The sequence below is a fragment of the Aquamicrobium lusatiense genome, assembly GCF_014201615.1.
Taxonomy (GTDB): domain Bacteria; phylum Pseudomonadota; class Alphaproteobacteria; order Rhizobiales; family Rhizobiaceae; genus Mesorhizobium; species Mesorhizobium lusatiense.
In genome coordinates this window covers 1-109,437 of record NZ_JACHEU010000001.1, presented here as the reverse complement: position 1 = coordinate 109,437, position 109,437 = coordinate 1, and the positions used below count along the sequence as shown (strand labels likewise).

The 109,437-nt window shown below is 62.6% G+C and carries 119 protein-coding genes, 3 tRNA genes and 2 pseudogenes (1 of these 124 only partly in view); 89 read left to right on the top strand and 35 right to left on the bottom strand.

The genetic code is table 11. From position 1 onward, the window contains the following. The 8 genes in view from trbE to HNR59_RS00600 are tightly spaced (at most 13 nt apart) and all read left to right on the top strand, a layout consistent with a single transcriptional unit that may run on beyond the window. Positions 1–1,729, top strand: partial view of a conjugal transfer protein TrbE gene (gene trbE, locus HNR59_RS00635; protein ID WP_183824485.1) — the 3' portion only. Its footprint begins 764 nt before the window's first position; 1,729 of the gene's 2,493 nt are visible here — the last part of the coding sequence; its start codon lies off the left edge, out of view; its stop codon occupies positions 1,727–1,729. Beyond that, positions 1,726–2,499 (top strand): P-type conjugative transfer protein TrbJ, encoded by a 774-nt coding sequence (gene trbJ, locus HNR59_RS00630; protein ID WP_183824482.1) that lies wholly within the window; start codon positions 1,726–1,728, stop codon positions 2,497–2,499. The genes trbE and trbJ overlap by 4 nt, the downstream gene beginning before the upstream one ends. Positions 2,500–2,512: 13 nt before the next feature. Further along, positions 2,513–2,779 (top strand): putative entry exclusion protein TrbK-alt, encoded by a 267-nt coding sequence (gene trbK-alt / locus HNR59_RS00625; protein ID WP_183824479.1) that lies wholly within the window; start codon positions 2,513–2,515, stop codon positions 2,777–2,779. Between the two features lie 2 nt (positions 2,780–2,781). Beyond that, a complete protein-coding gene (gene trbL, locus HNR59_RS00620; RefSeq protein WP_183824476.1) occupies positions 2,782–4,122 on the top strand; it encodes a P-type conjugative transfer protein TrbL in 1,341 nt (446 codons plus the stop codon). Then, on the top strand, positions 4,119–4,808 hold the full coding sequence (trbF, locus tag HNR59_RS00615) for a conjugal transfer protein TrbF (protein ID WP_183824473.1): 690 nt from the start codon (positions 4,119–4,121) through the stop codon (positions 4,806–4,808). Before trbL ends, trbF begins: the two co-directional genes overlap by 4 nt. After that, positions 4,805–5,800 (top strand): P-type conjugative transfer protein TrbG, encoded by a 996-nt coding sequence (gene trbG / locus HNR59_RS00610; protein ID WP_183824470.1) that lies wholly within the window; start codon positions 4,805–4,807, stop codon positions 5,798–5,800. The genes trbF and trbG overlap by 4 nt, the downstream gene beginning before the upstream one ends. Further along, on the top strand, positions 5,797–6,924 hold the full coding sequence (locus HNR59_RS00605; protein WP_183824467.1) for a TraB/TrbI/VirB10 family type IV secretion system protein: 1,128 nt from the start codon (positions 5,797–5,799) through the stop codon (positions 6,922–6,924). Before trbG ends, HNR59_RS00605 begins: the two co-directional genes overlap by 4 nt. A 2-nt stretch (positions 6,925–6,926) precedes the next feature. Beyond that, the gene (locus HNR59_RS00600; protein ID WP_183824464.1) at positions 6,927–7,157 is read left to right on the top strand and encodes a DUF2274 domain-containing protein; all 231 of its coding nucleotides are present in this window, start codon (positions 6,927–6,929) and stop codon (positions 7,155–7,157) included. A 238-nt stretch (positions 7,158–7,395) separates the two neighbouring features. On the opposite strand, the gene ftsH is transcribed toward HNR59_RS00600, so the two are convergent. From ftsH to HNR59_RS00570, 5 genes are all read right to left on the bottom strand, one after another. After that, complete coding sequence (gene ftsH / locus HNR59_RS00595; RefSeq protein WP_035029023.1) at positions 7,396–9,225, bottom strand: ATP-dependent zinc metalloprotease FtsH; 1,830 nt, start codon at positions 9,223–9,225, stop codon at positions 7,396–7,398. A gap of 121 nt (positions 9,226–9,346) precedes the next feature. Continuing rightward, on the bottom strand, positions 9,347–9,706 hold the full coding sequence (locus HNR59_RS00590; protein WP_183824461.1) for an SPW repeat protein: 360 nt from the start codon (positions 9,704–9,706) through the stop codon (positions 9,347–9,349). 354 nt (positions 9,707–10,060) lie between these two features. Continuing rightward, positions 10,061–10,765, bottom strand: coding sequence for an NADH dehydrogenase ubiquinone Fe-S protein 4 (locus HNR59_RS00580; RefSeq protein WP_051520657.1), 705 nt, complete (start codon positions 10,763–10,765; stop codon positions 10,061–10,063). A gap of 98 nt (positions 10,766–10,863) precedes the next feature. Next, a complete protein-coding gene (locus HNR59_RS00575; protein WP_035029032.1) occupies positions 10,864–11,376 on the bottom strand; it encodes an Hsp20/alpha crystallin family protein in 513 nt (170 codons plus the stop codon). A 96-nt stretch (positions 11,377–11,472) separates the two neighbouring features. Continuing rightward, positions 11,473–11,949 carry an Hsp20 family protein gene (locus tag HNR59_RS00570; RefSeq protein WP_035029034.1) on the bottom strand — a complete coding sequence of 159 codons (477 nt, stop codon included), beginning with the start codon at positions 11,947–11,949 and terminating at the stop codon, positions 11,473–11,475. Between the two features lie 219 nt (positions 11,950–12,168). On the opposite strand from HNR59_RS00570, the gene HNR59_RS00565 reads away from it, so the two are divergent. Both HNR59_RS00565 and HNR59_RS00560 read left to right on the top strand, forming a co-directional pair. Beyond that, on the top strand, positions 12,169–12,384 hold the full coding sequence (locus HNR59_RS00565; protein WP_035029037.1) for a hypothetical protein: 216 nt from the start codon (positions 12,169–12,171) through the stop codon (positions 12,382–12,384). Positions 12,385–12,417: 33 nt separating this feature from the next. Next, on the top strand, positions 12,418–12,804 hold the full coding sequence (locus HNR59_RS00560) for a DUF982 domain-containing protein (protein WP_338149057.1): 387 nt from the start codon (positions 12,418–12,420) through the stop codon (positions 12,802–12,804). On the opposite strand, the gene HNR59_RS00555 is transcribed toward HNR59_RS00560, so the two are convergent. After that, positions 12,798–13,076, bottom strand: coding sequence for an usg protein (locus HNR59_RS00555; RefSeq protein ID WP_109708007.1), 279 nt, complete (start codon positions 13,074–13,076; stop codon positions 12,798–12,800). The genes HNR59_RS00560 and HNR59_RS00555 overlap by 7 nt on opposite strands. Before the next feature lie 19 nt (positions 13,077–13,095). Further along, on the bottom strand, positions 13,096–13,440 hold the full coding sequence (locus HNR59_RS00550) for a hypothetical protein (protein ID WP_183824455.1): 345 nt from the start codon (positions 13,438–13,440) through the stop codon (positions 13,096–13,098). A 340-nt stretch (positions 13,441–13,780) separates the two neighbouring features. Here HNR59_RS00550 and HNR59_RS00545 point away from each other — a divergent pair, with 340 nt between their 5' ends. The 9 genes and pseudogenes from HNR59_RS00545 to HNR59_RS21015 all read left to right on the top strand — a co-directional run. After that, on the top strand, positions 13,781–14,095 hold the full coding sequence (locus HNR59_RS00545; protein ID WP_035029042.1) for a co-chaperone GroES: 315 nt from the start codon (positions 13,781–13,783) through the stop codon (positions 14,093–14,095). A gap of 69 nt (positions 14,096–14,164) precedes the next feature. Further along, complete coding sequence (groL, locus tag HNR59_RS00540) at positions 14,165–15,790, top strand: chaperonin GroEL (RefSeq protein WP_183824452.1); 1,626 nt, start codon at positions 14,165–14,167, stop codon at positions 15,788–15,790. A 71-nt stretch (positions 15,791–15,861) separates the two neighbouring features. Then, a complete protein-coding gene (locus HNR59_RS00535) occupies positions 15,862–16,086 on the top strand; it encodes a hypothetical protein (RefSeq protein WP_035029048.1) in 225 nt (74 codons plus the stop codon). A gap of 133 nt (positions 16,087–16,219) precedes the next feature. Next, entirely contained in the window at positions 16,220–17,590 is a 1,371-nt protein-coding gene (locus HNR59_RS00530; RefSeq protein WP_035029051.1) for a DegQ family serine endoprotease, read from the top strand. Between the two features lie 50 nt (positions 17,591–17,640). Further along, the gene (locus HNR59_RS00525) at positions 17,641–18,840 is read left to right on the top strand and encodes a COG1470 family protein (RefSeq protein WP_035029054.1); all 1,200 of its coding nucleotides are present in this window, start codon (positions 17,641–17,643) and stop codon (positions 18,838–18,840) included. Next, positions 18,837–19,775, top strand: coding sequence for an ABC transporter ATP-binding protein (locus HNR59_RS00520; protein ID WP_183824449.1), 939 nt, complete (start codon positions 18,837–18,839; stop codon positions 19,773–19,775). The genes HNR59_RS00525 and HNR59_RS00520 overlap by 4 nt, the downstream gene beginning before the upstream one ends. Continuing rightward, positions 19,765–20,718 (top strand): ABC transporter permease, encoded by a 954-nt coding sequence (locus tag HNR59_RS00515; RefSeq protein WP_009452092.1) that lies wholly within the window; start codon positions 19,765–19,767, stop codon positions 20,716–20,718. Before HNR59_RS00520 ends, HNR59_RS00515 begins: the two co-directional genes overlap by 11 nt. Positions 20,719–20,978: 260 nt before the next feature. Further along, positions 20,979–21,716 carry a GGDEF domain-containing protein gene (locus HNR59_RS00510; RefSeq protein ID WP_338149058.1) on the top strand — a complete coding sequence of 246 codons (738 nt, stop codon included), beginning with the start codon at positions 20,979–20,981 and terminating at the stop codon, positions 21,714–21,716. Between the two features lie 1,099 nt (positions 21,717–22,815). Further along, positions 22,816–24,465 (top strand): annotated as a pseudogene (locus HNR59_RS21015) (recombinase family protein); the annotation flags it as partial. Here the strand turns inward: HNR59_RS21015 and HNR59_RS00490 are convergent. Further along, positions 24,436–24,525 (bottom strand) — tRNA-Ser (locus HNR59_RS00490). The pseudogene HNR59_RS21015 and the gene HNR59_RS00490 sit on opposite strands and share 30 nt — an antisense overlap. 422 nt (positions 24,526–24,947) lie before the next feature. On the opposite strand from HNR59_RS00490, the pseudogene rplU reads away from it, so the two are divergent. From rplU to HNR59_RS00475, 3 genes and pseudogenes are all read left to right on the top strand, one after another. Beyond that, positions 24,948–25,367, top strand: a pseudogene (gene rplU, locus HNR59_RS00485) (50S ribosomal protein L21); the annotation flags it as partial. Between the two features lie 108 nt (positions 25,368–25,475). Next, positions 25,476–25,745, top strand: a complete 270-nt coding sequence (gene rpmA, locus HNR59_RS00480) for a 50S ribosomal protein L27 (protein ID WP_035027213.1) — start codon at positions 25,476–25,478, stop codon at positions 25,743–25,745. Between the two features lie 121 nt (positions 25,746–25,866). Further along, positions 25,867–26,460: a GNAT family N-acetyltransferase gene (locus tag HNR59_RS00475; protein WP_183824442.1), complete on the top strand. Its 594-nt coding sequence runs from the start codon at positions 25,867–25,869 to the stop codon at positions 26,458–26,460. Positions 26,461–26,492: 32 nt separating this feature from the next. Here HNR59_RS00475 and HNR59_RS00470 read toward each other — a convergent pair whose 3' ends face one another. Continuing rightward, a complete protein-coding gene (locus tag HNR59_RS00470; RefSeq protein WP_183824439.1) occupies positions 26,493–27,353 on the bottom strand; it encodes an endonuclease/exonuclease/phosphatase family protein in 861 nt (286 codons plus the stop codon). Positions 27,354–27,496: 143 nt separating this feature from the next. On the opposite strand from HNR59_RS00470, the gene obgE reads away from it, so the two are divergent. The 7 genes from obgE to HNR59_RS00435 all read left to right on the top strand — a co-directional run bounded on the left by obgE (position 27,497) and on the right by HNR59_RS00435 (position 32,988). Further along, on the top strand, positions 27,497–28,537 hold the full coding sequence (gene obgE / locus HNR59_RS00465; protein WP_183824436.1) for a GTPase ObgE: 1,041 nt from the start codon (positions 27,497–27,499) through the stop codon (positions 28,535–28,537). Positions 28,538–28,541: 4 nt separating this feature from the next. After that, the gene (proB, locus tag HNR59_RS00460) at positions 28,542–29,675 is read left to right on the top strand and encodes a glutamate 5-kinase (RefSeq protein ID WP_183824434.1); all 1,134 of its coding nucleotides are present in this window, start codon (positions 28,542–28,544) and stop codon (positions 29,673–29,675) included. Between the two features lie 122 nt (positions 29,676–29,797). Then, positions 29,798–31,084 (top strand): glutamate-5-semialdehyde dehydrogenase, encoded by a 1,287-nt coding sequence (locus HNR59_RS00455; RefSeq protein WP_183824431.1) that lies wholly within the window; start codon positions 29,798–29,800, stop codon positions 31,082–31,084. An 80-nt stretch (positions 31,085–31,164) separates the two neighbouring features. Further along, a complete protein-coding gene (locus tag HNR59_RS00450) occupies positions 31,165–31,749 on the top strand; it encodes a nicotinate-nucleotide adenylyltransferase (RefSeq protein ID WP_183831203.1) in 585 nt (194 codons plus the stop codon). A gap of 94 nt (positions 31,750–31,843) precedes the next feature. Continuing rightward, positions 31,844–31,918, top strand: a tRNA-Glu gene (locus HNR59_RS00445). Positions 31,919–32,031: 113 nt separating this feature from the next. After that, the gene (locus HNR59_RS00440; protein ID WP_183824428.1) at positions 32,032–32,520 is read left to right on the top strand and encodes a hypothetical protein; all 489 of its coding nucleotides are present in this window, start codon (positions 32,032–32,034) and stop codon (positions 32,518–32,520) included. A 66-nt stretch (positions 32,521–32,586) separates the two neighbouring features. Continuing rightward, positions 32,587–32,988, top strand: coding sequence for a DoxX family protein (locus tag HNR59_RS00435; RefSeq protein ID WP_183824425.1), 402 nt, complete (start codon positions 32,587–32,589; stop codon positions 32,986–32,988). A gap of 53 nt (positions 32,989–33,041) precedes the next feature. Here HNR59_RS00435 and HNR59_RS00430 read toward each other — a convergent pair whose 3' ends face one another. Next, positions 33,042–33,398: a hypothetical protein gene (locus HNR59_RS00430; protein WP_183824422.1), complete on the bottom strand. Its 357-nt coding sequence runs from the start codon at positions 33,396–33,398 to the stop codon at positions 33,042–33,044. 333 nt (positions 33,399–33,731) lie between these two features. Between HNR59_RS00430 and HNR59_RS00425 the strand changes: the two genes are divergently transcribed. The 7 genes from HNR59_RS00425 to phoB all read left to right on the top strand — a co-directional run bounded on the left by HNR59_RS00425 (position 33,732) and on the right by phoB (position 43,467). Further along, positions 33,732–36,935 carry a response regulator gene (locus tag HNR59_RS00425; RefSeq protein ID WP_183824418.1) on the top strand — a complete coding sequence of 1,068 codons (3,204 nt, stop codon included), beginning with the start codon at positions 33,732–33,734 and terminating at the stop codon, positions 36,933–36,935. Positions 36,936–37,242: 307 nt separating this feature from the next. Continuing rightward, positions 37,243–38,280 (top strand): PstS family phosphate ABC transporter substrate-binding protein, encoded by a 1,038-nt coding sequence (locus tag HNR59_RS00420; protein ID WP_183824415.1) that lies wholly within the window; start codon positions 37,243–37,245, stop codon positions 38,278–38,280. 99 nt (positions 38,281–38,379) lie between these two features. Then, the gene (gene pstC / locus HNR59_RS00415; protein ID WP_183824411.1) at positions 38,380–39,849 is read left to right on the top strand and encodes a phosphate ABC transporter permease subunit PstC; all 1,470 of its coding nucleotides are present in this window, start codon (positions 38,380–38,382) and stop codon (positions 39,847–39,849) included. Continuing rightward, entirely contained in the window at positions 39,846–41,171 is a 1,326-nt protein-coding gene (gene pstA / locus HNR59_RS00410; protein ID WP_183824408.1) for a phosphate ABC transporter permease PstA, read from the top strand. The genes pstC and pstA overlap by 4 nt, the downstream gene beginning before the upstream one ends. A 16-nt stretch (positions 41,172–41,187) precedes the next feature. Beyond that, on the top strand, positions 41,188–42,009 hold the full coding sequence (pstB, locus tag HNR59_RS00405; RefSeq protein WP_183824405.1) for a phosphate ABC transporter ATP-binding protein PstB: 822 nt from the start codon (positions 41,188–41,190) through the stop codon (positions 42,007–42,009). A 38-nt stretch (positions 42,010–42,047) separates the two neighbouring features. Then, the gene (gene phoU / locus HNR59_RS00400) at positions 42,048–42,755 is read left to right on the top strand and encodes a phosphate signaling complex protein PhoU (RefSeq protein WP_183824404.1); all 708 of its coding nucleotides are present in this window, start codon (positions 42,048–42,050) and stop codon (positions 42,753–42,755) included. A 22-nt stretch (positions 42,756–42,777) separates the two neighbouring features. Then, the gene (gene phoB / locus HNR59_RS00395) at positions 42,778–43,467 is read left to right on the top strand and encodes a phosphate regulon transcriptional regulator PhoB (RefSeq protein ID WP_183824403.1); all 690 of its coding nucleotides are present in this window, start codon (positions 42,778–42,780) and stop codon (positions 43,465–43,467) included. Here the strand turns inward: phoB and HNR59_RS00390 are convergent. Then, positions 43,454–44,719, bottom strand: a complete 1,266-nt coding sequence (locus HNR59_RS00390) for an ROK family protein (protein WP_183824400.1) — start codon at positions 44,717–44,719, stop codon at positions 43,454–43,456. The two genes, phoB and HNR59_RS00390, sit on opposite strands and share 14 nt — an antisense overlap. A 251-nt stretch (positions 44,720–44,970) precedes the next feature. On the opposite strand from HNR59_RS00390, the gene xylF reads away from it, so the two are divergent. The 4 genes from xylF (at position 44,971) to HNR59_RS00370 (ending at position 50,057) form a co-directional block, all read left to right on the top strand. Beyond that, positions 44,971–46,011, top strand: coding sequence for a D-xylose ABC transporter substrate-binding protein (gene xylF / locus HNR59_RS00385; RefSeq protein ID WP_183824398.1), 1,041 nt, complete (start codon positions 44,971–44,973; stop codon positions 46,009–46,011). 223 nt (positions 46,012–46,234) lie between these two features. Further along, positions 46,235–47,551, top strand: a complete 1,317-nt coding sequence (locus HNR59_RS00380) for a sugar ABC transporter permease (RefSeq protein WP_183824391.1) — start codon at positions 46,235–46,237, stop codon at positions 47,549–47,551. 11 nt (positions 47,552–47,562) lie between these two features. Further along, on the top strand, positions 47,563–48,363 hold the full coding sequence (locus HNR59_RS00375; protein ID WP_183824389.1) for an ATP-binding cassette domain-containing protein: 801 nt from the start codon (positions 47,563–47,565) through the stop codon (positions 48,361–48,363). A gap of 95 nt (positions 48,364–48,458) precedes the next feature. Then, positions 48,459–50,057, top strand: coding sequence for a CHASE domain-containing protein (locus HNR59_RS00370; protein WP_183824385.1), 1,599 nt, complete (start codon positions 48,459–48,461; stop codon positions 50,055–50,057). 131 nt (positions 50,058–50,188) lie between these two features. Here the strand turns inward: HNR59_RS00370 and HNR59_RS00365 are convergent, their stop codons facing one another. From HNR59_RS00365 to HNR59_RS00345, 5 genes are all read right to left on the bottom strand, one after another. Next, positions 50,189–50,437: a lipoprotein gene (locus HNR59_RS00365; RefSeq protein ID WP_183824382.1), complete on the bottom strand. Its 249-nt coding sequence runs from the start codon at positions 50,435–50,437 to the stop codon at positions 50,189–50,191. A 111-nt stretch (positions 50,438–50,548) separates the two neighbouring features. Beyond that, positions 50,549–50,851: a hypothetical protein gene (locus HNR59_RS00360; RefSeq protein WP_183824379.1), complete on the bottom strand. Its 303-nt coding sequence runs from the start codon at positions 50,849–50,851 to the stop codon at positions 50,549–50,551. A 46-nt stretch (positions 50,852–50,897) separates the two neighbouring features. Continuing rightward, the gene (locus HNR59_RS00355) at positions 50,898–51,956 is read right to left on the bottom strand and encodes a sensor histidine kinase (protein WP_183824375.1); all 1,059 of its coding nucleotides are present in this window, start codon (positions 51,954–51,956) and stop codon (positions 50,898–50,900) included. Between the two features lie 157 nt (positions 51,957–52,113). Further along, on the bottom strand, positions 52,114–52,278 hold the full coding sequence (locus HNR59_RS00350; protein ID WP_183824370.1) for a DUF1328 domain-containing protein: 165 nt from the start codon (positions 52,276–52,278) through the stop codon (positions 52,114–52,116). Between the two features lie 85 nt (positions 52,279–52,363). Next, positions 52,364–53,161, bottom strand: a complete 798-nt coding sequence (locus HNR59_RS00345; RefSeq protein ID WP_183824367.1) for a response regulator — start codon at positions 53,159–53,161, stop codon at positions 52,364–52,366. Positions 53,162–53,388: 227 nt separating this feature from the next. On the opposite strand from HNR59_RS00345, the gene HNR59_RS00340 reads away from it, so the two are divergent. Together HNR59_RS00340 and HNR59_RS00335 are read left to right on the top strand one after the other, a co-directional pair. After that, positions 53,389–53,589 (top strand): NepR family anti-sigma factor, encoded by a 201-nt coding sequence (locus tag HNR59_RS00340; protein WP_183824364.1) that lies wholly within the window; start codon positions 53,389–53,391, stop codon positions 53,587–53,589. A 3-nt stretch (positions 53,590–53,592) separates the two neighbouring features. Next, positions 53,593–54,141: a sigma-70 family RNA polymerase sigma factor gene (locus HNR59_RS00335; protein WP_183824361.1), complete on the top strand. Its 549-nt coding sequence runs from the start codon at positions 53,593–53,595 to the stop codon at positions 54,139–54,141. On the opposite strand, the gene HNR59_RS00330 is transcribed toward HNR59_RS00335, so the two are convergent. Next, a complete protein-coding gene (locus HNR59_RS00330) occupies positions 54,114–54,638 on the bottom strand; it encodes a response regulator (protein ID WP_246374433.1) in 525 nt (174 codons plus the stop codon). The genes HNR59_RS00335 and HNR59_RS00330 overlap by 28 nt on opposite strands. 2 nt (positions 54,639–54,640) lie before the next feature. Between HNR59_RS00330 and HNR59_RS00325 the strand changes: the two genes are divergently transcribed. The 4 genes from HNR59_RS00325 (at position 54,641) to HNR59_RS00310 (ending at position 56,630) form a co-directional block, all read left to right on the top strand. Beyond that, positions 54,641–55,426: a Crp/Fnr family transcriptional regulator gene (locus tag HNR59_RS00325; RefSeq protein ID WP_183824358.1), complete on the top strand. Its 786-nt coding sequence runs from the start codon at positions 54,641–54,643 to the stop codon at positions 55,424–55,426. Between the two features lie 122 nt (positions 55,427–55,548). Beyond that, the gene (locus HNR59_RS00320; protein WP_183824355.1) at positions 55,549–55,875 is read left to right on the top strand and encodes an ElaB/YgaM/YqjD family protein; all 327 of its coding nucleotides are present in this window, start codon (positions 55,549–55,551) and stop codon (positions 55,873–55,875) included. A 70-nt stretch (positions 55,876–55,945) separates the two neighbouring features. Next, positions 55,946–56,356 carry a hypothetical protein gene (locus tag HNR59_RS00315; protein WP_343060557.1) on the top strand — a complete coding sequence of 137 codons (411 nt, stop codon included), beginning with the start codon at positions 55,946–55,948 and terminating at the stop codon, positions 56,354–56,356. Positions 56,357–56,444: 88 nt separating this feature from the next. After that, positions 56,445–56,630 carry a hypothetical protein gene (locus tag HNR59_RS00310; RefSeq protein ID WP_183824348.1) on the top strand — a complete coding sequence of 62 codons (186 nt, stop codon included), beginning with the start codon at positions 56,445–56,447 and terminating at the stop codon, positions 56,628–56,630. Positions 56,631–56,635: 5 nt separating this feature from the next. Here the strand turns inward: HNR59_RS00310 and HNR59_RS00305 are convergent, their stop codons facing one another. Continuing rightward, positions 56,636–57,538 carry a diacylglycerol/lipid kinase family protein gene (locus HNR59_RS00305; RefSeq protein WP_183824345.1) on the bottom strand — a complete coding sequence of 301 codons (903 nt, stop codon included), beginning with the start codon at positions 57,536–57,538 and terminating at the stop codon, positions 56,636–56,638. Between the two features lie 243 nt (positions 57,539–57,781). On the opposite strand from HNR59_RS00305, the gene HNR59_RS00300 reads away from it, so the two are divergent. The 7 genes from HNR59_RS00300 (at position 57,782) to HNR59_RS00270 (ending at position 64,238) form a co-directional block, all read left to right on the top strand. Next, the gene (locus tag HNR59_RS00300) at positions 57,782–59,044 is read left to right on the top strand and encodes a PRC-barrel domain-containing protein (protein WP_183824342.1); all 1,263 of its coding nucleotides are present in this window, start codon (positions 57,782–57,784) and stop codon (positions 59,042–59,044) included. 205 nt (positions 59,045–59,249) lie between these two features. After that, positions 59,250–60,182 (top strand): VOC family protein, encoded by a 933-nt coding sequence (locus HNR59_RS00295; RefSeq protein WP_183824339.1) that lies wholly within the window; start codon positions 59,250–59,252, stop codon positions 60,180–60,182. Between the two features lie 10 nt (positions 60,183–60,192). Next, the gene (locus HNR59_RS00290; protein WP_183824334.1) at positions 60,193–60,840 is read left to right on the top strand and encodes an alpha/beta hydrolase; all 648 of its coding nucleotides are present in this window, start codon (positions 60,193–60,195) and stop codon (positions 60,838–60,840) included. Continuing rightward, positions 60,837–61,142, top strand: a complete 306-nt coding sequence (locus HNR59_RS00285) for a GNAT family N-acetyltransferase (RefSeq protein WP_183824331.1) — start codon at positions 60,837–60,839, stop codon at positions 61,140–61,142. The genes HNR59_RS00290 and HNR59_RS00285 overlap by 4 nt, the downstream gene beginning before the upstream one ends. Before the next feature lie 8 nt (positions 61,143–61,150). Beyond that, complete coding sequence (locus HNR59_RS00280; RefSeq protein ID WP_183824328.1) at positions 61,151–61,441, top strand: GNAT family N-acetyltransferase; 291 nt, start codon at positions 61,151–61,153, stop codon at positions 61,439–61,441. Between the two features lie 107 nt (positions 61,442–61,548). Continuing rightward, positions 61,549–62,949: an oligosaccharide flippase family protein gene (locus HNR59_RS00275; RefSeq protein WP_183824325.1), complete on the top strand. Its 1,401-nt coding sequence runs from the start codon at positions 61,549–61,551 to the stop codon at positions 62,947–62,949. Continuing rightward, entirely contained in the window at positions 62,949–64,238 is a 1,290-nt protein-coding gene (locus HNR59_RS00270; RefSeq protein WP_183824322.1) for a GNAT family N-acetyltransferase, read from the top strand. The genes HNR59_RS00275 and HNR59_RS00270 overlap by 1 nt, the downstream gene beginning before the upstream one ends. 83 nt (positions 64,239–64,321) lie before the next feature. Here the strand turns inward: HNR59_RS00270 and HNR59_RS00265 are convergent, their stop codons facing one another. Both HNR59_RS00265 and HNR59_RS00260 read right to left on the bottom strand, forming a co-directional pair. After that, entirely contained in the window at positions 64,322–65,833 is a 1,512-nt protein-coding gene (locus HNR59_RS00265; RefSeq protein WP_183824319.1) for a malonate--CoA ligase, read from the bottom strand. Beyond that, entirely contained in the window at positions 65,826–67,196 is a 1,371-nt protein-coding gene (locus HNR59_RS00260) for a malonyl-CoA decarboxylase (RefSeq protein ID WP_183824315.1), read from the bottom strand. Before HNR59_RS00260 ends, HNR59_RS00265 begins: the two co-directional genes overlap by 8 nt. Before the next feature lie 168 nt (positions 67,197–67,364). Here HNR59_RS00260 and HNR59_RS00255 point away from each other — a divergent pair, with 168 nt between their 5' ends. The 10 genes from HNR59_RS00255 (at position 67,365) to HNR59_RS00210 (ending at position 78,728) form a co-directional block, all read left to right on the top strand. Next, positions 67,365–68,027: a GntR family transcriptional regulator gene (locus HNR59_RS00255; RefSeq protein ID WP_183824312.1), complete on the top strand. Its 663-nt coding sequence runs from the start codon at positions 67,365–67,367 to the stop codon at positions 68,025–68,027. 202 nt (positions 68,028–68,229) lie between these two features. Further along, positions 68,230–69,555, top strand: coding sequence for an ArgE/DapE family deacylase (locus tag HNR59_RS00250; RefSeq protein ID WP_183824309.1), 1,326 nt, complete (start codon positions 68,230–68,232; stop codon positions 69,553–69,555). A 70-nt stretch (positions 69,556–69,625) separates the two neighbouring features. Then, positions 69,626–71,248 carry an ABC transporter substrate-binding protein gene (locus HNR59_RS00245; protein ID WP_183824306.1) on the top strand — a complete coding sequence of 541 codons (1,623 nt, stop codon included), beginning with the start codon at positions 69,626–69,628 and terminating at the stop codon, positions 71,246–71,248. Next, positions 71,245–72,222, top strand: a complete 978-nt coding sequence (locus tag HNR59_RS00240; RefSeq protein WP_183824303.1) for an ABC transporter permease — start codon at positions 71,245–71,247, stop codon at positions 72,220–72,222. The genes HNR59_RS00245 and HNR59_RS00240 overlap by 4 nt, the downstream gene beginning before the upstream one ends. Further along, positions 72,219–73,145: an ABC transporter permease gene (locus tag HNR59_RS00235; protein WP_183824300.1), complete on the top strand. Its 927-nt coding sequence runs from the start codon at positions 72,219–72,221 to the stop codon at positions 73,143–73,145. The genes HNR59_RS00240 and HNR59_RS00235 overlap by 4 nt, the downstream gene beginning before the upstream one ends. 2 nt (positions 73,146–73,147) lie before the next feature. Then, positions 73,148–74,866: a dipeptide ABC transporter ATP-binding protein gene (locus HNR59_RS00230; RefSeq protein ID WP_183824297.1), complete on the top strand. Its 1,719-nt coding sequence runs from the start codon at positions 73,148–73,150 to the stop codon at positions 74,864–74,866. A gap of 111 nt (positions 74,867–74,977) precedes the next feature. Continuing rightward, positions 74,978–75,847 (top strand): MurR/RpiR family transcriptional regulator, encoded by an 870-nt coding sequence (locus HNR59_RS00225; RefSeq protein WP_183824294.1) that lies wholly within the window; start codon positions 74,978–74,980, stop codon positions 75,845–75,847. Between the two features lie 36 nt (positions 75,848–75,883). After that, positions 75,884–76,543, top strand: a complete 660-nt coding sequence (locus tag HNR59_RS00220; RefSeq protein WP_183824291.1) for a cysteine hydrolase family protein — start codon at positions 75,884–75,886, stop codon at positions 76,541–76,543. A gap of 24 nt (positions 76,544–76,567) precedes the next feature. After that, positions 76,568–77,905: a glutamine synthetase family protein gene (locus tag HNR59_RS00215; RefSeq protein WP_183824288.1), complete on the top strand. Its 1,338-nt coding sequence runs from the start codon at positions 76,568–76,570 to the stop codon at positions 77,903–77,905. A gap of 13 nt (positions 77,906–77,918) precedes the next feature. Continuing rightward, positions 77,919–78,728, top strand: a complete 810-nt coding sequence (locus HNR59_RS00210) for an N-formylglutamate amidohydrolase (RefSeq protein ID WP_246374430.1) — start codon at positions 77,919–77,921, stop codon at positions 78,726–78,728. Positions 78,729–78,784: 56 nt separating this feature from the next. On the opposite strand, the gene HNR59_RS00205 is transcribed toward HNR59_RS00210, so the two are convergent. Together HNR59_RS00205 and HNR59_RS00200 are read right to left on the bottom strand one after the other, a co-directional pair. Continuing rightward, positions 78,785–79,390: a type VI secretion system-associated protein TagO gene (locus tag HNR59_RS00205; RefSeq protein WP_183824282.1), complete on the bottom strand. Its 606-nt coding sequence runs from the start codon at positions 79,388–79,390 to the stop codon at positions 78,785–78,787. 109 nt (positions 79,391–79,499) lie between these two features. Further along, a tRNA-Leu gene (locus HNR59_RS00200) sits at positions 79,500–79,584 on the bottom strand. A gap of 188 nt (positions 79,585–79,772) precedes the next feature. On the opposite strand from HNR59_RS00200, the gene HNR59_RS00195 reads away from it, so the two are divergent. The 7 genes from HNR59_RS00195 (at position 79,773) to HNR59_RS00165 (ending at position 84,899) form a co-directional block, all read left to right on the top strand. Next, entirely contained in the window at positions 79,773–80,360 is a 588-nt protein-coding gene (locus tag HNR59_RS00195; RefSeq protein WP_183824280.1) for a YqaA family protein, read from the top strand. 18 nt (positions 80,361–80,378) lie between these two features. Next, positions 80,379–80,900: a disulfide bond formation protein B gene (locus tag HNR59_RS00190; RefSeq protein ID WP_183824276.1), complete on the top strand. Its 522-nt coding sequence runs from the start codon at positions 80,379–80,381 to the stop codon at positions 80,898–80,900. A 62-nt stretch (positions 80,901–80,962) separates the two neighbouring features. After that, a complete protein-coding gene (locus HNR59_RS00185) occupies positions 80,963–81,556 on the top strand; it encodes an NADPH-dependent FMN reductase (protein WP_183824273.1) in 594 nt (197 codons plus the stop codon). Then, positions 81,553–82,254, top strand: coding sequence for an orotidine-5'-phosphate decarboxylase (pyrF, locus tag HNR59_RS00180; protein ID WP_183824270.1), 702 nt, complete (start codon positions 81,553–81,555; stop codon positions 82,252–82,254). Before HNR59_RS00185 ends, pyrF begins: the two co-directional genes overlap by 4 nt. A 35-nt stretch (positions 82,255–82,289) precedes the next feature. Next, complete coding sequence (locus tag HNR59_RS00175) at positions 82,290–82,577, top strand: DUF1330 domain-containing protein (protein ID WP_183824267.1); 288 nt, start codon at positions 82,290–82,292, stop codon at positions 82,575–82,577. A 52-nt stretch (positions 82,578–82,629) separates the two neighbouring features. Further along, entirely contained in the window at positions 82,630–83,856 is a 1,227-nt protein-coding gene (locus tag HNR59_RS00170; RefSeq protein ID WP_183824263.1) for a carboxylate--amine ligase, read from the top strand. Continuing rightward, positions 83,853–84,899: a polysaccharide deacetylase family protein gene (locus tag HNR59_RS00165; protein WP_183824260.1), complete on the top strand. Its 1,047-nt coding sequence runs from the start codon at positions 83,853–83,855 to the stop codon at positions 84,897–84,899. The genes HNR59_RS00170 and HNR59_RS00165 overlap by 4 nt, the downstream gene beginning before the upstream one ends. A gap of 18 nt (positions 84,900–84,917) precedes the next feature. On the opposite strand, the gene hslU is transcribed toward HNR59_RS00165, so the two are convergent. From hslU to hslV, 6 genes are all read right to left on the bottom strand, one after another. Then, positions 84,918–86,228, bottom strand: a complete 1,311-nt coding sequence (gene hslU / locus HNR59_RS00160; protein WP_183824257.1) for an ATP-dependent protease ATPase subunit HslU — start codon at positions 86,226–86,228, stop codon at positions 84,918–84,920. 31 nt (positions 86,229–86,259) lie between these two features. Next, entirely contained in the window at positions 86,260–87,324 is a 1,065-nt protein-coding gene (locus HNR59_RS00155; protein WP_183824254.1) for a hypothetical protein, read from the bottom strand. After that, positions 87,324–87,923 carry a DUF2585 domain-containing protein gene (locus HNR59_RS00150; RefSeq protein WP_183824251.1) on the bottom strand — a complete coding sequence of 200 codons (600 nt, stop codon included), beginning with the start codon at positions 87,921–87,923 and terminating at the stop codon, positions 87,324–87,326. The genes HNR59_RS00155 and HNR59_RS00150 overlap by 1 nt, the downstream gene beginning before the upstream one ends. A 141-nt stretch (positions 87,924–88,064) precedes the next feature. Further along, the gene (locus HNR59_RS00145) at positions 88,065–88,577 is read right to left on the bottom strand and encodes a GNAT family N-acetyltransferase (protein WP_183824248.1); all 513 of its coding nucleotides are present in this window, start codon (positions 88,575–88,577) and stop codon (positions 88,065–88,067) included. A gap of 9 nt (positions 88,578–88,586) precedes the next feature. Further along, positions 88,587–89,102, bottom strand: a complete 516-nt coding sequence (locus HNR59_RS00140; protein ID WP_183824245.1) for a GNAT family N-acetyltransferase — start codon at positions 89,100–89,102, stop codon at positions 88,587–88,589. Further along, positions 89,092–89,643 (bottom strand): ATP-dependent protease subunit HslV, encoded by a 552-nt coding sequence (gene hslV, locus HNR59_RS00135; protein WP_183824242.1) that lies wholly within the window; start codon positions 89,641–89,643, stop codon positions 89,092–89,094. The genes HNR59_RS00140 and hslV overlap by 11 nt, the downstream gene beginning before the upstream one ends. Positions 89,644–89,823: 180 nt before the next feature. Here hslV and hisB point away from each other — a divergent pair, with 180 nt between their 5' ends. The 7 genes from hisB to coaA are packed head-to-tail and all read left to right on the top strand — an operon-like array spanning position 89,824 to position 94,442. Then, the gene (gene hisB / locus HNR59_RS00130) at positions 89,824–90,423 is read left to right on the top strand and encodes an imidazoleglycerol-phosphate dehydratase HisB (RefSeq protein ID WP_183824239.1); all 600 of its coding nucleotides are present in this window, start codon (positions 89,824–89,826) and stop codon (positions 90,421–90,423) included. A 2-nt stretch (positions 90,424–90,425) separates the two neighbouring features. Continuing rightward, the gene (locus HNR59_RS00125; protein WP_183824235.1) at positions 90,426–90,917 is read left to right on the top strand and encodes a DUF2628 domain-containing protein; all 492 of its coding nucleotides are present in this window, start codon (positions 90,426–90,428) and stop codon (positions 90,915–90,917) included. Position 90,918: 1 nt separating this feature from the next. Next, the gene (gene hisH, locus HNR59_RS00120) at positions 90,919–91,569 is read left to right on the top strand and encodes an imidazole glycerol phosphate synthase subunit HisH (RefSeq protein WP_183824232.1); all 651 of its coding nucleotides are present in this window, start codon (positions 90,919–90,921) and stop codon (positions 91,567–91,569) included. Then, positions 91,566–92,330: a 1-(5-phosphoribosyl)-5-[(5-phosphoribosylamino)methylideneamino]imidazole-4-carboxamide isomerase gene (hisA, locus tag HNR59_RS00115; RefSeq protein ID WP_183824229.1), complete on the top strand. Its 765-nt coding sequence runs from the start codon at positions 91,566–91,568 to the stop codon at positions 92,328–92,330. The genes hisH and hisA overlap by 4 nt, the downstream gene beginning before the upstream one ends. Beyond that, positions 92,327–93,121 carry an imidazole glycerol phosphate synthase subunit HisF gene (hisF, locus tag HNR59_RS00110; protein WP_183824226.1) on the top strand — a complete coding sequence of 265 codons (795 nt, stop codon included), beginning with the start codon at positions 92,327–92,329 and terminating at the stop codon, positions 93,119–93,121. The genes hisA and hisF overlap by 4 nt, the downstream gene beginning before the upstream one ends. Positions 93,122–93,129: 8 nt before the next feature. Next, the gene (locus tag HNR59_RS00105) at positions 93,130–93,456 is read left to right on the top strand and encodes a phosphoribosyl-ATP diphosphatase (protein ID WP_183824223.1); all 327 of its coding nucleotides are present in this window, start codon (positions 93,130–93,132) and stop codon (positions 93,454–93,456) included. A gap of 26 nt (positions 93,457–93,482) precedes the next feature. After that, complete coding sequence (coaA, locus tag HNR59_RS00100) at positions 93,483–94,442, top strand: type I pantothenate kinase (RefSeq protein WP_183824220.1); 960 nt, start codon at positions 93,483–93,485, stop codon at positions 94,440–94,442. 112 nt (positions 94,443–94,554) lie between these two features. Here coaA and HNR59_RS00095 read toward each other — a convergent pair whose 3' ends face one another. The 4 genes from HNR59_RS00095 to HNR59_RS00080 all read right to left on the bottom strand — a co-directional run bounded on the left by HNR59_RS00095 (position 94,555) and on the right by HNR59_RS00080 (position 97,927). Next, positions 94,555–95,166, bottom strand: a complete 612-nt coding sequence (locus tag HNR59_RS00095) for an alpha-ketoglutarate-dependent dioxygenase AlkB family protein (RefSeq protein ID WP_183824217.1) — start codon at positions 95,164–95,166, stop codon at positions 94,555–94,557. Positions 95,167–95,268: 102 nt separating this feature from the next. Beyond that, positions 95,269–95,727, bottom strand: a complete 459-nt coding sequence (gene lysM / locus HNR59_RS00090; RefSeq protein ID WP_183824214.1) for a peptidoglycan-binding protein LysM — start codon at positions 95,725–95,727, stop codon at positions 95,269–95,271. A gap of 71 nt (positions 95,728–95,798) precedes the next feature. Then, complete coding sequence (gene arfB / locus HNR59_RS00085) at positions 95,799–96,236, bottom strand: alternative ribosome rescue aminoacyl-tRNA hydrolase ArfB (RefSeq protein WP_183824211.1); 438 nt, start codon at positions 96,234–96,236, stop codon at positions 95,799–95,801. Between the two features lie 80 nt (positions 96,237–96,316). Further along, positions 96,317–97,927, bottom strand: coding sequence for a phosphoenolpyruvate carboxykinase (locus HNR59_RS00080; RefSeq protein ID WP_183824208.1), 1,611 nt, complete (start codon positions 97,925–97,927; stop codon positions 96,317–96,319). Between the two features lie 323 nt (positions 97,928–98,250). Between HNR59_RS00080 and HNR59_RS00075 the strand changes: the two genes are divergently transcribed. The 5 genes from HNR59_RS00075 (at position 98,251) to HNR59_RS00055 (ending at position 102,186) form a co-directional block, all read left to right on the top strand. Then, positions 98,251–98,952 (top strand): response regulator transcription factor, encoded by a 702-nt coding sequence (locus HNR59_RS00075; RefSeq protein WP_183831199.1) that lies wholly within the window; start codon positions 98,251–98,253, stop codon positions 98,950–98,952. Positions 98,953–99,082: 130 nt separating this feature from the next. After that, positions 99,083–100,861, top strand: coding sequence for a sensor histidine kinase (locus HNR59_RS00070; protein WP_183824205.1), 1,779 nt, complete (start codon positions 99,083–99,085; stop codon positions 100,859–100,861). Next, positions 100,858–101,334: an HPr kinase/phosphorylase gene (locus HNR59_RS00065; RefSeq protein WP_343060551.1), complete on the top strand. Its 477-nt coding sequence runs from the start codon at positions 100,858–100,860 to the stop codon at positions 101,332–101,334. Before HNR59_RS00070 ends, HNR59_RS00065 begins: the two co-directional genes overlap by 4 nt. Before the next feature lie 145 nt (positions 101,335–101,479). Then, on the top strand, positions 101,480–101,881 hold the full coding sequence (locus HNR59_RS00060; RefSeq protein WP_183824202.1) for a PTS sugar transporter subunit IIA: 402 nt from the start codon (positions 101,480–101,482) through the stop codon (positions 101,879–101,881). Positions 101,882–101,889: 8 nt separating this feature from the next. Then, entirely contained in the window at positions 101,890–102,186 is a 297-nt protein-coding gene (locus HNR59_RS00055; RefSeq protein WP_183824199.1) for an HPr family phosphocarrier protein, read from the top strand. A 22-nt stretch (positions 102,187–102,208) separates the two neighbouring features. Here HNR59_RS00055 and HNR59_RS00050 read toward each other — a convergent pair whose 3' ends face one another. Both HNR59_RS00050 and HNR59_RS00045 read right to left on the bottom strand, forming a co-directional pair. Beyond that, entirely contained in the window at positions 102,209–102,766 is a 558-nt protein-coding gene (locus HNR59_RS00050) for an HNH endonuclease (protein WP_183824196.1), read from the bottom strand. A gap of 137 nt (positions 102,767–102,903) precedes the next feature. Continuing rightward, a complete protein-coding gene (locus HNR59_RS00045) occupies positions 102,904–103,545 on the bottom strand; it encodes a DNA-3-methyladenine glycosylase family protein (protein ID WP_183824193.1) in 642 nt (213 codons plus the stop codon). A gap of 93 nt (positions 103,546–103,638) precedes the next feature. Here HNR59_RS00045 and gluQRS point away from each other — a divergent pair, with 93 nt between their 5' ends. Both gluQRS and HNR59_RS00035 read left to right on the top strand, forming a co-directional pair. Continuing rightward, entirely contained in the window at positions 103,639–104,514 is an 876-nt protein-coding gene (gene gluQRS, locus HNR59_RS00040; protein ID WP_183824190.1) for a tRNA glutamyl-Q(34) synthetase GluQRS, read from the top strand. Positions 104,515–104,607: 93 nt separating this feature from the next. Then, a complete protein-coding gene (locus tag HNR59_RS00035; protein ID WP_183824188.1) occupies positions 104,608–105,492 on the top strand; it encodes a DMT family transporter in 885 nt (294 codons plus the stop codon). Here the strand turns inward: HNR59_RS00035 and HNR59_RS00030 are convergent. Next, the gene (locus HNR59_RS00030) at positions 105,462–106,316 is read right to left on the bottom strand and encodes a YihY/virulence factor BrkB family protein (protein WP_183824186.1); all 855 of its coding nucleotides are present in this window, start codon (positions 106,314–106,316) and stop codon (positions 105,462–105,464) included. The genes HNR59_RS00035 and HNR59_RS00030 overlap by 31 nt on opposite strands. A 74-nt stretch (positions 106,317–106,390) precedes the next feature. Here HNR59_RS00030 and HNR59_RS00025 point away from each other — a divergent pair, with 74 nt between their 5' ends. The 5 genes from HNR59_RS00025 to HNR59_RS00005 all read left to right on the top strand — a co-directional run. Further along, positions 106,391–107,230: an SDR family oxidoreductase gene (locus tag HNR59_RS00025; protein WP_183824184.1), complete on the top strand. Its 840-nt coding sequence runs from the start codon at positions 106,391–106,393 to the stop codon at positions 107,228–107,230. Positions 107,231–107,265: 35 nt separating this feature from the next. Continuing rightward, complete coding sequence (locus HNR59_RS00020) at positions 107,266–107,457, top strand: twin transmembrane helix small protein (protein ID WP_183824182.1); 192 nt, start codon at positions 107,266–107,268, stop codon at positions 107,455–107,457. A gap of 40 nt (positions 107,458–107,497) precedes the next feature. After that, on the top strand, positions 107,498–108,079 hold the full coding sequence (locus HNR59_RS00015; RefSeq protein WP_183824180.1) for a cob(I)yrinic acid a,c-diamide adenosyltransferase: 582 nt from the start codon (positions 107,498–107,500) through the stop codon (positions 108,077–108,079). Between the two features lie 21 nt (positions 108,080–108,100). Further along, positions 108,101–108,874, top strand: coding sequence for a rhomboid family intramembrane serine protease (locus HNR59_RS00010; RefSeq protein ID WP_183824177.1), 774 nt, complete (start codon positions 108,101–108,103; stop codon positions 108,872–108,874). Positions 108,875–109,099: 225 nt separating this feature from the next. Further along, positions 109,100–109,437: electron transfer flavoprotein subunit beta/FixA family protein (locus HNR59_RS00005; RefSeq protein WP_425488606.1), on the top strand; the 338-nt coding region annotated here is incomplete at its 3' end.

Genomic DNA, 109,437 nt, shown 5'->3' with positions numbered 1-109,437 from the left:
CTACAGGTGGAGCACGCGCGCGATCCTGCTCGACAAGACCGATGCGACGCGGCTGCTGACCCGCATCCGCCGGCAATGGTTTGCGAAGCGCAAGAGCATCGCCGCGATTCTGAAAGAGGTGATGACGAACGAGGCGTCCGCGCTTGTGGACACCGACGCGGCGAACAAGGCGCTCGACGCCGATATGGCCTTGCAGGAGCTTGGGGCGGACGTGGCGGGCATGGCCTACGTCACAGCCACCGTCACCGTTTGGGATGCCGACCCGCGCCTTGCCGACGAGAAGCTGCGTCTCGCCGAAAAGATCGTTCAGGGCCGCGACTTCACCGTGATGCCCGAGACCGTCAACGCGGTTGACGCATGGCTCGGCAGCCTGCCCGGACACGCTTACGCCAATGTCCGCCAGCCGCCTATCAACACTTTGAATCTCGCCCACATGATTCCGCTTTCGGCGGTGTGGGCGGGGCCGGAACGGGACGAGCATTTCGGTGCACCCCCTTTGCTCTTTGGAAAGACCGAAGGCTCAACCCCGTTCCGGTTGTCTTTGCATGTCGGCGACGTAGGACACACCCTTGTCGTCGGCCCCACGGGAGCGGGCAAATCCGTGCTACTCGCGCTCATGGCCCTCCAGTTCCGCCGCTACGCAGGATCGCAGGTCTTCGCCTTCGACTTCGGTGGTTCGATCCGCGCCGCGTCGCTCGCCATGGGCGGCGACTGGCACGACCTTGGCGGCGGATTGACCGATGGGGCCGAGGCGTCCGTCTCGCTCCAGCCGCTCGCCCGCATCCACGACACCTATGAACGGGCATGGGCGGCGGACTGGATCGCCGCCATCCTCATGCGGGAAGGCATCGCCATCACGCCCGAGGTCAAAGAGTATCTTTGGACGGCGCTGACTTCGCTCGCCTCCGCCCCGGTCGAGGAACGCACCATCACCGGCCTTGCGGTGCTGCTGCAATCCAACGATCTGAAACAGGCGCTCCGGCCGTTCTGCGTCGGCGGTGCCTATGGCCGGCTGCTCGACGCCGAAGCCGAACACCTCGGCTCGGCCGATGTGCAGGCGTTCGAGATCGAGGGGCTTGTTGGGACCGGCGCGGCCCCGGCCGTGCTGTCCTACCTGTTCCATCGCATTGGCGACCGGCTCGACGGTCGCCCCACGCTGCTCATCATAGATGAAGGCTGGCTTGCGCTCGACGATGAAGGTTTCGCCGGCCAGCTCCGCGAATGGCTCAAGACGTTGAGAAAGAAGAACGCCTCGGTCGTCTTCGCCACGCAGTCGCTATCCGACATCGACGGCAGCAACATCGCACCCGCCATCATCGAGAGCTGCCCGACGCGGCTTTTGCTGCCGAACGAGCGCGCCATCGAGCCGCAGATCACGGCCATCTATCGCCGCTTCGGCCTCAACGATCGCCAGATTGAAATCCTCGCACGGGCCATGCCCAAGCGCGACTATTACTGCCAAAGCCGCAGGGGCAACCGCCTGTTCGAGCTGGGCCTGTCCGAAGTTGGCCTCGCGCTCTGCGCCGCATCCGCCAAATCCGACCAGACGCTCATTGCGCAGATCGTCACTGAGGCCGGCCGCGATGGCTTCCTCGCCGCATGGCTGCGGACGCGCGGCGTCGATTGGGCGGCCGACCTGATCCCCAACCTCACCAATCTCGCCGACCGACCGGAATCCGCCGTGCCGGCCCGGCTCGATAACCACCCCACACAGGAGATTCTTCCATGACCTATTCCAAGATCGTCGGGGCCTCGGCCCTTACGCTGGCGCTCGCCGTGCCCGTCGCGCTTTCGCCCATGCTGGCAAGCCCAGCCCATGCGCAATTCGGCTTCGGCCGCATCGTTTATGACCCGAGCAACTATGCGCAGAACGTGCTCACGGCAGCGCGCACGCTGGAGCAGATCAACAACCAGATCACCAGCCTCCAGAACGAGGCGCAAATGCTCATCAATCAGGCCCGCAATCTGGCGAGCCTGCCGTATTCCTCGCTCCAGCAGCTCCAGCAGAACGTCCAGCGCACGCAGCAGCTTTTGGGGCAGGCGCAGAATATCGCGTTCGAGGTCGGGCAGATCGACCAAGCGTTTCAGCAGCAATACGGCAATGTCTCGCTTTCGACGACCGACGCACAGCTTGTCGCCGATGCGCGCAGCCGGTGGGAGAACACGGTCGGCGGCTTGCAGGACGCGATGCGGGTTCAGGCGGGTGCGGTCGGCAACATCGACAGCAACCGCGCCGAGATGGCCGCGCTTGTCGGCCAGAGCCAAGGCGCGACCGGCGCGCTGCAAGCCACGCAGGTCGGCAACCAACTTCTCGCGCTCCAGTCGCAGCAACTTTCCGACCTGATCGCCGTCATCTCGGCGAACGGCCGGGCCGACGCGCTGACCGAAGCGGAACGCACCGCCGCCGCCGAACAGGGCCGCGAGCAGCGCCGCCGCTTCCTCACGCCGGGTTCGGGCTACCAGCCCGGCAACGCGCAGATGTTCAACGGCAACAACTGACGGGAGGCTCGCCATGGACGGCAAGATGCTGGCCCGGCTCGTGGCCGTGGTGTTCATCGCCATCGCCGTCACGGCGACCGCAATCGACATGGCGCGGAAGGACGAGCCTTCCGCGCTGCCCCCGGCGTCGGCCTTCCAGCCCCCGGCCGATCCCCTGCGCGAAACCCTGCGCCGTTGCCAGCAGCTCAGCGAGGCGGCGGCGAGTGACGCCGGCTGCCTCGCCGCATGGGCTGAATCCCGCGACCGCTTCCTCGGCCGTGACCCCAGCGAAGCGCGCTGACCATGGGAAACACGGGCGTCATCGACAATTTCCTCGGCGTATTCACGCGCTACATCGACAGCGGGTTCGGGCTGTTGTCTGGCGAAGTCGCCTTCATCGCTACCACCCTGATCGTGATCGACGTGACGCTCGCCGCGCTGTTTTGGGCATGGGGCGCAGATGACGACATCATCGCGCGGCTGGTGAAGAAGACCCTGTTCGTGGGCGTCTTCGCCTACATCATCGGCAATTGGAACAACCTCGCCCGGATCGTCTTCGAGAGCTTCGCCGGCCTTGGCCTCATGGCGTCGGGCACCGGCTTTTCTGTCACCGATCTGATGCGGCCGGGCCGCGTAGCGCAGACCGGCCTCGACGCCGGCCGTCCGCTGCTCGATTCCATTTCCGACCTGATGGGCTGGATCGCCTTCTTCGAAAATTTCATCCAGATCGCGTGCCTGCTGTTCGCATGGGCGTTGGTTGTGTTGGCCTTCTTCATCCTCGCCATCCAGCTTTTCGTTACCCTGATCGAGTTCAAACTGACGACGCTCGCCGGCTTCGTGCTGATCCCGTTCGGCCTGTTCGGCAAGACCGCGTTCATGGCCGAGAAGGTCTTGGGCAACGTGGTGTCGTCCGGCATCAAGGTTCTGGTGCTGGCCGTCATCATTGGCATTGGCTCGACGCTGTTCTCGCAATTCACCGCAGGCTTCGGAGGCGCGACGCCGACTATCGACGACGCTATGGCGATTGTGCTGGCAGCCCTGTCGCTGCTCGGCCTCGGCATCTTCGGTCCCGGTATCGCGAACGGCATCGTAAGCGGTGGGCCGCAACTCGGCGCAGGCGCGGCCGTGGGAACCGGCCTTGCAGTCGGCGGCGCGGCTATCGCTGCCGGTGGCGCGACCATGCTCGCCGCCAAGGGCGGTGCCGCCGCTCTGTCCGGTGGGGCCGCGGCCGTTCGCGGCGGTGCGGCCACCGCGGGCGCGGCGACCTCCGCCTATAGCGTCGGCTCGCTCGGCCAGTCCGGCGCGGCCGGTGTCGCCTCCGGCCTCGGCGGCGTCGCGCGTGCCGCAGGATCGGCAGCCATCTCGCCCCTGAAACGCGCCGCCGCGAAAGCAACCGAGAGTGTCAAATCCAGCTTCTCCGCTGGCGCAAAGGCCGGGTTTGGCGTGACGGGCGGCAGCTCCACCATGGGCACGGTCGGCGGCTCAAGCGCCGCCCCGGCCGGCAGCCCTCCCGCTTGGGCGCAGCAGATGCGGCGCTCGCAGGCCATGAACCACGGCACCACCATGGCCGCCCATGCGGTGGGCTCCGGCGACAGCCACGGCTCCGGTTCCTCCGTCAACCTTTCCGAAAGTGACCGCTCATGAGCATCTTCAAACGACCAGCAACCCATTACGGCAAGACGCCGGAACCCGAGACGCCCTATCAGCGCGCCGCGCAAGTCTGGGACGAGCGCATCGGCTCGGCCCGCGTGCAGGCGCGGAACTGGCGGCTCATGGCCTTCGGTTCCCTGATCCTTTCGGCGGGCTTCGCCTCGGCGCTGGTCTGGCAGTCCGCACGGGGGACCGTGGTGCCTTGGGTGGTGCAGGTCGATAATCTCGGACAGGCGCAAACCGTCGCGCCCGCCAACGCCGACTATCGCCCGACCGACCCGCAGATCGCTTTCCATCTCGGCCGTTTCATCGAGCAGGTGCGTGCGATCCCGGCCGATGCGATCATTGTCCGCCAGAACTGGCTTCGCGCCTATGAGTGGACCACGGATCGCGGCGCGGCGGCGCTCAACGATTACGCCCGCGCCAATGATCCTTTCGCCAAGGTCGGCCGCCAGCAGGTCGCCGTCGAGGTGTCGAGCGTCATCCGGGCATCTCCCAACAGCTTCCGCGTGGCGTGGACGGAAAGGCACTTCGAGAACGGCCAGCTTTCCACCACGGAACGATGGACGGCCATCCTCACCATCGTCATCCAGCCGCCGCGCGACGCCGAGCGCCTGCGCGCCAACCCGTTGGGAATCTACGTCAATGCAATTTCGTGGTCGCGGGAGATGAGCCAATGAGGACGATCACCCGCACCCCGGCAATCGGGGCCGTGCTGCTTTCGGCCACCATGCTCGCGGGCTGCGCGACCAACCGGACGCCGCAATTTAGCTACGACGCCAGCGTGCCGCCGCTGCCGACCGTGCAGGCGGCGGCAACCGACAACACGCCCCGGCCGCTGCATGTGCCCCCGGCATGGACCGTCGCACGCGGCGGCACGGCTTCCGGCACACCGACCGGCCGCGTCGAGAACGCAAACGCAGCCGCCCGCGTCGAGCCGCGCCGCGAAGGCTACTACAACGCCATCCAGATTTATCCGTGGTCGGAAGGCGCGCTCTATCAGGTCTATGCCGCAGTCGGACAGATCACGACCATTGCGCTGGAGCCGGGCGAGAGTCTGACAGGCGCGGGGCCGATCGCGGCCGGGGACACCGCCCGCTGGATCATTGGCGACACCGAGAGCGGCAGCGGTGCGAACCGCCGTGTCCATATCCTCGTGAAGCCGACACGGCCGGACATTTCCACCAACCTTGTCGTCACCACCGACCGACGCACCTACATGATCGAACTGCGCGCGCGGGAATCGCTCTACATGCCGGCCGTGGCATGGGCCTATCCCGCACCGCCTGCCGGCCAGCGCCAGACCGTTCCGGCCGCGCCGGTCATCCCGGCCGAGGCAGCGCGGAACTATCGCTACGGTTTGACCGGCGACAGCCCGCCATGGCGGCCGGTTTCCGTCTTCGACGATGGCCGGCGCGTCTATGTCGTTTTCCCGCGCGGCATCGTGCAGGGCGAAATGCCGCCGATCTTCGTGCTCGGCTCCGATGGCGAGCCGCAGATCGTCAACAACCGGGTCCACCAGAACGTCCTGATCGTTGACCGGCTGTTCGGCGCAGCCGAGTTGCGCCTTGGCAGCGGTAACCGCCAGCAGGTCGTCAGGATCGTCCGCATCAACCCTACGCAGGCCGCAGCGGAGCCGGCCAGCGCGACCACGGGAGGATCGTCCTCATGAGCGATACCGATACCGCAGCGCCCATGCGCTTGCGCGCCGAAACGCCCAGCGTCACCCGCCTGTCCCGCAAGATGCTGGCAGGCGTCGGAGCCGTCGCACTTCTCGGCATCGGCGGCGCGCTGATCTATGCGCTCCAGACCCGCGATGCAGGACCGGGAGGTGACGAACTCTATTCGACCGAGAACCGCCCCACAGCGGACGGCCTGTCCGGTCTGCCACGCGACTATACCGGCCCTGTCCTGGGGCCGGCGCTGCCCGGCGACCTCGGCCGTCCGATCCTCGACGCGCAGAACCGGGGACAGCCCGTCGCGCCGCCTACGATGACGACACCCGCCGTCGATCCCGACGAACAGCGCCGTCTCGCCGAGGAAGAAGCCGCGCGCTTGAGCAACGTCTTTTTCCAGTCCAGCCCGCGCACGGGAGCGCCGGCAGGGACGGCCATGCCCAGCCCTTCCGGGCTTGGCCTTGGTGGACAGCCCGCGACACAGGACCGACACGCGGCGTTTCTCAACGGCCCGGTGGACCGGCAGACCGTCGCCCCGGATCGTGTCACGCCCCCGGCATCGCCCTTCATCCTACAAGCCGGGGCCGTGATCCCGGCCGCGCTCATCACCGGCATCCGTTCCGACCTTCCGGGCCAGATCACCGCACAGGTGACGGAAAACGTCTATGACAGCCCGACCGGCTCGCTGCTCCTGATCCCGCAGGGCACCCGCATTATCGGCCAATACGATGATGGCGTGACCTTCGGCCAGCGCCGCGTGTTGCTGGTGTGGAACCGCCTGATCCTGCCGGGCGGCCGTTCCATCGTCCTTGAGCGCCTGCCGGGCGCGGATGCCAGCGGTTACGCCGGCCTTGAGGATGGCGTCGATTATCACTGGTGGGATCTGATGAAGGCCGCAGGGCTGTCCACGCTGCTCGCGGTCGGCACGGAGCTGGCGACGAGCGACGAGGACCGGCTGATCCGCGCCATCCGCGATGGTGCGCAGGATACCGTCAATCAGGCCGGCCAGCAGATCGTCCAGCGCCAGTTGCAGGTTGCCCCCACGCTGACCATCCGGCCCGGCTTCCCGGTCAGGATCATCGTCACCCGCGACCTTGTGTTCGAGCCGGCAGGAGGCTGACCATGACCAGGCTGAAACTCGGCCCGCTGCCCGACGACAAGCCCGTGAAGGTCATGCTGGAGCTGCCCGCAACCCTCAACCGCGATCTGATCGCCTATGCCGAGGTGCTGGCGCGCGAGACGGGCCAGCCCGTCGCCGATCCCGTCAGGCTCATCGTGCCCATGCTGGAGCGGTTCATCGCCACGGATCGCGGGTTCGCCAAGGCACGGCGAGCCGTCGCCCGACGGCGTTAGGATCGTGGCGAGCGAATCAACATCACAGAATTGGCAATCGAACGAAACAACACGAGGGTTAAAGATTATTCGGTTGCAGCTCCGGCGACGAGAGCTCACCTGCCGATTAAAACTAGACATTTCGAAGCTTCTGTGTAGCGTATTTTTAACCAGATTCTCCCCAATTTACAGACGCCCAAAAAGAAATGATATCTTCGTCGAAAAGACAGTCGCAATAGATAATCAAACTTTCCTCAGATCAATTACCGCTCCTACTCTTAACATATTTTCTCAGAATTTCCCGCAACTCTTCCTCGCCTAAAGTCTCGCGCTCCAACAGCAGTCTCGACGATTTCTCAAGGATTTCGCGGCGTTCCTGAAGCAGCGCTACGGTACGCCCAAACGTTTCCTCGACGATACGTTTGACCTCTTCGTCTACGGCCGCCGCGGTCTCGTCGGAATAGTCGCGCTCCTGCGGCCCGTAATAGGGCTGGTCCGTGATCAGGAACGAGCGGCGGTCCTTCTCCAGCGCCACATGGCCCAGCCGTTCGGTCATGCCGTAGCGCGTGACCATGGCGCGGGCAATGTCGGTGACCTTGACGAGGTCGTCGGCCGCGCCGGTGGAAAGATGCTCGAAGACGATCCACTCGGCGGCGCGGCCGCCGAGCAGCACCGCCATCTTGTTCGCAAGCTCCTGGCGCGTCATCAGGAAGCGGTCCTCGGTCGGACGCTGGATGGTGTAGCCGAGCGCGCCGATGCCGCGCGGGATGATCGACACCTTGTGCACGGGATCGACGCCCGGCAGCGCCATGGCGACGAGCGCATGGCCCATCTCGTGATAGGCGACGATCTCGCGCTCCCTGGGGTTGAGCAGGCGGTTGCGCTTCTCCAGCCCGGCGATGATGCGCTCGATGGCGTTGTTGAAATCCTCCATCGTCACCGCGTCGGCCTTGCGGCGGGTGGCGAGCAGAGTCGCCTCGTTGACGAGGTTGGCGAGGTCCGCGCCGGTGAAGCCGGGCGTCAGCGCCGCGATCTGCTCCGGCGACACGTCCGGCGCGAGCTTTGCCTTCTTCATGTGGACATGCAGGATGGCGATGCGGCCCTGCTTGTCCGGCCGGTCGACCAGGACCTGCCGGTCGAAGCGCCCGGCGCGCAGCAGCGCCGGGTCGAGGATCTCCGGCCGGTTGGTGGCGGCGAGCAGCACCAGCCCGCTCGACGGGTCGAAGCCGTCGAGCTCGACCAGAAGCTGGTTGAGCGTCTGCTCCTTCTCGTCGTGGCCGCCGGCCATCGGACCGATGCCGCGGGCGCGGCCGAGCGCGTCGAGCTCGTCGATGAAGATGATGGCCGGCGCCTTGGCGCGCGCCTGCTCGAACAGGTCGCGAACGCGCGCGGCGCCGACGCCGACGAACATCTCGACGAATTCGGAGCCGGAGATGGAGAAGAAGGGCACGCCCGCCTCGCCGGCCACCGCTCTCGCGAGCAGCGTCTTGCCGGTGCCGGGCGGGCCGACTAGAAGCACGCCCTTGGGCATTCGCCCGCCGAGCCGGCCGTACTCCTCCGGGTCCTTCAGGAAATCGACGATCTCCTGCAACTCGGCCTTGGCCTCGTCGACGCCGGCGACGTCGGCGAAGGTCACGCCGGTGTCCGTCTGCACATAGACCTTGGCCTTGGACTTGCCGATCTGCATCAGGCCGCCGCCCATGCCGCCGCCCATTCGCCTCAAGATGAACATCCACAACCCGACGAACAGCGCGACGGGAACGACCCACGACAGGAGGTCGCGCAGGAAGGTGCTCTCGACCTGGCCGGTGACGACGACGTCGTGCTGCTGGAGATCGCGCGCCAGATCGGGCTCGACGCGGGTGGTGATGAACATCGGCCGGCCGTCCACCGGTTCGGTGAAGCGACCCTGGATGAAGCGGTCGGAGACGGCGACCTCGGCGATGCGCCCCTGCGTAAGATAGGTCTGGAACTCGCTGTAGGGAATTTGCGCGACTTGCGTCGCCGCCGCGAAGAGGTACTGGAAGACCATCAGGCCGAGAAAGGCCGCGATCCAGTACCAGATATTGAACTGCGTCTTCTTGTCCATTCTCTATCGCCATGCATCTGCGTGGGGCACGCCGCCCCTACCGACATCACTTTAGCCAGACCACCCTGTCCTCGTTTGAGGCAGATCAACGTGAAAGGGCCCGGCAGAGCGGGCCCCTCGGTCAGGCCGTTGAGAACGGTTTGTCGGAGCCTTTCCAAAGGCTGTAGCCCGCAGCAGCAGCCACGATCAGGCCGACGACGACATGGGAGATCGTCGCGCTGCTGTTGGTCGAGAATGGCAACACCCATGGCGCCGCGACCGACCAGACGCCTAATGCCGTGTTAACCCACTGTTGCCATTCGCTGAACGCGAACAGCGCAATGCATGCAACAACGGCGATCGCCGCTCCTACAAGCCATGCGTTCCAGGCCGCAGTCGTTAGAGCCGCATAACCCAGAATCCATGGCGTTATGGCCAGTCCGAGGCCGGCGGCAATATTCACAACATCAAAGGCAGAGCGGTTTTCGAATGTCTTCAGCATCGTTTTCCTCCTTTCCGGTTTGATGCGTCGTCAATGAGCGGTCCGCCTGTCGGGCGGAACGCAGGTGCCGGTGTCACGAGATGGGAAGCCGGCACCCAACTGCTGATGTGGGGCGCGCAGACGCCCCACAGGCTGCTGTCCGATACGGAACGGAGCAAGCTCCGCATCGGTGAAAGCACCCGCAGCAATCTCATGCAGCGCAAGATCCTGCGTTGTCATTCCTTCCAGCGCCAGTCGAGGCTCATCGCCCCGCCTCAGCGCTCTACAACGCATGGCCCCTGCGAGAGCCAGCCCGAACCTGTTAGGCAGAACCTTTTGTGCATCGATCGTGACAAATGGATCCATGGAATCACCTCATGCTGCTTCGAGATGCCCCGGACCATCCGTCTGGGCATCCACGCCTCTTTCGAGAGCGAGCAGCGCCTGCTCAACCTCATCAAGGCGCGAGGGGCGGCCGTTCTCAGGCATGCCCTCGTTGGTGGCCTGATCGATCAGGAATTCGGTCCAGGCCCAGTTCATCAGGATCGACCGCCTCGCATCAAGGGGGAGCCGGTTGTCAGTCACGACATCCATCGGCGAAGCCCAGCCGCCATCCCCATCATTGCGATTGGCGTCATTCGACATGGCCCGACGGTACTTGTCCGAAAGCCCGGCGAGGCCAAGCTTGCCGAGCGTCGCATCGGAGAATGTGTTTCGCTTTTCTCCAGACTTATCCATGGTAATCCTAGCCTTATCCTTTGGTACGTCCACGACATAGCAAAGACCCTGCCGCTGCGCGTAACGGATCGCAGACGCCAGCGTCGGGAACTTAAGCTCGACCTGCTTCAGTGTGTCCCGGCTGCCGGTGTAGCCCATGAGCGGTTCGATAAAAGACGGGCTGCGCGCCTCGAACACGAGCTTCCATTGATCGCGCGACGGAGCACTGGTAGTCGCCGAGCGAGATGGGCGGTAGATCCTGGCCACGGCATCGCTGGGGAATAAGGAGCGTCCTATTGACAGCATCGTGCGACGATTGTCGTTGGCTCCCGGCACGGCCCGGTCGACAGGACCATCTGCCATTGATGTCCTTCTTGCAGCAATGTTCATGGTTCTTCCTCCGTGATCGGTGAAGGTCGGCGCCGACGGGCGCAACGAACCCGCCGGCGTAGAAACCGTCGTCAGCTCTTGATCGCTATGCGTTTTACCTGCGACTGTGCCTTTTCGGTCTTGGGAAGGATGAGGTTGAGCACGCCATTCTTGAACCTGGCGTCGATCTTGTCCTCGACGATTTCCCTTCCAACCGGGATACGGCGCTCGAAACGGCCGTAGAAGCGTTCCGAGAACTGCTTGTCCTTGTCCTCGGTCTCAGATCGCTTTTCGCCTCTTAGCGTCAGCACACCGTCATCCAGAACCAGTTCGATGTCCTTTTCCTCCAGACCTGGCACTTCTGCGGTTATGCGGATCTCCTTTTCAGTCTCGGAGATTTCGACGCTTGGCCACCCCCGTCCGAAGGAAGCCAGAGAGTCAAAAGCTGGCAGGTTTCGATCAAACGAGCGAAAGACATCATCGAACAGGCGATTGACTTCCCGGTGCAGCGACAGGAACGGATTGCGGTCCTCTTCACGATAGACAGCGGGAGCCTGATTGCTGCTCGTGTCACGGCCCCAGGGGATCAGGTCACGTACGTTCATGGTTACTCTCCTTCTGTTCTGAACAATTGGACACAGCTTCGCTGATGGCGCCGGACGCGTGGCCCGGCGCTGGCGATACGTAAACTGACAAAAGCGTCAGGCTGCGATCTGCTCGTTGGTCTGCGAAGGGGCTTCAATCTGCATCGTCTTCTCCTGCGACGAGATCGCAATCCGACGAGGCTTCATCTCCTCCGGGATCTCACGCCGAAGATCGATTGTCAGGAGGCCGTTGACGAGAGTCGCGCCTTCAACTCGCACGTGGTCGGCGAGCTGGAAGCGACGCTGGAACGAGCGTCCGGCAATGCCGCGATGCAGATACTGCGCATTCTCGTCGGTGGCTTTGCTACCCGCCACGAGAAGCATGTTCTGCTCCTGCGTGATGGAAAGCTCGTCTTCGCTGAAGCCGGCCACCGCCATGGTGATGCGGTAGTCGTCTTCGTCAGTCTTTGCGATGTCATAGGGAGGCCAATTGTCGATGCTCTCGACGCGGCTGGCTGCCTCCAGCGCATTGACCAGACGGTCGAAGCCGATGCTCGACCGGAACAGGGGAGAAAAATCGAAAGTGGTTCTCATAGCCACATCCTCCTTGAAGCAACATGGGTACAAGATTGTCCGGCTTTTTTAACCGGCGCCGCCCCGTAGTGGCAGCGGCGCACAATCGATCTGGTTTCGTCATCTCTGAGTTTCAAGAGGGTGACGGCAGAAAATTTCTACAGCTATTTCAGGCTGTTGGAATTTGAGAACAACTACACCATGTGATGAGTTGGTTGGTAATATGAATGGAGGCCTGCCATGACCTATGACGACATCGTTTCAGTGCTCGGCTCCATAGACGACGATCTGGCGGCGGGGCTTATCGCAACCGGGGCGAGTGTTGATGAACTGCGAGAAGCGTGGAACTGGCTTAACAATGACGAGGCGCTGATGGGCGAAGGGCGACCGCTCCCGGACACACGCGTCAGCCAACTCATCGATCTGCTTGAACCTGATGATGACGGCGTTGACTGAGATACGGATGGAGGGTTGAAGAGGCCCGTCGGTATGCCCAGATCACAAGAGATCGTACAGAACGATCAGTTACTTGCTCTTAAAAGACGATCAGAAAACAAGGAGGAAGTGATGTCTGATGTCGTGTTCCAAGAACCCGTAATTCTGCGCATGCCAAAAACTGGCCTCCGAAAGGTGGCGACAGGTTTTGAAGCACTGGAATGCCTTGAGCGCGAATGGCCGGACTGGGCACGTGGACGTCGTTGGCGGAATGCCATTGCTGCCTGTCGGGACGCACTCGATGGATGGCGCTCTGCGAAGGAGGCGCGCCGGAGCTTCATGAAGGCTGCAATGCGAGCGGGCCTCGTTCAGGGAGCACGACGCACGCGAGTTCGGGGTACTCTCGGTAGCTATCAGGGAATTCCCGCCGGGCTTCAGTGAACGGATATGATCCCGTCGACGGCTTTCCATTCTGATGGCTGGATCAGACGGTGGTGGGCGACGCGCACGGAGTGCAGCGCGCCCTCCAGCGTCTCGGTCCAGTAGTCCAGAAAGCCGCGCAGTTCGGGAAATTTCGGGGCGAGGTCGTAATCCTGCCAGACATAGACCTGCAACAGGCTCGGGTGATCCGGCAGGTGATAGTGGATTTCGGCTGTGGTCAGGCCGTAGCCTTCCATCTGCATCCGGAATTCACGACTGACGATCGCTGGCATATGTCTCTCCTTTGTCGTTTCATGCGTGAAGACGATGGTGATGGTCTGCGGATCCGCATACGGCATCGTCCGCCCCGATGTCGTCGCGATCAAGTCGCCGCAGCGCATCCATGATGACATCGAATGGGATGGGGCTTTCTGCGCCCGGCGGCTGGCGCAGTGCGGGCATCGATTCGACCGCGCATGCGTCGGATGCCCATGACGAGAGAATGGCGCGCTTTTCGCTGCGTTCGAGCGTGTCGTCGCGCAGCACATCCTCGGGATGCCTGTAGTGGCGCGCCGGCGACAGGAGCCGGTCGAGCGCAATGTCTTCGGCTCGTGGCGCGAGAGAGGGAATGATCGTCGAAAAATCGGCTCGGCGCATCGCTGTCCTCCTTCCGTTTTCAGCCGTTCCAAAAACTCCGTTTCGATCAGGACTCCGGACCGCACCTCCCGGCACGGCACAGAAGGAAGTTCGGCCAATCGAGCGAATTTTTCAAGTGCCCGGATGCTCGATGGTGTCAATTTCGGCTGCGATTACATCGCACTAGCAGTGAATGGCTGCGAGTGCCAAAAATTTTGCATTCCCCTCTTGAAATCGAAAATCGCCAAAACCAGATCGATACGCGCGTGACGCCGACAAGGGTTGCGCGGCCCCGCTCCGGTTCTCACCGGGCCGGAGCGGAGGGACCTCTCAAAATCTGTTTGTCCTTGAGGAGAACGATATGACGTTCCGTCCATTGCATGACCGTATCCTGGTTCGCCGCATCGAAGCCGACGAGAAAACCGCAGGCGGCATCATCATTCCCGATACCGCCAGGGAAAAGCCGAGCGAAGGCGAAGTGATCGCGGTCGGCCCCGGTGCCCGCGACGAAAGCGGCAAGCTGGTCGAGCTCGACGTGAAGGTCGGCGACCGCATTCTGTTCGGCAAGTGGTCCGGCACCGAGATCAGGCTCGACGGCGAAGACCTGCTCATCATGAAGGAAAGCGACGTGATGGGCGTGATCGAGCAGCCCACCACGCTGAAGAAGGCCGCCTGACGGATTCTTCGACCATCAACCAGTCCCAGCAACCAGTCAACGAAAGCTGCCTATTGAAGGAGTGATCCAATGGCTGCCAAGGAAGTCAAGTTCAACACCGAAGCACGCGAGAAGATGCTGCGCGGCGTCGATATTCTCGCCAATGCGGTGAAGGTGACGCTCGGGCCGAAGGGCCGCAACGTCGTCATCGACAAGTCGTTCGGCGCCCCGCGCATCACCAAGGATGGCGTCTCGGTCGCGAAGGAGATCGAGCTTGAGGACAAGTTCGAGAACATGGGCGCCCAGATGGTGCGCGAGGTGGCGAGTAAGACCAACGACCTCGCCGGCGACGGCACAACCACCGCGACCGTTCTGGCGCAGGCGATCGTCAAGGAAGGCGCGAAGGCCGTCGCCTCCGGCATGAACCCGATGGATTTGAAGCGCGGCATCGACAAGGCGGTGGATGCGGTTGTCGCCGAACTCAAGGCCAATGCGCGCAAGATCTCCAGGAACGACGAGATCGCACAGGTCGGCACGATCTCGGCCAATGGCGATTCTGAGATCGGCCGCTTCCTCGCCGAAGCCATGCAGAAGGTCGGCAATGAGGGCGTGATCACTGTCGAGGAGGCCAAGACGGCCGAGACCGAACTCGAAGTGGTCGAGGGCATGCAGTTCGACCGTGGCTACCTCTCCCCCTACTTCATCACCAACCAGGACAAGATGCGGGTCGAGTTCGAGGATCCCTATGTCCTGATTCACGAGAAGAAGCTGTCCAACCTTCAGGCGATGCTTCCCGTGCTTGAAGCGGTCGTCCAGTCCGGCAAGCCGCTGGTCATCATCGCCGAGGATGTCGAGGGCGAGGCGCTGGCCACGCTCGTCGTCAACCGTCTGCGCGGTGGCTTGAAGGTCGCCGCCGTCAAGGCGCCGGGCTTCGGCGATCGCCGCAAGGCCATGCTGGAGGACATCGCCATCCTCACCGGCGGCACCGCCATCAGCGAGGATCTCGGCATCAAGCTGGAGAATGTCACGCTGGAGATGCTCGGCCGCGCCAAGAAGGTCGTCATCGAAAAGGAGAACACCACCATCGTCGATGGCGCTGGTTCAAAAGCCGAGATCGAAGGCCGCGTGAAGCAGATCAAGGCGCAGATCGAGGAGACGACCTCCGATTACGACCGCGAGAAGCTTCAGGAGCGCCTTGCTAAGCTCGCCGGCGGCGTCGCGGTGATCCGCGTCGGCGGTGCGACCGAGGTCGAGGTCAAGGAGAAGAAGGACCGCGTCGACGACGCTCTGCACGCGACCCGCGCGGCGGTCGAGGAAGGCATTCTGCCCGGTGGCGGCGTGGCGCTGCTGCGTGTGCAGAAGGCGCTGGACAACGTTCAGGTGGACAACACCGACCAGAAGCACGGAGTCGAGATCGTGCGCCGCGCCATCGAGGCGCCGGTTCGCCAGATCGCCGAGAATGCCGGCGCGGAAGGTTCGATCATCGTCGGCAAGCTGCGGGAGAAGCCCGATTTTGCTTACGGGTGGAACGCCCAGACCGACGAGTATGGCGATCTCTTCGCACAGGGGGTCATAGACCCGGCCAAGGTGGTGCGTACTGCCTTGCAGGACGCGGCGTCCGTCGCCGGCCTGCTGGTCACCACCGAGGCGATGATCGCAGAGAAGCCGAAGAAGGAAGCAGCCCCGGCGATGCCCGCCGGCGGCATGGACTTCTGACCATCTCGCGCTGAAAGTGACCGCTCCCGTATCGGGAGCGGTCAGGAGCAAAGCATAGATCGGAGACTGACATGAGGCTCATGCCAGACTTTGACCATGTACCTGTACCGCATCATCCGCCGTCCGAGTTCCTGTCGCACGATGCGGAGGCGCGGACGGCATTGGCCCCGCTGATCGAAACCCTGCTCGACAGGCTCGTGATGGCTGGATGGGATCGGCGCACGGCGGCCTCCGCGCTGATGTTCCATGCGGCGGGGCAGGTGTCGGCCCTCTCGCGAGTCGGCCGGCCGCAATGATCCAGGAACCTCGCCTCCGGGCGGGGTTCATTTCCACTCGAACCAGATGCGCGAAGGACGGCGCCGGAAGATCTCTTCCGGCGCGACGGCATCGCCGCATCCAACACGAAGGAACCATATCGGGAGATCGACAATGTTCATCGGCCTGCCTCGCGCCCCGCAGATTGCCGCCATCCTTGTCACGTGCCTTACATTGTCATTTTCCGGTGGCGCCGTGCAGCCCGCTGCCGCACAGGATGTGGCATCCGGCGGGCATGTCGAGCGTTCGTTGCCTGACGTGCTGGAGGAGATCACGCCGGCGGTCGTCAACATCGCCGTCACATCGCGCGCGCCTGCCGAAACCAACCCGCTCTTCAACGACCCCTATTTCCGGCGCTTCTTCGACCTGCCGCAGATGCCGCAGCAAAGGCCCCGCATGAGCGCCGGATCCGGCGTCATCGTCGACGCGGACAAGGGTTACATTCTCACCAACCACCATGTCGTCGACGGCGCGAGCGAGATCGCGGTGACGCTGAAGGATCGCCGCCGCTTCACTGCCGAACTGGTCGGCAGCGACAAGGCGACCGACATCGCTTTGCTCAGGGTCGATGCGTCAAACCTGACCGCCCTGCGGCTGGGCGATCCGTCGCGTCTGCGCGTCGGCGACAGCGTGGTCGCCATCGGCAATCCGTTCGGGCTCGGCCAGACCGTTACCTCCGGCATCGTCAGCGCGCTGAGCCGTAGTGGGCTGAACGTCGAAGGCTATGAAGACTTCATCCAGACCGACGCCTCGATCAATCCCGGCAATTCGGGCGGCGCGCTGGTGACGGCGGATGGCCAGCTTGTCGGCATCAACACCGCGATCATCGCACCGGCCGGCGGCAATGTCGGCATCGGCTTTGCCGTCCCCATCGACATGGCGTCGGCGGTGATGACGCAGCTAATCGAGCATGGCGAGGTCCGGCGCGGACGCATCGGCGTCTCGATCCAGGACCTCACGCCCGACCTTGCCGAGGCTCTTGGCATCGATGCCAGCTTTGGCGCGGTCGTCGCCAGCGTCGAGGACGGCTCGCCCGCCGAGCAGGCAGGCATTCAGGCGGGCGACATCATCGTCGCCGTCGACGGACGCGAAATCTCTGGTTCGGCCGATCTGCGCAACCGCATCGGCCTGTCGCCCGCGGGCTCGCGGGTGGAGATCGTCTATCTGCGTGATGGCGTCCGGCAGACCGTCGCCATGACGGTGAATGGAGAATCGGGTCCCTCTCGCGCCTCCACGAGCGCCATACCCGACCGTCTGGCCGGCGCTGAATTCCAGGATGCATCCGGCAACGTGCTGGTCGCCAACGTGGCTCCGGGCAGTCCCGCCGCACAGGCCGGTCTGCGCACCGGCGACGTCATCGTCGCCGTCAACCGCCGACCGGTCGGGACCGTGGCCGAACTGACGCGGCTGCTCGGCGAAACACGCGGCACCATCGCGCTCGATCTCTTCCGCGGAGGGGCGCGGCTCCTGCTCGTCGTTCGTTAGGGCGTGCCTTCCGCTTTGCTGACTGTTCGTTGTGAATACGGGAGAACATGATGAGGACATTCACCACAACATTGATGGCAGCCGCGCTCGGCGCAACGTTGATGGCGCCGCTGCCGCTTGGCGCACAGGAAACCCCTGACGCGCAGCAATCCGCCGAACTCAGCGGCTTCTGGCTGACGACGTCCTGGCCAGAGATGACCATCAAGCCGGGCGAAACGCAGTCGGTTTCGCTGTCGCTGCGCAATGAAAAGCTGCCGCCCCAGCGTGCCACGATTGAAGTGTCCGGCGTGCCCGAGGGCTGGGAGTGGTCGCTGAAGGGCGGCGGCCGCGAGGTGACGGCAGCGATCGTCTCGCCGGATTCGACCGAGCGGCTGACGCTCGAACTCACCCCTCCGGAAGACGCTTTCACCGACGGCGAACACGCCATCGAGGTCCGCGCCCGCACCGCAGCAGAGACGGTGACCCTGCCGCTTGTGGTGCGCCTGTCGGAAACCGAGGAGGCCGCCTCCGGCCTTTCGCTTGAGCCGGAATTGCCTGCGTTACGCGGCACCGCGCGCTCGACCTTCTCCTTCAAGATCAAGGTGAAGAACGAAGGCGCGGAAGACGGGCTGTTCAATCTGACAGCCAGCGTGCCGGCCGGCTTCCAGACACGCTTCAAGAAGGGTTATGGCTCGGAAGAGATCACCGGCCTGCCCATCGCCGCCGGCGCGATCGAGACGGTCACGATGGAGGTGATCCCATCGCGTGGGGTCGCAGCCGGGCGCTATGAAGCCGGGTTCGAGGTTTCCGGCGAAGGGCTTTCCGGAACCACGCAGCTCAGCCTCGACGTAACGGGCGAACCGCAAGTCGCCATCGTCGGCCCGCAGGAGCGCCTGTCTGGCGAGGCGGTGGCCGGCAGAGAGTCGAGCTTCACCTTCACCCTCGTCAACACCGGAACTGCTCCCGCGACCGATCTGGAGCTTTCCGCCACGCCGCCCTCCGGCTGGACGGTCGCGTTCGAGCCGCGGGACGTTGCCCAGATCGCGCCGAACTCCACCGGCGAGGTCAATGTAAAAATCACCCCATCCGAACAGGCGATCGCCGGCGATTACATGGTGTCGGTGCGGGCCTCCAACGACACCGTCTCCGAAAGCGTGCAGTTCCGCGTCACGGTCAGGACCTCGACGATGTGGGGCGCTGCAGGGCTTGGCGTGATCGCCGTCGCCGCGCTGGTGCTGGGCGGCGCAGTAATGAGGTACGGGCGGCGATGAGCACGGTCGTTCTCGAAGCGAAGGGCCTCGCCAAGCGCTATGGCGACGCGGTGGCCGTGGCCGGCGTCGACCTCTCCGTCAACCAGGGTGAGGTGATCGGCCTGCTCGGTCCCAACGGCGCGGGCAAGACCACGACGATCCTGATGCTGCTCGGCCTCACGGAAGCGAGCGAGGGAAGCGTCAGTATCCTGGGCAAGGACCCGCTGCGCCGGCCGCTGGAGGTCAAGCGCGAGGTCGGCTACCTGCCGGACTCGGTCGGCTTCTACGACACGATGACCGGCAGGGAGAACCTCGCCTATACGGCGAAGCTCGCTGGCATGTCGCGCGAACTGGCGAAGGAGCGCATCGCGGCAGCACTCGAGAAGGTGCGGCTCAGCGCCCCCGCCGACCGTCCGGTCGCCACCTATTCGCGGGGCATGCGCCAACGCCTCGGCATTGCCGAACTGCTGATGCGCGACTGCAGGATAGCGATCCTCGACGAGCCGACCTCGGGCCTCGATCCGCAATCGACGCAGGAGCTGCTCGACCTCATTCTCGATCTGTCGCGCGGCGGCATGACTATTCTGCTGTCCTCGCACATGCTCGACGTGGTGCAGTCGATCTGCAGCCGCGTGGCGCTGTTCAATAAGGGCCGCATCGGCTTCTTCGGCACGATCGAGGAACTGGCCGCGAGGATCGGGCGCGGTTCCTTCGTCATCGATGTTGAGGCGGATGGGATCGACCTCGGCCAACTCGCGAGCAAGACCGACGGCGTGACATCGGTTGCATCCGCCTCCCACGGCCTCTGGCAGGTCGAGGCGACGCGCGATGTGCGGTCCGATCTCGCAAAACTCGTGGTCGAGGCCGGCGGCAGGCTGAAGAACCTCGACCTGCGCCGCGCCCGCCTCGACGAAGCCTACAACCGTTACTTCAGGGAGGTTGCCAATGCAGCGTGAAGGATCTCCGTTCAGGGGTGTGGGCACGGTGGCGCTCAAGGAAGCGGCCGACCACATGACGAGCGCCCGAATGCATCTCATCATGCTGCTGGTTCTGCTCACGGCCATCGGAGCGGTCTACGGCGCCATCGACCGCATCCGCGACACGACGGCGCAAGACGCCTATCTGTTCCTCAAGCTGTTCACGGTGGCGCGCGAGCCGTTGCCGTCTTTCGCTGCATTTCTCGGCTTCCTGCTGCCGCTGGTGGCTATCGCGCTCGGATTTGATGCCATCAACGGCGAGTTCAACCGGCGCACCATGAGCCGGCTGCTTGCCCAGCCGATCTATCGCGACGCCGTGCTGTTCGGAAAATTCCTCGGCGGCCTGCTGGTCATCGCCATCGCCCTCCTGACACTGTGGCTGATGATGGTCGGGCTTGGCATGCTCTTCCTCGGCCTGCCGCCTTCCGGCGCGGATATCGTGCGCGGCGTGTTCTGGCTTGCCGCGACGCTCGCCTATGCCGGCGTCTGGCTCGCGCTCGCAATCGCATTCTCGACCGTAATCCGCTCGCCCGCCACCTCGGCATTGGCCGCGCTCTCCGTCTGGCTGGTGCTCACCGTGTTCTGGGGCATGATCGCGCCGCTGGTCGCGGGGATCGTCGCGCCGATCGACCCGTTCGATCCGATGAGCGTGCTCAACCGCTTCGAGTGGCAGCAGGCGATCGCCCGCATCTCGCCGCAGACGCTCTATGGCGAGGTCACGGGGCTGTTACTGGACCCTGCCGCGCGCTCCGTCGGGCCGCTGTTCATGCACCAGATGCAGGGCGCGGTGATCGGCGCACCGCTGCCGACCATGCAGAGCTTGCTGATCGTCTGGCCGCAGATCTCCGGCCTGATCGCCGCGATGCTGGTCCTGTTCACGCTCGCCTATGTCGTGTTCCAGCGGCAGGAGGTGCGGGCATGATGGCCGCGGGCCTGAGCCATTGAACGCCATCCTCCGCTGGACGCAAGCTGATCTGGCGGAGGAGTTCTGCATTTTCCGTCGGGCAGGCAAGCGACTGGCTGGAGGCGCGAACCCATGTGGCTGTCGCTATCGCCAGATTGCGGGATACTCCCGCCCGTCGTTGCCCAGCCTTTCGCTCAAGTTGTAGATATACGATTAGCTGCCCCGACACCAAAATATTGTAACAAGCGGCAGGTTCTAACTCATTTAGGAGAATGATGGTGGCTTTCCCATCGAGAGGTGTTCTGAAGAAGTCCGCCATCGTGACCATCATATGTGCCGCGATTTCGATATCCGTCTCTACGGGGATCCGTTTCTACCTGGGTGTCCAGTCGGACACGATCACGATCATGGTACGGCTCATCTTGCCGTTCATCATCGCGTTTCCGATTGCTATCATGCTCTTTGCCAAAATCGAGAAACTTGAGAAAGCCTACCGCAACCTGCTGAAAGAAGCGAGAGAACTTGCAAAATGCGCCAGCACCGACCCGTTGACGGGCCTTCTCAACAGACGCAGTTTCGAGAGACAATTCAATCTTGCAATGGCCCATCGCGCGGGCGGCAAGTTCATCATTGCCGACATGGACTACCTGAAAGCGATAAACGACGAACATGGGCATCTTGTAGGAGATGACGCTATCATCTCGTTCGCGCAGGCATTGGAACTGGTGCTAGGTGATGAGTGCCTCATCGCGCGGATCGGTGGTGACGAGTTTTGCGCCTATCTGCCAAAGGCTGACGCAAACACTGTCAATCAACTGGTGACACAGGTCGGATCCGCCGCCCGAAACGAATTCCTCCGTAAAACAGGGCTGGACTATCCGCTTTCATTCTCCGTTGGGATGCAGAAATGCCATCCGAAGCTTACGTTCCGGGAAATGATCTCCCGCGCCGACAGCGAGCTTTACGCTAAAAAGCGTAGCCGTCCTGCTCCCACGGCTATCGATAAGGCGGCTTGAGTCGACCAAAGATAAAGTCAGCGGCGGGTGCGCGCTTGGCCACGAGCTGATCCTGCTAAAACCATCCTGCCCATGATAGAATGTCCTGCCGCTACGGCTTGTAGGCTTCGTCAAGCCAAGGCATCCAATCGACTGCTCCGTCAGAATCGTGCCGAACGGATCGCCCGTTAAAGAACCGAAGCCGCGCTGCCGCTAGAATACCGCTTCCCCTTGTTCGCGAACGTTGATGAACGCCATTTTTTCTAACGCATAGCGTAACAGAGGGGTGCCGTTCGCGCATCCTTCTACATGCGGCACGCTACAGGCCGCCGTCTCCCCTCCATGGTTCGCCTGGTTCCGAGACTTGAGCTCTTCGGAAGCATCCAGAATCAGGAGGATACCATGTGCGCAGAGCACCGCCGCGTCCAAAGAGGCAGCCTAAGACAGCCAGCCCATGGAACTCTCCCCGACGATCTCTACGACTATGAAGACGATCCCACGCCGCGCATCAGCCCGCCTCGCGGCAGTCCGTCCCATGTTTTCGCTGTCGAAAGGCTCCCCGTCATCGACGACTGGCCGGAGGACGTGCCGATCACCGAGGCCGAGATTAAGGTCTTCGAGCGTTGGTTCGGCGATGTGTTCGACGAGATGTTCGGCCCGATCGATCTGCCCGATGACTTAAGAAGGTTATCGTATTATGATAACGAAAAGCCTTAACCGGATCATCGGGCGATGCCATGTCAACATTGAAGGTCGGTATTGCCGACCCAGAGGAAATGAGAGCGAGAACCATGCGGATCGCCAAGGGCGAGGAAAGGCCCACGCCCGGCGAGCCAACAGTGTGGTTTGCTTCGACCATGTCATTCGCGAAGCTCCTCTCACCAGCCAATTGCGAGTTGCTCCGCCTAATTCGTGAACAGGAGCCGGATTCGCTGGAGGAACTGGCACAGATCACGGGGCGCGCGAAATCCAACCTGTCCCGAACACTCAAAACCATGGCGGCCTGTGGCCTTGTCCGGATGGAGAAAGGCAAGGGGCTCAGGCTGGTGCCCAGGCTCATCCATGACCGGGTAGAGCTGGTCCTGCCATTGGTCAAACGCCGCAAGAAAGGAACCCGCAAATGAATGCTAAATCGCCAACCATTGCCGTGCGGGCCGCTCTCTATCTGCGCGTCTCGACCACGCGGCAGGCCGAACACGATGTTTCCATTCCCGACCAAAAGCGGCAGGGCGAAGCCTGGTGTGAGGCGCGCGGCTTTCAGCTCGTCGAGACCTTCGTTGAGCCCGGCGCCTCGGCGACCAATGATCGGCGGCCTGAGTTCCAGCGCATGATCGAAGCGAGCACGTCCAAGCCTGCGCCCTTTGACGTAGTCGTGGTCCATTCGTTCAGCCGGTTCTTCCGCGATCACTTCGAGCTGGAGTTTTACGTCAGGAAACTCGCCAAGAATGGCATCAAGCTGGTCTCCATCACTCAGGAAATGGGCGATGATCCCATGCACGTCATGATGCGGCAGATCATGGCGCTGTTCGATGAATATCAATCCAAGGAAAACGCCAAGCACGTCACCCGCGCCTTGAAGGAAAATGCCCGTCAGGGCTTCTGGAACGGTTCGCTTCCGCCGATCGGCTATCGGGTCGTGGATGCCGAGCAGCGCGGCGCCAAGACCAAGAAAAAGCTGGAGATCGACCCGTTGCATGCCGACACGATCCGCTTGATCTACCGGCTCGCGCTGGAAGGCGTTGGCGATAGTGGCCAGATGGGCGTGAAGGCCATCGTCAAATATCTTAACGCCAAGGGTATCTTCACCCGTGATGGGGGCCGTTGGGGCATCGGTCAGGTTCACCGCGTTCTGACGCGCCGCACCTATGTCGGTGAACACGAGTGGGGAAAGCGCAGCAAGCATACCGATGCGCGCTCACCGGGGGAGATCGTCATCGTGTCTGTTCCGGCGATCATCGAGCGCGAAACGTTCGATCAGGTTCAGGCGCTGCTACAGGCGCGCAACCCCAAGACCGATCTGCCAGCTCGCGTGGTCATCGGGCCGACCTTGCTGACCGGCATCTGCTATTGCGGCAATTGCGGGGGAGCCATGACCATCCGCACCGGAAAAAGCGGCCGCTACCGCTACTATGCCTGCTCCATAAAGGCCCGGCAGGGCGAAACGGGTTGTAAGGGGCGAGCGATCCCGATGGACAAGCTCGACACCATGGTCGTCAACCACATCGAAGATCGGCTGCTTGATCCAGAACGGCTTGAGGACCTCCTTGGCAGTGTTCTCGGCCGCCGCTCTGAACAGGCTGAGCGGCGAAAACAACACATTGATGAGCTGGAACGACGGGCTACAGAATCGGAACTGCGACTGAAGAGGCTATACGATGCTATCGAGGCAGGTGTAGCCGATCTGGAAGATCCGGCGCTGAAGGAGCGGATCGTTGGTCTCAAGGTTATCCGCGACCAGGCTCGTGTGGATGCCGACCGCGCACAAGCGATGCTCGATAGTCCCGGTCACTCTGCCATCAGCCCCGAGATGATACGTCGCTTTTCGAAAGTTGCCCGCGATCTTATCCGCAACCGTGAGGGCGGCTATCGGCGGGATCACCTGCGGGCGCTGGCGCAACGAGTTGAGGTCGCTGACGATGCCGTTCGCATCATGGGATCGAAGACGGAACTGCTGAGAACGCTTTTTACGGAGAACGTGCGGCCACCGGCGGCGATTGGCGTGCCCAGAAGCGGACCGAAGTGGCGGAGAAGGAGGGATTCGAACCCCCGATGGGCTTGCACCCATGCCGCATTTCGAGTGCGGTGCATTCAACCACTCTGCCACTTCTCCGCAAGTGTGGTCGGCCGTTGCCAGCGGCGCACTAGATAACGGCAGTCGCGTTCCGATACAAGGGCCAATAAGGCGTCTTCGGAAAGGTTTTCGTTTTTCATGCCGGACGGCGTACAAGCCGTGGGCGGGATGAGTGAAGGGGATGGCGTAAGGCTCTTGTGGTTCGCCCGGCAAGGCGCGCAAGGTGTTGGCCGGCGGAGCGTTCCGGCTGGCCGGCCAAGGGCATTTTCCTTGACTTCGCCCTGATCATCGTCTACGGACGGCGCGCAATCGGCGTGGGCTGTGGTCCGCGCCTGTTGTCTATTGAACCCGCAGACTGACAAAAAGACGGCCGATCCACAAGCTCCGGCATGTAGCGCCCTGCAGGGCCAACCGGAACCAAAGCGGATCGACAAGGCCGACCGAACAGCGAAAGGCAAAAAATGTTCGCAGTCATCAAAACGGGCGGCAAGCAGTATCGCGTAGCCGCCAACGACGTGCTTAAGATCGAGAAGGTTTCGGGCGAAGTCGGCGATATCGTCGAAATCGGCCAGGTGCTGGCGCATGGCGAGGGCGAGAATGTCGTCATCGGCGCGCCGCTCGTGGAAGGCGCCATCGTCGCCGCCGAGATCGTGGCGCAGGGCAAGTCCCGCACCGTCATTGCGTTCAAGAAGCGCCGTCGCCAGAATTCGCGCCGCAAGATCGGCCATCGCCAGCTTCTCACCACCGTGCGGATCTCCGAGATCCTGACCGGTGGCGCCAAGCCTTCCAAGAAGGCGGCTGCCAAGGCCGAGGCCAAGGAAGACGCGCCGAAGAAGGAAAAGGCAGCGCCCAAGAAGGCCAAGGCCGAGGACGCGGCAGCAGAGTAAGCAACGGCAGGGCGGTTTTTGCCGTCCTTGCAGGCTTGAAACGGAACGCCAACGCGTTCATAGAGATTGCAGGCGCCTGAAACGGCGCAAAGGAGCACCAAGATGGCACACAAGAAAGCTGGCGGTTCGTCGCGCAACGGTCGCGATTCGGAGTCGAAGCGCCTTGGCGTGAAGAAGTTCGGCGGGGAATCCGTGATTCCCGGCAACATCATTATTCGTCAACGCGGCACCCAATGGCATCCCGGCGTCAATGTCGGCATGGGCAAGGATCATACCCTTTTCGCTCTTGAAGCAGGTGCCGTGTCGTTTGCGAAGAAAGCCAACGGCCGAACCTACGTGTCGGTAAACCCGATGCCGAAAGCCGCGGAGTAGCCGGTTTCCGCACCACAACACCGGCGCCCATCTCGGGAACCGGTGTCTGGCCAGACCAGAAAAGGATCAGGGGAGATGGGTCGCCATCTCCCCTTTTTCTTTGCCCTGGAGGGATCAGGCCATGGTCGTCGAGAAGGAAGACGCCGAAGACTACTACGATCTGAGAATAGACTGCCCGGTGCTGGTCACCGAGCGTCTGGTTCTGCGTGCTCCGCATGAGGAGGACGTCGAGGATCTCGCCGAGCTGGCGAACAACCGTCGCGTCGCCGAGATGCTCGGGCGCATGCCGCATCCTTATGGCGAGGCGGAGGCCCGCAGCTTCGTTGCCACCAGCAAGCTGGCCGGCCTTGGCGGCGTCGTCTATGCGCTGACCCTTGCCGACAATGGCGCGCTGGTCGGCTGCGCGGGGCTCACCCGCAACGAGCGCGGCCTTGAACTCGGTTACTGGATCGGCGAGCCGCACTGGGGCAAGGGCTATGCCACGGAAGCCGCGCATGCGCTGGTCGACCTTGCTTTCCGGGTCACGGAGATCAACACGCTGCATGCGTCCTGCCGGGTCATCAATCCGGCCTCGCGCCGGGTGATCCACAAGTGCGGTTTCCAGTATGCCGGGCAGGGCATGCTGAACTCGATCATCGCCGGCAAGGTGCCGATCGAGCGCTACAGGCTCGACCGCCGCACCTGGTCCAGCCTGAGGTCCTGGGCCCGCTCGTGATCCGCAAGCGCGACGCCTTTCGGTTTGAGGCTCTATGCGAGCTCCGTCCACACCGGCTGGTGGTCGGAGCCGTCGGCGTCGTTGTCGATCCAGCAGTTCTTTACCCGTCCCGCAAGGCCTGCGGAGACGAAGCAGTAGTCGAGCCGCGAATGCTGGCCGGCACCCGAAAGATCGGTCCAGCTCACGCTTCCCTCCGGAGCGGGACCGGCAAGGCGCGAGGTGTCCACCGGGTGATGGGCAACGATGCGGCGGCCGAACAGCGTGTCGGGGGTGCCTGTCATCTCCGCATATTCGGGCTCGCCGGGGCGCATGTTGAAATCGCCCATCAGCACGAAATCTTCCGGGCAGGGCGGCTCGGGAAAGCCGTATTCGCCGGCGCCGGTGATGGCGCCGCCCTCCATCGGATAGGCGAAGAGGCGTTCCTTCAGGTGGCGGATCTGCATAATCCGCTCCTCGGCGCTGACGTGGTCGAGATGGGTACTGTAGATGCGCAGAGGACCGAGCGACGTGACGATCAGCCCCTCAAGCGCTGCGCGCTGGAGATTGGCCTTGTCGTAGGTGCGGCTGCGGGGCAGGAACAGGTTGCGGCAGGAGACGATCGGCCAGCGCGACAAAAGCATGTTGCCGAACTGGAAGCGGATCGCCGGTCTGGGCGGCTCCGGCATCAGGGCGCCGAAATCGATGTCCATGGCCGCGCCATAGACATGGTGATGATCGGGCAGCAGGGCTGTCAGCCCCGCGACCATGTCGATGCCGCCATTGGTGGGGTAGTTGCGGGTCACTTCCTGCAGGGCGATGATGTCGGCGCCGGCAACACTGGCGGCGATGCGCTCCAGCCCGACCTTGCCGTCGCGCCCGACGCCGAACTGCACATTGTAGCTGACCAGCTTCATCTGCTTCCTTCTCCGCCGGCTGCCGCAGCCGACATTTTCCGCTCATGCTCATTTCGGCATAAGCGCACTCGCACTTCGCCACACCATAGGTTAGTGAAGGGCACTTTCATGAAACGCAAGAGCAGCGAAAGCGCTGGAGTCCGATGAAATTCCTCGATCAGGCCAAGGTTCACATACGCTCCGGCGATGGCGGTGCCGGTTCGGTGTCGTTCCGCCGGGAAAAATTCATTGAGTTCGGGGGGCCCGACGGTGGCGACGGCGGTCGCGGCGGCGATGTCTGGGCCGAGGCCGTAAACGGGCTCAACACGCTGATCGACTATCGCTATCAGCAGCATTTCAAGGCCAAAACCGGCGTTCACGGCATGGGCCGTAACCTCACCGGGGCAAAGGGTGCCGATGTGGTGCTGAAGGTGCCGGCCGGAACGCAGATTTTCGAGGACGACAACGAAACGCTGATCTGCGACCTGACCGAACCCGGCCAGCGCTACCTGCTGGCCAAGGGCGGCAATGGCGGGTTCGGCAACCAGCATTTCAAGACTTCCACCAATCAGGCGCCGCGCCGCGCCAACCCCGGTCTGCCGGGTGTGGAAAAAAGCATCTGGCTGCGGCTGAAGCTGATTGCCGATGCCGGTCTGGTGGGGCTTCCCAACGCAGGAAAATCGACGTTTCTCGCCACGGTGACGGCGGCGAAGCCGAAGATCGCCGACTATCCTTTCACCACCCTGCATCCGGGGCTCGGTGTGGCGCGTATCGATGCGCGCGAGTTCGTCATTGCCGATATTCCGGGCCTGATCGAAGGCGCGCATGAAGGCATCGGCATCGGCGACCGCTTCCTCGGCCATGTCGAGCGCACGCGTGTGCTTCTTCATCTGGTTTCGGCGCAGGAAGAGCATCCCGGCAAGGTTTACAAGACCGTGCGCGGCGAGCTTGAAGCCTATGGCAACGGCCTCGCTGAAAAACCGGAGATCGTCGCGCTCAGCCAGGTCGACACGCTCGATGCGGATGAGCGCAAGAAGAAGCTGGCCGCACTGAAGCGCGCCTGTGGGACGACCCCTTTTCTGCTCTCGGCCGTGACGCGCGAGGGCGTCGAGGCGGTGCTGCGGGCCCTCATGGCGGTGGTCGAGGAGGCGCGTGCGCTTGCGTCGCCCAAAACCGGCGAAGATGAAGACCGCTGGAAAGTCTGATCGCATGAGTGCTCTTTCGCTGAAGGACTATCGCCGCATCACGGTGAAGATCGGCTCGGCTCTGCTGGTCGACCGCAACAAGGGGCTGAAGCGTGACTGGCTGGCATCGCTCGCCGACGATATCGGCGCGCTGGCGGCAAATGGCGCGGAAATCCTCGTCGTCTCGTCGGGCGCCATCGCGCTCGGCCGCACCATGCTTGGGCTGGGGCGCAGGGCGCTGAAGCTGGAGGAAAGCCAGGCGGCGGCAGCCGTCGGCCAGATCGCGCTGGCAGGTGCCTGGGCAGAAGCGCTCGGCCACCATGACCTGACCTCGGGCCAGATCCTGCTGACGCTGGGCGACACCGAGGAGCGGCGGCGCTATCTCAATGCGCGGGCCACGATCTCGACGCTGCTCAAGATGAAGGCGGTTCCGGTCATCAACGAGAACGACACCGTCGCCACCTCCGAAATCCGCTATGGCGACAATGATCGTCTGGCGGCTCGTGTCGCCACCATGATGGGCGCCGACCTGCTGGTGCTGCTGTCGGACATCGACGGGCTCTACACTGCCCCGCCGGCGATTGATCCCAATGCAGAGTTCATTCCGGTGGTTGAGCGCATCACGCCCGACATCGAGGCGATGGCGGGAGCGGCGGCGTCCGAACTGTCGCGCGGCGGCATGCGCACCAAGCTCGATGCCGGCAAGATTGCCACCGGCGCTGGCACGGCGATGATCATCACCGCCGGCACCCGCCAGTCGCCGCTGATGGCGATCGAGCGCGGGGAGCGCGCCACCCTGTTCAGGCCGAGCGCCCATCCGGTCAAGGGCTACAAGACATGGATCGCCGGCCAACTCGAACCAGCCGGGCGCCTGACGGTGGATGACGGCGCGGTGAAGGCGCTTCTTTCGGGCAAGTCGCTGCTGCCGGCCGGCGTGCGGCAGGTGGCCGGAAACTTCTCGCGCGGCGACACGGTGGCGATCCTGGGCCCCGACAGCCGCGAGATCGCGCGCGGTCTGGTTGCCTATGATGCCGCCGATGCCGTAAGAATTGCCGGGTTGAAGACGGCGGAGATAGAAGCCGTGCTCGGTTATGAAGCCCGCTCGGCCATGATCCACCGGGACGACCTCGTGGTGAATGGCAACGGATTTGAAATGTAGATCGTTTCATAGATTCACGGAATCGATTAAACGATCTGGTCGTTTGTTTTTGCCGCATTTGTGCGACGCCGAATGTTTCTATTCGGCTGCAAAATGCTCTAGCTCTGATCGGAGTTGGGACCATGCTGAACATGAATGACAACTCCCGTCAGGACACTGTGGCGTTGATGGCCGAAATCGGCCGCAAGGCGCGGGCCGCGGCCCGGCCACTGGCCATCGCTTCGCCAGAGCGCAAGCATGCCGCGCTGGTCGCCATGGCTGAAGCCATCGTGCGTGGTGAGGCGGAAATTCTGAACGCCAACGCCATCGATATGGCCAATGGCGAGGAGGCTGGCCTTTCACCGGCGATGCTGGACCGGCTGAAGCTCGACCCGCAGCGCATCCGCGCCATTGCCGATGGCATCAGGACGATTGCGGAACTGCCCGACCCGGTGGGCGATGTCATCGCCGGCTGGGACCGCCCCAACGGCCTGCACATCGAGCGTGTGCGCACGCCGCTCGGCGTCATCGGCGTGATCTATGAAAGCCGGCCCAATGTGACGGCGGATGCCGGTGCGCTGTGCCTCAAGGCCGGCAATGCCGTCATTCTGCGCGGCGGCTCGGATTCGCTGAATTCATCCGGCGCCATTCACGCCTGTCTCGTCGAAGGGCTCAAGGCCGCGGGCCTGCCGCAGGACGCCATCCAGCTCGTGCCGGTCAGCGACCGCGCTGCCGTCGGCGAGATGCTGAAGGGCCTGGGCGGCAATCTGGACGTGATCATTCCGCGCGGTGGCCGCAGCCTCGTCGAGCGGGTACAGACCGAAGCCCGCGTGCCGGTGTTCGCGCATCTGGAAGGCATCTGCCATCTCTACATCGACAGGTCGGCTGACCTCGACATGGCGGTGAAGATTGCCGTCAACGCCAAGATGCGCCGCACCGGCATCTGTGGCGCTGCGGAAACGCTGCTTGTCGACCGTGCCGTGGCTGCCACGCATCTGGTTCCGGTGCTGACGGCGCTGCGCGATGCCGGTTGCGCCATCCGCGCCGATGAGGAGGTGCTGTCCCTGTTCGCGGATGCGGCGCCCGCCACGGAAGACGACTGGCGCACCGAATATCTCGATGCCATCATTTCCGTGAAGCTGGTGGATGGAGTTGCCGGCGCCATCGAGCACATCGAAACCTTTTCCTCGCATCATACCGAGGCGATCGTGGCGGAAGATGCGGCGGCGGTGGAGAAATTCTTCAACGAGATCGATTCCGCGATCCTGCTGCACAATGCGTCCACCCAGTTTGCGGATGGCGGCGAGTTCGGCATGGGTGCCGAGATCGGCATCGCCACCGGCAAGATGCATGCGCGCGGGCCGGTGGGCGTCGAGCAGCTGACCTCGTTCAAATATCGGGTGCGCGGATCGGGGCAGGTGCGGCCTTGACCGCAGCGCACCGGTTTTAAGCAGGCTTTCGGGGAGGCGGAACCATGCACGGCCAATCGGTGCAATCCGCCTATCTGCGCATGCCGCATGTCGAGAAGGGCATGCAGGTCGGGCTGTTCGGCGGCTCCTTCAACCCGCCCCATGCCGGGCACGTGCTGGTTGCCGAGATTGCGCTGCGAAGACTGGCTCTCGACCAGCTCTGGTGGATGGTCACCCCCGGCAATCCGCTGAAGAGCACGCGCGAGCTTGCATCGCTGGAAGAGCGGATCGCGCGATCCGAAGCGATCACGCGCAATCCGCGCATCAAGGTCACCGCCTTCGAGGCGGCTCACCATGTGCGCTATACGGCCGATACGCTGGCGCTGGTGCGGGCCAGAAACCCCGGCGTCGATTTCGTATGGATCATGGGTGCCGACAGCCTGCGCGATTTCCATCGCTGGGAACGCTGGCGCGACATCATGATGACCTTTCCCATCGCGGTGATCGACCGGCCGGGAGCGACATTGTCGTTCCTGTCATCGGTGGTTGCCCGGTCCTTCGACTACGCACGTGTCGATGAAATGAACGCGCCGCGTCTGGCGCGCATGAAAGCGCCCGCATGGACCTTCATCCACGGGCCGCGCTCGACACTATCCTCGACCGCCATCCGCAACGGACGCGGCTGAAACGGGGGCTTCATCTTTTTCCGGGTATGTTGAGGAAATGGGATTGAGGCTGTTGCTTTTTATGATCCGGCAGCCTATATCGCGGACCTCGGCTGCGCCCATCGTCTAGCGGTCAGGACGGCGCCCTCTCACGGCGCAAACAGGGGTTCGATTCCCCTTGGGCGTACCAACTCTTTTCCCGGGTTTTTCCTCATCTGTGGAATGTATGTCGCGGCTTGGCAGCGGCGGGCGCTGTGCGCTACCACCCTATGGAAGATTCCTTATCTGTTGCATGGGTTCGTCATGAGCAAGGCCGTTACGTCATTCGTCCTGATCGCCGTCTTCAGCGGCCTGTTGATGGCACTCAGCCTTGCCGTCGCACGTCATGGCTATCCGTTCGGGCTGGTCGGCGTTCGCCGTCTCGACGCGATCGCCTCGGCCCAGAATTTCCTGCCGCTGGCCGCCATCTATTTCTTCAGCGCCATGCTCATGATGATCCTGCCGCTGAAGGCGGCGAGCATCGTTCTGGTCAACGCCGCCGACGCCCTGATGTGGACGGCTATCGCCCTGCTGGCGGCGATTATCGGCAGCGTGCTTGCCCGCTGGGCGTTCGGCCAGTCGAGCATATTGAACACGCTGGGCGACTGGCGCTTCCTGTTTGCCGTGGCGATCGTGGGATGCCATCTGGCGCTGAACAGCCTGCGCCGCAATGTCCTGCTGCGCAGCCTCGCATTCTCAGGGTTTGCGGCACTCACGCTCTGCTGCCTGTTCTGGAACTTCATGCTCAGGTGAGCGCGCTTGCGCGCACCCGGGCATGATGGTTTCATGCGCGCCGTCAATGCGAGACGGGGATATTCCATGCCGCAGATCATCAATGCCATACTGGGTTCCGGATGGTTCGGCTATCTTGCCCGGATCGTGCTGACGTTCATGTTCTGGTCGAGCGGCCTCGCCAAGCTGATCGATTTCAATGCCGGGGTCGGCGAAATGGTCCATTTCGGGCTCGAACCCGGCTGGCTGTTCAACATAGCGACCATCATCGTGCAGATCGGCGGATCGCTGCTGATCATCTTCAACCGATGGGCGTGGCTGGGGGCGGGCGCGCTCGCCGTCTTCACCGCCTTCACCATTCCGCTGGCCCATAATTTCTGGGCGATGGAAGAACCCATCAGGACGATAGAGTTCTATGTCGTCATGGAGCACGTCACGGTGATCGGCGCGCTCATGGTCGCGGCCTGCGCTTCCGTGCGCAAATCCTGAAATTCAGCGCCTCACGGCCAGCCTGCTCCTGACATGGCCTGCAGAGCGTGTGCTTAGTCGCACACCATCTGTATGCGCCCGCCGGCATCCTGCGCGGGTCCGCAGGAAATCGGTTTCGCGGGAGCCGAAGAGGAGGGCGAGTGCTGGTCCGGTCGTGCGGATGCATTACGCCGTGAAGGTGCAGGGCGTGTCTCGCGCGACGGCTGATATTGCGGCGAAGCGACCGGCGCGAAGGTCGAGCCGCTCTGTACAGGCGGGGTCTGGGTCCCGGAGGGACCGCGATCCCAGATACGCCGCGCATCTACCTGCTTCGGGATCATCACGGTTCCGTCGTCCGTGCGCGCGCAGCCGCTGCCTGCAAGCAGGCTTGCCGAGAGGAGGAGCATCGGGATCGGCGTCAGTCTGACCATATTGTTCAATCCGATAGCGCGACATCCGGCCGATGGCAATGTGGACAAAGCAGTCCTGCAGGTCCGGAGTTGCAGATATGCACCTATACATAGGGCATAAGTTCGGAGTGTTTGCCTTGCCTTATGGAAAACCTGCCGTTAGCCTGACAATTCCGCGCTCCGACGATGTATATGCGGAGTATCCGGCGGGGGGATCAGGGCTGGATTCATATGGGGAATGCGCAGGGGCCGATCCGGCAGCACGGCGTGGATGCATCTGCCTGCGTCCCGCATGGCGGCGACGTCGTTTCAGATGCCGGCCCGTCTCATCATCCGGCTGAGTCCGATGCGAATTTGAGCTGGTTCTGGGAAACCGGACCGGACCTGCGCTTTACCCGTTTTTCAGACAATTATCTGGCGGCGACGGGCATTCCGCCGGAGAACATGATCGGCCGCCTTCGTTTCGATTTCATGGATCAGGTCCGGCATGGCAATGAAAAGGCAATTGCCCACCTGAACGACTTGCAAAGTCACAAAGCCTTCCGTGATTTCGTTTATGAACTGAAGAACGGCACACAGAAATGCCGCTGGATCTCCACCAGCGGCGAGCCGTGCTTCGACGCGGATGGACGCTTCACCGGCTACCGGGGCACCGCGCGCAACATAACGGCTATCGCTGAACAGGTGCGCGACCTTGTGCCCGCGCCCGCCACGGCTATTCGCGAAACGCGACAGGCCCTTACCGCGCTCAACGCCATCAATGAGGCCATGTGCCTCTATGACGAGAACGACGTGCTGGTGCTTCACAATGACGCCCTGCTGCGGCTTTATTGTTCTCTTGCCGATGTGATCAGGCCGGGCATTTCATATTCCGATATTCTCGATGCTGGACTTGAGCGTGGTGTGTGGGATACCGAAGGGCTCGAAGGGCCTGTCTGGCGCGATAACATGCTGCAGGCCCGTGCCGGGGCTTCCGATCAGTCCAGTCTGATCCGGTTCACCAATGGCCGTGTGCTTCTCAGCCGTGCGATCCGTACCGATACGGGAATGCGAATTTCCACCTGCAGCGATGTGACAGAGCTTGAAGGGCACAAGGCGGAGGCCCTTCGGGCTGAAGCCAGAAGCAGGGCGTTGCGGTTCGACCTCGAAATGATGGTGAACTCGCTCGACATGGCGATCGTCATCGTCGACGAGCATCTGAATGTGGAACTGATCAATAACGCATTCTGGAAGCTCTGGAACCTTTCCCCCGCGCAGGTCAGCGGGGACGCCTTCCGTGCGTTGCTTGAAGCCGACCGCCACACAGGTATCTACGGTGTGGAGGACCGCAAATGGGAGGAATACGTCGCCGGCCGGGAGGCGGAAATCAGAAGCGGAAAGGTGCTGCCGCGCGAATTCCGCCGGGCCGATGGTCTCACGATGATCTATTCCGTGACCGCCCTTTCCGGCGGGCGCAGGCTGATCTCCTATTACGACATCACCGCGCTGAAGGATCGTGAGGAAGCGCTGCGCGCAACCATGCGCGAGAACGAGCTGTTTCGCGGCCTCATCGATAACGTTCCGGTTTCCATCTATGCCAAGCATGAGGATCTCCGGCTGTTCTACGTCAATCGCGGCTGGACCGAACTGACGGGAATCAGCGCGGCGGAAGCCGTCGGCAAGACCGACATGGAGCTGTTCGGCATCCACGGCCGGGAGATGACGGGCAGCGATCTGGCCGTATTGCGCACCGGCGACACGCAGGAAGGCGAGGAAATGGTCGTCGGGGCGGATCAGAAGGTCCGCTATCAGTTCGCGCGCAAGAGCGCGATGAAAGCCTCGGACGGCTCGTGCTATCTGATCGGCTCCACGACAGACATCACCGAACTGAAGCTGCGCGAGGCGGAGCTGGTGGATGCGCGCCAGCGCGCGGAGCAGGCGGACCGCACCAAATCCGAATTCCTGGCCAATATGAGCCACGAGATCCGGACGCCGATGAACGGGGTGCTTGGCATGGCCGAGCTGCTGTCGAAGACGGATCTCGATCCGAAGCAGAAGACGTTTACCGACATCATCGTCAAATCGGGCAATGCCCTGCTTTCGATCATCAACGACATTCTCGACTTCTCGAAGATCGATGCCGGGCAGATGGTACTGGAGAGGGCCTCCTTTGAAGTAGGGGAAGTGGTGGAGGACGCGGTTGCGCTGGTGGCCGCCCGCGCCCGCGAAAAGGATGTGGAGCTTGTCGTTCGCCTCGAACCCGGCATGGAGACGTGTTTCCTGGGGGATGCGGGCCGCATTCGCCAGATCCTGCTCAATCTGCTCGGTAACGCGGTGAAGTTCACGGACCACGGCCATGTGCTGGTCGACGTATCGGCTTGCCAGGCAGACGGTCCGGCCACTCTGCATTTTGCGGTAACAGATACGGGCATCGGAATTCCTTCCGACAAGCTGGCGATGGTGTTCGACAAGTTCAGCCAGGTCGACGGGTCTTCGACGCGGCGGCATGAGGGCACGGGTCTCGGTCTTGCCATCTCGTCGCGTCTCGTGGCGCTGATGGGAGGCGAGATCGGCGTGGAAAGCGAAGCCGGCCGGGGATCAACCTTCTGGTTCGATATTCCGCTGGAAAAGGGAAGCCGTGCGGCAGCGGGGCCGGTGCCGCCCGTCGATGTAACCGGCGCGCGCGTGCTGATCATTGACGACAATGCCGTCAACCGCGCGATCCTGACCGAGCAGATGCAGGCATGGGCGTTCGATTCCTGTGCTGCGGCGAACGGCGTGGAAGGACTGAAGGTTCTGAAAGCGGCCGTCGCGCGGGGGCTGGGGGTCGAGTGCATCGTGCTAGACTATCAGATGCCCGGCATGAATGGCCCGGATGTGGCTGCCGCGGTGCGCAGCGATCCAGGCCTACGCGACGTGCCGATCATCCTGCTGACTTCGGTGGATCACTCCATTGCCGATCCACAGTGCCGTGATCTCGGCATTCATGCGCATCTGACCAAGCCGGTCCGATCCTCCACCTTGCTGCAGACCATGGTGGAGGCGATCCAGCGCCAGCGGGGCTTTTCCATCTCTGATGAGGCTGAACAATCTCCGGAACCCGCAAGCGAGGCTGTGGAGCCTGTCCGCGAGGCGGTGCCTGCGGCAACCTCGCTCTCCCACGGCGAAGCGCAGGATGACCGCCTCGACATTCTCGTCGCCGAGGACAATGAGGTGAACCAGCTCGTGTTTACCCAGATCCTGTGCGACAGCGGTTACAGCTTCGAGATCGTGGGGAATGGAAGGCTCGCCGTGGAGGCATTCCACCGGATGCGGCCGCGGATGATCCTGATGGATGTTTCGATGCCGCAGATGAACGGCTACGAGGCCACCGGCCGCATCCGGATGAGCGAAGGACCCGACGGGGCGCATGTACCGATCGTTGGCGTGACTGCGCATGCGCTCAAGGGCGACCGGGAGCGGTGCCTGGAGTGCGGGATGGACGATTATCTGCCGAAACCTGTCAGCCCACGGGCGCTCATGGCCAAGCTCGAGCGCTGGCTGGGACCCTCCGGCGCGGCGGAAAAGCAACACCGCTGAAGTGCGGCGCCTTCCCGCCTTGCAGACCGTCGGTGGATCAGGCGGAAAACGGGGCTGTTTTTCGCAGGCGCGTTTTCTGCATCTTCAGCGCCGCCCTCCGCCGCTACAAATTTCAGGATAACAACCACATAGGCAGTTTGCGCATCGGGCGGGCAAACCGATCGGCTTTGCGCCGCGAAAGCCTTGCGCGGCAAGCTTTACCGGACCGACACGAAACTGTCATGCGACTGTAATAATCGGGGTCTATTGGCCACACCGGGCGCTAGGAAAAGAGCGCTGCCAGATCATCCGAACAGGAGCAGGCCACATGAACAGATACCTTCTCACCGCGTCGGTTGCGGCGCTCGCACTGGCCGCGACGGCCGGCTTCGCCTCGGCGCGCGACCAGATCCAGATCGCTGGTTCGTCGACCGTTCTTCCCTATGCAAAGATCGTCGCCGAGAATTTCTCGGAAGCTTATTCCAACTTCAAGACCCCGGTCGTGGAATCGGGTGGCTCTTCGGGCGGCCTCAAGGAATTCTGCAAGGGCGTCGGCGAGAACACCATCGACATCGCCAATTCCTCGCGCCCGATCAAGGAATCGGAAGTGAAGGCCTGTGCTGATGCCGGCGTCACCGACATCCAGGAAGTGCGCATCGGCTATGACGGCATCGTCTTCGCCACCGACATCAACGGTCCCGACTGGGCCCTGACCGCGCAGGACATCTACAAGGCGCTCGCCGCTCAGGTCATCGTCGATGGCAAGCTGGTCGACAACAAGGTCGCCAAGTGGAACGAAGTGAACCCGGCCCTGCCGGACTGGGATATCGCTGCCTACATCCCCGGCGAAAAGCACGGCACCCGCGAAGTCTTCGAAGAGAAGCTGATGACGGAAGGCTGCAAGGAAGCCGGCGCTCTCGAAGCCATCAAAGCAACCGGCGCTGACGACAAGGCCGCTGCTGCCGCCTGCATCGCGGTCCGCAAGGACGGCAAGGCTGTCGACATCGATGGCGACTACACCGAGACGCTGGCCCGCATCGACTCCAACAAGACCGGCGTTGGCGTGTTCGGCCTCGCCTTCTACGAAAACAACGCCGACAAGCTGAAGGTCGCCACCGTCGAAGGCGTCAGCCCCTCGGTCGAGACCATCGCCAAGGGCGAATATCCGGTGTCGCGTCCGCTGTTCTTCTACGTGAAGAAGGCTCACCTCGACGTCGTTCCGGGCCTGAAGGAGTATGTGAACTTCTTCCTCTCCGACGACATGGTCGGCCCTGAGAGCCCGCTGGCCGAGTACGGTCTGGTGTCGGCCCCCGATGGGGAGCGCGACGAGCAGCGCTCGGCTTTCGAAGCCGGCAAGACCCTCTGATCAGAACCGGTTCGGGGCGCGCCATCCAGGGCGCGCCCCTGCCATCTTAGGCGTGAAGCAATCCAGGGCCTGCCCCTGAAAGCCAATTGGACAGACTTCATGAGCGTTTCCTGGGTTCTTGCCATCGTTCTGATCATCGGCGTGGTGGCTTTTCTCGTGGCGCGCATGCGCGCCTCGCGGCTGGAGCCGCAACCCGGCGTCAAGCAGCATTCCCTGCCGGGTTATCATGGCTCCTACGCACTGGTCCTTGCGATCTTCCCGGCCCTTCTCTTTTTCGCTATCTGGAAAGCGGCAAGCCCGCTTTATATCGACAGCGCCGTGTGGCGCGGCCTGCCCGGGCAGGTGACCTCCGCACCGGATGTGAACCGTTCGCTGACGATGGGCACCATCTACGCGATCGGCGACGGCCTGCGCCGGCTTGACGCCGCTGAAATCGAGCAGGTGCGTTCCGGTCAGGCAGACCTCAAGGCACTGTTTGCCACAAAGGGTCTGGCGCTGGCCTCGAATGGCGAGCCCTATATGGTGCCCGCCGCTGAATCCTACAGATCGATGAGCGACGCCTCGTCCCTCTGGTCCGCCATCGGCGCAATCCTGATTTCGCTGGCAGGTGCATGGTTCGGGCTGTCGGGCATCACGCTTCGCCGCCGCGCCCGCAACAATGTCGAGCGGGTGATGCTGTGGGGCCTGATCGCGGCCTCGACCGTCGCCATCCTCACCACCGTCGGCATCGTGCTGTCGATGCTGTTTCAGACGCTGTCCTTCTTCCAGTCCGTGCCGCTCTCCAATTTCTTCTTCGGAACGGTGTGGGACCCGCGCTTCGCCGCGGCCGGTTCGGGCGGTGCAACCGGTCAGTTCGGTCTGATCCCGCTGCTTGCCGGTACGCTTTACATCGCGCTGGTGGCCATGCTGTTCGCTGTGCCGGTCGGTCTGTTCGCAGCCATCTACATGTCGGAATATGCGTCCCGGAAAGTGCGTTCGATCGTGAAGCCGGTGCTGGAAGTGCTCGCCGGCATTCCCACCATCGTCTACGGCATTTTCGCCCTGGTGACGGTCGGTCCGCTGCTGCGCGACATTTCGGCGGCACTGTCGGGCGGCCAGCCCTTCATCGCGGCGCAGAGCGTGCTGACGGCGGGTCTGGTCATGGGCATCATGCTCATTCCCTTCGTGTCCTCGCTCTCCGACGACATCATCAGCGCGGTGCCGCGTTCTCTCAACGACGGCTCGCTCGGCCTTGGCGCCACGCGCTCCGAAACGGTGCGCAACGTCATCCTGCCGGCAGCCCTCCCGGGTATCGTCGGCGCGCTGCTGCTGACCGCCTCACGGGCGATCGGTGAAACCATGATCGTGGTGCTTGCCGCAGGCGTGGCCGCCAACCTCACCATCAATCCGGGTGAGGCGATGACCACCATCACCGTCAAGATCGTCAACCAGCTGACCGGCGACCTTGAATTCACATCGCCCCAGACGCTGGTGGCCTTCGCCCTCGGCATCACCCTCTTTGTCATCACGCTCGGCATGAATGTGCTGGCGCTCTACATCGTGCGCAAATATCGGGAACAGTACGAATGACCGACATCCCGTTCGACAACACCGTGACGGCCACGGCTCCGGCCCGCCGCGACATCGGCCTCAAGCGCCGCTACCGCGCTGAGCGCAGGTTCCGCTTCTACGGTATCGCGGCAATCGCCATCGGCATCTTCTTCCTCGGCGCCCTGATGTTCACGGTCATCAGGGGTGGTTACACCGCCTTCTGGCAGACCTCGATCAGCCTGCCGGTTACCTTTGATGCCGGCGTCATCGACCCGGAAGGCAAGCGCGACAGCGATGCCAATGTGCTGGCTACCGCCAACTATCCGCTGCTGGCGCGCAATGCTCTTGCCGCAAAGCTCGGGCTTGATGTCGAAGCCGAGGAGAACAGGGCTGACCTGCGCCTCCTGTCCGGCATGATCTCGCAGGGTGTGCGCACGCAACTCCGTGACATGGTGATCGCCGATCCGTCGGTCATCGGCACCACGCAGAATGTGTGGGTGCTGGCTGCCGCGGACGTCGACTCCGCCCATAAGGGCCAGATCGACATGTCGGTTCCCGAGTCGCGCCGCAAGGTCAAGGACAAGCAGGTCGCCTGGATGAAGACCCTGACCGCCGACGGCGCCATGGTCGAGCGTTTCAACCGCGGCCTGTTCACCTTCGGCGCTTCCAGCCGGCCGGAAACCGCCGGCATGGGCGTAGCGCTGATCGGCTCGGTCTACATGATGCTGATCGTTCTGGTGCTGGCGCTGCCGATCGGCGTGGCGGCCTCCATCTATCTGGAGGAGTTTGCACCGAAGAACCGCTGGACCGACCTGATCGAGGTCAACATCAACAATCTGGCGGCCGTGCCCTCCATCGTGTTCGGTCTGCTGGGCCTTGCGGTGTTCGTGAACTTCATGGGATTGCCGCGATCGGCCTCGCTGGTCGGCGGTCTCGTGCTGACGCTGATGACGCTGCCGACGATCATCATCGCCACCCGCGCGGCCCTCAAGGCGGTGCCGCCTTCGATCCGCTCCGGCGCGCTGGGTGTCGGCGCCTCGAAGATGCAGACCGTGTTCCACCACGTCCTGCCGCTTGCAGCCCCCGGTATCCTCACCGGAACCATCATAGGTCTGGCGCAGGCGCTGGGCGAGACCGCTCCGCTGCTGCTCATCGGCATGGTGGCCTTCGTGGCCGACTATCCCGCCACGCCGATGGACCCTGCCACCGCGCTGCCCGTGCAGATCTACATGTGGGCGAACGAAGCCGAACGTGCCTTCGTGGAACGCACTTCCGGCGCCATCATCATCCTCCTGCTTTTCCTTGCCGCGATGAACCTGGCCGCGATCCTGCTGCGCCGGCGCTTCGAACGGCGCTGGTAATTAAGGAACAAAGATCGTGAACATTATGAGCGAAGCAACTCTGGAAAATGCCGTGAACGCCAAGGTGGCCGCCGTCAACGAACCCATCAAGATGCGGGGCGAGAAGGTCGGCGTCTTCTATGGTGACAAGCAGGCCCTGTTCGATGTGGATCTTCTGGTCCGCCAGAATCAGGTGACGGCGCTGATCGGTCCCTCGGGCTGCGGCAAGTCCACCTTCCTGCGCTGCCTGAACCGCATGAACGACACCATCGACAATGCGCGGGTCGTGGGCAAGATCACGCTCGACGGCGAGGACATCTACGACCGCGACATCGACGTGGTGGAACTGCGGTCGCGCGTGGGCATGGTGTTCCAGAAACCGAACCCGTTCCCGAAATCGATCTATGAGAACGTTGCCTATGGCCCGCGCATTCACGGCCTTGCCCGCAGCAAGGCCGACATGGATGCGATCGTGGAATCGAGCCTGAAGCGCGCCGGCCTCTTCAACGAGGTCAAGGACCGCCTGCATGATGCCGGCACCGGTCTTTCCGGCGGTCAGCAGCAGCGCCTGTGCATTGCGCGCGCCATCGCCGTGTCGCCTGAAGTGATCCTGATGGACGAGCCCTGCTCGGCGCTCGATCCGATCGCCACCGCACGCGTCGAGGAACTGATCGACGAGCTGCGCGAGAACTACACCATCGTCATCGTCACCCACTCCATGCAGCAGGCGGCGCGCGTCTCGCAGCGCACGGCCATGTTCCATCTCGGCAATCTCGTTGAGGAAGGCCCGACCGAGAAGATGTTCACCAACCCCGACGACAAGCGCACGCAGGACTACATCACCGGCCGGTTCGGCTGAGTGTTACTGCGGCCATTCCAACAGACGAGGAACGTATAATGGGTGCTCATACGGTGACCGCCTTCGACGACGATCTTGGCGAGATCGAAGGGCTGGTGCGTGACATGGTCAGCCTTGCCGGGTCTATGGTCGATGAGGCGACGCAGAGCCTGATCGTACCGGACACTGCGCTGGCCCAGCGCGTCATCTCCGAGGATGCGGTGATGGACGAGTTGCAGCGTCGTCTGGACGACCGCGCCATCACACTGATCGGCAAGCGCCAGCCGATGGCGCAGGACCTGCGTGCCATCGTGGGCGCGATCCGCATGGCCGGCGATCTCGAACGCATCGGCGATCTGGCCAAGAACATCGCCAAGCGCGTCGATGCGGTCGGTCAGTCGAGCGTGCCGCGCGCTTTCGCCCGCTCCATCGAAGACATGTCCGAACTGGTTCTTGAGCAGGTTCAGGGCGTCATCGACGAATATGGCGCGCGCAACCCGGAAGGGCTGGTGCGGCTGCGCGACGAAGACGAGCTGGTCGACGTCAAATACACCTCTGTGTTCCGCGAACTGCTGACCTACATGATGGAGGACGCGCGCAACATCACGGCCTGCACGCATCTGCTTTTCTGTGCGAAGAACCTGGAGCGCATTGGCGACCACGTGACCAATATTGCCGAAAATGCCTATTATGTGCTGACCGGCGAGCAGTTGCCGGCTCATCGTCCCAAGCAGGACGAGACTGGCATACCGGCACCTGCGGTTTGAAGCAGGATCGAGGAGACGAAGCATGATTGCACCCCGCATCATGGTGGTTGAGGACGAAGAGCCGTTGGGCGTGCTTCTGCGCTACAACCTCGAAGCCGAAGGCTATCAGGTCGAGATCGTCACGCGCGGTGACGAGGCCGAGTTGCGGCTGCAGGAAAACGTGCCGGACCTTCTGGTGCTCGACTGGATGGTTCCGGCGATCTCCGGCATCGAACTGTGCCGGCGCCTGCGCATGCGCGAGCAGACCGAACGGCTGCCCATCATCATGCTGACGGCGCGCGGGGAGGAAAGCGACCGGGTGCGCGGCCTTTCCACCGGCGCCGACGACTATCTGGTCAAGCCCTTCTCCATGCCCGAGCTGGTGGCGCGCGTGAAGGCGCTTCTGCGCCGCGCCAAGCCGGAAGTGCTGTCCTCTGTGCTCAAGGTGGGCGACATCGTGCTCGACCGCGAACAGCACCGCGTCTATCGCAAGAAGAGCGAGATCCGGCTGGGGCCGACCGAGTTCCGCCTGCTCGAATTCATGATGCAGCATCCCGGCCGCGTCTTCTCGCGCGGACAGTTGCTGGACAATGTCTGGGGCGAGACGATCTACATCGACGAGCGTACTGTCGACGTGCATGTCGGGCGGCTGCGCAAGGCCGTCAACACCGGCCGCATGCCCGACGTGATCCGCACCGTTCGCGGTTCAGGCTACGCGATCAGGGAAGAGTGACGGGCAGGGAAGAGTGACGCGCGGCCGGGCCGTCCTGCAGGGACCGCCCGCCGGCAAAAATCCGGTCATCGACATAAGTCAGCGCGCGCATGGCGCAGCCTTCGCGCAGCAGGGCGATCTGGTCCGGCTCGATGCTGAAGCTGATCGAGCCGGAATGCTGGCCGCCGGCAGTGCGTGCGATGGCATCGCGCAGGGACGGTTCGATCAGGTCGAAGGCGGCTGCATTGAGGCCGACCAATGCCACCGGGGCAGGGTCGATGAGCGCAAACAGGCTGCCAAGGCCGAAGCCGAGCGCTTCGCCTGCGATGCGGAACGCCTCGCGCTCGCGTCCTTCATGGTCCCGGGCCGCTTCCGCCAGCGCCCGCATCTCCGCTTCCCCGATATCGCCCCGGGGCTCCTCGTTCTGGTCATGGCCGGCGGCGCTGCGCCAGATGGCGTAGCTTCCTGCATAGGCTTCGATGCAGCCGCGCCGCCCGCAACGGCACAGCGCCCCGTCCGGCCTATGGACCATGTGTCCGAATTCGACGCCCGAGGAATGGGTGCCGGTGAACATCTCGCCCTTGAGCACCAGCCCCATGCCGATGCCGTGCGAGAGCAATATGGCGATGAAATCGTCGCGATAGCGGGCCGGATCGCGCCAGCGCAGCGCCTCGGCCATCATGTTGCAGTCGTTCTCCACCGTTACGGGAACAGAGAATTCCGCTTCCAGAATGTCGGCGAAGGGGATGTCCGTGTGCGGGGTGATCGGAGACCACAGCATGGAACGCGCTTCCGCGTCAGTAATGCCCTGAACGGCAAAGACGATACGCAATGGCGGGCCAGCCTTTGCTGCGGGGTGAGCAAGGCATCGTTGAAGCACTGCCACGCATTCGCCGATCAGTGCCTCGCGGGAGAGGGCGCGCGTGTCGAGCCGCAACTGCTCTTCGTCCAGAACAGCTCCCGAATAATCGAGCCGGACGGCGGAGAGGCTGTTGAGGGACAGCATCAGCGTTACCACGCTGGCTGCTGCGGGGTCGAGTTCGAGCCCGATCTGGGGCCTTCCGCGTCTGAGGGCAGGGGCATCATCCTGTCGGGCCTCGGCCAGAATGCCCTCGGCGATCAGGTCGGCGGAAATAGCGGAGATGGTGGAATGGCTGAGACCCGTGATAGTCGTGATTTCGGTGCGGGAAACCTGTCCGCCACGCCGCGCGGCCGCAATGACCATGGCGCGGTTGCGCCGGCGCAGATCGTCGTGCCGCATTCCAACAGTCATTACCTGTACTCTTCCTCCCTGCGTGCCGACGCTGCATAGCAGGCAGTGAACTTTGTCAGAAGCGGCGAAGGCTGTCATTATTTAATTCGGGTTTCGAAATAATTCACGGTTGGTCAGAAAATCCGTTGACACGGTCAGGTCGTTGCGCCACATTTTTTCGAGGCTCGAAAAAAAGTTCTCGCCCGGCTTGTTCACCGGCATGGCTTGTTTGCGGGTCACAACGTCGCGCCCATGGGCGCAGGGAGGAAATCATGAGGAATTTTACGGCTGCCATTCTGGCAGGTGTCGCCTTGTCTCTGACGCTTCCCCTCGCCGCACAGGCGAAGGACAAGGTCATCGGCGTGTCCTGGTCGAATTTCCAGGAAGAGCGCTGGAAGACCGACGAAGCGGCGATGAAGGCCGCGATCGAGGCGGCGGGCGACAAGTACATATCGGCTGACGCGCAATCGTCCGCCTCTAAGCAGCTCACCGACGTCGAAAGCCTGATCAGCCAGGGCGCCAATGCGCTCATCATTCTGGCACAGGATGCCTCGGCCATCGGCCCGGCCGTTCAGAAGGCGCTCGACGAGGGCATTCCGGTCGTCGGCTATGACCGCCTGATCGAGAATAGTGACGTTTTCTATCTCACCTTCGACAACAAGGAAGTGGGCCGCATGCAGGCCCGCGAGGTGTTCAAGCTGAAGCCGGAAGGCAATTATGTCTTCATCAAGGGCTCCGGTGCCGATCCCAATGCCGACTTCCTGTTCTCCGGGCAGGTCGAGGTGCTGAAGGAAGCGCTGGATTCCGGCGCGATCAAGAATGTCGGCGAGGCCTATACCGATGGCTGGCTGCCGGCCAATGCCCAGAAGAACATGGAGCAGTTCCTGACCGCCAACGACAACAAGGTCGATGCGGTGGTGGCCTCCAATGACGGCACTGCCGGTGGCGCGATCGCCGCACTTCAGGCGCAGGGCCTTGCCGGCTCGGTGCCGGTTTCGGGTCAGGATGGCGACCATGCCGCGCTGAACCGCATCGCGCTCGGCACCCAGACCGTGTCGGTGTGGAAAGATGCGCGTGAGCTTGGCAAGAACGCCGCGCAGATCGCCAGCGAACTGGCCGACGGCAAGGAAATGACTGCCATCGCCAATGTGCAGGACTTCACCACGCCCGGCGGCAATACCGTCAAGTCCGTGTTCCTGACGCCGATTGCGATCACCAGGGACAATCTCAACGTCGTCATCGATGCCGGCTGGATCACCAAGGATGCGGTCTGCACAGGCGTTGCGGCAGGCAGTGTCGCTGCCTGCGACTGAGCTGTCCAGTTTACGGGAAGCGTTGGGGTGCCTGCGCTTCCCGCAGGATGTGGCTGTCTGCCGTGTCATGCCCGGCATGAAACCCTCAAATTTCCGAAGCGATTGGCCAGGCCGGGGCGTTTGCTGCCCCGGTTTGCAAGACCGCTGTGCACTTTTGCCGGATTTGGTCTAGCATGATGGTGCGGCGCATTTGACGGCCAGAACCGGCCGGTGGGAGGAAACCATGAGTGATGCGACCTCGGCGGCGACGGGCGACCGGGCGCGGGAGGCCGATCTCGGGCCGCTGGCGAAGTTCCTCAAGGCGACGGAGCTCGACACCCGCATGCTCGGCATGCTGGGGGCGCTGGTGCTGATCTGGCTCCTGCTTCACTTTCTTTCCGGCGGCCTGTTCCTGACGCCGCGCAACCTGTGGAACCTCTCGGTCCAGACATCTTCCGTGGCCATCATGGCAACCGGCATGGTGCTGGTCATCGTGCTGCGCAACATCGACCTGTCGGTGGGCTCCATGGAGGGCATCGTCGGCATGGTCATGGGCGTGCTGCAGGCGCAGATCCTGATCCGCGTGTTCGGCTTTTCGCTGGGCGATCCGTGGATCTGGGTGATCGCCCTAGCCTGCGGCATCCTTGCGGGGCTCCTCATCGGTGCGTTGCAGGGTTTCATCATTGCCTATCTTGAAGTGCCGGCTTTCATCGTCACCCTTGGCGGGCTGCTGATCTGGCGTGGCGCCGCGTGGTGGGTGACGAGCGGGCAGACCGTCGCGCCGCTCGATGCAACATTTCAGCTGATGGGCGGCGGACCGCTGGGTGCAATCGGCGCCGGCTGGAGCTGGGTCGTGGCCGTGGCCGGATGTCTTGGCGTCGCCTTTCTGATGATCAGTGGCCGCCGCCAGCGCCAGCGGTTCCGCTTCCCCTTGCGGCCGGTATGGGCCGAATTGCTTCTGGGGGGCGTCGCCTGCGCCGCCATTCTGGGCGCGGTATGGGTTGCCAATTCCTATCCATGGCCGGTGGGCATCGTACGCCGCTATGCAGCGGCGCAGGGCATCGAGGTGCCGGAAGGGGGATTGTTCATCGCCCATGGCATCGCCATTCCGGTGCTGATGGCCGTCGCGGTCGGCATCATCATGACCTTCGTGACCAACCGCACCCGCTTCGGACGCTACGTGTTCGCCATCGGCGGCAATCCGGAGGCGGCTAACCTTGCTGGCATCAACACGCGCTGGGTGACCATGAAGGTGTTCATGATCATGGGCGTGCTGGTGGCGATCAGCGCAGCCATCTCCTCGGCCCGCCTCAACGCGGCGACCAATGCGCTGGGGACGCTGGACGAGCTTCTGGTCATCGCGGCCGCCGTCATCGGCGGCACGTCGCTGGCGGGCGGTTCCGGCACCATCATCGGGGCGATGCTCGGCGCGCTGCTGATGCAATCGCTGCAATCGGGAATGGTCCTGCTCGGCATCGACTCGCCCCTGCAGAACATCGTCGTCGGTGCCGTTCTGGTCATCGCGGTGTGGCTCGACACCGTCTACCGCAAGCGGGTTTAGGAGGAACGGCCATGGCAGAGTCCCGAAACGGCAGCGCCGTCCCGCTCATCGACATGCGCAACATCTCCATCGCCTTTGGCGGCATTCGCGCCGTCGATGACGCATCGGTCGATCTCTATCCGGGCGAGGTGGTGGCGCTGCTCGGCCACAACGGCGCCGGCAAATCGACGCTGATCAAGATCCTGTCCGGCGCCTACAAGCGCGATGCCGGGCAGATCTTCGTCAATGGCGAGGAGGCGTCGATCAACAATCCGCGCGACGCCAAGAAATATGGCATCGAGACGATCTACCAGACGCTGGCGCTGGCCGACAATGTCGATGCGGCGGCCAATCTGTTCCTCGGCCGCGAACTGATGACGCGCTGGAATACGCTTGACGACGTCGCCATGGAAGCTGAGGCGCGCAAGGTCATGGGCCGCCTCAATCCGCGCTTCCAGCGCTTCAAGGAGCCGGTGATCAAGCTCTCCGGCGGGCAGCGCCAGTCAGTGGCGATCGCCCGCGCCATCCTGTTCAACGCGCGCATCCTCATCATGGACGAGCCGACGGCGGCGCTCGGTCCGCAGGAGACGGCGCAGGTCGGCGAACTGGTGCGCCAGCTCAAGGCCGACGGCATCGGCATCTTCCTCATCAGCCACGACATTCATGACGTGTTCGATCTCGCCGACCGGGTATGCGTCATGAAAAACGGGCAGGTGGTCGGCACGGCACGGACACAGGACGTCACGCAGGACGAGGTTCTTGGCATGATCATTCTGGGCAAATGCCCGCCCGGTGCCGTTCCGGGGCCGGGAGCCCTTAAAATCGCCGCGTGACAGCCGTGCCGTTACCGGCGCTTCTCCGAGCCCTGCTTGCCTTGGCGTGAGGACTTGCTAGAAATGCATTCCCTGCTTCGGAGTAGCGTCGCCAGTTGAAGAAACTTTTTCCGCTTCTGACATTCCTGGCTGTCGCGCTGATCAGCATGGTGATGGCCGGTTTCGCTTATTTCGCGACGCAGGAAGCGACGCGCATCAAGTTTGAAGCGACCGTGGATGACGCCATTTCGCGCATCGAAACCCGCCTTGATCTGCATCTGACCCTGCTCAAGGCCACCCAGGCATTCTTCGCGGTACATAATAACCGTGTTTCGGCAAATGAATTCCGGGCTTTCATTTCGGCGCTTGATATAGAGGGCAGCTTTCCCGGCCTGCGCGGCATCGGTTTTCTGCAGCTCGTTGACGTGGGGAGCGAGGCGCTCGTTGAACGCCGGATTCGTGACGAACAGGGGGTGGAACGTCAGATCTATCCCCAGTCGGATCAGAAGTGGCGTGCGCCGGTGGTTTTCTTCGAGCCGCTGAAGCCATCCAGCGACACGTTGCTTGGTTTCGACATGTTCAGCGAACCCATTCGCCGGCAGGCGATAGAAGCGACCATGCGCGACGACACGCAGCATGCCACGGCCCCGATGATGCTGGGTGGGAACAGTGGCGTCGAGCCTTATCCGGGTTTTATCGTCTTTTCCCGCCTCAAAGCCGGCACTTCCGGCGAGGCTTCCGCTGCGCCCGGTGTTCTGTACGCGGCGTTTCAGGCGAGTGAGCTGTTCCAGACGGCTTTGCGGCGCCTGCCGCTGCTGCCTGTTCATCTGGAAATCTACGATGGCGCCATAGAAGCGCAGAACCAGATTTTCACTTCCGCCACGCCAGCCGTCACCGGTGTGGGCAGGATCGTGGACATCCGGCGGCTTACGATCGCCGGTCGGCAATGGACCCTGCAGTTCGAGCCGACGACGGCATTCTCCCCGCCTTCGTCGCGTGCCATTCCCGTGATGCTCGGGCTCTTCGGCCTGCTGCTCGCAGGCGCCATCGCGCTCGTTGCCCGTTACAAGGAGCGGGCTTACGATGCGGCTGAAAAGCTGCACCAGACAGCCGAGCACAGTCTGGTCGAAAAGGATCTGATGCTTCAGGAAATGAAGCACAGGATCAAGAATCTCATAACGCGGGTTCTGGCCATTGCGCGCCAGACTGCTTCGCATTCCGCCGATGTGAAGGAGTTTTCCGATTCCTTCGCGGCGCGCCTGCAGGCAATGGCCGCCTCGCAGGACATGCTCACGCGTTCGCGCTGGCAGAAGGCGGATCTGCGCGAACTGCTGCGGATCGAACTCGGTCAGGTGTTTGGCAAGGATCTGCCCGAGGGGCTGCTGTCAGGTCCGCAGGTGTTGCTCGACGAGACAGCCACGCAGGCGCTTGGCCTTACTTTTCACGAGCTTGCGACGAATGCACTGAAATATGGCGAGGCGGGAAACTCGGTCGACGCGCTCAAGGTGGAATGGCGGGTGGAAAGGGCCGGTCGAAACAAATCGCTTGTCCTGAACTGGCGCGAGTCCGGACAGGCGGACCTCAAGGAGCCCGCAACGACGGGCTTCGGCACCAAGCTCATCAATATGAACATTACCCGCGAGCTTTACGGCTCGATAGACCGCCGTTTCCTGCCAAGCGGCCTGCAGGTCGAGATCAAGGTGCCGCTGAAGTAAAGCGCTCGAACCGCACTGGCGCGGACATGAAAAAAGGCCGGCTTAGCCGGCCTTTCTCGCAGGATCATGGAGAACTCTTTCCGTCCGGAAAAACTTATCCGGCTGAGGAAGATGCGCGCCCCATTCGCCGGTCAGTTGCAGCGGGCCGTGTAAATCCGGCGCGTGTTCGGGTCGCGATACTGGCAGTAGCCGTTGCGCAGGTTACGCACCAGCAAGCCGGAACCAGCACCGACAGCGGTGCCGATCAGGGCGCCCTTGGTGCCGCCGGCAATGCCGCCGATGGCTGCGCCAGCGACAGCACCCACACCAACGTCCTGTTCCGTGGTGGTGCAGCCGCTCAGTGCCACGATTGCCGCCAGGGCGACGATTATCTTCCGCATTTAGTCACTCCTCTCGCTTCTCTTTCCCTCGCCTTGCAGCGATCACTTGCCGAACAAGCCGATATCGTCAAGCTTGTGCCAGCGATTTTGTTTCCGGGCAATATCGCTCTTTCAAGGGTGATGACCGTTTGAAGCGACTTGCGTTTCGCCCTTCTCCACACTTGCTTCCAGCTTACCGTCCGGATGCACCTTCCAAACGATCTCGGCATAGTCATCTTCAAGAGCCGGATCGACCGGAATACAGGTGCCGAAAACGCGGTCCGTGCGACCCCACAACGCTTTCAGCGCGGGCTGGCGTTCGACCCGACATTCTTCGTAGGTTTCAAAGACTGTAGCCGGAGCAGGCAACTCGACACATTCCGTCAGGTCACCGGAGCATCCGATAATCAGCAGAACTGCGGCTATGTGTTCCATGGCGTTTTCCTCTGGGAAAGAAAACGCACGGGTTGACGTAAGGTTCCTAAGGCGTCGCGGTGGATTCTTCGCCCGTGCTCTCAAAATTCGCTGCTGGTATGACGAGATGATATTCCAGCCGGTTGTCCACCAGTTCGAGCGATGCCTGTCCGCTCAGTGCCGCCGGCACGACACGCTCCAGTGTGACGCGCCGGAAATCCCGGTGTGGAGGCAGCACGCTGCCTTCGTCCAGCTGCTCTATCCATGACAGATGGAGCGCTGGTGCATCAGCAAGCTCTTCGGGTTGCTCCATCCTCGATCGCACCGTGATGCGGCTGCCCGGATGCGACAGTGCGCCGTAGGAAAGGGAGTTCACGACCAGTTCATGCATGGCGAGGCCGATATGCAGCGCTGCATTGGGGTTGAGATAGGGGTTCGACCCTTCAAAAATCAGCTCGCTGTCGGCATAGGCGATGTTGTGGCCGAGCTGGCCGTTGATCAGCTCGCGCAACTCCGCTCCCCGCCAGTTCGACGAGGTCACAAGATCCTGAGATGCCGCAAGGGATTGCAGACGGCCCTGAAAGCTGGTCAGGAAATCGGAAATATTGTCGGAATGCCGACCGGTCTGACTGGCGATGCTCTGGATGATCGCCAGCAGGTTCTTGGAGCGGTGGCTAACTTCCCGCAGCAAGGCGCGCAGGCTCTGCTCGCGGCGCTTGCGATCCGTGGTCTCCACCTTGGTGGTCATGACGCCGCGGATATTGCCCTGCTCGTCGTGATCGGGATCTACCCAGATCTCGAACCACCGCAGGCCATCTTCCCCGGGAGCGTTGATCTCGAAACGGTGGGCGTTGCCGGTGGCGATGGTGTCCTCCCGCGCCGCGATGATACGGGCGGTCTGGGACGGGGGCAGGATGGTGTCGCCCTGGCTGCCCTGCATCCACGGGGCGGCCATGTTGCGGGCCCATACGGTTCTGAGTTCGTTATCCTGAAACAACACGGAAACGCCGGCGTTTCGCAACGCGTGGAGCAAGGCCCGGCCAAGCACGGATTCATCCCGAAGAGAAGGGTCTATAACCTCCTCTTCCGGCCGCAGAGGCGATCTGGAACCGTTGTCTGAACCCATTTTGTGTTCTGCTCTCTTGGTGCCGGTAGGGCTATCCTACTAAAGAGAATTCGTCAAAATGCGTTCCGCCGGGCAGTGCTCTTCTGGAAAGCGCTGCCCGGCGGCGGCTGGAAACCGGTTGAGGGGGGCGGTTTCCAGTTGGGGGAAACCGACGCGGTCAGGCCCGGCGGAAAATGCCCGCCAGCAGCGATATGACCACGAACGCCAGGAAGATGAAGAAGAGGATCTTGGCGATTCCGGCTGATGCTCCGGCGATGCCGCCAAAGCCGAGAGCACCGGCGATGATGGCCACCACAAGGAATACAAGGGTCCAGTAAAGCATTGATCTTTATCCTCTTTATCTTCTCTTGCGTCTATGGAGGAAAACGCCGTCACTGGCCTATGGTTCCGTGGCATGTGCAAAAATATCAGGCGGCCGCCTTCGCCTGCCGGTCGAAGAACAGGGCCTGGCTGATCAGCGCCTTGACCATGTCGGGGTTGAACGGCTTGGTGACGAGGAAAGCCGGTTCCGGGCGCTCGCCGGTGAGCAGGCGCTCGGGGAAGGCGGTGATGAAGATCACCGGCACGGACGTGGCGGCCAGGATTTCGTTGACCGCATCGATGCCCGAGCTGCCGTCGGCAAGCTGAATGTCGGCCAGAACCATGCGCGGATGCGACTTGGCGAAGATGCCGACGGCTTCCGCGTGGGTGCGTGCAATGCCAACGACACGGTGCCCGAGGCTTTCCACCATTTCCTCGATGTCCATGGCGATCAGCGGCTCGTCCTCGATGATGAGAATATCTGTAGCCACCTGCCGTGAAATTTCGTTGCTGGCCTCCGAGAGAAGGCTCGAAAAGCTGGCGTCGTCCAGATCCAGAATTTCAGCGGCTTCGTTTTCATCGAAGCCTTCGACCGCAACCAGCAGGAAAGCCTGACGGGGGCGGGGGGCCAAAGCATTGAGATTGGCGGCCACGCGCTGCTCCCAGTCGGGCGCCTCGGACTGGTCCTGAGGAATGCGGATGGAAACGGAGGTGAACATCCGCGTGAATATCTTGTACAGGGCGATGCGGTCGCTGGAGGCTTTCGGGAAGATGCTGGTGTCGGCGATGATCGCCTCAAGCATTGCCGCGACGAGGGCGTCGCCACTTTCCTGTGAGCCAGAGACGGCTCGCGAGAAACGGCGCAGGAAAGGCAGATGCGGGGCAATGGCGGCGGATAGACTCACGATATACGTCTCCCTCATGTGACGCGTTGCTTGAAAGGCCGAATGCATGGTTATGCAAGGCCTCAGGTTCGGAAAACCCGCAGGAATGTAAAAAGTTCCAACAATCGTGGAACTAATTTGGCTAAGAGACGTTGCGCCCGGATCGATCAACCAGCGGGGGCTGCGTCTGTTTCGTTTCGTGCGACGGCGTGATGCAACAGACGGTCAGGGTAGGGACGAAAGGCAGAATGAACACATTGGATAAAAACAGAGCGGCCGGAACCCCGGGACGCCAGGGCAGGGCCGAAGACAATCTTGGACCCAATTCCGAGATCGGACGCAAGCTGAAGCAATATTACGACGATCTGGTCCATGACGAGGTTCCTGATCGCTTTGCGCAATTGCTCAGTCAACTCGAGCACGCCGAGACGTCTCAGGACAAGGACTGATGCATGGCCGTATCCGCGGGTTTTAAAGACGAGCTTCTGAAATCTATACCCAGTCTGCGGGCATTCGCCGTTTCGCTGTCGCAGAATGTCGACAAGGCCGACGATCTCGTTCAGGAAACGCTCGTCAAGGCATGGGACAAGCATGAGAGCTTTCAGCCGGGCACCAATCTGAAGGCGTGGCTGTTCACCATTTTGCGCAACGAATTCTACTCGCAGATGCGCAAGCGAGGACGCGAGGTTCAGGACAGCGATGGCATCATGACGGCGCGGCTGGCGGTTCACCCTGCCCAGCACGGCCAGCTTGACCTCAAGGACTTCCGCAGCGCGCTTGAACGCTTGCCGGACGACCAGCGCGAGGCGATCATCCTGATCGGAGCTTCCGGATTTTCCTATGAGGAAGCTGCTGAAATTTGCGATTGCGCAATTGGCACGATCAAAAGCCGCGTCAGCCGCGCACGCACACGCCTGCAGGAAATTCTCAAGATTTCCGGGGAAGAGGATTTTGGGCCGGACGCGATCTCAACTCAGGTGATGACGTCACCGGCCGACTGAGGTCTCGATGCGTCCCTCGCTTCGGCGAGGGCCTGAACCAGATCGGATCCGGCATAAGGCTTTTCAACGAGCTTTATGCCGGGAAAATGCGTGCTGATATATTCGCTTTGCCCGTGGGCAGACGCGAATATGAAAGGTATGCCTTCCTGTTGCAGGCGCCCGGCGAACGGGAATGTCGGAACTCCTGCCAGCATCACATCGATGATGGCCGCGTCGATTTCCTGCAACAGTGTGTCATCTTCCAGTTCCGCACTGCGTCCGACAATCGAGACGCTGGCGGCCCCCTGCTCAAGGCAGATCGTCTCTACATCCATGGCAATAAGATACTCGTCCTCGACGAGCAGGATTCGCAGTCCGTTAAGCGGGCCAGACACAGGCGGATACTCCCGAAAACGGCAGAATGCCGTTTCGGGAATGTTCCTGTCATTTAAAAATGACATAGGGGAGGCGTCATTTCCGTAGCGGAGGAACCTTCCGGCGCGCAGGCGATTTCTCAACGATGACAATTACCTCCACACACACAAAACAATATGTGCTGCCGGCCACCGTGCAGGGCAGGCTGTATCCCTGCGAAAGCTGCCCCCTGCGCTCCCTGCCAGCGTTTCGCGAAGCGGAGCCCGACGAACTGGAGTTCCTCAATCGCTTCAAGAAAGGGGAACTGCTGGCGCAGAAGGGGAGCGCCGTTCTTGTCGAGGGCAGCCGCACGCCGCATCTTTACACCCTGCTGTCCGGATGGGGGTTCCGCTTCAAGCTGCTGGAAGACGGCCGCCGGCAGATCCTGAACTACCTGATGCCGGGTGATCTGATCGGGCTGCAGGGAAGCATCGAGGGGGAAATGCAGCATTCCATAGAAATGCTGTCGGACTCCATCCTGTGCGTGTTCGACCGAAGCAGGCTCCTGGAACTCTACAGAAAACACCCCGGGCTGGGCTACGATATTACCTGGCTGGCTTCGCGGGAAGAGCGCATGCTGGACGAGAACCTGCTCAGCGTCGGCCGGCGCAGCGCCATGGAACGGGCCGCATATCTCATCGCCTTCATTCACGAAAGGGCGCGCTGCACGGGACTTGGCAGCGGACGCCGCCTGATCATTCCCGTCACCCAGCAGCATGTTGCCGATACGCTCGGGCTCTCGCTTGTCCATACCAACAAGACGCTGCGCAAGCTCTCCCGCCTCGGCATGATCGAGTGGCAGGAAGGGGGATGCAGGGTCATCAACCTGAAGGAACTGATGGTGATCGCCGGATGGGAGGGACTGGGGACGGGCCGGCGCCCGCTTGTGTGAAGTTGCAATGCGCGCTGGACTCGGGCGTGAAAAAAGCCTTCCATTCCGGACAATCGGGCTGGAACCTTAGTGCCTTCACGGCGTTGTGATCCCGGCTACATCAACCACCAAGGAGTTTTATCATGGCCGCAGCAGCCGGAAAATCCGCGACCGACAACAAGAACAATGTTGACCTTGAAGAAGAGATTCGTCAGCTCAAGGCCGATATCGAGAAGCTGGGCAAGCATCTCGCGGAAACCGGCGAGCAGGGTTATGGCACAGCGCGCAAGGCCGCAGCACAGGGTGTGGAGCAGCTGCGCGTGCAGGGTGAGGCAGCCATCGACAGCCTGAAGACCAACGCCCGTGATCTGGAAGAGCAGGTTCTCGTGAACGTTCGGGAAAAGCCGGTCACGTCGCTTGCCATTGCTGCGGGCCTCGGCTTCCTGGTCGGCCTCCTGTCGCGCCGCTGACGGCGTCGATCCCATGGGGGCACTCATATCTTTGATCACCGGTCTCGCCTCGGGCGAGACCGCGTACGCATTGAAGCGAGCCAGAATCGCGGCGATAAGCTACGGGCTGGCCGCGGTTGCCGCGTTGTGTGGCGTCGGATTTCTCATCGGCGCGCTTTATGTCTGGGCCGCCCGTCACTATGGCTCGCTTGAAACATCCGTCGGCTTCGGGGTGGGCTTTCTCCTCCTTGCCGGGCTTATCGTCCTGATATTCCGCCTTGGCGCGCGCTCGAGAGCGCGACGCATCAAAACAAGGCGAAGCGCTGACATGACGGCATTGGGCATGACAGCGCTTGCAGCCGTGCTGCCTGCGCTGGCGCGCAGCAAGGCCGGGCCGGGTCTCATTCTTGGGCCGGCGGCGGCGGTTCTGGCCTATGTTATCTACCGTGAAAACACGGCGCCCCGCCGCCGCAGGCCTGATCCCGATGCCGAACGGGACTGAAGTTTCTGGCCGGGAACCATAGCTTTCCCGCCTCGTTGAACCTGCAAGGTGGGGCATCCGCGCCCCGCCATCGGCAAGGAGGCAGGATATGGCCAGAATATTTCGCGAGCAGGCAGTCAGGCAGGGACGCAAAGGGAGCCGCGTGCTCGTCATCCTGATCTGCGCCATCGTTCTGGCATTGGCGGCATGGGCCGCCACCGCTCTGCTGGTGCCCAAGCCTGATGCTCCCGCCGGGCAGACCTCGGCCACCGAGACTGTACCGGCTCAGCAGTGATCCCCTCAGACTGTCGCCGGAACGAGAACGTTCAGAGCCTTCGGGTGAATTTCGATGACAGTTTCGTTTTCCAGCCCGACAAGTTCGCCGTCCATGGCCGCATGAGGCTTTTTTCCTGAAGCGCGTATTTTCAGCGTCAGTCGCTCGGCCTGATGGATTTCGACATGCTCATTGTCACGCCATTTGCCGCGCGCCGCGTTGAAAGCGAACTTCAGCACCGCGCCGCGCGTCTGCGCCATCGTCAGATAGATGCCCAGAATGCCGCCGGCCGGGTCGTCGGCATAGGGCAGATGACCTTCGCCGAACAGGTTGTTGGTGATTCCGACAGCGCTGGCGCGTGCCTCTATCTCTGTTTCGCTCAAGATCAGCGTGACATGCATCGCTGGCGGGTCGATCAGCGTTGCCCAGGCGGCCCTGAAGGATGCGCCGATCTTTCCCAGACGCGAGCCGAATTCCATCTTGTCGCGCAGGTGGATCATGCGGGCGTGCATGCCGACGGAGAACTGGTGGATGAAAGGGCGCCCATTGGCCGTGGCGATATCCACCTTCCTCAATGTGCCGGCCGCAAAGCTTTCCACTGCGGCTTCAAGTGACTGGGGGATGCCAAGGCTGCGGGCAAAGAGGTTCATGGTGCCGGCTGGCAGGACCGCAAGGGCCTTCTGCTTGCCCATCAGCCGTGCAGCGGCGGCAGATATGGTGCCGTCGCCTCCGCCTGCAAGCAGAATGTCAATATCCGGGGCCGCCGCCGCTTTTTCGATCGCGGCGGGCATTTCGGTGCCGGATACAACGGCGATGTCGACATGATGGCCCGCTGCCTGCAACGTCCGGGACATGAAGGCGCAAAAGCCGTCGAGATCGGCCGTGCGCAGCGTTCCACCGTCCCTGTTGAGCACTGCGGAAAATCGCATGTCGCATCCTTTCAGATCGCGAAAAGAATTGCGCCGGCAGGTATCTCAGGCGCCGCATGTAACGGGACAGTGGAAGTTTAGTTCCGCCATATCAGGCGGATTTTTCCTGCGAATGGGGAGATGTTTTTTGGAACAAGGGGCAAGATCACACGTTCTCAAATCAGCAATCACACTGCGGATTTGTCAGGATATTCGCAGCGATGCTCAAGGTTTCTGAACCGAAGATACACGAGGAGAGACGATATGATCCGCAAGCTTCTTGCAACGACTGCGCTCGCAACGCTGGTTGCCACTGGTGCCATGGCCCAGGACGCGACCGCGCCTGCGACAACCACGCCGCCGACCGCGGCCACTGAACAGCCGGCAGCACCCGCGGTTAGCGCCGATGGCCATCTGGCTTCCAATATCATCGGCGAAACCGTGTATAATGGTACGGCTGAAGATGCCCAGAATATCGGTAAGGTCACCGATCTTGTTCTGGACAAGGATGGCAACGTAGAGACTGCCGTCATCGGTGTCGGCGGCTTCCTTGGGCTGGGTGCCAAGGATGTGACTTTCGACTTCGACAAGATGCAGTGGGCTGAAAAGGATGGGGATCGCTGGCTGATTGCCGCCGTGACCAAGGAGGCGCTGGAAGCTCAGCCGGCCTTTGATTCCACCCCTTACAAGCCTGCGCCTGCAACGGAGCGCGCTCCGGGCGTGACGACCACCGATACCGTGAGCGAAGCGCCTGCCGCCACCGCACCGGTGATCGCACCGGCTGAAGGCAATCTTGCTTCTCTTATCATCGGTGAAAGCGTCTACAACGGCACCGGGGATGAGGCACTGGACATCGGCAAGGTGAATGATGTCGTGCTTTCACCTGAAGGCAAGGCTCAATCGCTGGTGATCGGCGTCGGCGGTTTCCTTGGCATGGGCCAGAAGAATGTCGCCTTCGACTTCGACAAGGCGACATGGGCCGAGCGTGATGGCGATCGCTGGCTGGTGGTCGAGGCGACCAAGGAATCGCTGGAAGCGTTGCCGGACTTCGACCGCCGCGCCTATGACGTTGCCCCCGTGACAAGCGCTGACAATTCGGCCGCCGCTCCGGCAGCGGTGCCGGAGACCGATACGGCTGCTGCCCCGAAGGAGCAGCCGGACGCGACTTCGACAGCGGCTATCGACAAGTCGACCCTGACCGAGGTGCAGATGACCGATGTCAGCGCCAAGGAGCTGGATGGCACGACCGTCTACGGCGCCGATGATGTCAAGGTCGGCGAGATCGGCGATGCCGTCCTCACCCCGGACGGGCAGGTCGATGCGGTCATCATCGATGTCGGTGGGTTCCTCGGCATCGGCTCCAAGCCGGTGGCTGTGGGCATGGATACTTTCAGGGTAATGGCCGACAAGGACGGCAAGAAGTATCTGTACACCGAGTTCACCAAGGAGCAGCTTGAGGCGCATCCGGCCTACGACAAGGACAGCTACGCCGACAATCGCGAGCAGCAGCGCCTTATGGTTCGCTGAGGACATCTGCTTTCTGCAAAGGCCCGCACCCGCCGGTGCGGGCCTTCTGCTTTGGTGAACAAAGCAAGGCCCATTGTTCACCCTTCGGATACGGACTATTGCCGCTCCGATATCTTTGCGCGCGGCATGCCTGCGCCCATATTGGCGATCAACACGGCACTTCATGGATTTATGGGCCGTAACCTCCAAAAAGGAGCGCCACATCATGCTCGATCAGATCAGGGGACTGCATCACGTCACCCTCATGGCCAGTGATGCCCGCCGCAACAATGCGTTCTTCACCGGAGCGCTCGGTCTGCGGCGTGTGAAGCAGACTGTCAACTTCGACGCGCCGGATGTTTACCACCTCTATTACGCAGACGAGGTTGGCACGCCGGGTTCGGTCATGACCTACTTTCCTTTCCCGAATATCGGCAAGGGCCGCCCCGGCGTCGGCGAAGTGGGTACCACCGTCTACTCCGTACCGCGCGGTTCGCTCGGCTTCTGGGAAGGCCGTCTCGGCGATGCGGGGGTGGCGGAGCTAGCCCGGCAGGAGCGGTTTGGCGAACAGCGCCTGACCTTTGCCGGCCCCGATGGCGAAGGCCTCGCCCTCGTCGAGGTGGACGGTGACATGCGCGCGCCATGGACCCATGGAGGTGTTCCCGGGGATGTGGGCATTCACGGCTTCCATTCCGTTTCGATGCGCCTGCGCGATGGCGGAGCCACCGAAGAGCTTCTCGGCTTCATGGGCTATCGCGAGGTCGGGCGGTCCGGCAATCTGCGCCGGCTTGCGCTTGAGCCCGGCAATGGCGCCGATACCGTCGACATCGAGGTGATGCCGGGTGCGGCGTTTGCCAATCTTGGCGGCGGCTCGGTTCACCATGTCGCGTTCGCGGTCGAGAACCGCGAAAAGCAGCTGGAAGTGCGCAAGGCCCTGCTGGATACCGGCTATCAGGTCACGCCGGTCATCGACCGGGATTATTTCTGGGCGATCTACTTCCGCACGCCCGGTGGCGTTCTGTTCGAGGTTGCGACCAACGAGCCCGGTTTCGACCGTGACGAGGACCGCGCGCATCTCGGCGATGCGCTGAAGCTGCCGACACAACATGAGCATCTGCGCAGCTATCTCGAACAGCATCTGCAACCGCTCGAAGACTGAGGAGCCCGTCATGAGTACCGATGCCTATGTGCACAGAATTGCGCAGGGCGTGAAAGGCGGTCCCTTGTTGTTCGTCTTTCACGGCACTGGCGGCAATGAAATGCAGCTGCTGCCGCTGGCGGGTAACCTGCTGCCCGGCGCCACGGTGGTGGCGCCGCGTGGCGACGTTTCAGAAATGGGCGCGGCGCGTTTCTTTCGCCGCCTCGCCGAAGGCAGATACGATATGGCCGATCTTGCCCGTGCGACGGACAAGATGAAGGGTTTCGTGCAAGCACATATTCATGCCGATGCGGGGGTACGGGCGGCGGGAGCCGGGGAAATTTACGGTCTTGGTTACTCGAACGGAGCCAATATCCTTGCCTCAGTCATGCTGTCTGCTCCGAAGCTGTTTTCGCGCGCGGTGCTGATGCATCCGCTGATCCCGTTTGCGCCCGGGCTACAGGCAGGGCTTGCCGGACGTGAGGTGCTGATCACGGCGGGGCGGCACGATCCCATATGCCCGCCTGACTTGACCCTGCGGCTGGAAGCGTATTTCCGTAGTCAGGGCGCGACGACGGAACTGGAATGGCATGAGGGCGGGCATGAGCTGCGCCCCAGTGAGGTTGAGGCTGCACGCCGCTTTTTGTCGGCCGTGCCGGTTACAGGATCATCCCGATGAGTGAACAGATACCGGACGTGGAAATCGAAGAGACCGGCTCCAAGGGCCGCTATGTCCTGCGTGGGCCGGATGGTGCGGAGGCCGAGATGACGTTCACGAAGGTGGGCGACAATCAGATCATCATCGACCACACCGGCGTGCCGGACGCCTTTCGTGGTCAGGGTGCGGGATTGCGGCTGGTGACAAGGGCGGTCGAGGATGCACGGGCGGCTGGCAAGCTCATCATTCCGCTGTGCCCCTTTGCCGCGGCTCAGTTCAAACGCCATCCCGAATGGGCGGATGTGTTGAAGAAGCAAGGGTGAAGATCGCGATGGGAACGGAAATCAGCAAGGCCGAAGATGGCGGCAAGGGTCGCTACGTGCTGCCACTGGAGAGCGGTGAGGAAGCCTATCTCACCTATGTGCGCAGCAGCCCCGGCCACATTTCGATTGATTACAGCTTCGTGCCGCCATCGGCGCGCGGCAAGGGCGTGGGCGCGCAGCTGGTTGCCCATGCCGTTACCGATGCCCGCGGGACCGGCACGAAAATCACGCCGGTGTGCGGCTATGTGGCGGCCGAATTCCGCCGCCACAAGGAATGGCAGGACGTTCTGGCGGCATAGCGTCCGGCGGCGGGGCCGCCGGCCCCCAAATCTCATCACCGTACCGTTTCTTAAGGGGTTGGCTCCTAGAAGGGATCTCGACCTTGCGGATTACGGAGATGTAGAGGGTGCGTTTTTCCGCAACCATGGCGGCTGACCGCTTGCTGCCGCAGCGCCTTGCGCTGCGCCTGCGGCCTTTATTGGCGCAGATCGATGCCATCGCGTCGGGTTCGGATGAGCGCGGCGCCGCAGGGCGCATGTCCGCCATCGCTTTCATGGTCCGCGTTGTCAGCGCTGCGATCGCCTTTTTCAGCCAGGTGCTCATGGCGCGCTGGATGGGCAGCTTCGAATACGGCATCTTCGTTCTGGTATGGGTGACGATGCTGATCGTCGGCTCCATCTCCTGTCTCGGTTTCAGCACCTCCGTCATCCGTTTCATTCCGGAATTCCGCGAACGGGGCATGCTGGATGAATTGCGCGGCATCGTCCGCGTCAGCCGGCATGTGGTTCTGGCCGCTTCCACCCTGACCGCCGTTGCAGGGGCTGCCGGTGTCTGGCTCTTCGCCGATCGCATCGAAGACTATTATTTGGTGCCTTTTCTGCTTGGCCTGCTGTGCCTTCCCATGGTGGCGCTGACGGATCTTCTGCAGGGCGTGTCGCGCGCGCATTCATGGGCGCTGTCAGCCTTGCTGCCGACCTATATTTCGCGGCCGGTGCTCATCCTCGTCTTCATGGGGGCGGCCCTGTTCGCCGGCTGCGCGGCCGATGCGACCACGGCCATCATCGCGGCAATCGCGGCCACCTATGTCACCGCGCTCGGCCAGTTGCTGAGCCTTGGCGGCAGGGTTTCGGCAACCATTCCCGCCGGCGACAGCCGGATCCTGCTGCGCCAGTGGTTTTTCATCTCCCTGCCGATTTTCCTCGTCGACAGTTTCTTCTACCTGCTCACCAATGCCGATGTGCTGATGGTCGGCTTCTATCGCGACCCGCAGGAAGTGGCCGTCTATTTCGCCACCGTGAAAACGCTGGCGCTGGTGCATTTCGTCTATTTCGCGGTGAAAGCCGGCTCCGCCCAGCGCTACGCGCAGTTCGCTCACGGTGACCGGCACCGGCTTGCGGCCTTCGCGCGCGAAACCGTGTCCTGGACCTTCTGGCCCTCGCTCGCCATGGCGGTCGTGGTGCTGGTTCTGGGGCGGCCGATGCTCGGATTGTTCGGCGAGGGGTTCCAGTCCGGCTACCCGCTTCTTTTCCTGCTTGTCGTCGGCGTGGTGGCGCGCGCCTCCGTCGGGCCGTGCGAAAGCCTGCTGACGATGAGCGGACACCAGAACAGCTGCGCTTTAGTGTTCGCCGCCACGCTGGCGCTGAACATCGTGCTCAACGTTCTGCTGCTTCCCACTTTCGGCCTGTGGGGCGCGGCCATGGCGACCGCGTTTGCCATGATCTTCGAAGCCGCTGGCCTGTCCTTCACGGTCTGGCGTAAACTTGGTATTGTCATGACGATCTTCATTCCGGCAAGGAGCGCTGCATAATGGCTGCTGTTCCGCTGATCGAGGAGGCAAGCGGGGGGCCGGCCGGCACGCTGGTCTCGGAGCTTGCCGGGCTGGTGCGTGAGGGCACCGATCCTTCGCAGCTCGAATTGCTCACCAACCGGCGCCCGCAGCGTACGCTTGCCATCTATCCTGCGAATGCGGGCTTTGAACTGGTCGAGGAACTTGATCACCTCGTTGCCCGCGCCATCGAGCCCAATATCTTCTTCAATCCGCGCTTTCTGGCTCCGGCGATGCCGAGGCTGGAGGATCGCGAAGTGCGTCTGGCGGTGATCCGGGACGGCGACGAGCATCGATCGCGGCTGCGGTTTTTGATGCCGTTTTCGGTGGAGCGTCCGAACGTACCGTTCTCGGTGCCGGTGATGCGGGCATGGTCGAACCCGTTCGGGCCGGTCGGCACGCCGCTGGTGGACTATGACGATCCGCTGGGCGTGGTGGAGGATTGCCTCGCCATCCTGTCACGCCGGCATCTGCAACTGCCGCAGGTTCTGGTGCTGCCCGACATGCGCCTCGAAGGGCAGATGGCGCGTGTGCTGCGCTCGGTAGCGGAAACCCGTCAGCTTTCCCTGATCACAGTCGCAGAGGTCGAGCGGCCGGTTCTCGACAGCGAACTGGAGGGAGATGCCTATCTGAAGGCCTCGCTGCGGCCGCATCACGTGCGCGAATTTCGCCGGTTGCGCCGCCGGCTGGAGGAGCTCGGCCCGGTTGCGCATGAGGTGGCGCGCGGGCCGGAAGAGGTGCGCACGGCCATGGAGAGCTTCCTTGCTCTGGAGGCCTCCGGCTGGAAGGGCCGCAAGGGCACGGCCATGACGGTCGATCGGTTTCAGGCTGCCTTCGCCCGCGAGGCGGTGCACAGGCTGGCGGAGCGCGACATGTGCCGCATCCATTCGCTGACGCTGGACGGCCGTGTGATCGCCAGTCTTGTCGTGTTCGTCGAGCAGGGCGTCGCCTACACGTGGAAGACGGCCTATGACGAAAGCCTTTCCACGTTCTCCCCCGGAACCCTGCTGATGCTCGAAGTGACCCGTCAGCATCTGGAGGATCCGAACATCCAGTTCACGGATTCCTGTGCGGTGCCCGACCATCCGGTGATGAGCCGCCTGTGGAGCGAGCGGATGCGCATGGGAACGCTCATCATCGGGCTGACGCCCGCTGCCGACAAGGCAGCCCGACAGGCAGCCTCGCAGATGCATCTTTACCGGGAGGCGCGCAACGTCATGCGCGGCCTGCGCGACAAGGCCCGCCGTCTCATCCGCAAGAGGCCGGCCTGAGGCCACCATATCCAACCGCTGCGCCGGGCGCAGCGGTGGTGTCACGCCGGTGCTGGTTCGGGGCGGCTGATAGTGCTCCGCCATCAGGCGTAAAGATCCTTCCACGCTTCGCGCAGCAGGTTCTTCTGCACCTTGCCCATGGTGTTGCGTGGCAGTTCTTCCACGAACAGCACCCGCTTGGGCAGCTTGTAGCGAGCAAGCCGTTCGCCGAGCGCGGCCAGGATCTCGTCTTCCTTCAGCGCGGCGCCGGTCTTCGGCACCACCACGGCAGTCACGCCTTCGCCGAAATCCGCATGTGGCACCCCGATCACTGCGCTTTCAAGCACGCCATCGATCAGGTCGATCTCGCTCTCGATCTCCTTGGGGTAGATGTTGTAACCGCCGGAGATGACGAGGTCCTTGCCGCGCCCGACGATATGGACATAGCCACGTTCGTCGATCAGCCCGAGGTCGCCGGTGATGAAAAAACCGTCGTCACGGAATTCAGCTTTGGTTTTCTCCGGCATGTTCCAGTAGCCCTTGAAAACATTCGGCCCCCTGACTTCCAGCATGCCCGTTTCGCCGGCCGGAAGGGCGGCGCCGTTTTCCATGTCCACGACGCGGATGTCGACGCCGGGCAGGGGGAAGCCGACCGTGCCGGCGATGCGGTCGCCGTCATACGGGTTGGAGGTGTTCATGTTCGTCTCGGTCATGCCGTAGCGTTCGAGTATGGCGTGACCGGTGCGGGCGCGGAAGGTGTCGTGCGTTTCGGCAAGCAGCGGGGCAGAGCCGGAGATGAACAGCCGCATGTTGGCGGTGCTGTCATGGTTCACGCGATCGTCCTGCGCAAGGCGCACATAGAAGGTCGGCACGCCCATCAGAACGCTCGACTTCGGGAGGCGCGCGACGATCGCATCCGCATCGAACTTCGGCAGCAGGAACATCGACGCGCCGGAAACGAGGATGACATTGGTGGCCACGAACAGGCCGTGCGTGTGGAAAATCGGCAGGGCGTGGATGAGCCGGTCCTGCGCGGTGAAGCGCCAGCTTTCGCGCAGCGTCAGCGCATTGGACAACAGATTGTCATGGCTGAGCATGGCGCCCTTGGAGCGTCCGGTGGTGCCGGACGTGTAGAGGATGGCGGCCAGATCGTCAGGGCCGCGTTCCACATCGTCGAAATCCGTGGCAGCCGCCCTGGCGCTCTCCATGAGCGAGCCGCCGCCATGATCGTCCAGCGTCTCCAGAACTGCGCCGCAGCCCTTCACCGTCTCAGCGAGCCTGTCCGCATTTTGGGGGGAAACGACGATGACGGCGGGTTTTGCATCGTTGAAGAAATAGTCGAGCTCGGCCACCGTATAGCCGGTGTTGAGCGGCAGGTAGACGGCGCCGCAACGCACGCAGGCCAGATAGAGCATCAGGGATTCGGCGCTTTTCTCCACCTGCACCGCAACCCGGTCTCCCGGCTGCACGCCACGTTCCGTCAGCACATGCGCAATGCGGGCAGACTGGCCGAGCATATCGCCATAGGTCCACACGCGGCCGTCCTGCGTTTCGATGAAGACAGCATCCTGTCCCGGCAGGGCAGCGCGAATGGCGTGGAACAGATGGTTAGGCATTCAGTTTTTCCTGCGTCCTGGAAGATGTTTTTCCGGTCGAGCCGGCGGCAAGCCATTTGCGGACCTCCGGTGAGGCCACGACTTCGCCCCGTTCGGCATAGGCCTCGTGATTGCGCTCGATGTCGTCGAGCTTGTAAAGGTAGTTGACCATCAGCCCGTGTGACTCACGCAATCCTCTGGCCGACACGTCGCCCGGGAAATTGAGACGTTCCAGCCGGGCGCCGTTGCCGAGATGGAAACGCGCCACCGGATCGATCAGCCGTCCACCGGCCGCACGGGCGGTCAGGAAATAATGAGCTGCCGCCCGCTGAAGCAGCGGACTGGCTTCCGTGATGATTTCCGCGTTGCGGTGCCAGTCGGCACTGCTGAGATGATCGCGCAGGCGGGAGAGTTCGAGGGTGTTTTCCTCGTCTTCCGCCGATTTCAGCCAGCGTGCGAAGCCGGGCACCGGCGAAAGCGTCACGAAGGTTTCCAGCGCAGGATGTTCGCGGCGCAGTTCCTCAACCACCTGCTTGATCAGGAAATTGCCGAAGGAAATACCGCGCAGGCCATCCTGACAGTTGGAAATCGAATAGAAGACCGCAGTGTTGGCCTCGCCGGGCTTCAAAGGTGCGCGTGTTTCGTCCAGCAGATCGCCGATGTTGTCGGGCGTGGAGCGCGTCAGCGCCACTTCGACGAAGATCAGCGGATCATCGGAAAGCTGCGGGTGGAAAAAAGCGAAGCAGCGCCGGTCTGCGGGGGCGAGACGGCTGCGCAGTTCGTTCCAGTCATTGATGGCGTGAACCGCTTCATAGCGGATGATCTTTTCCAGAATATGCGCCGGCGTGGTCCAGTCGATGGAACGCAGCTGCAGAAAGCCACGATTGAACCAGGAAGCGAAGAGATGCTGGAAATCGGAGTCCACGGCTTTGAGTTCCGGTTCGGACTTCAGCAGACCGAGAAGTTTCTCGCGCATCCGCACGAGGCTGCGGGTGCCGTCGGGCGCGGCATTGAGCCGACGGATCAGCTCCTGCCGTTTCGGCTCGGCGGCTTCATGCAGGGCGGCGAGGTTCTCCGGACTGCGGTCGCTGCGATACATTTCGATGGCGTTTTCGATACGGGCATCATCGGCGCCGAATCTGGTCAGCAACTCCCGCATGAACCGGGGTTGTTCCTCGTCATCCAGTTCTTTCCATGCGGAGAGAATGTCCTGCGCCAGAGCCAGTCCTGACGCTTCGCCGCGGCTTGAGAGCAGGTGCTCGCACTGCAGGACGATCTCCTCCATCGCCACCCGTTGCTTCGGGTTCTGCGACGTGCCGAGCAGCCGGCGACCGCGTTCGGCAATGGCGTCGAGCATGTCGCGAAAGGAAGAGAAGCTGCCCATTATAGGCCCCTTTGTGGCTGGTCCGCCCTGTTGAATGACGTACAGTACCGGCACCCGTGAGGATGCCTGATTTTACGCAAGGTTTCCTGCAATTTCGATTCATGCTATTCCTCATGCGTACAAAGTCAACATTCTTGTATACAAGAATCGCATTTTCAGATTGGTGCCATGTCGCAAAACATCGTCCAGAAGCTGCGCGATCAGATTGAGAATGGGATCGTCAGCGGTGAGTTTCCTGCCGGCAGGCGACTTGACGAAACCCAGCTCGCCACCCGGTTCGGAGTTTCACGCACGCCGGTGCGCGAGGCTCTGATACAGCTGGGCGCAATCGGCCTGATCGAGATCCGCCCGCGCCGGGGCGCCATTGTGGTCGAGCCGGCACCGCATCGCATCTACGAGATGTTCGAGGTGATGGCGGAGCTGGAAGCCATGGCTGGAGCACATGCGGCACGGCGTTACACCGATGATGATCGCGCCGCGCTGGAGGCAGCGCATTGTCGTTGCCTCCGGTCGGCTGAAGCGGGGGATGCGGATGCCTACTATTACGACAATGAGGTCTTCCATGAAGCCGTCTATGCCGCAAGCCACAACGGATTCCTGCAGGAGCAGTGCCTTGCCCTGCACAGAAGGCTGCGGCCCTATCGCCGCCTGCAATTGCGTGTGCGCAACAGGATGGAGACCTCGCTGGCGGAGCACGAGCGTGTCGTGAAGGCCATATTGTCGGGAGACAGCAACGGTGCGGCCGCGGCTTTGCGGACGCATGTCGCCGTGCAGGGGGAGCGTTTCTCTGATCTCGTGGCGCGTCTGACGACCACCCGGAGTGACAGCTGAAACCTGCGCCTAAAATGTAATAAAATCATTTTTTATGCATTTTTATCTCAGTAGTGAAATTTAATTGACACAAACGGATTTGTGCCCATACTGATCTGCGGATTGCACCGGGGAACACAAAGGGCGCGCAAGAACAGCCCAATCCTCTGACCATGAGCCGGACCCTGAAGCCGGGCGATGGCAGCTGCCATGTGGAGGAAATATGCAGGACAGGATCGATAGCGCTGTTGCCGACGTGTGGGCGCGTCTGGATGCGAAGTCCGACAGGGTCGTGGGGCTGACCAGCGATCTCGTGCGTATTCCGTCCGTCAATCCGAAGTTTCAGGACGAGCCGGAAGCGGGCAGGGAGGCGCAGGTCCAGGCGCTGATCGCCGACGAACTGTCCGGCTGCGATCTCGCCGTCAGCACCTTCGATGCGCTGCCCGGTCGTCCCAATCTGCTGGCGCAAACCGAGAGTGTCGGCAATGGCGAGCGCGACCTTATTCTGTGCGGTCATATCGATGTGGTGCCGGTGGGTGACCTGCGCGAATGGAGCTACGGTCCATTTTGCGGCGATGTGCGCAACGGCAGGGTGCTGGGCCGCGGAACCATGGATATGAAGGCGGGCATGGCCTGCTGCGTGGAGGCGCTGCGCGTCATCCGCGAGGCTGGCATTGCGCTAAGGGGCAGGGTGTCGCTGCACTCGGTGGTTGACGAGGAAGCCGGCGGTTCGGGCACGAAAGCCATGGTGCGCGCCGGGCATCTGGCCCCTGCCGCCATCATTGCGGAACCCGGCGGCGACGAGATTTTCATCAGTCAGGGCGGTCTGGAATGGCTGCGCATCACCATTCGTGGCCGGCAGGGTCATTCGGCCTATCGCTTTACCGGTATGTATCCGCAGCCATGGCAGGAGAATCCCAAGGCTCCCCCGATCAGCGCGGCGGATCTTGCCACCCGTTTCCTTGCGGCGCTGCGGGATTATGAAGCGGCCAACTCCCGCGTGAAGAGCCATCCGATGATGCCGCCCGGCATCAATCATTTCGGCGTCGGGGTGGTGCGCATTGGCGCGGGCCTGGGCGAGGATGGACTGCCGATCATCATGAGCAATCCCGGCATCGTTCCCGACGTCGCGGTGATCGACATCGACCACAAATTCATGCCGCATGAGACGAGTGCCGATATTCGTGCGGATTTCGAAGCCTTCGTCAGCCATTTCTGCGCCACTGATCCGTGGCTGCGCGAAAATCCGATCGAAGTGAAATGGGACCTTTACGATCTGCATTTCCCGCCAATGAACACCTCTGCCGATCATGAGCTGGTGAAGATCGTCACCGCGCGCCGCGCCAGCCTCGGCAGGCCGACCGCGCTGCGTGGCTCCATCGGCGTGACCGACGGTGCGCACTATGCGGTCGCCGGCGTGCAGCCGATCCGCTACGGGCCCTTCGGGGCCAACCAGCATGCGCCCGACGAATGGGCGGATGTCGACTCCATCAGGACGACAACAAAAATATTCGCAGCAAGCATTCTCGACTGGTGCGGCGTCGCCTGACCGGTCGGAAGCGCTCCTGATAGCCCGAACATGTTGAGGCGCTTTTTCGCGCCAATGGAGGACCTGTATCGTGAAGAAGCCTTCTCCCGCATCCCGCCCGGCCGGCCGCCGGCCTCTCTTTTCGCTGCTGGCGACGGCTGCGGTTGCTGCTTTGATGGCAGCAGCGCCGGTATCCGCCGAAACGCTCAACTGGGCGCGCGGTTCGGATGTGCAGACCCTTGATCCGCACGCTTACAATGAGGGCATCACCCATGCCTTCAACCATCAGATTTACGAGCCGCTGGTTGCCCGCTCCGACGATGGCAAGCTGATCGGTGTTCTGGCCACCGAATGGAAGATGCTGCCTGATGAGCCGGGCATCTGGGAGTTCACGCTGCGCCCGGACGTTACTTTCCACGACGGTGTGCCGTTGACTGCCGACGATGTTGTTTTCTCGATTCAGCGCGCCATGTCGGATACTTCCAACGTCCGCTCGCTGCTCACCGCAGTGGATGCCGTGACTGCGCCCGACGAGCATACCGTCCGGATAGCCACGAAGGGCGTGAGCCCGCTGCTGGTCAACAATCTGGTGAACATCTTCATTATGAACCGTGCCTGGGCGGAAGCAAATGACGCTGCTGCGCCGCAGGATTTCAAGTCGGGCAAGGAGAATTTTGCCGCCCGCAACGAGAACGGCACGGGTGCTTACCGGCTTGTCAGCCGCGAAGCCGACCGGCGCACGGAGCTTGTGGCCTACGACAAATACTGGGGCATCGGCGAATTCCCGCTCGACATCGACCGCATCGTTTATACGCCCATCCAGTCGCCTGCCACGCGCGTCTCGGCGCTCATCAGCGGCGAGGTGAACTTCCTCCAGGACGTGCCGCCGCAGGACATAGCCAAGCTGGAGCAGAATCCCGATCTGCGCGTGGTACGCGGCCCGGAAAACCGCACCATCTTCTTCGGCGTCAACATGGGTGCCGACAAGCTCACCTATGGCGAAGCCACGGGCAATCCCTTCGCCGACAAGCGCGTGCGCCATGCCATGAACATGGCCATCGACCGCGAGGTGATCGGCAAGGCGATCATGCGTGGCGAATCCATTCCGCTTGGCACCATTGCTCCACCCTTCATCAACGGCTACACCGAGGAGATGGGCAAGCTGCCTCCGGTCGACATCGAGAAGGCGAAGCAGCTCATGTCCGAGGCCGGCTACGGGGACGGCTTCTCCGTGACGCTCAACTGCACCAATGACAGCTTCGTCAACGATGAGCGCATCTGCCAGGCGCTGGTGGGCATGATGGCGAAGATCGGCATCAAGGTGCATCTCGACGTGCAGCCGGCCGGCGTGGTGTTCCCCATGGTGGGCAATGGCAACACGGATTTCTACCTGATGGGCTGGGGCGCCTCGACCTTCGATTCCCAGTACATCTTCGACAATCTGGTCCATTCCCGCAGCGAAGGGCGCGGCGCGTGGAGTTCCGTCAATTTCAACAATGCCGAAATCGACGCGAAGATCGCCACGCTGGGTTCCGAAGCCGACATCGAAAAGCGCAACGCCACCATCGCTGAAATCTGGAAAGTGGTGCAGGACGAGAGCTTCTATCTGCCGATCCATGCGCAGATGCTGGCCCGCGCGGCGCACAAAAATATCCGGATAACGCCGAACCTTTCCAACAGCGTTTTCGTCAAAACCATTTCGGTAGAGAAATGATAGCTTTCCTCCTGCGCCGGCTGGTTTCTGCCGTGCCGGTCATGCTGATCACGGCATTTCTGTCTTTTGCCGCGTTCCGCTTCATCGGTGATCCGCTGCAGAACATGCTGGGGCAGGACGCTACCGCGCAGGACCGAGCGCGGCTCGCCGCGGAACTGGGGTTCGACCAGCCGTTCTACATCCAGTTCTGGCGGTTCATCGTCTCGATCCTGCATGGCGATTTCGGCGTCTCCACCCGTGTAGGGCGCCCGGTGCTGGATCTGATCGTGGAGAGGCTACCGGCAACGCTTGAGCTTGCCGTGCTGTCCTTCATCCTCGCCATGGCGGCTGGCATTGCGCTCGGCGTCATGACGGCCTTGCGCCCGCGCTCGATCTTTTCGCGCATCAGCATGACAGGTTCGCTGATCGCGGTCTCGCTGCCGAACTTCCTCATCAGCATCGCGCTGATTTACGTCTTCTCCGTTCAGCTCGGCTGGCTGCCTGCTTTCGGGCGCGGGGAAACGGTGAAGATCGGCTGGTGGACGACCGGGCTGCTTACCGCAAGCGGCTGGCATGCGATCATCCTCCCGGCGATCTCGCTGGCGACTTTCCAGCTGACGCTGATCCTGCGGCTGGTGCGCACGGAGATGCTGGAGGTGATGCATTCGGACTACATCCGCTTTGCCCGCGCGCGCGGGCTGCCGCAAAGGCTGATCTATTTCTCCTATGCGCTGAAGAACACCATGGTGCCGGTCGTTACCGTTGCCGGTCTTCAGCTCGGCTCCATCATCGCCTTCGCCGTCGTCACCGAAACCGTGTTCCAGTGGCCGGGCGTGGGTCTGCTGTTCATAAACTCGGTCAATTTCTCGGACGTGCCGATCATGGCGACCTATCTGCTTCTGACCTCGCTCATCTTCGTGACGATCAACATGGTGGTCGATTGCATCTATTACCTCATCGATCCGCGCCTGCGTGCCGCCGGAGCCATCCAATGACCGCACTGACCACACGGCTCGCGCGCTTTGCCCGGTCGGACATCGGCTATTCCTATCTGCGGTCGCCCGGAGCGCTGCTGGCTACGCTGGTGCTGATCGTCATCGTGGTGGCGGGCTTTGGCGCGCCGTTGTGGGCGCCGCAGAATATACTCGATCCCGCCAATCTCGACCTCATGGCCGCCAACACGCCGCCATGGAGCGTCAACGAGTTCACGGGTCAGCTCTTCGTGGCCGGCACGGACGATCAGGGACGCGACGTGCTTTCCGCTACGCTCTACGGCACCCGCGTTTCTCTGCTGGTCGGCCTTGCCGCCGTGGCCCTTTCCATGACGCTTGGTGTCACGCTGGGGCTGGTTTCGGGCTATTTCGGCGGGCGTGTCGACACCGTCATCATGCGTATCGCGGATGTGCAGCTTTCGATCCCGGCGCTGCTGATTGCGCTCCTTATTTTCGGCCTGACCCGGTCGCTGCTGCCGCCGGGCGCGCGCGATACGATGGCTGTTTACGTGCTGATCCTCGCCATCGGGTTTTCGGGCTGGGTTTCCTATGCCCGTACGGTGCGCGGCGCGGTGATGGTGGAAAAGCAGCGCGAATATGTGCAGGCCGCCCTGATGATGGGCCTGCCCACCCGCATCGTGCTGGTGCGTCATATCCTGCCGAACGTCCGCCGTCCGATCATGGTGATCGCCACCATCTCGCTGGCGCTCGCCATCATCACCGAAGCCACGCTTTCCTATCTGGGTGCCGGCCTGCCGGCCACGCAGCCCTCGCTCGGCACCCTTATCCGCAGCGGGCAGGATTTCCTGTTCGCCGGGGAGTGGTGGATCCTTCTGTTCCCCGCCGTCACCCTGCTGGCGCTGGCGCTTGCCATCAACGTGCTCGGCGACTGGCTGCGCGATGCGCTGAATCCGAGGGGGGTATGAGCATGGCAACCGATCGCCCTCCGGTCCTGTCGATCCGCGGCCTGTGCGTGGATTTTCCAAGCCGCCACGGCAATTTCAGCGCCGTTCGCAATGTCGGTTTCGACATCGCTGCCGGCGAGATTCTCGGCATCGTGGGCGAGTCCGGTGCGGGCAAGTCGACCGTGGGCGCGGCCATCACCGGTCTTCTGCAGGCGCCGGGTCATATCAGCGCCGGCGAGGTCCGTCTTGCCGGCGACGTGATCGACGCGCGTAATGTCAAAGCCATGCAGGCGCTGCGGGGCAAGCGCATCTCGACCATTTTTCAGGACCCGCTGACCAGCCTCAATCCGCTGTTCACCATCGAGCGGCAACTGGTCGACACCATCCGTACGCATCGCCCAATGACGAGGGCCGAGGCACGAGCGGAAGCGGTGCGCCAACTGGAGGCGGTGGGTATTCCCGACGCTGCGCGGCGTGTGAAGAACTGGCCGCACGAATTTTCCGGCGGTATGCGTCAGCGCGCGGTGATAGCTCTGGCGCTCTGCTCCGAGCCTGAGCTGATCATCGCCGACGAGCCGACGACGGCGCTCGACGTTTCCGTGCAGGCGCAGATATTGCAGCTGATCCGCAGGCTGGCGCAGGAGCGCCATGTGGCGGTGATGCTCATCACCCATGACATGGGCGCGATCGCCCAGATCGCCGATCGCGTCGCGGTGATGAAATCCGGCGAGATCGTCGAGCTGGACGAGACCCGTACGGTTCTTGAACGTCCGCGACATGAATACAGCCGTGCGCTGATTTCGGTGGTGCCGCGCGCCGATGTGAAGCTCGACCGCTTTCCCGTCGCCGGTGCGCCGAAGGATATCGATGCTGCCATGCAGTGGCTGCTGGAAGGCGAAGCCGATCACGTAAAGCCGGCCGGCGACAGCCTTGTCGAGCTGCGCCATATCGAGCAGGTCTATGGTGCGAAGCGCCTGCTGTTTGGCGCAAGCGGCGGCGGCTTCAAGGCGCTGCACGACATCAACCTCGATATCCGCAACGGCGAGGTGATGGGGCTGGTGGGTGAATCCGGTTCCGGAAAATCCACCATGGCGCGCATCTTCGCCGGTCTGACGAGGCCAAGCCACGGGCAGATGCTGTTCGGTGGGGAGGACGTTTATGCCGCGCCTTTCGCAGTGCGCCAGCGCATCCGCCGCGACACGCAGATGGTGTTTCAGGATCCCTATTCCTCGCTCAATTCCCAGATGCGGGTGGGCGACATCATCGCCGAGCCCATGGTGCATTATGGACTGGCGGCCAGCCGTCGCGCAGCCGAACCGGTGATGCAGGACCTGCTGAACGCGGTCGGTCTCGACGCCAGCGCTGCACGTCGTTATCCGCATGCTTTTTCCGGAGGGCAACGCCAGCGCATCTCGATCGCGCGGGCGCTCGCCAGCCGGCCGCGCTTTCTGATTTGCGATGAACCGACCTCGGCACTGGATGTCTCGATTCAGGCCCAGATCCTCAACCTGCTGAAGGATCTCCAGCAGAAACTGTCGCTCACCATTCTGTTCATCAGCCATGATCTTCCCGTGGTGCGCCAGATCTGCGATCGCATCACCGTCCTGCATGGCGGACGCATTTGCGAGATCAGCGAGACCGAAAACCTCTTCGATGCGCCCGGGCATGAATACACGGCAAATCTGTTGTCGATGATCCCGGATATGCGGGGTGCAGCGCAGATCGGCATGCGTGCCGGATGATGACAAATATGGCTCACAGAAAAGTAGATATTATTTCAGTTTGATATAAGAAACATATTTCTGTAATAAATTACAGAATGGCGCGTGCGACCTTTGGGAAGGAGGGTACCTATGAGCATCAGGGACAGGCTTACCGACGATTCCATCGACTTCACGCGCTCGGAGCTGAAGATCGTGCGCCAGCTTCTGTCGAACTATCCGGCCTCTGGCCTCAACACGGTCGCGCATCTGGCAGCGTCCGCCGGGGTCAGCGATCCGACCGTGGTGCGCCTCGTCACCAAGCTTGGTTTCAGCGGGTATCCGGAGTTCCAGGCGGGGCTTCTCGCTGAAGTGCAGGAGCGCATGAGCTCGCCGCTTTCCATGATGGAAACCCGCAAGCCCAATCCCGGCCAGAACAATTTCTACCAGCATTTTCTCGATGCCAGCATTCAGGCGCTGGAGACTGCCAAGGCGACGCTGCCCGGCCGGGATTTTGAAGCTGCGGTCGAGGCCGCCGCCGACATCGGCACGCAGGTCCACTGTCTGGGCGGCCGTTTCAGCGGCATGCTGGCCGGCATGCTGTGGGCGCATATGAAGCAGCTTCGCCCCGGCACGCACTGGATCGAGGGTGCGCAGGCCGACGAGGTCGATCATCTGGTCGATCTCGGCCGCAAGGATACGCTGTTCGTCTATGATTACCGCCGCTACCAGACAACGACGATCCGTTTCGCCCGCCATGCCGCAGAGCAGGGGGCGAAGATCGTGCTGTTCACGGATCGCTGGCTGTCACCCATTTCCGGGTTCGCGACAGTGACCCTGACCGTGCCGGTCGATACGGCGTCGCCTTACGACACCATGGTGCCGGCCATGGCGCAGACCGAAGCGCTGATCGCCGCGCTCACCGCGCGTCTTTCCGACAAGGCCATGAAGCGCATCGAACGGATGGAAGATCTGCGGCGCAGCTACGCAATCACCGAAGACGCCTTCAAGCAGTCCGACTGAGGCGCGCCGACAACCGATTTTTCCAAGGAGGAAACGATGGCTTCCATCGAAGTTGAGTTCGACAATATGCGCCTGACGCGCGACAGCGCCTATGAGCCGGGCAAGACGTCGCTGCTGCTTGTCGACATGCAGCGTATCTGGTGCGAGCCGAATCTCGATCCGACCCATCCGCAGGATGCCGACAGTTACTATCACCGCCGCCTGCGCGAGCAGGTCGTGCCCAATCAGAAGCGCATTCTGGATGCCGCCCGCGCGGCCGGCTGCAATGTGCTGCACACCATCATCCAGAGCCTGACCAATGATGGCCGCGACCGCTCGCTCGACCACAAGCTTTCCGGCATGCATGTGGCGAAGGATGCTCCGGAAGGTGCGGTCATCGATGCGCTGACGCCGGTTGAGAACGAGATCGTTTTGCCGAAGACCTCCTCCGGCGTCTTCAATTCGACCAACATCGATTACGTGCTGCGCAATCTGAACACCCGCTATCTGATCATTGCCGGCGTGGTCACCGACCAGTGCGTCGACATGGCGGTGCGCGATGCCGCCGACCGTGGCTATCTGGTGACGGTCGTCGAAGATGCCTGCGCGACCTACTCGCAGGAGCGTCACGACGCGGCGATCCGGGCCTATTCGGGATATGGCTGGATCACCGACACCGCGACCGTGATCGAACGGCTTGGCGCACTGGCTGACTGACAGGCGGATCGGAGGAACCATCAGATGGACAATCGCATTCAGGCCGCTGATCTGGCCGAACTTGCCACAATCGTCACCACCGATATCTGCGGCATCACGCGCGGGCGCAGCTTCTTCGCCAGCGAGCTGGAAAGCTATCTGCGCAAAGGCGTTGGCTGGGTGCCGGCCAATCTGGCGCTGACACCTTTCGACGAGATTGCCGGCGACAACCCGTGGGGATCGAAGGGCGATCTGCGGCTGATGCCGGACGCGGAAAGCCGTGTGCGCGTGAGCTGTCTTCCCGGTGAGACGCCTTTGCATTTCTATCATGCCGACATCACCCGTCTCGACGGCTCGGCATGGGACTGCTGCGTGCGTTCTTTCCTCAAGGACACGATCACCGCTTATGAGCGGGAAGCAGGCCTTCGGGTGACGAGCGCGGTCGAGCAGGAATTCCAGATTCTTGGCGCCGACTGGCCGGACGCCCCCGCCTTCGGGCTGCGCGCCCAGCGCCGCACCGGCGCCTTTCCCGCGCTGCTGATGAGCGCGCTTCAGGAGGCGGGCGCCGAGCCGGAAATGTTCCTGCCGGAATATGGCAAGGACCAGTTCGAGATCACCTGCCGTCCCGCACCGGTTCTGGCGGCAGCCGACCGGGCGGCGACCATCCGTGCCGTTGCCCGCGAGGTTGCGGCCCATTTCGGCTGGCACGCCAGCTTCGCGCCCAAGACCACCGCCGACGGCGTCGGCAACGGTGTGCATCTGCATGTGAGCTTCACCGATCTGGACGGCAATCCGGTTACCTTCGATCCTTCGCTGCCCGGCAGATTGTCGAAGGTCGCGGGGTCCTTTGCGGCCGGCGTCCTGAAGCATCTGCCGGCACTCGTCGCCTTTACCGCGCCGTCTGTGCTGTCTTATCTGCGGCTGGTGCCGCATCACTGGAGCGCGGCCTTCACCTGTCTGGGCGAGAAGAACCGCGAAGCGACGTTGCGCATCTGCCCGACGCTCGATCTGCCGGGAAGCAATCCGGCGCGGCAGTTCAATATGGAATTCCGTGCCGCCGATGCCTGCGCCAGCCCGCATCTGTCGCTTGCAGTGCTGCTGCGCGCAGGCCTCGAAGGCATCCGTGCAGGACTGGAGACGCCACCCCTTACCAACTCGGACCCCGCCGACATGGATGAGGCCGAGCGCGAGCGTCTTGGCATCCGCCGGCTGCCGGCCAGCCTGCCGGAAGCGCTCGATGCGCTTCAGCAGGACGAGACGGTGACCGGCTGGTTCTCGAAAGACTTCATTGATTGCTATCTGGCCATGAAGCGGCTGGAGATCAGCCTTGTTGCCGAGGCCACTCCCGAAGAACTGTGCCGGCGCTACGCGGCCATTTACTGACACGGAAATGCATATGAACACGACCGTCAGGCCAGCGGCGGCGCTTCGCCATGATCCCGAATTGCCGCTGCTGGAAATCGATGAGCCGCCGCCCTATGCGGTGATCAATCCCGATGGCTCGTCACCCTATCTGCTTTTGTGCGAGCATGCGTCGAACCGTATTCCGCGCGCGCTGGGCGATCTTGGCCTGCCGCTCACGGAGCGCCAGCGCCATATCGCATGGGACATCGGCGTTTCGGCGCTTTCGCAGCATCTGAGCGCCACTCTCGACGCGCCGCTGTTCATGGCGAATTATTCGCGTCTCGTCATCGACTGCAACAGGCCGCTGCATGTGCCGTCGCTGATCCCGGAGGTCAGCGAAACAACGGCCGTGCCGGGCAATGCCGGGCTCAGCGAGGCGGAGCGGCAGCAACGCATCGATACTTTGTTCCATCCTTTTGCCGAGGCGGTCACCCGGCGTCTGGACCAGCGCCGGCAGCAGGGACTTCGGACCATCATCATCGGGGTGCACAGCTTTACGCCGGTCTACTTCGGCAAGCAGCGGCCCTGGCATGCGGGCGTGCTTTATGGGGAGGCGAAGGCGTTTGGCCGCGCGATTATAGACTGCCTCGCCGCCGATCCTGCTTTGTGCATCGGCGACAACCAGCCCTACGACATCCATCCCGATGAAGACTATACGGTTCCGGTTCATGCCGATGCGCGTGGTCTGCCCGGTGCGCTGATCGAAATCCGTCACGACCTTATCAGGGATGCACAAGGCGTCACCTCATGGGGCGGGCGGCTGACGGAATGCCTGAAGGAGATGGAGCGGCTGCCCTTGTAAAATGCAGCTGCAGGGCGTCCTGCCGCTTCAAAACCTTCAGGGGGAGCGCGCGCTCTCTACCAGCCGCATGCTTCCCGCAAGGGCTTTGAAGCCTCCTCTGCTCCGGAAATGTCAAAGGTCGCGGTAAACGGGCTTTCCGAATAGGGCGTCATCCGAACGATCATCTGCTTCCTGCCATACATCTGTTTGATCACGGGGATGGACTTGCCGCCATTCCACAGGCCCAGCGCACGGTTGTCGGTGGACGCATCGCCACCGACCGTGCGGGCTTTCTCATCATCCAGCCGGTAGGTGATGTTGCCGTAATCATTGTATTGGCTCGCGGTCATGTGACAGCCGGTTGAGAAGTAAAGAACGGTCTTGTTTTCCATGCAGCGCAGGACCAGACCGATTTTCTGCCCCCGGTTCCAGCCGCAATCGACGACTTCATCGGAGTCGATCGACATCACGACGGTGGGCTGGTCGGTGAGTTTCGATGTCTCCCTGCGCACCACCCATTTCCCCGCACTCTGGGGAAGGGTGGAGGCGGAAGGCGTGCGGCCTGCCTCCCTGTCATAGCAGGCCAGCCGGTCGAGATCGTTGTCGATCTTCAGGCAGTCGGCAGCCATCGCAGGCGCCACCCCGGCCATGATGACCGTGGCGATGATCAAAAGAGATCGCATGTCTTCCCCCCAAGTCCCCACGCTGCATACCTTGCTGCGCGTAAACGGGGGCGTCAATGCCGGGTAAAGACCGCCTGCGTGTTGTTTTGGGAGATAAGTCGGAATGAGATGGTACGGGTGGTCGGACTCGAACCGACAAGGATTGCTCCGGCGGATTTTGAGTCCGCTGCGTCTACCAATTCCGCCACACCCGCAAGGGTTTTCAAGCTATGAGCGACACACTCATTCCAACGGCGAACTATAGGTTCGCGCATGGCCCGTCAACAGCCAGTTGGCCATCGGCGGCCGGAATCGTTCCGGGAGATCAAGCATTCGTGATCCGTGGCCATTGTGCCAGCATGATTTTCTTTTTATGCATGCTGCGCATAATCTGAGGACCCTCATGCTTCGCGGACTTTACGACTGGACCTTGTCGCTCGCGGCAAGGAAATCGGCCGAATGGTGGCTGGCTTTCATCGCTTTCGTGGAAAGCTCCATCTTTCTGGTGCCCGCGGATGTGCTCTACCTGCCGATGGCATTGTCGCGTCCGGACCGGGCTTACCGCTATGCGCTGGTGGCTACCGTGGCTTCGGTGCTGGGCGGCATCGCCGGCTGGTTCCTCGGCCATTATGCCTATGAAGCGCTGGCCCGGCCGGTGCTGGAATTCTACGGCAAATATGAACAGTTCGAGGCGCTGCGGACCTCGTCCGGCATCGGCTTCATCATCCTGATGCTGATTACCTCCGGTCTCGCGCACCTGCCGCCGATCAAGGTGGTGACGATCCTGTCGGGCGTCATCGGCGTCAATCTCCTGCTGTTCATCCTGCTTGCCATCGTGGCGCGGGGTGCGCGCTTCTTCTTCCTGGCGTGGCTTCTGCGCCGCTATGGCGAGCCGATCCGCGAGTTCATCGAAAAGCGCCTTGGCACTATCGCAGCGCTGGGGGCGGCTGCCCTAATTCTGCTTTACCTGCTGGTCAGATATCTGCACTGACAATCCGGAAGACACCTGATGACCGACACAGCCACTCCCGACCCGCGCCGCAGATTGCTGTTCACAGCATTGTTTCTGGCCTTTGCCATGGCTGCGACCGTCGGCACCGCGCTCGGTTTCCAGTACGTAGGTGGCTATATTCCCTGCAAGCTCTGCTACGAGCAGCGCATGCCCTATTACATCGGCGTGCCGCTGATGCTGCTGGGCGCTCTTGCCGCCTTCCTTAAGTTGCCTTTGTGGATCGTGAAGGCGCTGCTCGGCGCCGGCGGCGTGCTGATGGCCTATGGGTTCTTCCTCGGCGGATATCACGCCGGCGTCGAATGGGGCTGGTGGCCGGGGCCGAGCGACTGCACCAATATCGCAGCCCCTGTCGATACGGGCGGAAACGGCGTTCTGGATGCGCTTGACCAGTTCGTGCCGCCCTCCTGCGACAAGGCGGCGCTGCGCATATTCGGCCTGTCCATGGCCGGCTGGAACGTCATCGCCAGCCTGATCCTTGCCGTGGTCGCGTTCCGTGCGGCCTTCTCGCGTGGACGGTAACAAAGGCGCATTTCACTTCGCACGCCGATGATCTATAGCTGCCCGAAGCATCGGGGACAGCCATGACAGCCATGCCACGCATTCTCGTTTTCGCCGGCTCCGTACGGACCGGCGCCTACAGCGGCAAGACCGCCGACGCGGCGCAAAAAGCGCTTGCTCTGGAAGGCGCGCATGTGACGCGCATTTCACTGCTCGACTATCCGCTGCCGATCTATGATCAGGATCTCGAGAAAGAAGACGGCATTCCGGAAAACGCCATGAAACTGGCGCGGCTGGTTAACGCGCATGACGGGGTGCTGATCGCCACGCCGGAATATAACGGCTCATTGCCGCCGCTCCTGAAGAACACCATAGACTGGCTGAGCCGGGTGCGCCGCGACGGGGACGCTCCGCTGAAGCCGCTCACCGGCAAGCTGGCGGCGCTCTGCTCGTCTTCGGAGGGGCAGTTCGCGGGAATTCGCGCCATCACCCATCTGCGCGCCACATTGCTGCGCTGCCAGATGGAGGTGGTGACGCCCGAATGCTCGGTGCCGCGTGGCGGTGAAGCCTTCGACGACAATGGCGACTTTCGGGATCAGCGCCTGCAGCAGACCATGGCCCGCGTGGCTGCCGCCCTTGTCGCGCAGGCGGCAGTTTCAGCAAGGATGGAAGCATGACCGCCACAAGTGACATGAAGGAACATCTGATCGTCGGTCTCGACGTGCCGACGGTTGCCGAGGCCGAGCGTGTCGTGCGCGACCTTGAGGGCGTCGCCTCCTTCTACAAGATCGGCTACCAGCTCGTTTTCGCCGGTGGTCTGGAGTTCGCGCGTGATCTGGCGGCGTCCGGGAACAAGGTGTTCCTCGACATGAAGCTGCTGGACATCGACAACACCGTCGCCAAAGGCGTGGAGAACATCGTGCGCATGGGCGTTTCCATGCTGACCCTGCATGCCTACCCGAAAGCCATGCGTGCGGCTGTCGAAGCCGCGCGTGGCAGCGATCTGTGCCTGCTGGGCGTGACCGTGCTCACCTCCATGGATGAGCAGGATGTCATCGAGGCCGGCTATGAGCTTGATCCGCATACGCTGGTGCTGCGGCGCGCCGAACAGGCCCTGCAGGCGGGCATGGGCGGTATCGTCTGTTCGGCGCAGGAAACCGAAGCGGTGCGGCGTATCGTTGGGCCATCCATGGCGGTGGTGACGCCGGGGATCCGTCTTGCCGGTGGAGAGCGTGGCGACCAGAAGCGCGTCGTGACGCCGCGCGATGCCATGCGCAATGGTTCCAGCCATCTGGTGGTGGCGCGGCCGATCGTCGGCGCGGTTGACAGACGGGCCGCCGCGCAGGCTATTCTCGACGACATGCGCTCTGCCTGAGCGCGATACCGACATACCGGAGGAAAGTCACCATCATGCCCAAGGGATACTGGATCGCTCGCGTCGATATTCGCGATACCGAGCGCTACAAGGATTATGTTGCCGCCGCCAAGCTGGCTTTCGACCGCTTCGGGGCCAAATTCCTGGCGCGTGGCGGCGAGCATGAGGTGGCCGAGGGGCCGGGCCGGGCACGCAATGTCATCATCGAGTTCGACTCTCTGGCCACGGCCCGCGAATGCTATCATTCGCCGGAATATCAGGTCGCGGCCGCCATCCGGCAGCAGGTTGCCGATGGCGAGATCGTGCTGGTGGAAGGCGCCTGAACTGGGCGACGGCTGCCAGCCCTTGTTAACGCAAATGCGCTAGCATTCTTTCATGAATGCCAGCGTGTCGCATACGGACAATTCAATTCCCTCAGCACCGGGCGGCGTCGTCATTCTTGGCGGCGCCCATGGTTCGCTGGCGCTCGCGCGCAGCCTCGGGGCGGCAAAAGTGCCGGTGTGCTACGTCTCCCATGATACGCCTTTGCCGGGCTGGTCGCGTCATGTGCAGCACAGCTTCGGCTGGCCGGGGCCGGATGATCCGGGTGCGGCGGCATATTTGACCGGGCTTGCAGAATCGCACGGACTGAGTAGCTGGGTTCTCGTTGCCGGTGGCGATGCGGAGGTGCGTCTGGTTGCGCAGGCGCGGGAGATGCTTGAGAAACGCTTTCGCCTGACATTGCCGCCGTGGGAAAGGCTGCAATGGCTGTGCGAGAAGCCGCTGCTCTATCGGCGGGCGGCGGAGCTGGGCCTTACCGTTCCACACACTTACGCCTTCGCCTCGGTGGACGAAGCTGAAACGGCAGATATCGCTTTTCCCGTGGTGCTGAAGCCCAATATGGGGGGCGGTTCGTCGCATCTGGCGCGGGCCAAGGTGATACGGACGGACGACGCCGCTTCATTCCGCGCTGCTTTTGCAGATGCAGCCCGCGAAATCGGCGCGGCAAACGTCGTCGTGCAGCAGCTCATTCCGGGTGGGGGCGAGAGCCAGTTTTCCTATGCCGCGCTCTGGCATGAGGGTCAGCCGGTGGCGGAATTCACGGCTCGTCGGGCGCGGCAGTATCCCGTCGATTTCGGCTACACCAGCACTTTCGTCGAGGTGGTCGAGCGCCCGGATGCGGCAGAGGCCGCGCGCCTTCTGCTGCGGTCGGTGGATTTCTCGGGTCTGGTGGAAATCGAGTTCAAATACGATGCGCGCGACCGGGTTCTGAAGCTGCTCGACGTCAATCCCCGGCCATGGTCGTGGTTTGCGCTGGCGGCAGCATCGGGCGTCGATCTTGGCCGGATGCTGTGGGATGTGACGAGCGGCGGCACTGCTTCCACAGCGCAGGCCGATGCAGGTGCCGCGTGGACCTATCTGTCGCGCGACATCATCGCGGGCGCACAGCTTTGCTGGCGCGGCGCGTTGACGCCCGGCACCTTTCTGGTGTCGCTGATGTCCGTCCGCGCCGGTGCTGCCTGGGCGGCCAATGATTTGCGGCCGGGGCTTTTGGACCTGCCGCTGACGGCATGGCGGGTGCTGACGCGGCGCGTGCTCGGAAAAGGCGCGGCGCGCTCATGACCATGAAAACCACGCTTCGGCGTGCGATCCGCAATGCGGCGATCAGGGCGGGGCTGGAAGCGGTCGCACTTACCAATGCCGGTGCGGTCTGGCCGCAGGCGGCAGGGCGCGGCGTCATCTTCACCCTGCATCATGTGCGTCCGCATCAGGGCCATGGGTTCGATCCGAATGCCCTGCTTTCGGTGACGCCGGAATTTCTCGCTGCGGCGATCGAAACGTGTCTCGCCACCGGCATGGTGCCGGTGGCGCTGGAGGATTTGCCGCAATTGCTGGCCGATCCCGACGACCGCCGGCGTTTCGTTTGCTTCACGCTGGATGACGGCTATCGCAACAATGCGCAGCATGCCGCGCCCGTGTTTCGCCGGCATGGCGTACCCTACACGATCTTCCTGTGCCGTGGCTTTGTCGAGCGCACCCGTTCGCTGTGGTGGGAAACGGCCGAAACCCTCATTCGCCGGACCAACGAGCTGACATTCGATTTCGGCGGCGGGCCGGAGAACCTGCCGCTAAACACGATTGCCCCCAAACAGGCGGCGTTCGACCGCCTTTCATCTTTCATTCAGGCTGGTGATGAGGATGACGCCATCGCCCGGCTCGATGCCGAGGCGATCAGGCATGGCGTCGATCCGCTGGCGGTCGTAGACGATCTCGTCATGGGTGCGGAAGAGATACGGGAACTGGCGCGGGATCCGCTCGCCTGTTTTGGCGCGCATACGCTTACCCATGTGAATCTCAGGCGTGTCGATGCGGCTCGACTGGCAAGCGAGATCGAAGGGTCGATCCGGGCGGTCGAAGAGTGGACGGGCAAGCGGCCATCGAGCTTCGCCTACCCCTATGGCTTCGCCGCGGCGGCCGGGGAGCGAGAGTTCAGCGCTGCGCGCGCGGCGGGGCTTTCCATTGCCGTGACCACCCGGCCGGGCGTGCTGGGGGCGGCCAGCCTCGGTCAGCCGACAGCGCTGCCTCGGGTGTCGCTGAACGGCCTTTACCAGAAGCCGCGCTATGTAAAGGCGCTGGCTTCCGGCATTCCGTTCAGGCTGATGTGAGGATGGCCGGGCCGCGCTTCACAGGATGAAGCGCGACAGGTCCGTGTTCTTTGCCATCTCGCCGACATGCTTCTGCACATAGGCGGCATCGATGGTGACGGTGGTGCCGTCGCGGTCGGGTGCGTCGAAGGAAATCTCGTCGAGAACCCGCTCCATCACCGTCTGCAGGCGCCGCGCGCCGATATTCTCGACCGTCGAATTGAGGTCCACGGCGATGCCGGCCAGCGCGTCGATGGCGTCTTCAGTGATTTCCAGCTTCACGCCCTCGGTCGCCATCAGCGCCACATATTGCTTGATGAGGCTCGCTTCGGTTTCGGTGAGGATGCGCACGAAGTCTTCCTTCTCCAGCGCCCGCAGCTCGACCCGGATCGGCAGACGGCCCTGCAACTCGGGCAGCAGGTCCGAAGGCTTGGAGACGTGGAAGGCGCCCGACGCTATGAACAGGATATGGTCGGTCTTCACCGGCCCGTATTTCGTTGCCACGGTGGTGCCCTCGACCAGCGGCAGCAGGTCGCGCTGCACGCCTTCGCGCGAAGGACCGCCGGAAACGTCGGAACGGGCGGCGATCTTGTCGATCTCATCGAGGAAGACGATGCCGTCATTCGCGGCCGATTCCAGCGCCTGGCGCACGACCTCGTCCTGATCGAGCAGCTTGTCGGACTCGTCGGCGATCAGCAGATCGTAGGATTCCTTGACGGTCGTCTTGCGCATCTTGGTGCGCTTGCCGCCCATGGCCTTCGACAGCATGTCGTTGATGTTGAGCACACCGATATTGGCGCCCGGCATGCCGGGAATGTCGAAGCCGGGCATGCCCCCATTGCCGGTATCGGCCACCTCGACCTCGATCTCCTTGTCATCCAGCTCGCCGTCGCGCAGCTTCTTGCGGAAGGAATCGCGGGTCGCGGGCGAGGCGGTCTTGCCGACAAGCGCTTCGAGCACACGTTCCTCGGCGTTGAGATGGGCGCGGGCCTTGACGTCCTCGCGCATCTTCTCGCGGGTCAGGCCGATGGCGATTTCGACCAGATCGCGCACGATCTGCTCCACGTCGCGGCCGACATAGCCGACTTCGGTAAACTTGGTGGCCTCGACCTTGACGAAAGGCGCGCTGGCGAGCTTCGCCAGCCGGCGCGAAATCTCGGTCTTGCCGACGCCGGTCGGGCCGATCATCAGAATGTTCTTCGGCGTCACCTCTTCGCGCATCTGGCCGTCGAGCTGCTGGCGGCGCCAGCGGTTGCGGAGCGCAATGGCCACTGCACGCTTGGCGTCCTTCTGGCCGATGATGAAGCGGTCGAGCTCGGAAACGATCTCGCGGGGGGAAAAATTGCTCATATTGAATAACTCGTGAAACAGATGCTGCGGCTTATGTATGGGCTGGCAGCCTGTGTACAAGGGCAGCGGGCAGCAACGCGAACAGGCGCCGTCGCAGCGCATGCCAGCCGGCGCTCAGCAGCAGCACCAGCGCACCCAGCACCAGAAGGGTCAGCGGCACCATGACTTCGCCAAGGCCGATCTGCCGGACCAGCGAGCCGAAGGCGATGCCGGCATAGGAAAGGCCGGACACCAGAACGGCGCGACGGTCCACCAGTACGGCCACAACGGCCAGCCCGATGAAGATCGCCAGCACGCCAAGCGACGTGGCCGCGTTCAGGTTTCCGGAAGCGACCAGCCCGCTGATCAGCGGATGGACGACCAGCGGGGCTGCCAGCATGTGCAGCCAGAAGGCGATGTCGGTGCGCCGGGTCAGGCGTTGCGGGTCGCTGAGGTCGAAGCGCATGGCAAGCGCGAAGACGGCGATACCGCAGACAAGCAGGACAGGCCTCAGGTAGTTTTCCGCAAAATCGGGTGCAATGGCGACGACCAACGCCAGAACGCTGGCAACGAGGGCGGCGACGCCGGCCGCGAAGGTGATGGGGATGCGGAAACGCCGGTAGTGCAGGGCCGTGGCGGCAATGGTGACGAGCCCGGCAATCACGACGGGCCAGCTGTCCTTCGCTGCCGCGGAGACATTGAAGGCTTCCGTACCGGCCATGACGATCAGCGTTCCCGAAAAGACGGAAGCCGCATAGACGAGCAGCAGAACGATGCTGGGAAGCGCCATGCGGCGCTTGCGGGTGAAATATTCCGCCAGCAGCCAGCTTGCCAGCGCCACGGTGAAGCCGGCTCCGGCGCCGCCGATGCCTTCCACCGCGAAATAGGAAAGTGCGCCGAGGAAAAGGGCAATGCCGATGGTGACGAAAATGTCGCCGAAACCGTTGATGAAGCGGAATTTCTCGTCGTCCGACGGTGCGGTCGCGGGCAGGCCGGTGGCGGTGTTTTCCAGATAGCGGAGCATCTCGACCTGCTGCAGCGTCAGCACGCCCTGCGCGAGAGCGCGCTGGAGCGTGTCGCCGGAGATTGAGGTCTGGTCAGGTATCGGGGCTGCCATCACAGGCCTCCCTGCCAGGCCTTCACCGAGTCCAGCGGATAGACCAGCATCAGGACATTCAGGGTGAGATTGTCACGAATGATATAGCCGACGATCAGTTCCGCCGCGACGGCCAGCGTCACGATCAGCCAGACGGGCAGGCGCGCGGCAAGGAAGAAGCCGAACATCATGAACAGCGTGTCGAAAACCGAATTCAGAATGCTGTCGCCGAAATAATCCAGCGAGATTGTCGCCTCGCGATAGCGGTTGATGATGATCGGGCTGTTTTCGAGAATTTCCCATGCGGCTTCGAGCAGGATGGCGAAGGAAAGCCGCGTCCATACGGTGGAATGGCGAAACAGCGCCCAGAACAGCAGGTAGAACAGGAAGCCGTGGATGATGTGGGAGAAGGTGTACCAGTCGGAAATGTGCTGGGAATTCTCGGAACTCACCACCACGCCGTGCCACAGCTTCACGTAGCCGCATTTGCAGATCCAGATGTGGCCCATGAGGCGCAGGATCGCGGCTTGCGCGGCGACCAGCAGCACTGCTGCCAGAACGCCTTTTTTCCAGTCCAGTCCCCAGAGAGGGCGTTCGTGCGGCGCGGTCAGCTCGGTCAAGCGATGTCCCCTTTTCGCGGCGAATCAACGCCATGCGGTCGCCGAGAAGACAACACATAGTGTGGCAAATTGAAGAGGAAAGTTTCGCTGGCTCCTGCGGTGCCTGTGCAAATGCAGGCTTTCAGGGAGAGGACAAGCAGATCAATCGCTCGCCACAGGGGGAACCCGGTAGATCACGCTGGCATATTTGGGATGCGTCTCGCGGTCGACGACCTGTCCGCCCAAAGCCTCGGCGATGCGCCGGCTGGAAAGGTTCTGTTCCGCGACTGGATAGCGGAAAGAGGAGGGTTTCAAGGCAGCCGTGGCCCAACGGGCGATGACTTTGACAGCTTCGCGCCCATAGCCGTGACCATGCTCGCTCTCGCTGATCCATATGCCAAGCTCGGGTTCGGCGGATTGCGTATCGTGCAGGCCGGCCAGCCCGAGAAACCGGCCGGAGTCCCGATGACGGATGCAGAAGGTGAGGTCCGAACCATCTGCGATGGCGGGAAGCCATGCCTGCCAGATGGCGTCGAAGGCAGCGCGCGAGGGCGGAGGGTCGAAACTCATGAACCGTGTCAGGTTGGGCGTAATGGCGAAGAAGGCCTCGTCCGCATCCGTGGCGGAGAATGGCCGCAGAATGATACGGGGGCCATCAATTGCCACGATGGTCATTCTGCCGCCTCAGTCGTCTTCGTCGCTGTCGAGCACCATCACCATCGCTTCCCCGTCCGGGGTCATGCGCGGACCGAGCGCGCGGAAGCCGGCTTTTTCGTAGGCGCGGATGGCGCGGCTGTTGGCGGGGGCCGGATCGACAAGCAGGCGCGGCGCTCCTTCCCCGAACATCATCTGCGCAAACTGCGCGATCAGCCGGGGCCCATGACCCTGCCCGATCAACGAAGGCTCGCCGATGAACTGGTCGATGCCAAGCGTGCCGAAGGGCTGGTCGTCGAAAGGATTGTCGCCGTCTTCCAGATAGGGATCGTAGTTCTGGATATAGCCTATGGGTTTGCCGCCAAGCTCTATGATGAAGGGCTCGACGGCAATGCTGTCGATGTTGCTGGCAATGCTTTCCAGTTCCTTGTCGCGCTCGCCCCACCAGCGGGCGACATGCGGCTCGGCCAGCCAGCGCGCCATCAGCGGCAGGTCAGCCTGCGTCAGCGGCCGGAATTCGTAGTCCGGAGTATCGTCAGGCTTCATCGAGGGTTTCGACGACGAAGTTGTGGTTGGTGTAGACGCAGATGTCGGCCGCGATCTCCATCGCCTTGCGGGCGATTTCCTCGGCGCTCTTGTCGGTGTCGATGAGGGCGCGCGCGGCGGAAAGCGCGTAGTTGCCGCCGGAACCTATGGCCATGACGCCATGTTCCGGTTCCAGAACGTCGCCGGTGCCGGTCAGCGCCAGCGATACGCTCTTGTCGGCCACCAGCATCATGGCTTCCAGCCGGCGCAGATAGCGGTCGGTGCGCCAGTCCTTGGCCAGTTCCACGCAGGCGCGCGTCAGCTGGTCGGGATATTGTTCCAGTTTCGCCTCAAGCCGCTCCATCAGGGTGAAGGCGTCGGCGGTGGCGCCCGCGAAACCGGCGATGACGTTGCCGCCCTTGCCGATGCGGCGCACCTTGCGCGCATTGCCCTTCATGATGGTCTGGCCAAGGCTGACCTGTCCGTCGCCGGCGATGACCACCTTGCCGCCCTTGCGCACGGTGATGATGGTCGTGGCGTGCATGGTCAGTTCATTCGACATGTGATGCTCCGATATCGCGCCGCTCCTTCATCTGAAGCAACCGGCGCATGACGAGATGTTTCGCCTGCTTATTTATGTCGCCGCCACGCGATTGCAAACGCTGCTTTGCCAACTGGCAATCGCATCTTCATGCTGCTAGAAGGCTTGCGTTTTCCAGATTTCCCCTGAGGAATAGATTTCATGGTCGAACGTTCCGCCGAGGTCAGCCGCAAGACGAAAGAGACCGAGATCACGGTTTCGCTCAATGTCGACGGCGCCGGCAAGTCCGACATCTCCACCGGCGTCGGCTTCTTCGACCATATGCTCGACCAGCTGTCGCGCCATTCGCTGATCGACATGACGGTGCGCGCCAAGGGCGATCTTCATATCGACGACCACCACACGGTGGAGGATACCGGCATCGTCATCGGTCAGGCACTGGCCAGGGCGCTGGGCGAACGGCGCGGCATCATGCGCTATGCCTCCATCGATCTGGCCATGGACGAGACGCTGACAAGTGCTGCGCTCGACGTCTCCGGCCGGCCGTTCCTCGTCTGGAACGTGGAATTCTCCGCGCCGAAGATCGGCACGTTCGACACCGAGCTGGTGCGCGAATTCTTCCAGGCGCTGTCGCAGCATGCGGGCATCACGCTGCACGTGAACAACCGCTATGGCGCCAACAATCACCATATCGCGGAAACCTGTTTCAAGGCGGTGGCGCGGGCGCTGCGCGCGGCGACGGAAGCCGATCCGCGCCAGCCCGACGCCATTCCCTCGACCAAGGGATCGCTGAAGGGGTAGCGATGGCAAGCCATGTCGTGATGCTGCCGCCTTCCGGCAGTCCGCAAAGCAGGAGCGAGCAGGCCATTCTGGTTCGCGACCGCTTTTCGTGGCCTGCCTTCCTCGTGCCGCCGCTGTGGTTTCTGTGGCACCGGCTGTGGCTGGAGGCTGTTGTCGCCATTGCCGTCATGGGTGGGACAACGGTCATTGGAGAGCTGGCCGGTATGGGCCCCGCCGGTTCGCTGATGGGATTGCTGGTGTCGATCTATGTGGGGCTGGAAGGGCAGGCGATGCGGATCGCCGCACTTCGCCGTCGTGGCTACACGCAATGGGGCGTCGTTGAAGGCGGCAATGCCGACGAAGCCTATATTCGCTATGCGCATGAGGCTGCCTCCGCGCCGGATGAACCGGAGCCCAGCCCTGCCATCGTTCCCGCAGAAATAACCGGACAGCGTCCAGCCTACCGGGCGGCGCCTGCGCCTTCGCTCGGCCTCATCCCATACGGCAGAAACTGACATGCGCGTTGCCATCATCGATTACGGGTCGGGCAATCTGCGCTCGGCGACAAAGGCCTTCGAACGGGCGGTGCGCGAGGCGGGCATTGCGGCCGACATAGAACTCACGGCGGATGCGGACCGCGTGCGCGGTGCCGACCGCATCGTGCTGCCCGGCGTCGGTGCCTACGCCGATTGCGCCGCTGGCCTGCGCGCCGTGGACGGCATGTGGGAAGCGGTGGAGGAAGTGGCCATTGATAAAGGCCGCCCCTTCCTCGGCATCTGCGTGGGCATGCAGCTCATGTCCGCGCGCGGGCTGGAAAAGACGGTCACGCAGGGCTTCGGCTGGATCGCGGGCGACGTGAAGGAGATCGCACCCTCCGATCCGTCGCTGAAAATTCCCCAGATCGGGTGGAACACGCTTGAGGTGACGCACGATCATCCGATCTTTGCCGGCATCCCGACCGGGCCGAAAGGGCTGCATGCCTATTTCGTCCATTCCTATCATCTCGATGCGCAGAAGCCGGAACAGGTTATCGCCGTGGCCGACTATGGCGGGCCGGTGACGGCCGCCGTGGCGCGGGACAATCTCGTCGGAACCCAGTTCCACCCCGAAAAGAGCCAGGCGCTCGGCCTCGCTCTCATCGCCAATTTCCTGATGTGGACGCCATGATCCTTTTTCCCGCCATCGACCTCAAGGATGGCCAGTGCGTGCGCCTGAAGCTCGGCGACATGGAACAGGCCACCGTCTACAACGACGACCCTGCCGCTCAGGCGCGCGTCTTCGAGGAGCAGGGTTTCGAGTGGCTGCACGTTGTGGACCTTAACGGCGCCTTCGAGGGCCAGAGCGTCAACGGTGCTGCCGTCGAGGGGATCCTGAAGGCGACGAAGAACCCGGTGCAACTCGGCGGCGGTATCCGCACCCTGGCGCATATCGAGAGCTGGCTGGACAAAGGGCTGGCCCGCGTCATCCTCGGCACCGTGGCAGTGCGCGAGCCCGAGCTGGTGAAAAAGGCCTGCAAGGCGTTCCCCGGCAAGGTCGCGGTCGGCATCGATGCGCGCGGCGGCAAGGTTGCGGTCGAGGGCTGGGCGGAAGCCTCGGAACTCGGCGTGATCGAGCTGGCGAAACAGTTCGAGGGCGCAGGCGTCGCTGCCATCATCTACACCGACATCGACCGTGACGGCGTGCTGGCCGGCATCAACTGGAGTTCGACCATCGATCTGGCCGAGGCCGTTTCCATTCCGGTGATCGCCTCGGGTGGTCTCGCCTCTATCGCCGACATCGTACGCATGACCATGCCGGACGCTGCGAAGCTCGAAGGCGCGATTTCCGGCCGCGCGCTCTATGACGGGCGCATCGACCCGGCCGAGGCGCTGGCCGTTCTGCGCGGCGATGCAAAGCCGCAGGCTGCCATGTTCGAGGACCGCTCATGACCCTCAAGGCTCGTGTCATTCCCTGTCTCGACGTCAAGGACGGCCGTGTCGTCAAGGGCGTCAATTTCGTCGATCTGGTCGACGCAGGCGATCCGGTGGAGGCAGCACGCGCCTATGATGCGGCGGGCGCGGACGAGCTCTGCTTCCTCGACATCACCGCTTCCTCCGACAACCGCGAGACCATTTTCGATGTGGTGGCGCGCACCGCTGAGCATTGCTTCATGCCGTTGACGGTTGGAGGTGGTGTCAGGCAGGTGGCCGATATCCGCAAGCTTCTGCTGGCCGGCGCCGACAAGGTGTCGATCAACACGGCTGCGGTGAAGAATCCGGAATTCGTCGCCGAAGCCGCCGATAAGTTCGGCAACCAGTGCATTGTCGTCGCCATCGACGCCAAGAAGGTGAGCGGCGAGGGCGAGGCGGATCGCTGGGAAATCTTCACCCATGGCGGTCGTGAGAACACCGGCATCGACGCAATCGAGTTTGCCCGAAAAGTGGTGGATCTCGGCGCCGGCGAAATCCTGCTCACATCCATGGATCGCGACGGCACCAAGGCCGGCTACGATATCGCCCTGACGCGCGCCGTGGCTGATGCTGTGCGCGCGCCGGTGATCGCATCCGGTGGCGTCGGTACGCTCGACCACATGGTGGCGGGCATCCGCGACGGCCATGCGACGGCGGTGCTGGCGGCATCGATCTTCCATTTCGGCACCTATTCGATAGCCGAGGCAAAGGCCCATATGGCTGCCGCCGGCATCGATGTTCGACTCGACTCCGGTCCGGTTCGGATTTAAACGGCGCCATGGCCAGTTTCACGCTCTCCGACCTGGAAGCAACGATCCGCGAGCGGGCGCGCTCGGGCGACGCTGATTCCTGGACCGCACGGCTGTTTGCCAAAGGCATGGACAAGGCGGCCCAGAAGCTGGGCGAGGAAGCGGTGGAAACGGTGATCGCCGCGGTTACGAAAGATCGCGACGGCATCGTTTCGGAAAGCGCCGATCTCATCTATCATCTGCTCGTCGTGCTGGGGATCGCCAATGTTCCCTTCGACGAGGTGCTTGCCGAACTCGAGCGACGGACCGGGCAATCGGGCGTCGCCGAAAAGGCATCCCGCAACCAGCCGGGTTGAACCCCGGAGCGAGGGCTGGAGTCGCGATGGATCAGCTTGCGCCGACCGCACAGTATTCTCCCTATCTGTTTTTTTCGGCAGAAGAGTGGGCCAAATTCAGGGCCGACACGCCGCTGACCCTGACGGGCGAGGAAATCAAACGCCTGCGGTCGCTGAACGATCCGGTCGATCTCGACGAGGTCCGGCGCATCTATCTGTCGATGTCGCGGCTGCTTTCGGCGCATGTCGAAGCGAGCCAGCTTCTCGCCAGCCAGCGCCGCGTTTTCTTCAATGGCAAGGGGGTCTCCAAGACGCCCTTCATCATCGGCCTTGCCGGTTCGGTCGCGGTCGGAAAATCGACGACCGCGCGCGTGCTGATGGAATTGTTGTCGCGCTGGCCCTCCAGCCCGAAGGTCGATCTGGTGACGACGGACGGTTTTCTGCTGCCCAACGAGGTCCTGCGGCGCGAAAATCTGATGGAGCGCAAGGGCTTTCCCGAGAGCTATGACGTCGGCGCGCTGCTGCGCTTTCTTTCGGCCATCAAGTCCGGTGAGAAGGATGTGCAGGCGCCGCTTTATTCGCACCTGACCTACGACGTCGTGCCGGGTGCTTTCACCACCATCGACCGGCCGGACATCCTGATCTTCGAAGGGCTGAACGTGCTGCAGACGCGCCATCTGCCGCCGGATGGCAAGTTCGTGCCGTTCCTGTCCGATTTCTTCGACTTCTCCATCTATATCGATGCCGACGAGAAGCTGATCCACGACTGGTACATCGCTCGCTTCATGCGGCTGCGTGACACCGCCTTCCGCAATCCGGATTCCTTCTTCCACCGTTATTCGCAGCTTTCGGAAGGGGCGGCACAGGCCATCGCCGAAGGGTTGTGGATGAACATTAATCTGCGGAACCTGCGCGAGAATATCCTGCCGACCCGGCCCCGCGCCGATCTCATCCTGCGCAAGGGCGCCGATCACCTGATCGAGGAAGTGGCGCTTCGCAAGCTGTAGAGCATTTTGCAGTCAGACGGAATCGTCTGACGTTGCACAAATGCGGCCAAGGGAAACAAGCTGGAGGAGTGGGGATACGCTCGTCAGAGCGCCCGGTGCTCCAGCCCGCCGCTCAGGCGGTGACGCGGCGCAGCGTCAGATTGATGCGGCCGCCATTCTTCAAAAGCGTGGAACTTTGCGGGTAGATGCGGTCGACGCCATGAAAGGCGAGGCGGCTTTGCCCGCCCAGAACCAGCACGTCGCCGCTCGCCAGCCTGAGCGAAGCGGTCGGGCCGCCGCGCTCTGTTGTGCCGACGCGGAAGCGGCAGTCATCACCCAGCGAGACGGATACCACCGGAGCGGAAAAGTCGGATTCGTCACGATCCTGATGCAGGCCCATGCGGGCCTTTTCATCGTAGAAATTGACGAGACAGGCCTGCGGCGGCTTGTCGTGGCCCGCTACGTCGCGCCAGATATCGAGCAGCGTTTCGGGAATCGGCGGCCACGGCGCGCCGGTCAGCGGGTGCGTGGGCTGGTAGCGATAGCCGCGCTCCTTATCCGTGACCCAGCCGAGCTCGCCGCAATTGGTCATGCGCACGCTCATTTCCTTGCCGGTGCGCGGCATGGCCGGAACGAAGAGCGGAGCTTCCTGCACCACCTGCCTGATCTCATCGATGAGGGACGCCTGCTGCTGCGGCGACAGGTAAAGCGGAAAGTGGCGCACGCCTTTGGGCAGTGTGGGCATCAGTCTGTTCGTAGTTTTCAGTTATAGGGCCTTCAGTTATGAACCACTGAAAAGCAGAACGGCGACCCGAAAGCCGCCGTTCCCTCAGAATATTTTCCGGTCTCAGCCTTCGAGATCGGGAATGCGCAGCACCTGGCCGGGATAGATCTTGTCCGGGTGCGTCAGCATCGGCTTGTTGGCCTCGAAGATGACGGTGTATTTGGAAGCCTTGCCCTTGCCGTAATGGGCTTCGGCGATCTTGGAGAGGTTGTCGCCCTTCTTGACCGTGTAGAAGACGGCTTCCTTGACCGTAGCATCCGGTGTTGTCACCGTCAGCTCGTCGGCCTGAACCTTGGAGACACCCAGCGTGTTGCCGACCGCGATGATCGCCTTTTCGAGTGCAGACTGGTCGGCGACCTGACCCTTGAGCACGGCGGTGTCGCCATTGACCTCGATCTTGACGTCGTCAGTGCCGAGTTTGTGGGAGTCCAGCTCCTTCTTCAGCGCATCCGCATCAGGAGTCTCGTCGTCACCGAAGCCAAGCTTGGCGCCGACATTCTTCACGAAGTCGAAAATACCCATCGGGTTCTCCTTTTATTAACCATCATTGTCTTCGCAGCTAATTGAGAAAAATGGAAGACGCGCGGGGATTTTCAATCGCTTTCGACCCTGCCCCGCATTTTTTTCACCACCGACCGGCCTGCCTTGGCTTTCAGCCTGCGTTCCACCGAACCCTTGGTGGGCTTCGTCTTCTTGCGCGGCGGGGGCGGCGGCTCGGCTGCTCTGGCGACAAGCGCCGCCAGCCGCTGGCGGGCATCGGCGCGGTTCTGCTCCTGCGTGCGAAAACGTGCGGCCTCGATGACGATGACACCGTCCTTGGTGGCGCGCTGCCCGGCGAGCTTCAGGGTGCGCTCGCGCACCCGCTCGGAAAGGCCGCGAGCATTGGCGGCGTCGAAGCGAAGCTGAACGGCGGTGGCCACCTTGTTGACGTTCTGCCCGCCGGGACCGGAAGCGCGTATGAACGCCTCTTCCAGCTCGTCGGGATAGATGACGGCTTCCCTGCCAATGACGATGTTGTCCTCGAATGCCATGTGAGCACTCATGCGGCCTGAGAACCAAAAAGAAAAGGCCCGATCGAAACCGGGCCTTTTGCAGTTGCGGTGTGTGCGCCTTATTCGGCGGCTTCCTGCACCTTCGGGGCCGCGCTCCTGACGGTCGCGTCGACATGGGTTTCGAACTTGCCGAAATTGTCGATGAACATGCCGACCAGCTTCGCGGCCTGGCGGTCGTAGGCCTGCTTGTCGGCCCAGGTCGAGCGCGGGTCGAGGATCGACTGGTCGACGCCCGGCACCGAAACAGGCACCTCGAAGCCGAAATTCGGGTCGGTACGGAATTCGGCCTGCTTGAGCGAACCGTCGAGAGCGGCCGTCAGAAGGGCGCGCGTTGCCCTGATCGGCATGCGGCTGCCAACGCCGTAGGCGCCACCGGTCCAGCCGGTGTTGACCAGCCAGCAATCGACATTGTGCTCGGCGATCAGTTCGCGCAGCAGGTTGCCGTATTCCGAAGGATGGCGCGGCATGAAGGGCGCGCCGAAGCAGGTGGAGAAGGTGGCTTCCGGTTCGGTGACGCCACGCTCCGTGCCGGCCACCTTGGCGGTGTAACCTGACAGGAAGTGATACATGGCCTGCGCCGGCGTCAGCTTTGCGATCGGCGGCATCACGCCGAAAGCATCGGCGGTTAGCATGATGATGTTCTTCGGGTGGCTGGCGCGGCCTGTGGCGCTGGCGTTGGGGATGAAGTCCAGCGGATAGGCGCAGCGCGTGTTCTCGGTGCGCGAGCCGTCATCGAAGTCGGGAACGCGCTTCTCATCGAGCACGACATTTTCCAGCACCGTGCCGAAACGGCGCGTGGTGGCGAAGATTTCCGGCTCTGCCTCGGCTGAAAGGCGGATGGTCTTGGCGTAGCAGCCGCCCTCGAAGTTGAAGATGCCGTCCGGGCCCCAGCCATGCTCGTCGTCGCCGATCAGCGTACGCTTCGGATCGGCCGAAAGCGTGGTCTTGACGGTGCCGGAGAGGCCGAAGAACACGGCGGCATCGCCGTCCGGGCCTTCGTTGGCCGAGCAGTGCATGGGCATGACGCCCTTGGCGGGCAGGATGTAGTTCAGCGCGGTGAACACCGACTTCTTCATCTCGCCGGCATATTTCGTGCCGCCGATCAGAACGATCTTGCGGGTCAGGTCGACGGCGATGAGCGTCTCGCTGCGGCCGCCATGCCTGCTGTTGTCGGCGCGGAAGGAGGGCAGGTCGATGATGGTCATTTCCGGAACGAAACCGGCGATCTCCTCATCGGTGAGGCGGATCAGCAGGTTGCGGATGAACATGGAATGCCATGCGAATTCGGTGATCACGCGCGTCGGTAAGCTCAGCGAGCGATCGGCGCCGCCGATCAGGTCCTGCACGAACAGGTCCTTGCCGGACGCATGCTTGAGGAAATCGGCATAGAGCGCATCGAACTGCGCCGGCGTCATCGCATTGTTGTTGTCCCACCAGACATGGGCTTCGGTGTTCTCGTCGCGAACGACAAACTTGTCCCTGGGCGAACGTCCCGTAAACTGCCCCGTGTCGGCGACAAGCGCGCCATGGGCGGTCAGCGTTGCCTCGCCGCGGCGGACAGCCTCCTCGCAGAGCTCTGCCGGGCCGAGATTGAAATACACCTGTCCCGCCGTGCTGAGACCGAGTGTATCGAGCCCGAGTGCAGGATTGCGTTTGCCGATTTCCGACATGGAAGTCCTTTCAATATACGCGGATGCGATGAGGGAAAGGCTGGCGTTTCCGGAGCCTTTTCTGCTCAGAAACAGAAAAAGTCAGCAATTTCAAATCATTAATCGATTTAAAAATTTTGAAAGTTGTTTAAATCGTTTATATGTGTGTAAAAACTCGTCTGTCAGCGGGACAGAAGGCTTGGCGGTTCGTTTTTTGTCGGCTGCAAATGTGCCTGGCGGCCTTGGCGCGGTTGAATGGACGTGCCACATTTTGTACCTAATTTGTCCTGCACAAGCCCTTCTGCTTTTAGAAGGGATACTCGCCCATGAGGGAGCCGCTCGAAATGGCAACGATCGCGCTTGTCGACGACGACCGCAACATTCTGACTTCGGTTTCCATAGCGCTGGAATCCGAGGGCTACAGGGTGGAGACCTATACCGATGGCGCTTCGGCGCTGGAGGGGCTGGCCGCCCGTCCGCCGAACCTCGCTATCCTCGACATCAAGATGCCGCGCATGGACGGCATGGAGCTTTTGCGCCGGCTGCGCCAGAAGACCGATCTGCCGGTGATCTTCCTCACCTCCAAGGATGACGAGATCGACGAGCTGTTCGGCCTCAAGATGGGCGCTGATGATTTCATCCGCAAACCCTTCTCGCAGCGCCTGCTTGTCGAGCGCGTGAAGGCGGTGCTGCGCCGTGCAGGCGCGCGCGAAACCGCCGCCAAGACCCCGAACCAGCAGACCCGTTCGCTGGAGCGCGGCCAGCTGGTGATGGATCAGGAGCGCCACACCTGCACCTGGAAGGGCGTGCCGGTCACGCTGACGGTGACGGAATTCCTCATTTTGCATTCGCTGGCGCAAAGGCCCGGCGTGGTGAAGAGCCGCGACGCGCTGATGGATTCGGCCTATGATGAGCAGGTCTATGTGGACGACCGCACCATCGACAGCCACATCAAGCGCCTGCGCAAGAAGTTCAAGATGGTGGACGACGACTTCGAGATGATCGAGACGCTCTACGGCGTGGGTTATCGTTTCAAGGAAGCCTAGAGCGTTTCTGCCTTTCCCGGAATCGCAGAAACGCTCTGATCTTTTGTTTTGAGGCAATTCCGAACGCAAAACCGCTGCGCTTTTTTGCTGGAATTGCTATAGGCGCGGCACGCATGAGGCTGCGGGGGCCATGGTCAGCGAAGCACAGCTCAGGAAGCAGGCGGGTGTATCGAGACGCCCCGTGCGCCGTCTTTCGGTGCTGTCGCGGCTGACCGTGCCCGTGCGCCGTTTCCTCGGCCACCACGTCTTTTCCAGCCTCACGCGGCGCATCCTGTTCGTCAACCTTGCCGGCCTTGCCGTCATGGTCACCGGCATTCTCTATCTGAACACGTTCCGCGACGGCCTGATCGACGCGCGCGTGGAAAGCCTGATGACTCAGGGCGAGATCATCGCCAGCGCCATCGCCTCTTCGGCCACGATCGAAACGGATTCGATCAGCATCGACCCGGAAAAGCTGCTGGAACTGCAGGCCGGCGAAAGCCTCGCGCCGGGATCGGACCAGCTCGACAATCTCGATTTTCCGATCAACCCGGAGCGCGTCGCGCCCCTGCTGCGCCGGCTGATTTCGCCCACCAACACGCGCGCACGGGTCTACGACCGGGACGCCATCCTGTTGCTGGATTCGCGCCGGCTCTACTCGCGCGGCCAGATCCTGCGCTACGACCTGCCGCCGCTGGAAGAGGATAAGCCGAACTTTCTTGAGCGGGCGGAGCGTTTCGTCTTCGACCTGTTCAGGAACCGGGACCTGCCCGTCTATCATGAGCAGCCGGGCGGCAATGGCGCCGCCTATCCGGAAGTGATGAAGGCGCTGACCGGCAGTCCATCGACGATCGTGCGCATTTCGGAAAAGGGCGAGCAGGTGGTTTCTGTCGCTGTGCCGATCCAGCGTTTCCGGGCGGTGCTGGGCGTGCTTATGCTGTCCACCGAGGGCGACATCGACAAGATCGTTGCGGCCGAGCGCAAGGCGATCCTGCGCGTGTTCGGCATTGCCGCGCTGGTGACGGCGCTGATGTCGCTGCTGCTGGCTTCCACCATCGCCAATCCGCTGCGCCGGCTGGCTGCCGCTGCCGTGCGCGTGCGGCGCGGGGTCAAGAGCCGCGAGGAGATCCCGGATTTCTCCGACCGGCAGGATGAGATCGGCAATCTTTCGGTGGCCGTGCGCGACATGACCAATGCGCTCTATGCCCGCATCGACGCCATCGAAAGCTTCGCGGCCGATGTCAGCCATGAACTGAAGAACCCGCTCACCTCGCTGCGCAGCGCGGTCGAGACCCTGCCGCTTGCCAAATCCGAAGCATCGCGTGAGCGGCTGCTGGAGGTGATCCAGCACGATGTGCGCCGGCTGGATCGTCTGATCACCGATATTTCCGATGCCTCGCGTCTCGATGCGGAACTGGCGCGCGAGGATGCGGACAGCGTCGACCTGAAGAAATTCATCACCGATCTGGTCGCGGTCTCGCGCGAGGCGTCGGGCCACAAGAAGCCGGTCGATATCAGGCTTCATGTCACCGATCTGCCTGCAGGCTCCAAAGGTTATCGGGTAAGCGGTCACGAATTGCGGCTGGGGCAGGTGATCACCAATCTGATCGAGAATGCGCGTTCCTTCGTGCCGGAAGAACACGGCGTTGTTTCGATCTCGCTGGCGCGCAAGGGAAACTCTAACGTCATCACCATCGATGATAACGGCCCGGGCATCCGTCCCGATGCGGTCGAGCGCATCTTCGAGCGGTTTTACACCGATCGCCCGTCGAGTGAGGCATTCGGTCAGAATTCGGGCCTCGGCTTGTCGATCAGCCGCCAGATCGTGGAGGCGCATGGCGGCACGCTGACGGCCGGGAACATTCCGGCTGACAGGCCAGGCGAGGTGCTGGGGGCACGCTTCACCATCGTGCTGCCTGGCGAGCTGTGAGCGCCGTCGTGCAGGCCGGGCCGGCGACCAATGTCCATGGCACGGCTGTTTTGGTCGCCGACAAGGGTGTCCTGATCACCGGCCCGTCAGGGTCGGGCAAGAGCACGCTGGCGCTTGCCCTGATCGACAGGCTTGGCACCCGCGGGCGCTTCTGCCGGCTGGTCGCGGACGATCAGGTTTTTGCGAGCGGCCATGGCGGGCGGCTGGTTTGCCATGCTCCCGACACGATTTCGGGCCTGGCTGAAGTCTGCGGCATCGGGCCGCAAAGGCTGGCGGCCAGCGAAGATGGTGCCGTGATCGATCTGATCGTGCGGCTGGTGCCCGATACAGAGCTACCGCGTCTTCAGGAAGAGGCGCATGAAACCGTCGCCGGATGCGTGGTGCCGCGCATTGATCTGCCGGCCCGGAATGTGGTTTGTGCGCTGCAGATACTGGCCGCCTGGCTGAAATTGCCGCCTTTCAGGGCAGAATGATGCTGCAATGCGGCAATATGGCCACCCAAGGTGCACTTTAGGGCTTGTCAACGCGCCACGTCTCGACAAGATAGCGCTCCCAAGTCGCCGGGGTGGCGAGTATAAAAAGCGCTTGTGAAGGGGCCATGACGGGAGCCATCCAACGATGATCGGACTCGTGCTCGTGACGCACGGTCGACTGGCCGAAGAGTTCCGCTATGCGCTGGAACATGTGGTCGGACCTCAGGAACAGGTTGCAACGGTGTCGATCGGTGCCGATGACGACATGGAGCAGCGCCGCCGCGACATTGTCGAGGCGGTGGCCGAGGTGGACACCGGAACCGGCGTCATAGTTCTCACCGACATGTTCGGCGGCACGCCCTCGAATCTTGCGATCTCGGTCATGGAGGCCGGCCGCGCCGAAGTGATCGCCGGCATGAACCTGCCGATGCTGATCAAGCTTTCGAGCGTGCGCAAGAATGACGACATGCAGGCAGCCCTTGAAGAGGCGCAGGCGGCAGGCCGCAAATACATCAATGTCGCAAGCCAGCTGCTGGCCAGCAAATGAGCCGGCACATGAGCATTGAAGCCGATAACATGGAAGAGCTGGCGCGCGACGTGAAGATCGTCAATCAGCGCGGCCTTCATGCGCGGGCTTCGGCCAAGTTCGTGCAGATGGTTTCCGGTTTCGAGGCGGAGATTTTCGTTGAGAAGGACGGCACCCGCGTCGGCGGCACCTCGATCATGGGGCTGATGATGCTGGCTGCGAGCCCCGGATGCTCGGTGCGCGTGATTGCCCGCGGCGTTGATGCCGGGGCGGCGCTGGATGCGCTTGAGGAACTGATTTCCAACCGCTTCGGCGAGGAATGCTGACCGCCGGGGTCAGGCACGCGCCTCACGGTTCCAGTTCGACATCCCAGTAGAGAAAATCCATCCAGCTTTCGTGCAGATGGTTGGGCGGGAAGAGCCGGCCGTTGTTGTGCAGGTCCTGCACTGTGGGCTGGTAAGGCTTCTGCTGAGGCCACATTCTGGCCTGAGACGGCAGCATGCCCCCTTTTCGCAGATTACAGGGGGAACAGGCGGCGACTATGTTCTCCCACGTCGTCGTGCCGCCACAACGACGTGGGATGACATGGTCGAAGGTCAGATCCTCGGTCGTGTTGCAATACTGGCAGCGGAAGCGGTCGCGTAGGAACACGTTAAAGCGGGTGAAGGCCGGGTAGCGGGAGGGCTTCACGTAGGTCTTCAGGCTCACCACGCTCGGCAGCTTCATGGAGAAGCTCGGCGAGGAGATCGCATGCTCATATTCGGCGACGATGTTCACGCGTTCGAGGAACACGGCCTTGATGGCGTCCTGCCATGACCACAGCGACAGGGGATAGTAGCTGAGCGGGCGATAATCCGCGTTCAGCACCAGCGCGGGAAGCCCATCCGGAGATACGGCGACCGTCACCTGTCCAACCTCCTTTGCCGCGTTGATCATGCTCTGGATGTCGCGGATATTCTACGCCTCCCATGACAGTCATGTGAAGCGGATTGTGCAGGTCGCGATGCCTGCAAAAGGCCCGTTTTGTGCGGTTTTTCGAGGTTTCAGGCGGGAGGTGCGGCCTCGCGCCCCTTCAGTTCGCGGTAATAGGCCCAGAAAAGGCGCGCCGCCACGCCCCGCCACGGGCGCCATGATTCGGCCAGCCGCAGAAGCGGCTTTTCACCCGGGCGCGGGTCTATGGTCAGGGCATGGCCCACTGCGGTCTGCAACGCGACATCGCGTGCAGGAAAGATGTCGGGATGGCCGGCGGCAAACAGCAGATAGCAATCCGCCGTCCACGTGCCGATGCCGGAAATGGCGGTAAGGCGGCGGTGCGCCTCGTCGGCATCGAGCCGGCAGAGCCCGTCGAGATCGAGACCTTCCGCCACCGCTGTCGCAGCAGCAAGAATGGAGCGTTGCTTGGGGCGCGAAAGGCCGGCGGTGCGGAAGACGGCCTCGTCGGCTTCCAGAACCGATTGCGGCGTCAGCGGATCGAGCATGGCGGTGAGGCGGCCGAATATGGCATCCGCACTGGCCCGCGATACCTGCTGGGAGATCAGGATCGAGGCGAGGCTGTGAAAGCCGGGCTCGGAAAGGCGCAGCGGCACGTCGCCGGCGCGCTCGCGTACCATGGCGAGGCGCGGGTCGAGCGCGACGAGCGCATCGAGGCCCTGCGTGATATGTGCCATTGTTTCGATGCGCTGCATGGGAATGCTTGTGCTCAGGGTTGCTTGTGTCGATTGCGCGGCGAGAGTAGCAATCGGCGAGAGCGCCGCACAACCCGATTTGCCCGCAGCAGCATGACAGCACCGATCTTTCGCTTCGCACCCAGCCCCAACGGCGAACTGCATCTTGGCCATGCGCTTTCCGCCATGCTCAACGACGATCTGGCGAAGATGGCTGGCGGACGGCTGCTTCTGCGCATCGAGGACATCGACACCACGCGCTGCACGCCGCAGTTCGAGGCCGGCATCTATGAGAATCTGCGCTGGCTCGGCTTTGTCTGGGAGGAGCCGGTGCGTCGCCAGTCCGCCCATTTCGGCGCGTATCGGGAGGTGCTCGCCGAACTCGTCCGGCAGGAGCTGGTCTATCCGGCTTTCATGAGCCGGGGGGAAATCAGGGCATTTGCGGAAGCGCGGGAAGGGGATGGCACGGGCTGGCCGCGTGACCCGGATGGCGCGCCGCTCTATCCGGGGCTCGACAAGACGCTTGGCTCGCAGGAACGGCAGCGGCGCATCGATGAGGGCCGGGCCTTCGCCTGGCGGCTGGATATGGCGGCGGCGCTCGCCCGGATCGGGCGGAAGCTGTCATGGCAGGAGTATCAGGACGACGGCCTCGCCGAGGTGGCAACCGTGGAAGCCGATGCCGCTGCATGGGGTGACGTCATTCTTGCGCGTCGTGAAATCCCGACCAGCTATCATTTGTCTGTAGTGACCGACGATGCGCTGCAGGGCGTAACCCATGTGGTGCGGGGTCGCGATCTTTATCATGCAACCGCCGTCCAGCGTCTTTTGCAGGAGCTTCTGGGCCTGCCTGCGCCGCTTTATCGCCATCACCGGCTGATTCTGGGCGAGGACGGGCGCAAGCTGTCGAAAAGCATGAAATCGACCGGACTTACCGCCCTGCGGACCGCCGGCGCCACGCCGCAGGAAATTCGGCGGCTTGTCGGCCTGTAAGCCCGATGGCCTACAGGTTTTGCTTTGCCTGACAGGGATGAGACCGCTAAGCGGTGAACAAGAATGCCGTTCTGACCGGCCGAAAGGTTTACGATGAAGCGCTTCATCCCATCGCTGTTCGTCGTTCTGTGGGCGACAGGCTTCATCGGCGCGCGCTATGCCATGCCTTGGGCGGAGCCGTTCACCTTCCTCGGTGCGCGTTTCGTCATCGCGGCCGTCATTTTCGCCTTCCTCGCAATCGTGCTGCATGCGCGCAGGCTGCCGGCGCGCACCGCCTGTCACGCCATGGGCGCAGGGGTGCTGATACACGGCGTCTATCTCGGGGGCACATTCTGGGCGGTGCGCCACGGCATGCCGGCCGGCCTGTCGGCGCTGGTGGCCGGCCTCCAGCCGCTGGTCACGGCGGTGATGGCGGGGCAGTTGCTCGGCGAGAAGATCCAGCCGCGCCACTGGCTGGGGCTGGGCATCGGCCTTGCCGGCGTCATCCTCGTGCTGTGGCCGAAATTCGGAGTGGCGGGCAGCGGCATCACCCCGGCCACGCTCGGTGCATCGATCTGTGTGGTTCTGGCGATCAGCGCCGGAACCATCTGGCAGAAGCGCCACGGCTCCGGCGGCGATCTGGTGACGGGAACCTTCTGGCAATATGTGGGCGGCGCGGCCGTCGCCGTGCCCATCGCTCTCCTGTTCGAGACGCGCACCGTGGTGTTCAATGGCGAACTGGTGTTTGCCATGACGTGGCTGGTGCTGGTCCTGTCGGTGGGCGCGATATTCCTGCTGATGATCCTGATCAGGGACGGCGAAATGTCGAAGGTCGGTTCCCTGTTCTATCTCGTTCCGGCGGTGACCGCCCTGATGGCATGGGCGCTGTTCGGGGAAACGCTCTCGCCCGTCCAGATCGTCGGCATGGCCATCACCACGCTGGGCGTTGGGCTGGCAACGGCGCGTGCTCAGGCGCCGACGCGGGCGCGCGCTTCCTGATAGCGGCTGATGGCGGCGTTGAGTTCACCGCCGAGGATGAAGATCGCCGAGACGATGTAGAGGAAGACCACCGCGATCATGATCGAGGCAAGCCCCGCATAGGTCGAGGCATAGGACGAGAAATTGTCGATATAGGCGCCGAAGATCATCGAGCCGACAACCCATGCCACGAGGGTAAAGCCGATGCCGGGCAGGATGGACAGGAAGCTGCGCCGCCCGGTCGGCAGCCACATATGCACCGCCAGCAGAGCGCCGATGATGACGGTGGCGGCGATGGTGTAACGCCAGAAGGTGATGGTGCCCATATAGGGGCTGATCCATTCGAAATGTGCCTCGGCCAGCCGCGCCAGCAACGGCGCGAACACCAGAAGCACGCTGATGGCGAAGAACACGGCGGAGCCGATCAGCACGAAAATGAGGCTTTGAATGCGCCGGTAGATGATGCCGCGATCTTCCGTCACCCGGTAGGCGCGGTTCAGCGAGGTGCGCAGCGCCTCGATGCCGTTCGAGGCGAAGAAGGCGGCCAGCAGGACGCCGTAGGTCAAAAGGTCGGTGCGCTGTACGGTCAGCACATTGAGGACTTCGTTGGCGATGGGCTTGGCGATCTGTTCCGGCCATGTGTCGAACACCAGATGCACGGCGGTATCGGCGAAGGCTTCCGCTCCGAGGAACGAGGCCAGCGTGGTCGCGAAGATCAGGAAAGGGAACAGCGCCATCAGCGCCGAAATGGCCAGATGACTGGCCATGGACCATCCGTCGTCGTCGTTGAAATGCCCGAGCGCGTCATAGAGAACGCGTTTGACGGCTACAATCCTGCGTAACAATGGCTGGTCCCGTGATTGAATCAAGGCCGCGAATATGGGAAAGGTTGCCCCTGAAAGACAAGCCCCGGGGAAGAATGGCCGGTCCTGACGCACAGTTGCCCACCATCATCGTCACCGGAGCATCTTCAGGCATCGGCGCTTACTGCGCCCGCGCGCTGAAGGCCGATGGCTGGCGGGTTTTCGCCACGGCGCGCAAAAAGCAGGACATCGAGGCGTTGGAAGCCGAGGGTTTCGAAGCCTTCTATCTCGACTATCGCGAACCAGCCTCCATCGAAGCGCTCGTCCGGGACGTGATGGAACTGACCGGCGGGCGTCTCGATGCGCTCTACAACAATGGCGCGTATGCGCAGGCCGGCGCGGTGGAAGACCTTCCGGTGGAGGCCCTGCGCGAACAGTTCGAGGCCAATGTGTTCGGCTGGCATGACCTGACGCGGCGCGTGCTGCCGGCGATGCGCGCACAGGGGCATGGCCGGCTGGTTCACTGCTCCTCGATACTCGGCCTGATGCCGGCGCGGCTGCGCGGCGCCTATTGCGCCTCCAAGCATGCGGTCGAAGGGCTGATGCTGACACTGCGTTTTGAATTGGAAGGCTCAGGCATCCATGTCTCGCTGATCGAGCCCGGCCCGGTGCGTTCCAACATTCACAGGAACGGCATGGTCTGGTTCCTCAAGCATGTCGACTACGGTGCTTCGTCCTATCGCGACGATTATCGCGCGCAGATGGAGCAGGTGCGCAGCACCACGGACAAGGTCCGCTCGGAGCCGGCCGTCGTCTACAGGGCCGTGCGCCATGCGCTTGTGTCGCAACGCCCGCGCCCGCACTATGTGGTAACGATGCCCGCCAGGGTCGGCGCTCTCATGAAGCGACTTCTGCCTGCGAACCTGTTCTACCGCATACTTTCCCGGGCCGCCTGAACCCGAAAGCCCGATACAGCAACGGACATCTGCATATGGCAACTGCTTTCAACATCATCGCCGTCGTTTTCATGTTCGCCGTGGTCGTCGTGCTGGTTCGCGGTCTCATGAACATGATGCGCGGCGGGTCGGGCAACACGTCCAACAAGCTGATGCAGGCGCGCATCATCCTGCAGTTCGTGGCGCTGGTCTTCCTGCTTCTCGCCGTCTACATCGCCGGAAGGTAGCCGGACTGAGGTTGTCCCAGAGGTTGCCCCGGAGGTCGTCATGGTCAGGCTTAACAATATCTACACCCGCACCGGCGACGCCGGCACCACCGGGCTCGGGACCGGCGAGCGGCGGCTGAAATGCGACCAGCGCGTGGAAGCCTATGGCGCCGTGGACGAGGCCAATGCCTGCATCGGCATGGCCCGTGTCCATACGGCATCCGCACATCCCGTTATCGACGCCATGCTGGGGCGCATCCAGAACGATCTGTTCGACCTCGGCGCAGACCTCTCGACGCCCGACACAGGCAAAAAGCTGGATTACGAGCCTTTGCGCATCATTGCTTCGCAGGTCGAGCGCGTCGAGCAGGACATCGATCTTCTGAACAAGGATCTCCAGCCGCTGCGCTCCTTCGTGCTCAACGGCGGAACGCCGGCGGCCGCCGCGCTGCATCTGGCGCGCACGGTGGCCCGGCGCGCCGAGCGCGAGATGGTGGCTCTGGCGCAGCTGGAGGGCGAGCATGTCAATGCCGAAGGCATCCGCTACATCAACCGCGTGTCGGATCTGCTTTTCGTCGCCGCACGGGCCGTCAATGACAACGGAAACGCCGATGTGCTATGGGTTCCGGGCAAGAACCGCTGAGCCCGTATCCACAGGAGCCGCATGTTCATCCCGCTTTATGACACCAACCGGCTGCACCACATACGGTTTGCCTATGTCACGATCGGGCTGATCGCGCTCAACATCGTCGTCTATTGCGTCACGACGCTGGGCAGCGAGGATTTCTCGAATGCCGCGATGCTTGGGCTGGGCTTCATACCGTCGGTCGTATACCACTATGCCGAGCTGGCGCCGCAGTTCATCGTCGTGCCGGAGCGCTGGAGCTATCTCACCTATTCCTTCCTGCATCTGGATGTCCTGCACCTTGGCGGCAACATGCTGTTTCTGTGGGTGTTCGGCGACAATGTCGAAGATGCCATGGGACATCTGCGTTTCCTCGCCTTCTATCTGCTGAGTGCTGCGGCCGGCGCCTTGATGCATGGGCTAGTGGCGCCGGAATCGCAGGCGCCGCTGATCGGTGCATCCGGCGCGGTGGCCGGCGTCGTAACCGCCTATCTGATGCTTTATCCGCGCAACAAGGTGTGGATCCTTGCTTTCGCCCGCATTCCGTTGCGGGTGCCTGCCGCGTGGGCGCTGGCGGCCTGGATCGGTCTGCAGTTCGTGATGTTCCTGTGGGCGGGGGAAGACCAGATTTCATGGGCCTGCCATGTCGGCGGCATTCTGGGCGGTGCGGTGCTGCTGCTTCTGTTCAAACGTCGGGACGTGCCTTTGTTCGCGCCGGCAGAAGTGGCTGATGCTGCCGCTGAGGATGACGTAACGTTGGCTCCGGTGGCCGTGAGCGAAGATAAGCCGGCTGCGCGTTGGGGCAGGCAGTAAAGCTGGCAATTCAAACGATTTTGTTTGCACTGCACATATTGACGGGCCAAAGGGCCGCAACTACGGTTCCGCCCGCCTGAGGAAGCCCTCCCGCCACTACAGGGTGCCGCATACCAGTCTATGGCGAACGGGCCTATAGCGAACGGAAATGTCGGCTTTGAACAATTTTGACTGGAAAAGCGCTGTTATGGCGCACCCAAGGAAATCTCGAGAGGTGAGTGCAACATGAAAGTTCTCGTCCCCGTCAAGCGGGTTGTTGATGCGAATGTGAAGGTTCGCGTGAAGGCCGACGGCAGCGGTGTTGAGCTTGCCAATGTGAAGATGGCGATGAACCCGTTTGACGAGATTGCGGTCGAGGAAGCGATCCGCCTGAAGGAAGCGGGCAAGGTTGCGGAGATCGTCGTGGTCTCGGTCGGCCCTCAGCAGGCCCAGGAGACGCTGCGCACGGCGCTGGCCATGGGTGCCGACCGCGCCATTCTGGTGAAGTCGGACGAGACGGTCGAGCCGCTGGGCGTCGCCAAGGTGCTCAAGGGCGTGGTCGAGGCCGAACAGCCGGGCCTGGT

Excerpts from the sequence above, each read along its gene's own strand:
- trbJ (WP_183824482.1), top strand. The coding sequence starts at position 1,726 with ATGACCTATTCCAAGATCGTCGGGGCCTCGGCCCTTACGCTGGCGCTC.
- trbK-alt (WP_183824479.1), top strand. The coding sequence starts at position 2,513 with ATGGACGGCAAGATGCTGGCCCGGCTCGTGGCCGTGGTGTTCATCGCC.
- trbL (WP_183824476.1), top strand. The coding sequence starts at position 2,782 with ATGGGAAACACGGGCGTCATCGACAATTTCCTCGGCGTATTCACGCGC.
- trbF (WP_183824473.1), top strand. The coding sequence starts at position 4,119 with ATGAGCATCTTCAAACGACCAGCAACCCATTACGGCAAGACGCCGGAA.
- trbG (WP_183824470.1), top strand. The coding sequence starts at position 4,805 with ATGAGGACGATCACCCGCACCCCGGCAATCGGGGCCGTGCTGCTTTCG.
- HNR59_RS00605 (WP_183824467.1), top strand. The coding sequence starts at position 5,797 with ATGAGCGATACCGATACCGCAGCGCCCATGCGCTTGCGCGCCGAAACG.
- HNR59_RS00600 (WP_183824464.1), top strand. The coding sequence starts at position 6,927 with ATGACCAGGCTGAAACTCGGCCCGCTGCCCGACGACAAGCCCGTGAAG.
- ftsH (WP_035029023.1), bottom strand. The coding sequence starts at position 9,225 with ATGGACAAGAAGACGCAGTTCAATATCTGGTACTGGATCGCGGCCTTT.
- HNR59_RS00590 (WP_183824461.1), bottom strand. The coding sequence starts at position 9,706 with ATGCTGAAGACATTCGAAAACCGCTCTGCCTTTGATGTTGTGAATATT.
- HNR59_RS00580 (WP_051520657.1), bottom strand. The coding sequence starts at position 10,765 with ATGGCAGATGGTCCTGTCGACCGGGCCGTGCCGGGAGCCAACGACAAT.
- HNR59_RS00575 (WP_035029032.1), bottom strand. The coding sequence starts at position 11,376 with ATGAACGTACGTGACCTGATCCCCTGGGGCCGTGACACGAGCAGCAAT.
- HNR59_RS00570 (WP_035029034.1), bottom strand. The coding sequence starts at position 11,949 with ATGAGAACCACTTTCGATTTTTCTCCCCTGTTCCGGTCGAGCATCGGC.
- HNR59_RS00565 (WP_035029037.1), top strand. The coding sequence starts at position 12,169 with ATGACCTATGACGACATCGTTTCAGTGCTCGGCTCCATAGACGACGAT.
- HNR59_RS00560 (WP_338149057.1), top strand. The coding sequence starts at position 12,418 with ATGCCCAGATCACAAGAGATCGTACAGAACGATCAGTTACTTGCTCTT.
- HNR59_RS00555 (WP_109708007.1), bottom strand. The coding sequence starts at position 13,076 with ATGCCAGCGATCGTCAGTCGTGAATTCCGGATGCAGATGGAAGGCTAC.
- HNR59_RS00550 (WP_183824455.1), bottom strand. The coding sequence starts at position 13,440 with ATGCGCCGAGCCGATTTTTCGACGATCATTCCCTCTCTCGCGCCACGA.
- HNR59_RS00545 (WP_035029042.1), top strand. The coding sequence starts at position 13,781 with ATGACGTTCCGTCCATTGCATGACCGTATCCTGGTTCGCCGCATCGAA.
- groL (WP_183824452.1), top strand. The coding sequence starts at position 14,165 with ATGGCTGCCAAGGAAGTCAAGTTCAACACCGAAGCACGCGAGAAGATG.
- HNR59_RS00535 (WP_035029048.1), top strand. The coding sequence starts at position 15,862 with ATGAGGCTCATGCCAGACTTTGACCATGTACCTGTACCGCATCATCCG.
- HNR59_RS00530 (WP_035029051.1), top strand. The coding sequence starts at position 16,220 with ATGTTCATCGGCCTGCCTCGCGCCCCGCAGATTGCCGCCATCCTTGTC.
- HNR59_RS00525 (WP_035029054.1), top strand. The coding sequence starts at position 17,641 with ATGAGGACATTCACCACAACATTGATGGCAGCCGCGCTCGGCGCAACG.
- HNR59_RS00520 (WP_183824449.1), top strand. The coding sequence starts at position 18,837 with ATGAGCACGGTCGTTCTCGAAGCGAAGGGCCTCGCCAAGCGCTATGGC.
- HNR59_RS00515 (WP_009452092.1), top strand. The coding sequence starts at position 19,765 with ATGCAGCGTGAAGGATCTCCGTTCAGGGGTGTGGGCACGGTGGCGCTC.
- rpmA (WP_035027213.1), top strand. The coding sequence starts at position 25,476 with ATGGCACACAAGAAAGCTGGCGGTTCGTCGCGCAACGGTCGCGATTCG.
- HNR59_RS00475 (WP_183824442.1), top strand. The coding sequence starts at position 25,867 with ATGGTCGTCGAGAAGGAAGACGCCGAAGACTACTACGATCTGAGAATA.
- HNR59_RS00470 (WP_183824439.1), bottom strand. The coding sequence starts at position 27,353 with ATGAAGCTGGTCAGCTACAATGTGCAGTTCGGCGTCGGGCGCGACGGC.
- obgE (WP_183824436.1), top strand. The coding sequence starts at position 27,497 with ATGAAATTCCTCGATCAGGCCAAGGTTCACATACGCTCCGGCGATGGC.
- proB (WP_183824434.1), top strand. The coding sequence starts at position 28,542 with ATGAGTGCTCTTTCGCTGAAGGACTATCGCCGCATCACGGTGAAGATC.
- HNR59_RS00455 (WP_183824431.1), top strand. The coding sequence starts at position 29,798 with ATGCTGAACATGAATGACAACTCCCGTCAGGACACTGTGGCGTTGATG.
- HNR59_RS00450 (WP_183831203.1), top strand. The coding sequence starts at position 31,165 with ATGCCGCATGTCGAGAAGGGCATGCAGGTCGGGCTGTTCGGCGGCTCC.
- HNR59_RS00440 (WP_183824428.1), top strand. The coding sequence starts at position 32,032 with ATGAGCAAGGCCGTTACGTCATTCGTCCTGATCGCCGTCTTCAGCGGC.
- HNR59_RS00435 (WP_183824425.1), top strand. The coding sequence starts at position 32,587 with ATGCCGCAGATCATCAATGCCATACTGGGTTCCGGATGGTTCGGCTAT.
- HNR59_RS00430 (WP_183824422.1), bottom strand. The coding sequence starts at position 33,398 with ATGGTCAGACTGACGCCGATCCCGATGCTCCTCCTCTCGGCAAGCCTG.
- HNR59_RS00420 (WP_183824415.1), top strand. The coding sequence starts at position 37,243 with ATGAACAGATACCTTCTCACCGCGTCGGTTGCGGCGCTCGCACTGGCC.
- pstC (WP_183824411.1), top strand. The coding sequence starts at position 38,380 with ATGAGCGTTTCCTGGGTTCTTGCCATCGTTCTGATCATCGGCGTGGTG.
- pstA (WP_183824408.1), top strand. The coding sequence starts at position 39,846 with ATGACCGACATCCCGTTCGACAACACCGTGACGGCCACGGCTCCGGCC.
- phoU (WP_183824404.1), top strand. The coding sequence starts at position 42,048 with ATGGGTGCTCATACGGTGACCGCCTTCGACGACGATCTTGGCGAGATC.
- phoB (WP_183824403.1), top strand. The coding sequence starts at position 42,778 with ATGATTGCACCCCGCATCATGGTGGTTGAGGACGAAGAGCCGTTGGGC.
- HNR59_RS00390 (WP_183824400.1), bottom strand. The coding sequence starts at position 44,719 with ATGACTGTTGGAATGCGGCACGACGATCTGCGCCGGCGCAACCGCGCC.
- xylF (WP_183824398.1), top strand. The coding sequence starts at position 44,971 with ATGAGGAATTTTACGGCTGCCATTCTGGCAGGTGTCGCCTTGTCTCTG.
- HNR59_RS00380 (WP_183824391.1), top strand. The coding sequence starts at position 46,235 with ATGAGTGATGCGACCTCGGCGGCGACGGGCGACCGGGCGCGGGAGGCC.
- HNR59_RS00375 (WP_183824389.1), top strand. The coding sequence starts at position 47,563 with ATGGCAGAGTCCCGAAACGGCAGCGCCGTCCCGCTCATCGACATGCGC.
- HNR59_RS00365 (WP_183824382.1), bottom strand. The coding sequence starts at position 50,437 with ATGCGGAAGATAATCGTCGCCCTGGCGGCAATCGTGGCACTGAGCGGC.
- HNR59_RS00360 (WP_183824379.1), bottom strand. The coding sequence starts at position 50,851 with ATGGAACACATAGCCGCAGTTCTGCTGATTATCGGATGCTCCGGTGAC.
- HNR59_RS00355 (WP_183824375.1), bottom strand. The coding sequence starts at position 51,956 with ATGGGTTCAGACAACGGTTCCAGATCGCCTCTGCGGCCGGAAGAGGAG.
- HNR59_RS00350 (WP_183824370.1), bottom strand. The coding sequence starts at position 52,278 with ATGCTTTACTGGACCCTTGTATTCCTTGTGGTGGCCATCATCGCCGGT.
- HNR59_RS00340 (WP_183824364.1), top strand. The coding sequence starts at position 53,389 with ATGAACACATTGGATAAAAACAGAGCGGCCGGAACCCCGGGACGCCAG.
- HNR59_RS00335 (WP_183824361.1), top strand. The coding sequence starts at position 53,593 with ATGGCCGTATCCGCGGGTTTTAAAGACGAGCTTCTGAAATCTATACCC.
- HNR59_RS00325 (WP_183824358.1), top strand. The coding sequence starts at position 54,641 with ATGACAATTACCTCCACACACACAAAACAATATGTGCTGCCGGCCACC.
- HNR59_RS00320 (WP_183824355.1), top strand. The coding sequence starts at position 55,549 with ATGGCCGCAGCAGCCGGAAAATCCGCGACCGACAACAAGAACAATGTT.
- HNR59_RS00310 (WP_183824348.1), top strand. The coding sequence starts at position 56,445 with ATGGCCAGAATATTTCGCGAGCAGGCAGTCAGGCAGGGACGCAAAGGG.
- HNR59_RS00305 (WP_183824345.1), bottom strand. The coding sequence starts at position 57,538 with ATGCGATTTTCCGCAGTGCTCAACAGGGACGGTGGAACGCTGCGCACG.
- HNR59_RS00300 (WP_183824342.1), top strand. The coding sequence starts at position 57,782 with ATGATCCGCAAGCTTCTTGCAACGACTGCGCTCGCAACGCTGGTTGCC.
- HNR59_RS00295 (WP_183824339.1), top strand. The coding sequence starts at position 59,250 with ATGCTCGATCAGATCAGGGGACTGCATCACGTCACCCTCATGGCCAGT.
- HNR59_RS00290 (WP_183824334.1), top strand. The coding sequence starts at position 60,193 with ATGAGTACCGATGCCTATGTGCACAGAATTGCGCAGGGCGTGAAAGGC.
- HNR59_RS00285 (WP_183824331.1), top strand. The coding sequence starts at position 60,837 with ATGAGTGAACAGATACCGGACGTGGAAATCGAAGAGACCGGCTCCAAG.
- HNR59_RS00280 (WP_183824328.1), top strand. The coding sequence starts at position 61,151 with ATGGGAACGGAAATCAGCAAGGCCGAAGATGGCGGCAAGGGTCGCTAC.
- HNR59_RS00270 (WP_183824322.1), top strand. The coding sequence starts at position 62,949 with ATGGCTGCTGTTCCGCTGATCGAGGAGGCAAGCGGGGGGCCGGCCGGC.
- HNR59_RS00265 (WP_183824319.1), bottom strand. The coding sequence starts at position 65,833 with ATGCCTAACCATCTGTTCCACGCCATTCGCGCTGCCCTGCCGGGACAG.
- HNR59_RS00260 (WP_183824315.1), bottom strand. The coding sequence starts at position 67,196 with ATGGGCAGCTTCTCTTCCTTTCGCGACATGCTCGACGCCATTGCCGAA.
- HNR59_RS00255 (WP_183824312.1), top strand. The coding sequence starts at position 67,365 with ATGTCGCAAAACATCGTCCAGAAGCTGCGCGATCAGATTGAGAATGGG.
- HNR59_RS00250 (WP_183824309.1), top strand. The coding sequence starts at position 68,230 with ATGCAGGACAGGATCGATAGCGCTGTTGCCGACGTGTGGGCGCGTCTG.
- HNR59_RS00240 (WP_183824303.1), top strand. The coding sequence starts at position 71,245 with ATGATAGCTTTCCTCCTGCGCCGGCTGGTTTCTGCCGTGCCGGTCATG.
- HNR59_RS00235 (WP_183824300.1), top strand. The coding sequence starts at position 72,219 with ATGACCGCACTGACCACACGGCTCGCGCGCTTTGCCCGGTCGGACATC.
- HNR59_RS00230 (WP_183824297.1), top strand. The coding sequence starts at position 73,148 with ATGGCAACCGATCGCCCTCCGGTCCTGTCGATCCGCGGCCTGTGCGTG.
- HNR59_RS00225 (WP_183824294.1), top strand. The coding sequence starts at position 74,978 with ATGAGCATCAGGGACAGGCTTACCGACGATTCCATCGACTTCACGCGC.
- HNR59_RS00220 (WP_183824291.1), top strand. The coding sequence starts at position 75,884 with ATGGCTTCCATCGAAGTTGAGTTCGACAATATGCGCCTGACGCGCGAC.
- HNR59_RS00215 (WP_183824288.1), top strand. The coding sequence starts at position 76,568 with ATGGACAATCGCATTCAGGCCGCTGATCTGGCCGAACTTGCCACAATC.
- HNR59_RS00210 (WP_246374430.1), top strand. The coding sequence starts at position 77,919 with ATGAACACGACCGTCAGGCCAGCGGCGGCGCTTCGCCATGATCCCGAA.
- HNR59_RS00205 (WP_183824282.1), bottom strand. The coding sequence starts at position 79,390 with ATGCGATCTCTTTTGATCATCGCCACGGTCATCATGGCCGGGGTGGCG.
- HNR59_RS00195 (WP_183824280.1), top strand. The coding sequence starts at position 79,773 with ATGCTTCGCGGACTTTACGACTGGACCTTGTCGCTCGCGGCAAGGAAA.
- HNR59_RS00190 (WP_183824276.1), top strand. The coding sequence starts at position 80,379 with ATGACCGACACAGCCACTCCCGACCCGCGCCGCAGATTGCTGTTCACA.
- HNR59_RS00185 (WP_183824273.1), top strand. The coding sequence starts at position 80,963 with ATGACAGCCATGCCACGCATTCTCGTTTTCGCCGGCTCCGTACGGACC.
- pyrF (WP_183824270.1), top strand. The coding sequence starts at position 81,553 with ATGACCGCCACAAGTGACATGAAGGAACATCTGATCGTCGGTCTCGAC.
- HNR59_RS00175 (WP_183824267.1), top strand. The coding sequence starts at position 82,290 with ATGCCCAAGGGATACTGGATCGCTCGCGTCGATATTCGCGATACCGAG.
- HNR59_RS00170 (WP_183824263.1), top strand. The coding sequence starts at position 82,630 with ATGAATGCCAGCGTGTCGCATACGGACAATTCAATTCCCTCAGCACCG.
- HNR59_RS00165 (WP_183824260.1), top strand. The coding sequence starts at position 83,853 with ATGACCATGAAAACCACGCTTCGGCGTGCGATCCGCAATGCGGCGATC.
- hslU (WP_183824257.1), bottom strand. The coding sequence starts at position 86,228 with ATGAGCAATTTTTCCCCCCGCGAGATCGTTTCCGAGCTCGACCGCTTC.
- HNR59_RS00155 (WP_183824254.1), bottom strand. The coding sequence starts at position 87,324 with ATGGCAGCCCCGATACCTGACCAGACCTCAATCTCCGGCGACACGCTC.
- HNR59_RS00145 (WP_183824248.1), bottom strand. The coding sequence starts at position 88,577 with ATGACCATCGTGGCAATTGATGGCCCCCGTATCATTCTGCGGCCATTC.
- HNR59_RS00140 (WP_183824245.1), bottom strand. The coding sequence starts at position 89,102 with ATGAAGCCTGACGATACTCCGGACTACGAATTCCGGCCGCTGACGCAG.
- hslV (WP_183824242.1), bottom strand. The coding sequence starts at position 89,643 with ATGTCGAATGAACTGACCATGCACGCCACGACCATCATCACCGTGCGC.
- hisB (WP_183824239.1), top strand. The coding sequence starts at position 89,824 with ATGGTCGAACGTTCCGCCGAGGTCAGCCGCAAGACGAAAGAGACCGAG.
- HNR59_RS00125 (WP_183824235.1), top strand. The coding sequence starts at position 90,426 with ATGGCAAGCCATGTCGTGATGCTGCCGCCTTCCGGCAGTCCGCAAAGC.
- hisH (WP_183824232.1), top strand. The coding sequence starts at position 90,919 with ATGCGCGTTGCCATCATCGATTACGGGTCGGGCAATCTGCGCTCGGCG.
- hisA (WP_183824229.1), top strand. The coding sequence starts at position 91,566 with ATGATCCTTTTTCCCGCCATCGACCTCAAGGATGGCCAGTGCGTGCGC.
- hisF (WP_183824226.1), top strand. The coding sequence starts at position 92,327 with ATGACCCTCAAGGCTCGTGTCATTCCCTGTCTCGACGTCAAGGACGGC.
- HNR59_RS00105 (WP_183824223.1), top strand. The coding sequence starts at position 93,130 with ATGGCCAGTTTCACGCTCTCCGACCTGGAAGCAACGATCCGCGAGCGG.
- coaA (WP_183824220.1), top strand. The coding sequence starts at position 93,483 with ATGGATCAGCTTGCGCCGACCGCACAGTATTCTCCCTATCTGTTTTTT.
- HNR59_RS00095 (WP_183824217.1), bottom strand. The coding sequence starts at position 95,166 with ATGCCCACACTGCCCAAAGGCGTGCGCCACTTTCCGCTTTACCTGTCG.
- lysM (WP_183824214.1), bottom strand. The coding sequence starts at position 95,727 with ATGGGTATTTTCGACTTCGTGAAGAATGTCGGCGCCAAGCTTGGCTTC.
- arfB (WP_183824211.1), bottom strand. The coding sequence starts at position 96,236 with ATGGCATTCGAGGACAACATCGTCATTGGCAGGGAAGCCGTCATCTAT.
- HNR59_RS00080 (WP_183824208.1), bottom strand. The coding sequence starts at position 97,927 with ATGTCGGAAATCGGCAAACGCAATCCTGCACTCGGGCTCGATACACTC.
- HNR59_RS00075 (WP_183831199.1), top strand. The coding sequence starts at position 98,251 with ATGGCAACGATCGCGCTTGTCGACGACGACCGCAACATTCTGACTTCG.
- HNR59_RS00070 (WP_183824205.1), top strand. The coding sequence starts at position 99,083 with ATGGTCAGCGAAGCACAGCTCAGGAAGCAGGCGGGTGTATCGAGACGC.
- HNR59_RS00060 (WP_183824202.1), top strand. The coding sequence starts at position 101,480 with ATGATCGGACTCGTGCTCGTGACGCACGGTCGACTGGCCGAAGAGTTC.
- HNR59_RS00055 (WP_183824199.1), top strand. The coding sequence starts at position 101,890 with ATGAGCATTGAAGCCGATAACATGGAAGAGCTGGCGCGCGACGTGAAG.
- HNR59_RS00045 (WP_183824193.1), bottom strand. The coding sequence starts at position 103,545 with ATGCAGCGCATCGAAACAATGGCACATATCACGCAGGGCCTCGATGCG.
- gluQRS (WP_183824190.1), top strand. The coding sequence starts at position 103,639 with ATGACAGCACCGATCTTTCGCTTCGCACCCAGCCCCAACGGCGAACTG.
- HNR59_RS00035 (WP_183824188.1), top strand. The coding sequence starts at position 104,608 with ATGAAGCGCTTCATCCCATCGCTGTTCGTCGTTCTGTGGGCGACAGGC.
- HNR59_RS00025 (WP_183824184.1), top strand. The coding sequence starts at position 106,391 with ATGGCCGGTCCTGACGCACAGTTGCCCACCATCATCGTCACCGGAGCA.
- HNR59_RS00020 (WP_183824182.1), top strand. The coding sequence starts at position 107,266 with ATGGCAACTGCTTTCAACATCATCGCCGTCGTTTTCATGTTCGCCGTG.
- HNR59_RS00015 (WP_183824180.1), top strand. The coding sequence starts at position 107,498 with ATGGTCAGGCTTAACAATATCTACACCCGCACCGGCGACGCCGGCACC.
- HNR59_RS00010 (WP_183824177.1), top strand. The coding sequence starts at position 108,101 with ATGTTCATCCCGCTTTATGACACCAACCGGCTGCACCACATACGGTTT.